The 90,581-nt window shown below is 45.4% G+C and carries 89 protein-coding genes, 2 tRNA genes and 2 pseudogenes; 49 read left to right on the top strand and 44 right to left on the bottom strand.

Translation table 11 applies throughout. From position 1 onward, the window contains the following. Window positions 1-212 precede the first annotated feature (212 nt). The 8 genes from VNN20_17345 (at window position 213) to VNN20_17310 (ending at window position 6,473) form a co-directional block, all read left to right on the top strand. Window positions 213-518: a hypothetical protein gene (locus VNN20_17345; protein HWP93952.1), complete on the top strand. Its 306-nt coding sequence runs from the start codon at window positions 213-215 to the stop codon at window positions 516-518. Window positions 519-781: 263 nt separating this feature from the next. After that, the gene (locus VNN20_17340; GenBank protein ID HWP93951.1) at window positions 782-1,399 is read left to right on the top strand and encodes a hypothetical protein; all 618 of its coding nucleotides are present in this window, start codon (window positions 782-784) and stop codon (window positions 1,397-1,399) included. A gap of 78 nt (window positions 1,400-1,477) precedes the next feature. Next, entirely contained in the window at window positions 1,478-1,696 is a 219-nt protein-coding gene (locus VNN20_17335) for a hypothetical protein (GenBank protein ID HWP93950.1), read from the top strand. A gap of 57 nt (window positions 1,697-1,753) precedes the next feature. Then, the gene (locus tag VNN20_17330; GenBank protein ID HWP93949.1) at window positions 1,754-1,984 is read left to right on the top strand and encodes a DUF433 domain-containing protein; all 231 of its coding nucleotides are present in this window, start codon (window positions 1,754-1,756) and stop codon (window positions 1,982-1,984) included. Further along, a complete protein-coding gene (locus tag VNN20_17325; GenBank protein HWP93948.1) occupies window positions 1,981-2,349 on the top strand; it encodes a DUF5615 family PIN-like protein in 369 nt (122 codons plus the stop codon). The genes VNN20_17330 and VNN20_17325 overlap by 4 nt, the downstream gene beginning before the upstream one ends. Before the next feature lie 184 nt (window positions 2,350-2,533). Next, window positions 2,534-4,174 carry an NAD(P)/FAD-dependent oxidoreductase gene (locus VNN20_17320; GenBank protein ID HWP93947.1) on the top strand — a complete coding sequence of 547 codons (1,641 nt, stop codon included), beginning with the start codon at window positions 2,534-2,536 and terminating at the stop codon, window positions 4,172-4,174. Between the two features lie 820 nt (window positions 4,175-4,994). Further along, window positions 4,995-6,080: an LLM class flavin-dependent oxidoreductase gene (locus tag VNN20_17315; protein HWP93946.1), complete on the top strand. Its 1,086-nt coding sequence runs from the start codon at window positions 4,995-4,997 to the stop codon at window positions 6,078-6,080. Between the two features lie 48 nt (window positions 6,081-6,128). Beyond that, window positions 6,129-6,473 carry a phage holin family protein gene (locus VNN20_17310; protein ID HWP93945.1) on the top strand — a complete coding sequence of 115 codons (345 nt, stop codon included), beginning with the start codon at window positions 6,129-6,131 and terminating at the stop codon, window positions 6,471-6,473. 264 nt (window positions 6,474-6,737) lie between these two features. On the opposite strand, the gene VNN20_17305 is transcribed toward VNN20_17310, so the two are convergent. The 3 genes and pseudogenes from VNN20_17305 to VNN20_17295 form a co-directional block, all read right to left on the bottom strand. Further along, a complete protein-coding gene (locus VNN20_17305) occupies window positions 6,738-7,478 on the bottom strand; it encodes a 4-hydroxyphenylacetate 3-hydroxylase C-terminal domain-containing protein (protein ID HWP93944.1) in 741 nt (246 codons plus the stop codon). A 3-nt stretch (window positions 7,479-7,481) separates the two neighbouring features. Continuing rightward, window positions 7,482-8,267, bottom strand: a pseudogene (locus VNN20_17300) (4-hydroxyphenylacetate 3-hydroxylase N-terminal domain-containing protein). 121 nt (window positions 8,268-8,388) lie between these two features. Continuing rightward, window positions 8,389-9,774: a hypothetical protein gene (locus VNN20_17295; GenBank protein HWP93943.1), complete on the bottom strand. Its 1,386-nt coding sequence runs from the start codon at window positions 9,772-9,774 to the stop codon at window positions 8,389-8,391. A gap of 317 nt (window positions 9,775-10,091) precedes the next feature. On the opposite strand from VNN20_17295, the gene tadA reads away from it, so the two are divergent. Further along, window positions 10,092-10,565 carry a tRNA adenosine(34) deaminase TadA gene (tadA, locus tag VNN20_17290; GenBank protein ID HWP93942.1) on the top strand — a complete coding sequence of 158 codons (474 nt, stop codon included), beginning with the start codon at window positions 10,092-10,094 and terminating at the stop codon, window positions 10,563-10,565. Here tadA and VNN20_17285 read toward each other — a convergent pair. The 13 genes from VNN20_17285 to VNN20_17225 form a co-directional block, all read right to left on the bottom strand. Continuing rightward, window positions 10,562-10,876 carry a zf-TFIIB domain-containing protein gene (locus VNN20_17285; protein HWP93941.1) on the bottom strand — a complete coding sequence of 105 codons (315 nt, stop codon included), beginning with the start codon at window positions 10,874-10,876 and terminating at the stop codon, window positions 10,562-10,564. The genes tadA and VNN20_17285 overlap by 4 nt on opposite strands. A gap of 90 nt (window positions 10,877-10,966) precedes the next feature. Beyond that, window positions 10,967-11,653, bottom strand: a complete 687-nt coding sequence (locus tag VNN20_17280; protein HWP93940.1) for a Jag N-terminal domain-containing protein — start codon at window positions 11,651-11,653, stop codon at window positions 10,967-10,969. Beyond that, window positions 11,613-13,334 (bottom strand): membrane protein insertase YidC, encoded by a 1,722-nt coding sequence (gene yidC / locus VNN20_17275; GenBank protein HWP93939.1) that lies wholly within the window; start codon window positions 13,332-13,334, stop codon window positions 11,613-11,615. Before yidC ends, VNN20_17280 begins: the two co-directional genes overlap by 41 nt. 18 nt (window positions 13,335-13,352) lie before the next feature. Next, the gene (yidD, locus tag VNN20_17270) at window positions 13,353-13,580 is read right to left on the bottom strand and encodes a membrane protein insertion efficiency factor YidD (GenBank protein HWP93938.1); all 228 of its coding nucleotides are present in this window, start codon (window positions 13,578-13,580) and stop codon (window positions 13,353-13,355) included. After that, window positions 13,577-13,927, bottom strand: coding sequence for a ribonuclease P protein component (rnpA, locus tag VNN20_17265; protein ID HWP93937.1), 351 nt, complete (start codon window positions 13,925-13,927; stop codon window positions 13,577-13,579). The genes yidD and rnpA overlap by 4 nt, the downstream gene beginning before the upstream one ends. Beyond that, entirely contained in the window at window positions 13,924-14,073 is a 150-nt protein-coding gene (gene rpmH / locus VNN20_17260; GenBank protein HWP93936.1) for a 50S ribosomal protein L34, read from the bottom strand. Before rpmH ends, rnpA begins: the two co-directional genes overlap by 4 nt. Window positions 14,074-14,205: 132 nt before the next feature. Then, complete coding sequence (locus VNN20_17255; GenBank protein HWP93935.1) at window positions 14,206-15,447, bottom strand: cysteine desulfurase; 1,242 nt, start codon at window positions 15,445-15,447, stop codon at window positions 14,206-14,208. Window positions 15,448-15,503: 56 nt separating this feature from the next. Continuing rightward, on the bottom strand, window positions 15,504-15,818 hold the full coding sequence (locus tag VNN20_17250; GenBank protein ID HWP93934.1) for a non-heme iron oxygenase ferredoxin subunit: 315 nt from the start codon (window positions 15,816-15,818) through the stop codon (window positions 15,504-15,506). Window positions 15,819-15,878: 60 nt separating this feature from the next. Beyond that, window positions 15,879-16,268, bottom strand: coding sequence for an iron-sulfur cluster assembly scaffold protein (locus tag VNN20_17245; GenBank protein ID HWP93933.1), 390 nt, complete (start codon window positions 16,266-16,268; stop codon window positions 15,879-15,881). Window positions 16,269-16,318: 50 nt separating this feature from the next. Further along, window positions 16,319-17,662 carry a Fe-S cluster assembly protein SufD gene (gene sufD / locus VNN20_17240; protein HWP93932.1) on the bottom strand — a complete coding sequence of 448 codons (1,344 nt, stop codon included), beginning with the start codon at window positions 17,660-17,662 and terminating at the stop codon, window positions 16,319-16,321. A 26-nt stretch (window positions 17,663-17,688) separates the two neighbouring features. Next, window positions 17,689-18,465: a Fe-S cluster assembly ATPase SufC gene (sufC, locus tag VNN20_17235; GenBank protein HWP93931.1), complete on the bottom strand. Its 777-nt coding sequence runs from the start codon at window positions 18,463-18,465 to the stop codon at window positions 17,689-17,691. A 57-nt stretch (window positions 18,466-18,522) separates the two neighbouring features. After that, window positions 18,523-19,959 carry a Fe-S cluster assembly protein SufB gene (gene sufB / locus VNN20_17230; GenBank protein HWP93930.1) on the bottom strand — a complete coding sequence of 479 codons (1,437 nt, stop codon included), beginning with the start codon at window positions 19,957-19,959 and terminating at the stop codon, window positions 18,523-18,525. A gap of 24 nt (window positions 19,960-19,983) precedes the next feature. Beyond that, window positions 19,984-20,400 (bottom strand): Rrf2 family transcriptional regulator, encoded by a 417-nt coding sequence (locus tag VNN20_17225; protein ID HWP93929.1) that lies wholly within the window; start codon window positions 20,398-20,400, stop codon window positions 19,984-19,986. Between the two features lie 553 nt (window positions 20,401-20,953). On the opposite strand from VNN20_17225, the gene ybgF reads away from it, so the two are divergent. The 8 genes from ybgF (at window position 20,954) to VNN20_17185 (ending at window position 26,059) form a co-directional block, all read left to right on the top strand. Then, on the top strand, window positions 20,954-21,622 hold the full coding sequence (gene ybgF, locus VNN20_17220) for a tol-pal system protein YbgF (protein HWP93928.1): 669 nt from the start codon (window positions 20,954-20,956) through the stop codon (window positions 21,620-21,622). 46 nt (window positions 21,623-21,668) lie between these two features. After that, window positions 21,669-22,394 carry an OmpA family protein gene (locus VNN20_17215; GenBank protein HWP93927.1) on the top strand — a complete coding sequence of 242 codons (726 nt, stop codon included), beginning with the start codon at window positions 21,669-21,671 and terminating at the stop codon, window positions 22,392-22,394. Between the two features lie 172 nt (window positions 22,395-22,566). Further along, the gene (hemL, locus tag VNN20_17210) at window positions 22,567-23,877 is read left to right on the top strand and encodes a glutamate-1-semialdehyde 2,1-aminomutase (GenBank protein HWP93926.1); all 1,311 of its coding nucleotides are present in this window, start codon (window positions 22,567-22,569) and stop codon (window positions 23,875-23,877) included. Then, window positions 23,858-24,127 carry an AtpZ/AtpI family protein gene (locus VNN20_17205; protein HWP93925.1) on the top strand — a complete coding sequence of 90 codons (270 nt, stop codon included), beginning with the start codon at window positions 23,858-23,860 and terminating at the stop codon, window positions 24,125-24,127. The genes hemL and VNN20_17205 overlap by 20 nt, the downstream gene beginning before the upstream one ends. Next, entirely contained in the window at window positions 24,081-24,467 is a 387-nt protein-coding gene (locus VNN20_17200) for a hypothetical protein (protein ID HWP93924.1), read from the top strand. Before VNN20_17205 ends, VNN20_17200 begins: the two co-directional genes overlap by 47 nt. After that, window positions 24,454-25,149, top strand: coding sequence for a F0F1 ATP synthase subunit A (gene atpB / locus VNN20_17195; GenBank protein ID HWP93923.1), 696 nt, complete (start codon window positions 24,454-24,456; stop codon window positions 25,147-25,149). Before VNN20_17200 ends, atpB begins: the two co-directional genes overlap by 14 nt. 65 nt (window positions 25,150-25,214) lie before the next feature. Next, entirely contained in the window at window positions 25,215-25,553 is a 339-nt protein-coding gene (locus VNN20_17190; GenBank protein HWP93922.1) for an ATP synthase F0 subunit C, read from the top strand. A 113-nt stretch (window positions 25,554-25,666) separates the two neighbouring features. Continuing rightward, window positions 25,667-26,059 (top strand): hypothetical protein, encoded by a 393-nt coding sequence (locus VNN20_17185; GenBank protein HWP93921.1) that lies wholly within the window; start codon window positions 25,667-25,669, stop codon window positions 26,057-26,059. Window positions 26,060-26,147: 88 nt separating this feature from the next. On the opposite strand, the gene VNN20_17180 is transcribed toward VNN20_17185, so the two are convergent. Beyond that, window positions 26,148-26,558, bottom strand: coding sequence for a zinc ribbon domain-containing protein (locus tag VNN20_17180; protein ID HWP93920.1), 411 nt, complete (start codon window positions 26,556-26,558; stop codon window positions 26,148-26,150). A 287-nt stretch (window positions 26,559-26,845) separates the two neighbouring features. Here VNN20_17180 and VNN20_17175 point away from each other — a divergent pair, with 287 nt between their 5' ends. After that, window positions 26,846-27,193 carry a hypothetical protein gene (locus VNN20_17175; protein ID HWP93919.1) on the top strand — a complete coding sequence of 116 codons (348 nt, stop codon included), beginning with the start codon at window positions 26,846-26,848 and terminating at the stop codon, window positions 27,191-27,193. A gap of 171 nt (window positions 27,194-27,364) precedes the next feature. Continuing rightward, window positions 27,365-28,012, top strand: a complete 648-nt coding sequence (locus VNN20_17170) for a zf-HC2 domain-containing protein (GenBank protein ID HWP93918.1) — start codon at window positions 27,365-27,367, stop codon at window positions 28,010-28,012. A gap of 127 nt (window positions 28,013-28,139) precedes the next feature. Here VNN20_17170 and VNN20_17165 read toward each other — a convergent pair whose 3' ends face one another. Beyond that, window positions 28,140-29,495, bottom strand: coding sequence for a CCA tRNA nucleotidyltransferase (locus VNN20_17165; GenBank protein ID HWP93917.1), 1,356 nt, complete (start codon window positions 29,493-29,495; stop codon window positions 28,140-28,142). Between the two features lie 213 nt (window positions 29,496-29,708). Here VNN20_17165 and VNN20_17160 point away from each other — a divergent pair, with 213 nt between their 5' ends. Then, window positions 29,709-30,737, top strand: coding sequence for an AMP-binding protein (locus VNN20_17160; protein HWP93916.1), 1,029 nt, complete (start codon window positions 29,709-29,711; stop codon window positions 30,735-30,737). A gap of 105 nt (window positions 30,738-30,842) precedes the next feature. Here VNN20_17160 and xseA read toward each other — a convergent pair whose 3' ends face one another. From xseA to VNN20_17145, 3 genes are all read right to left on the bottom strand, one after another. Beyond that, a complete protein-coding gene (xseA, locus tag VNN20_17155) occupies window positions 30,843-32,012 on the bottom strand; it encodes an exodeoxyribonuclease VII large subunit (GenBank protein HWP93915.1) in 1,170 nt (389 codons plus the stop codon). 388 nt (window positions 32,013-32,400) lie between these two features. Beyond that, window positions 32,401-33,027, bottom strand: a complete 627-nt coding sequence (locus VNN20_17150) for a class I SAM-dependent methyltransferase (GenBank protein ID HWP93914.1) — start codon at window positions 33,025-33,027, stop codon at window positions 32,401-32,403. 21 nt (window positions 33,028-33,048) lie between these two features. Beyond that, window positions 33,049-33,561: a MarR family transcriptional regulator gene (locus VNN20_17145; protein HWP93913.1), complete on the bottom strand. Its 513-nt coding sequence runs from the start codon at window positions 33,559-33,561 to the stop codon at window positions 33,049-33,051. A gap of 302 nt (window positions 33,562-33,863) precedes the next feature. On the opposite strand from VNN20_17145, the gene VNN20_17140 reads away from it, so the two are divergent. Next, window positions 33,864-34,097, top strand: coding sequence for a hypothetical protein (locus tag VNN20_17140; GenBank protein ID HWP93912.1), 234 nt, complete (start codon window positions 33,864-33,866; stop codon window positions 34,095-34,097). Between the two features lie 77 nt (window positions 34,098-34,174). Here VNN20_17140 and VNN20_17135 read toward each other — a convergent pair whose 3' ends face one another. The 3 genes from VNN20_17135 to VNN20_17125 form a co-directional block, all read right to left on the bottom strand. Next, window positions 34,175-34,792, bottom strand: coding sequence for a hypothetical protein (locus tag VNN20_17135; protein ID HWP93911.1), 618 nt, complete (start codon window positions 34,790-34,792; stop codon window positions 34,175-34,177). A 6-nt stretch (window positions 34,793-34,798) separates the two neighbouring features. Next, a complete protein-coding gene (locus VNN20_17130) occupies window positions 34,799-36,289 on the bottom strand; it encodes an FAD-dependent thymidylate synthase (GenBank protein ID HWP93910.1) in 1,491 nt (496 codons plus the stop codon). 157 nt (window positions 36,290-36,446) lie between these two features. After that, window positions 36,447-37,202 (bottom strand): NAD-dependent deacetylase, encoded by a 756-nt coding sequence (locus tag VNN20_17125; GenBank protein ID HWP93909.1) that lies wholly within the window; start codon window positions 37,200-37,202, stop codon window positions 36,447-36,449. A 490-nt stretch (window positions 37,203-37,692) separates the two neighbouring features. Here VNN20_17125 and VNN20_17120 point away from each other — a divergent pair. Then, window positions 37,693-37,769 (top strand) — tRNA-Ala (locus VNN20_17120). Window positions 37,770-38,055: 286 nt separating this feature from the next. Beyond that, window positions 38,056-38,706, top strand: coding sequence for a hypothetical protein (locus tag VNN20_17115; protein ID HWP93908.1), 651 nt, complete (start codon window positions 38,056-38,058; stop codon window positions 38,704-38,706). 269 nt (window positions 38,707-38,975) lie between these two features. Here VNN20_17115 and VNN20_17110 read toward each other — a convergent pair whose 3' ends face one another. Beyond that, window positions 38,976-39,335: a hypothetical protein gene (locus VNN20_17110; GenBank protein HWP93907.1), complete on the bottom strand. Its 360-nt coding sequence runs from the start codon at window positions 39,333-39,335 to the stop codon at window positions 38,976-38,978. A gap of 333 nt (window positions 39,336-39,668) precedes the next feature. On the opposite strand from VNN20_17110, the gene VNN20_17105 reads away from it, so the two are divergent. Further along, window positions 39,669-40,199: an AmiS/UreI family transporter gene (locus VNN20_17105; GenBank protein HWP93906.1), complete on the top strand. Its 531-nt coding sequence runs from the start codon at window positions 39,669-39,671 to the stop codon at window positions 40,197-40,199. A gap of 90 nt (window positions 40,200-40,289) precedes the next feature. Here the strand turns inward: VNN20_17105 and VNN20_17100 are convergent, their stop codons facing one another. Both VNN20_17100 and VNN20_17095 read right to left on the bottom strand, forming a co-directional pair. After that, the gene (locus tag VNN20_17100; GenBank protein HWP93905.1) at window positions 40,290-40,847 is read right to left on the bottom strand and encodes a hypothetical protein; all 558 of its coding nucleotides are present in this window, start codon (window positions 40,845-40,847) and stop codon (window positions 40,290-40,292) included. 251 nt (window positions 40,848-41,098) lie between these two features. Next, window positions 41,099-41,653: a hypothetical protein gene (locus VNN20_17095; GenBank protein HWP93904.1), complete on the bottom strand. Its 555-nt coding sequence runs from the start codon at window positions 41,651-41,653 to the stop codon at window positions 41,099-41,101. 172 nt (window positions 41,654-41,825) lie between these two features. On the opposite strand from VNN20_17095, the gene VNN20_17090 reads away from it, so the two are divergent. Continuing rightward, on the top strand, window positions 41,826-45,596 hold the full coding sequence (locus VNN20_17090) for a hypothetical protein (GenBank protein HWP93903.1): 3,771 nt from the start codon (window positions 41,826-41,828) through the stop codon (window positions 45,594-45,596). Then, entirely contained in the window at window positions 45,580-46,320 is a 741-nt protein-coding gene (locus VNN20_17085; GenBank protein HWP93902.1) for a DUF1318 domain-containing protein, read from the top strand. The genes VNN20_17090 and VNN20_17085 overlap by 17 nt, the downstream gene beginning before the upstream one ends. Window positions 46,321-46,489: 169 nt before the next feature. On the opposite strand, the gene VNN20_17080 is transcribed toward VNN20_17085, so the two are convergent. Further along, on the bottom strand, window positions 46,490-47,854 hold the full coding sequence (locus VNN20_17080; protein HWP93901.1) for a phosphomannomutase/phosphoglucomutase: 1,365 nt from the start codon (window positions 47,852-47,854) through the stop codon (window positions 46,490-46,492). A 282-nt stretch (window positions 47,855-48,136) separates the two neighbouring features. Between VNN20_17080 and trpE the strand changes: the two genes are divergently transcribed. From trpE to VNN20_17060, 4 genes are all read left to right on the top strand, one after another. Then, window positions 48,137-49,630, top strand: a complete 1,494-nt coding sequence (trpE, locus tag VNN20_17075; protein ID HWP93900.1) for an anthranilate synthase component I — start codon at window positions 48,137-48,139, stop codon at window positions 49,628-49,630. A 191-nt stretch (window positions 49,631-49,821) separates the two neighbouring features. Then, window positions 49,822-50,397 (top strand): aminodeoxychorismate/anthranilate synthase component II, encoded by a 576-nt coding sequence (locus VNN20_17070; GenBank protein ID HWP93899.1) that lies wholly within the window; start codon window positions 49,822-49,824, stop codon window positions 50,395-50,397. Between the two features lie 198 nt (window positions 50,398-50,595). Then, window positions 50,596-50,669, top strand: a tRNA-Gln gene (locus VNN20_17065). A gap of 128 nt (window positions 50,670-50,797) precedes the next feature. Continuing rightward, window positions 50,798-51,529 (top strand): hypothetical protein, encoded by a 732-nt coding sequence (locus VNN20_17060; GenBank protein HWP93898.1) that lies wholly within the window; start codon window positions 50,798-50,800, stop codon window positions 51,527-51,529. Window positions 51,530-51,541: 12 nt separating this feature from the next. Here the strand turns inward: VNN20_17060 and VNN20_17055 are convergent, their stop codons facing one another. The 3 genes from VNN20_17055 to VNN20_17045 all read right to left on the bottom strand — a co-directional run bounded on the left by VNN20_17055 (window position 51,542) and on the right by VNN20_17045 (window position 53,162). Next, window positions 51,542-51,874 carry a Rieske 2Fe-2S domain-containing protein gene (locus tag VNN20_17055; GenBank protein HWP93897.1) on the bottom strand — a complete coding sequence of 111 codons (333 nt, stop codon included), beginning with the start codon at window positions 51,872-51,874 and terminating at the stop codon, window positions 51,542-51,544. A gap of 87 nt (window positions 51,875-51,961) precedes the next feature. After that, a complete protein-coding gene (locus VNN20_17050; GenBank protein ID HWP93896.1) occupies window positions 51,962-52,588 on the bottom strand; it encodes a hypothetical protein in 627 nt (208 codons plus the stop codon). A 121-nt stretch (window positions 52,589-52,709) separates the two neighbouring features. After that, on the bottom strand, window positions 52,710-53,162 hold the full coding sequence (locus tag VNN20_17045) for a DUF6789 family protein (protein HWP93895.1): 453 nt from the start codon (window positions 53,160-53,162) through the stop codon (window positions 52,710-52,712). 285 nt (window positions 53,163-53,447) lie between these two features. On the opposite strand from VNN20_17045, the gene ilvD reads away from it, so the two are divergent. Next, the gene (ilvD, locus tag VNN20_17040; GenBank protein ID HWP93894.1) at window positions 53,448-55,157 is read left to right on the top strand and encodes a dihydroxy-acid dehydratase; all 1,710 of its coding nucleotides are present in this window, start codon (window positions 53,448-53,450) and stop codon (window positions 55,155-55,157) included. Window positions 55,158-55,422: 265 nt separating this feature from the next. After that, the gene (gene coaBC, locus VNN20_17035; protein ID HWP93893.1) at window positions 55,423-56,643 is read left to right on the top strand and encodes a bifunctional phosphopantothenoylcysteine decarboxylase/phosphopantothenate--cysteine ligase CoaBC; all 1,221 of its coding nucleotides are present in this window, start codon (window positions 55,423-55,425) and stop codon (window positions 56,641-56,643) included. On the opposite strand, the gene VNN20_17030 is transcribed toward coaBC, so the two are convergent. Further along, window positions 56,624-56,995, bottom strand: a complete 372-nt coding sequence (locus tag VNN20_17030; protein ID HWP93892.1) for a response regulator — start codon at window positions 56,993-56,995, stop codon at window positions 56,624-56,626. The genes coaBC and VNN20_17030 overlap by 20 nt on opposite strands. Before the next feature lie 199 nt (window positions 56,996-57,194). On the opposite strand from VNN20_17030, the gene ilvA reads away from it, so the two are divergent. Continuing rightward, window positions 57,195-58,424 (top strand): threonine ammonia-lyase, encoded by a 1,230-nt coding sequence (gene ilvA, locus VNN20_17025; protein HWP93891.1) that lies wholly within the window; start codon window positions 57,195-57,197, stop codon window positions 58,422-58,424. A 112-nt stretch (window positions 58,425-58,536) separates the two neighbouring features. Here the strand turns inward: ilvA and VNN20_17020 are convergent, their stop codons facing one another. The 7 genes and pseudogenes from VNN20_17020 to VNN20_16990 all read right to left on the bottom strand — a co-directional run bounded on the left by VNN20_17020 (window position 58,537) and on the right by VNN20_16990 (window position 65,063). Continuing rightward, window positions 58,537-58,824 (bottom strand): HU family DNA-binding protein, encoded by a 288-nt coding sequence (locus VNN20_17020; protein ID HWP93890.1) that lies wholly within the window; start codon window positions 58,822-58,824, stop codon window positions 58,537-58,539. A 369-nt stretch (window positions 58,825-59,193) separates the two neighbouring features. Next, window positions 59,194-59,412: pseudogene (locus VNN20_17015) on the bottom strand (helix-hairpin-helix domain-containing protein). A gap of 493 nt (window positions 59,413-59,905) precedes the next feature. Beyond that, window positions 59,906-61,363, bottom strand: coding sequence for a porin (locus VNN20_17010; GenBank protein ID HWP93889.1), 1,458 nt, complete (start codon window positions 61,361-61,363; stop codon window positions 59,906-59,908). A 201-nt stretch (window positions 61,364-61,564) separates the two neighbouring features. After that, entirely contained in the window at window positions 61,565-62,098 is a 534-nt protein-coding gene (locus VNN20_17005; protein HWP93888.1) for a hypothetical protein, read from the bottom strand. Beyond that, entirely contained in the window at window positions 62,095-62,853 is a 759-nt protein-coding gene (locus VNN20_17000; protein ID HWP93887.1) for an ABC transporter permease, read from the bottom strand. The genes VNN20_17005 and VNN20_17000 overlap by 4 nt, the downstream gene beginning before the upstream one ends. After that, entirely contained in the window at window positions 62,850-63,944 is a 1,095-nt protein-coding gene (locus VNN20_16995; protein ID HWP93886.1) for an ATP-binding cassette domain-containing protein, read from the bottom strand. The genes VNN20_17000 and VNN20_16995 overlap by 4 nt, the downstream gene beginning before the upstream one ends. 60 nt (window positions 63,945-64,004) lie before the next feature. Further along, a complete protein-coding gene (locus tag VNN20_16990) occupies window positions 64,005-65,063 on the bottom strand; it encodes an ABC transporter substrate-binding protein (GenBank protein ID HWP93885.1) in 1,059 nt (352 codons plus the stop codon). Between the two features lie 338 nt (window positions 65,064-65,401). Here VNN20_16990 and VNN20_16985 point away from each other — a divergent pair, with 338 nt between their 5' ends. The 11 genes from VNN20_16985 to VNN20_16935 all read left to right on the top strand — a co-directional run bounded on the left by VNN20_16985 (window position 65,402) and on the right by VNN20_16935 (window position 79,612). Next, window positions 65,402-66,973, top strand: coding sequence for a sigma-54 dependent transcriptional regulator (locus tag VNN20_16985; protein HWP93884.1), 1,572 nt, complete (start codon window positions 65,402-65,404; stop codon window positions 66,971-66,973). A gap of 171 nt (window positions 66,974-67,144) precedes the next feature. Then, complete coding sequence (gene pyrE, locus VNN20_16980; GenBank protein HWP93883.1) at window positions 67,145-67,696, top strand: orotate phosphoribosyltransferase; 552 nt, start codon at window positions 67,145-67,147, stop codon at window positions 67,694-67,696. A gap of 32 nt (window positions 67,697-67,728) precedes the next feature. Beyond that, window positions 67,729-68,742: a DNA polymerase III subunit delta' gene (gene holB / locus VNN20_16975; GenBank protein HWP93882.1), complete on the top strand. Its 1,014-nt coding sequence runs from the start codon at window positions 67,729-67,731 to the stop codon at window positions 68,740-68,742. A 69-nt stretch (window positions 68,743-68,811) separates the two neighbouring features. Continuing rightward, window positions 68,812-70,347, top strand: a complete 1,536-nt coding sequence (metG, locus tag VNN20_16970) for a methionine--tRNA ligase (protein HWP93881.1) — start codon at window positions 68,812-68,814, stop codon at window positions 70,345-70,347. Between the two features lie 165 nt (window positions 70,348-70,512). Continuing rightward, on the top strand, window positions 70,513-71,220 hold the full coding sequence (locus VNN20_16965) for a prepilin-type N-terminal cleavage/methylation domain-containing protein (protein HWP93880.1): 708 nt from the start codon (window positions 70,513-70,515) through the stop codon (window positions 71,218-71,220). An 18-nt stretch (window positions 71,221-71,238) separates the two neighbouring features. Beyond that, window positions 71,239-72,444, top strand: a complete 1,206-nt coding sequence (locus VNN20_16960) for a prepilin-type N-terminal cleavage/methylation domain-containing protein (GenBank protein ID HWP93879.1) — start codon at window positions 71,239-71,241, stop codon at window positions 72,442-72,444. A gap of 159 nt (window positions 72,445-72,603) precedes the next feature. Continuing rightward, on the top strand, window positions 72,604-73,179 hold the full coding sequence (locus VNN20_16955) for a hypothetical protein (GenBank protein ID HWP93878.1): 576 nt from the start codon (window positions 72,604-72,606) through the stop codon (window positions 73,177-73,179). Continuing rightward, complete coding sequence (locus tag VNN20_16950; protein HWP93877.1) at window positions 73,169-77,719, top strand: hypothetical protein; 4,551 nt, start codon at window positions 73,169-73,171, stop codon at window positions 77,717-77,719. Before VNN20_16955 ends, VNN20_16950 begins: the two co-directional genes overlap by 11 nt. A 14-nt stretch (window positions 77,720-77,733) precedes the next feature. Beyond that, entirely contained in the window at window positions 77,734-78,366 is a 633-nt protein-coding gene (locus tag VNN20_16945) for a hypothetical protein (GenBank protein ID HWP93876.1), read from the top strand. A gap of 46 nt (window positions 78,367-78,412) precedes the next feature. Then, window positions 78,413-78,670: a hypothetical protein gene (locus tag VNN20_16940; GenBank protein HWP93875.1), complete on the top strand. Its 258-nt coding sequence runs from the start codon at window positions 78,413-78,415 to the stop codon at window positions 78,668-78,670. Between the two features lie 408 nt (window positions 78,671-79,078). After that, window positions 79,079-79,612: a prepilin-type N-terminal cleavage/methylation domain-containing protein gene (locus VNN20_16935; protein HWP93874.1), complete on the top strand. Its 534-nt coding sequence runs from the start codon at window positions 79,079-79,081 to the stop codon at window positions 79,610-79,612. A gap of 34 nt (window positions 79,613-79,646) precedes the next feature. Here the strand turns inward: VNN20_16935 and VNN20_16930 are convergent, their stop codons facing one another. Continuing rightward, window positions 79,647-80,714 carry an agmatine deiminase family protein gene (locus VNN20_16930; protein ID HWP93873.1) on the bottom strand — a complete coding sequence of 356 codons (1,068 nt, stop codon included), beginning with the start codon at window positions 80,712-80,714 and terminating at the stop codon, window positions 79,647-79,649. A gap of 5 nt (window positions 80,715-80,719) precedes the next feature. Further along, window positions 80,720-81,637, bottom strand: coding sequence for a carbon-nitrogen hydrolase (locus VNN20_16925; protein HWP93872.1), 918 nt, complete (start codon window positions 81,635-81,637; stop codon window positions 80,720-80,722). A gap of 281 nt (window positions 81,638-81,918) precedes the next feature. On the opposite strand from VNN20_16925, the gene VNN20_16920 reads away from it, so the two are divergent. The 5 genes from VNN20_16920 (at window position 81,919) to nuoL (ending at window position 86,990) form a co-directional block, all read left to right on the top strand. Further along, the gene (locus tag VNN20_16920) at window positions 81,919-83,121 is read left to right on the top strand and encodes a sigma-70 family RNA polymerase sigma factor (protein HWP93871.1); all 1,203 of its coding nucleotides are present in this window, start codon (window positions 81,919-81,921) and stop codon (window positions 83,119-83,121) included. 135 nt (window positions 83,122-83,256) lie between these two features. Next, window positions 83,257-83,913, top strand: coding sequence for an endonuclease III (gene nth, locus VNN20_16915; protein HWP93870.1), 657 nt, complete (start codon window positions 83,257-83,259; stop codon window positions 83,911-83,913). Window positions 83,914-84,102: 189 nt separating this feature from the next. Then, window positions 84,103-84,609 (top strand): NADH-quinone oxidoreductase subunit J, encoded by a 507-nt coding sequence (locus tag VNN20_16910; GenBank protein ID HWP93869.1) that lies wholly within the window; start codon window positions 84,103-84,105, stop codon window positions 84,607-84,609. 1 nt (window position 84,610) lies between these two features. After that, a complete protein-coding gene (nuoK, locus tag VNN20_16905) occupies window positions 84,611-84,916 on the top strand; it encodes an NADH-quinone oxidoreductase subunit NuoK (protein ID HWP93868.1) in 306 nt (101 codons plus the stop codon). Window positions 84,917-85,013: 97 nt separating this feature from the next. Then, a complete protein-coding gene (gene nuoL, locus VNN20_16900) occupies window positions 85,014-86,990 on the top strand; it encodes an NADH-quinone oxidoreductase subunit L (protein ID HWP93867.1) in 1,977 nt (658 codons plus the stop codon). A 47-nt stretch (window positions 86,991-87,037) separates the two neighbouring features. Here the strand turns inward: nuoL and VNN20_16895 are convergent, their stop codons facing one another. From VNN20_16895 to VNN20_16885, 3 genes are all read right to left on the bottom strand, one after another. Then, a complete protein-coding gene (locus tag VNN20_16895; GenBank protein ID HWP93866.1) occupies window positions 87,038-87,826 on the bottom strand; it encodes a right-handed parallel beta-helix repeat-containing protein in 789 nt (262 codons plus the stop codon). 462 nt (window positions 87,827-88,288) lie between these two features. Beyond that, window positions 88,289-89,710, bottom strand: coding sequence for a type I glutamate--ammonia ligase (glnA, locus tag VNN20_16890; GenBank protein ID HWP93865.1), 1,422 nt, complete (start codon window positions 89,708-89,710; stop codon window positions 88,289-88,291). Between the two features lie 96 nt (window positions 89,711-89,806). Next, entirely contained in the window at window positions 89,807-90,145 is a 339-nt protein-coding gene (locus VNN20_16885; GenBank protein HWP93864.1) for a P-II family nitrogen regulator, read from the bottom strand. Window positions 90,146-90,581: the final 436 nt, after the last annotated feature.

Here is a 90,581-nt window from a genome sequence, read left to right as displayed (position 1 = left end):
ATGTGATTTGGACAGCATATGCAGAGTAAACAGACAAAAGAGGGGTAACCTGGTTTTGAAAAGGAGGTTTTATCTGTCTAAAAGCCTTGTTTTACGGGGATGGATTTCTTGATACCTGATTATTTTGGACAGCAGTGTTTTTTGCTAATTAAAGAATTTTTTAAATGAGGTTCCTTTTAGAAAATCTACTTACTTTCTTTTTAAGGGTTATAGTGGCTACAGTGGTAAGTGTTGTTGCTTATTCTTGGAAGTGGTGGATGCCTGCCATTTCTTTTCCCTTGATAATGATTCTTAGTGCTTATATCTATAAACCTTTTTCTCTTTTATGGCCTCTTCATCGGAAGATATTAGAATTGACATTTTATTTAACTGCAACGGCGTATTTGATTAGTCAGGTGATTATTTTTCAAGTGAATGTAGGATCTTGGTATGGTTGGATACTTGGTGTGATTGTTGGTTTGTGTTGCGGTGGAGTTATGGCCGGTTCCCAACAAGATTGGCAGGGATTTAAATTCTGATTAAACATAGTTAATATGAATCTCCACCATAGGAAGACGCTTAAGATAGAGAAGGTAAGATTATTCAATAAAGTGTTAGAAATTTTCCTATTCTGCATTATAGGCCAGATAAGAGCTTTTATTGATTTGAAGGGCAGGAAAAGTTATTGTCAAATCTTAGATAATAGGAGAATTAAGTTATTATAAATCTTGAAGGATAAGTAAGAGCATTCTCAATATCCTACCACTGCTTGAACGGAATTAATGTATTGAGAGGTGTTTTAGTGCTTAAACAGTTGGTTCTTACACTTCTTCTTATCCTCGCTTGCTTAGTGCCGGTGGGCTTTCTCTTATGGCCTTTTAGGGAAACTCTGAATATTTATTCATCCTTGATTCAAGCTATAGCTACGGTGGTTCTTGTTATTGTTACGGCTTTTTATGCTTCAATGATTTGGAAACAAATTAAATTGATGGAGAAACAGGTCGTATGTGATATTCAAATAGCAAGTGCATCTGTTTATGTGGATTTCTCAAACCAGAAATTTACATTTGATCTATCTCTTGATGTTTATAACAAAAATTGTGCGAGTGGTAGCATTACCTTACGTAATCTCATTCTAAAATACCCTGATGGTTCTAAAGAAACCATTTCACAAGATTTTGGATTTGTAAGAGATAAATTTCTAAGTCACAAAACTGACAATGAAAATACTCAAGTAGTATTTTTAAAGGGTGGAGAAATAAAAAACGATCTGAAATTGAGGTATTATCCGGAACTGAATGTTTGTGAGAAAAACAATATTCGTCACGTAGATTTCTGCGTTGAGTATAGAGACAATCTAAGCAATAGTTACAAAGAAGTAAAAGCTGATAAAACATTAAGTCACATTCTACAAGGTTAAACTGTCTGTCGGAGACTCAGTGGCATTGGCACTACAGTACCATATGGTTATGCTAGAAATTAGTAAGGATTGTAAAACATGAAAACCGTAGGCCAACTTACAGTTCTTCAATTAAAAGCCCTTATAGAGGATGTCATCGAACGCAAGCTGATTGAGTTGCTCGGTGATCCCGATCAGAGATTAGAACTTAAACCAGAGGTAAAGGGTCGGCTTCGCCGTACAATCACCGCTGTTAAACAAGGTGAGCGTGGAATTCCTGCAAAAAAAGTTGCAAAAGAGCTGGGGCTAAAATGGTAATTTAGAGTTATCTTCTATCATTTTACTTTTCAATCAACTAAGAATAGAATTAAGAACATGAAGTTTACAAGAATTACAGTTAATCCAAATCAGATGGGTGGTGTGCCTTGTATTCGAGGCTTGCGTATACCGGTAGCAACGATCGTGGGTATGGTTGCCGAGGGCATGTCAGAGGAAGAGATTCTTGAAGCCTTCCCCGATCTAGAACATGAGGATATACGTGAGGCTCTTCGATACGCTGCCGAAGCCGTTAGGGAACATGAACTCCCGCTAGTAGAATCAAAGTGAAATTTCTGGTAGATAATGCCTTGTCACCATTTATCGCAGAGGGCTTGAGAAAAGCCGGATACGATGCCGTGCATGTGCGAGATTACGGAATTCAAAGGGCCGAGGATGAGGAAATTTTTGCCAGGGCTATAGCAGAGAATCGTATTATTCTTTCTGCGGATACAGACTTCGGCACGATATTGGCACTGCGTGAAGAAAGAAAACCTTCCGTAATTATTTTTCGACGGGGCTTAGGACGACATCCTCAGAAACAGTTAGCGCTTTTGCTAGCCAATCTTACAGCTATAGAGCAAGACCTGGAGCAAGGTTGTATAGTTGTATTCGAACAGAACCGAATTCGTGTTCGCCTGCTGCCAATTGGTTAGAAGTAAGTCAAGTAGGCTTTATGCGTAGTCCCTTCTAATGAGGAATAAGCCTTGATTCAAAAGTCAAAGGATTCAGTACCCCTATTACGATTCGCATTGTACGTTTATTGTGATTAGCGATAATATTTGATAATATCTGACCGTGTACCTTACTTAACGTTTCTAGACATTGGGGAGGTGTTTCATGAGCCGTTCGCTATTTTTCAGAAACCTTTCGCGTGCAATTCGTATCGCCCATTTTTGCGAGGATAACAAAATCTCCACAAGAGAGGGATTGGAGCGGATCGCCGAACTTGAATACCGTAAGGCAAAGCGAAGTGCCAGCAGACGTGAATTCCTGGCATACATGGGTAAGCTGGCAATGGTTGGAGCGATTGGTTCAGTTTCCGTGTCGCTCCCGACTTGGGCGGCAAAGCCTCCTGCACCGGACGTGAGTATAGGTATCGTTGGTACTGGCCTGGCCGGTCTTGCTTGCGGATACCAACTCAAGAAGAAGGGCATTACTGCGACTTTATACGATGCGAATGACCGGGTCGGTGGCAGATGTTTTTCTCTGCGTAGTTTCTTTCCCGGCCAAGTTGCCGAGCGGGGAGGGGAGTTTATAGACAATCTACATAAGACCATGCTCGGGTATGCCAAGGAATTCAAGCTCCCGCTTGAGGATGTCGAGAAAAATCCTCCCGGAGAGGTCTTTTATTTCTTCAATGGACAGCATTTTCCAGAGTCTGTTGTTGTGGATGAGTATCGCGATTTTGTGGATGCCATGCGTGTCGACCTGCGCAAGCTCACTCCTCCTACCGCTGATAACTTCACTGAAGACGACGAGATACTCGATTTTACCAATCTCCGAGAATATCTGGAGACGAGAGGTGCCGGGCCGGTAATCTTTGAAGCCATTGAACAAGCCTACATTGCGGAATACGGACTGGAGATAGAGGAGCAAAGCTGCCTCAACTTCCTTCTTTTCATACATGCCGACAAAAGGTCTAAGTTCAGGCCATTTGGCGTTTTCAGCGACGAGCGCTATCATGTCATCGGCGGTAACGACCTGATAGTCGAGGGGCTTCGCAACAGACTGGAGGGACAAATAGAGCTGGGGATGTTCCTGGTTAGAGCAAGAAAGAACGCCATGGGCCGGGTCGAGCTTACCTTCAAGAATGGTTCTAAGACGGTTAGTGTAATCCATGACGCCGTTATATTTGCAATTCCGTTCTCCACCCTCCGTGAAGTTGAATTAGACGAAAGCCTTGAGCTTCCGGATTGGAAACTCCTGGCCATTAACGAGCTTCAATACGGAACAAACGCCAAGATGATGGTTGGTTTCGATGGACGTCCGTGGATTGATCTGGGAAGTAGGGGCACGTCTTACTCGGATTTACTCAATTGTCAAACCACATGGGAGACCAATCCGATAAATGCTACGGCAACACGGGCTATATTGACCGACTACTCCGGAGGAGAACGGGGGGCAAACCTCAATCCCAAGAAAGTGCAAATGGAAACAGGGCTCTTCCTGAACGACCTAGACTTGGTCTATCCCGGTGCTTTAGCGGCGGCTACCAGGGATCCAAATGGCAAGTTCCTGGCGCATCTTGAACACTGGCCTTCCAATCCTTTCGTTAAAGGAAGCTACACATGCAACCATCCCGGATACTTCACCACAATAGCCGATAACGAGGCTAAGCCGGTAGGTAATCTCTACTTTGCCGGCGAGCACACAAGTTCGTTCTACGAATGGCAGGGCTTCATGGAGGGGGCAGCACTCTCAGGAATTCGTGCGGCAAATGAGATTCTCCAAGATATCAAGGTCGCTGCGTTGGGATAACTAAAGCTATCTACAATTTTAGAGTAAAGTATTAAGCCTGATGCTATTTTTCACCCATAAGTGTCAGAGTATAACGCTAGGTGATATGTTACAATTGGCTTATGGGAAGAACAGCGATGGAGGAAGTCAAATTAGAACTAAAAGGAATAACAGTTGAACTCACTTTGGATGACCTGGCTGAAGGACTGCGGAAGCTCTCTAAGAAAGAGTTAGAGTAGCTAGAGATGTTGATTCTTTTAGATGAATTGAGGAAGAGAAGCAAAGATGCTAAGCAAGGCATCCAAAACTTATTCAATCAGACATTGTCAGCTTAAGTTACACTTGTAAAAACTTCTAGACTGGTCATTCTGAACTAAGTGAAGAATCTAAAAAAGATAGATGCTTCGCTTCGCTCAGCATGACCTTTCAGGAACTTGTTCTGACGCTTTGCAAGGGTAGGCTCTTAGTTATCAAAGGATTTAGGGTAGATAAAGGCAAAAGATTTCTCACTTTTAGTTGCAGATTATCACTACAGTGTCTGCAAGCTCACGTCCTGGTTTTCACAATTTTTAAAGATTACCGATTGCATTGTGATTGATCCTTCTCTATTGATTACAAACTTACCTACGGCTCCCGCAATTTAATCCTTCGGATTGTCATCTTGTGTTACCCATCAAATTTCTGATAGAGAAAGAAGTACAGCTCCCCGGTTAAGGCATTTACTTTACATAAGGAATTTACAGGTGGTGGTTTGGTTATGTATACCCAGTTGCATCTCATCGAAGCGTTGTGGTATTATCCAACCATTACAGGCTGATAGCTCGATTGAATGGAGATTTGAATGGAAATCGGCTATTTCACCATGCCCCTGCATCCACCGGGGACTGACTATACCCAGGGGCTCGACGATGACCTGGAGCAAATTACCGTGCTAGACCAGCTTGGTTACCGGGAGGCATGGATTGGAGAGCACTTCACCGCCGGCTGGGAAAACATCCCTGCCCCGGACCTGCTCATCGCCAAAGCGATTCCCTTGACTAAAAACATCATACTGGGAACCGGGGTTTCCTGCCTGCCTAACCACGACCCGTTCGTGCTGGCTCATAGGATAGCCTTGCTCGACCACCTGGCGAAAGGACGTTTTTATTGGGGGGTAGGTGCAGGGAGCTTTATCGGGGACTTCGAGGCGTTTAGAATCAATCCCAAGACCGGAGAGCAAAGAAATTTAACCAACGAGTCGCTCGATTTTATTCTCAATTTGTGGAATAACCCTAAACCTGGTTTATACGAAAACAGCAGATGGAAATTCTGCGTACCCAAGCCTCAAGATGATGTAGCGCTTGGAGTGCATATTAAGCCTTATCAAAAACCCCATCCTCCCATAGCGGTTGCCGGAATTACGGAAGGTTCCGGAACCTTAAGAATAGCGGGTGAAAGGGAATGGATTCCGATGAGTATTAATTTTGCGACAAAAGACGTTTTAAAAACTCATTGGGCTTCGGTTGAAGAAGGAGCGAACAAAGCTGGGAAAACCGCCGACCGTTCGAAGTGGAGAATAGCCAGGGATTTATATGTTGCGGAGACGACGGAAGAAGCCCGCCGAGATGTCAAAGAAGGAACGCTGGCCAGGGACTTTACCGATTATTTTTTCAAGATGGTGCCGAAAATAAGAGGCAATCTAGACATATTCAAGGTTGATAAAACCATGTCCGATTCAGATGTAACTCCGGATTATATGATGGACAACCTGTGGATTGTCGGGAGTCCCGACCATGTGGCAGGGCGCATAAGGGAATTGTATGATTATGTCGGCGCCTTCGGGGTGCTGCTGGTAATGGGTCATGAATGGAAACCAAAAGATAAATGGATTCGCTCGATGAAATTGCTGGCTGAAGAAGTAATGCCGAGGCTTAGAAATTTAGGCTAGTGATGAAATTTTCATGAGTTATCAATTCCCTTAAAGGAGGGTGGCAGAATGCTTCACTTGATAGTTAGCTGGTTTCTTAGTGCTCTTAGTCTGGTGGTTGTTTCTCACATTATTCCCGGTTTTGTGGTGCAGGGTTTTGGCTCCGCTTTAATAGCCGCGGTGGTCATAGGATTAATCAATGCCACCTTGGGTCTCGTGCTCAAAATCCTGACACTTCCCATTTCCATCCTAACATTCGGACTCTTTCTTTTGGTAATTAATGCCCTGATGTTACAATTGGCGTCAAAGCTGGTGTCTGGCTTCGTAGTCAATGGCTTCTGGCCGGCATTCTTCGGAGCAATAGTGTTGGCCATAGTGAACATGGTCCTGAAGGGCCTGGTTTTTGGGGATTAAAAAGATTTTCCCCTTGTGGTTTTTAAATTAAGCCATTCTCGTATTCTTGAACTCAGAGTCCGGGTCCCTTACACTAGACTCTTGGGTACAAGAGCCTTTACCTATGTCTATTGACCTAGCTTCTTAAAAGTTGATATAATCGAGGTATAGACGCGAGGAAGGAAGGTAGAGATGGTGAAGGAATCCCCTCATAGTTTTCCTATCCATATCAAGACCGAGTCCGACTATTGTTTCCCCCTATAAACCTGATACAAGTTAAAGAGGTTACGGGGGAGGAATTAAATGGACGAAATCTTCATTAGTTATAAGAGTTCGGATAAAACAAGGGTGAAGGTCCTGGTCGAAGCCCTGGAGCGAGAGGGCTGGTCTGTATGGTGGGATAGGGAAATTCCTCCCGGTAAAGCTTTCGACTAGGTTATATTCCTGTATTATCTCCATTTTCGCTTCGGGTGAGCCGCCGCTGTGAATGCTTATAACGGAGTACCATCCTCCTTGGTAAGATGCGGTAATGTCTTCGAGGAGTCTTGCAATCTTGACCCTATGATCTGCGGGAACATCTTCCCTTGCCCGCAAATATCTAGAGAGTCTATCCTTTACACTTGGAACCTCCATGTCCTCGGGGTATGGCGATATTACTAGTATCCAGCCCGATACTTCATGAGAAATTTTATACATGTCGTAGATGTTAAGTCCCTGGAGGAGCTTTCCGATATTTGCATATACCGGTTCAGGAGAGAGATTTCCGGCTGGGGTTTCATTCCCAAAGACCGAGGAGGCCACACCGCAGGCGTAGAAGGACTCGGTGAATTTTATGAGTTCCGATATCTTTTCTCGTATGTGGCCTACTTTCATCGGGTCTAACCCGTTTGCCTCGGCCATAAGGGTGGAGGCGCCGATTAGCATGTCTCCAAGCCCGGCCCGGCATCCGATGCAGCTTAGCCGGTGATGGGTTGCAAATGCTTCTGTGAGCGAGCCGGCGTATTGCCATTCTCCCGCAAGAAACACCCTCTCCCAGGGGACAAAGACATCGTCGAAAAGAATCATAGCGGTTGCCTGTCCGTAGCCTGAGCTAAGTTCAGCCTCTTTCTCGTTCGGCCTTCCCCCCTGCCTTGAAACCATCTCTATTCCCTCGGCATCGACGGGCACTGCAAACGATACGGCATAGTCTCGGTCGTTTTCAGTCATCGCTCTTGTAGGGAGGACAATTATCTCGTGTGTGTAGGGCGCGCCGGTTACGATGGCCTTTACACCCCTCACTACTACCCCTTCGCTTTTTCTCTCCACGACCCTAAGATAAAGATCCGGGTCTTCTTGCTCATGCGGCCTTTTAGTTCTATTACCCTTGGCGTCGGTCATGGCCACGCAGGTGGTAAGGTCCTCGCTTTGCACGTATTGCAGCTATTCGAGGAATCTCGGATGATACTCAGTGCTAAGCTCATGGTCTATTTTATGTGTGGTCTCGAAGAGGGCGTTCAGGGCATCGTGGGTCAGGTATCTCTGGGCACAGCCAGCGGTGCGACAGAGAAGCCTGGTCATCTCCAGCTTTTTGAGGAGGTCCTCCGTGCCGGTGTTTATGTGGAGGAGACGACTTACTTGTTTGCCGGTTAGGTGTAAAGTGGACGGCATGATTTCCTGGTACTCGGGCTTTAGTGCATAATCGTAGGTTAGGGATACGGCATTAATACCCGGCCAGAGAAGTGGCTCGTCGGGAACGCTCTGCACAAGCTTACCTTTTATATAAACTATGGGGTGGAGCCTTCTCAAACTTTCGACGTATTCTTGGGGAGTTTTCATTGATTATTTTGCATGAATGAAATTGTTATATGGCGGAGGAATAGAGAATCCAACAATATTGAGATATGCTATTTGCTGTAGGGAACGCATATATGCGTTCCCTACAGTGGTTTCTGTGTAATTAGGCTCTTGCCCGTTTCTTATTCTGACTGGCTCGGATTCTTTTTTTCTCTACCTTGTGTGCAAACGGGTCTTCCATCTCCGGGTGGAACATGCGGAAGTGGTTAAGATGCATATCTGAATATGAGCCTTTTGGGTAATACTTATCGTAGAACTCGACGTCAATGTGCATTGCCTGAAATACCAGGCGCATATACATTGGGTCGACAAAAGCGGGAAACCGGCCGTACGTATCGTATATGTAATTGGCAACATCCTTGACGATCTGTATTGTAGTCTGAGTAGGCTTGGGGGCTTTCATGATGTGTTTGTCCGGTTCTTGGTAGGGAAAGGGCTTTTCCGGCTTCCAGGCGCTTTCCTTATGTTCATGGAAGGCGTCGATCGCCTCATTCATGTCTTTGTAATATGGAGGACAGTATCCTTCAAATACGCCGTCTCTCCCCACTGGTACAGTAGTAGGAGGGTCAATCGCCCCCTTTTTGGGCTGGATAAACCTGAATCCCAGCCCTCGGAAGAGTTGTGGAGCCGCACCCATGGCAAAACGGGGAATAAAACCGCTGAACGTCCATCCGGCAAGGCCTAACGCCTGGAGGGCAAGACTCATGTTCTGGCAAATGAAGGCCTGCTCTACGTTTAATCCGGTTAGAATCCTCACTTCGAGGTCAAACAAGGAAAGCTTTACGTTTTCTTTTATTCTTCCCTTTTTAATCCATTGCTCCATTCCGGCCGGTTTTCCGGTAAGGTCATCGATGATCTGGAATCCGTAAGAGTGGCTGCAGTATAAGTGAAGCAGATTAAGATATTCCTCTGTTACGTCGGTTACCGGGATGAAGGTAGTTGTTCCGGGTTTATTCGTATTCCATTGATTGAACTCGAAAAGACCAGGCATGCGGTCGGGTAGCTGCGCCCTGCCGTCTTCGAGCTTTACCAAGCTTTCCCTATATAGTTCTAGAATTCTTTCCATCTTTTCTTCACGGCTCATCTTGAAGAACATATCCAGTTCGTGTTTTTGGGGAAGCATGTGTTTTACGTTGACGAAATAAAGTCCGTTGTCGTTGGTAAAGAATAGCTCCGTTCCGTGGTTGTTGCAGGCGGAAGGCCAGGTGCGGCCGGTCCATTGACAGAGAAGGTCGATCCCCGTTTCCGGTGGCAGGTCGGCCAGGCAAAGCCCGGTGAGTCCGGTTCCGGCCCACACTAATAAAGCCTCTTCCATCTCGTCAAGAGGGATAGGGGGTGCAGATGACCTGAATTCGAGTGAGCTGTCCTTTAACTCCATGCCCAACCCGAAGCGCCGGGAGCGACGATTAAGTATGGAGTCAAATAGGGGATATTTAAGGGCTGCCTCATAGCCCTTGTTGAGAAACGAGTTGTTGTTTTTCTTGGCCATTGTACCTCCTTCAGGTTGGTGATTGGGGTTCATTAAAAATTTAAAATAATAAGCGGGAAAAATCAAATTATGCATGTATGGAGATTCCTATTAAACTCACCCCCGTTGGAGATACATATTATAGTAATAAATCTAAACAAGGTGCATGCTGAAAAATTATTCAAAGACTCTAAATTGAAGATATAACCTTTAAGATTTAATCAATCGATAATGACAGTATTTTTCTGGCGAGGGCATATGAGCGTTGGCCAAAATAAAAGGGGGTATCCTAACTTGCCTTCTTGGATTCGACTAGCGTAAAATTTAAGTACGCTGACATGACAACCAATTCCGACGACGGAAAATACATGCGTCTGGCTATCGAGGAGGCGATAAAGGCCAGGGATATGGGGGAGGTACCGGTTGGTGCAGTAATTGTAGGCGAAGATGGTGAAATTATTTCTAAAGCCCATAACCTTTGTGAAACAACCAGTGACCCGACGGCACATGCCGAAATCCTGGCAATCAGGGAAGCGGCGAGGAAGCTCGAAAATTGGCGTTTAACTGGTGCAACCCTCTACGTTACGCTTGAGCCTTGTGCGATGTGTATGGGAGCGATGGTACTGGCCAGGATTAAAAGGGTTGTGTTTGGGGTATTAGATTCGAAGTCCGGGGCGGTTATGTCTCTCTACAATATCGGTGTGGATAGAAAGTTAAACCACACCGTGGAGGTTAAAGAGGGGGTATTAAAAGATGATTGCGCTTTTCTATTAAGAGATTTTTTTAAAAGCATCCGTCTGGGAAAATCTTAGCGCGGCCTGAATAGGTCCACTATTTCTCTCACCACGCTTTTTTCCTCAGCACCGGCCAGTTTCTCCAACTCGCCGTTATCCAGCCATACACCGTTACAGGCTTTGCATCGGTCAATCTTTATTCCCCGGAAGAGAACTTCATTCAAGTCTCCACCGCATTTGGGGCATTTCATGAAGCAGATACCCTTTATGTTCTGCTTTTGCTCCTCTATTACTTCCGCTTTCAGTTTCTCTTTGAGACGTTTCAACTTTTCAGCATCTTCCCGGGCAAAATACTCATCCTCGGTTTTTGAGGGCTTCTCTTTACTCATGGGGATTAATCTCCTTGGAGTTTATTCTCAAGAAAGACATTTTTACGATACAAATTCCAAGATTTGGCATACGCTGAATTAAATATTATCTCAGTCCGCTTTCCTCTCAAGCGATTGTCTATTTCTTTCTCCGTTACGCCTTTGCGGTGCTATAATTATTCTTTTTTCTTCGCCGGCAATTTTTGTCTCGAACTTAATGCCCTCTTCGTGTTTAAGCGTCATATAGGCTATCCTTCTCTCAAAAGCAGACATTGGTTCGAGGGTGAGCGGCCTTCCTGACCGGCGAACTTTTTTGGCGGCGTCCCTGACCATCTTTGATATGTTTGATTCTCTTCTTTTCTTGTATCCTTCTATATCTATCGAAATCCTTTTTTCTTTTCCTTCTCCACTGGAGCGTCCAGCGATTTTACCGATTACGAACTCCATTGCCCGGAGCATCTCTCCCCTCCTTCCTATGAGGAGGCCTCTATTTTCGCTAGTTTTTACGTCTAATTTGATCTTATCTGCCGTTTCCCGGAGGCTGGTTGAATAGGTAGGGACAAAAAATCCCAGGATTGCTTCGAGGGCTTTTTTAGCTTTTAACCCCTTTTCACTCACACCTTCCCTCTTTACCGTGACCCGCACTTTGGCATTTTTACCCCCTATTCCCAGAACCCCCCTCGAGCCCTCTTCCAGGACCTCGACAATTAATTCGTCTCTAGCCAGGCCTAATTCCTCGCAAACGTTTATTATTGCCTCAGACACTGTTTTTCCTTCCCTTTCTATCACTATCGGCATCTTTGATCCCTCCTTTAGCCGCTTGAACAAATCGACGGTTTACGTACAGTTGTTGTAGTATTGAAAGAATGTTACTTACAGTCCAATACAGTATCAACCCCGAAGGAAGCCCCCAAAACATGACCGTGAAGATTAAGGGCATAAACTCCATCATCTTCATCTGCAGCATATTGTCTGCCCCTGGAGCTGCGGTAGTAGGTGTCATCTTCTGCGATACATACCAGGATGCCCCCATGGCCAGGGGAAGAATCCGGAAGGGGATTCCTATGCCCGGTATGTCAAAAAGCTTTTCCGGCTCTGAAAGGTCGTTTATCCATAAAAATGAGCTATGCCTGAGCTCTATAGAGTATAACAAAACGTCGTAGAGTGCGATGAAAACAGGAATCTGTACCAAAAGAGGTAAGCAGCCGCCTAGGCTACTCAAGGGATTTATCCCATGGCTGGTATACAGTTTCATGAGCTCGGCATTCTGCTTGGTCTTATCATCCTTGTATTTTTCCTTTAGGGCATCGATCTTGGGCTTTAACTCCTGCATCCTTAACTGCATTTCCTTCATAGAAGCCATGCTCTTTATGGTCAAGGGGAGAAAAATTAACCTGATGATAATGGTAATAACGATGATAGAGACCCCGTAGTTTTTGAACACCTTGTCTAGTTCTTTGAGAAACCAGAGCATCGGCCTTGCCAGAAATCCGACCCATCCATATTTGATTGATTTCTCCAGTCCAAATCCTACAGAGCGTAAAACCTCATAATCCATGGGTCCGAGGTATAGATTAGATTTGTGCACAGATGTGCTCCCAGGCGGAATTTTATCTGGTGGATAACTGAACACCGTCTTGGCGAACCCATCTTTTTCAGTATTGGTGAGGCTCAGTTGGGTTTCACTCCCTATGCCCGGCAGGAATACGGATAAGAAATACTTGTCTGCAAAACCAAACCAGTTTACCGTCCCCTTGAACAAGGTTGTTTCTTGGGGTAGCTTCTCTACCCGCTCTACCGAGCCGGAAACCATGGCTATATAATAGGAATTTTTGTAATTGTCTCCGTCTTGCTTTATATCGCCGTAAGATTCGATTAAAAGAGTTTCGGTTAATGGAGACTCGGTTTGATTTGTCACTTCTACTCTCTGCTTTATGAGATAGCTAGAGGGGCTTATTTCCAATATTCTTCTTATTGTTATTCCGTCGGGTGATTCCCAGTAAAGTGCTATCTCCCGCTCCTCTTTATCGACGATTATCTCATCGGCGCCGTCAAATTTAAAGGGAATGGGGTTTGGGATCTTCAGGCCCTCGAGCCTCAAATTAGTGTTGAAATCGGGCGGGGAATCTTGGAGGAGGTTAATAGGAGGAGAACTGGGGTCGGTTCCTTCTCTATATTTTTCCAGCTTCCACTCGACCAGCCTCCCTCCGGCCGTATCGATTTGTCCTGTATATAAGGGGGTTTTAATCGTAATTAGCCTCCCTTGTGGCGGGGTTAGCTGGAGTTCGAGTTCCTGACCGGAGCTTTGTATCTCTTCTTCTATTATCGGAGGTTCCACACTCTCTGTGCGTTCACCCTGCACCGTTTTTTGCTCGGTTTGTTTTTGCGGGGTTTTTGGGGCAAAAAACGAGGTATAGACAAATATTATCAGGAACGATAAAACAAAGAAAAGTATGTAGTTAAGCCTGGTGCGATCCATAATTTGGGAAACCTTTTATTAGTTGACCGGGTCATACCCTCCGGCGCTCTGGGGATGACATCTGGAGATTCTTTTTAGAGAAAGCCATAGCCCTCTTGAAAAACCGTATCTGCGGAACGCCTGGAGTGAGTACTCCGAACAGCTAGGATAAAATCGGCAAGAAGGAGGTAAAATAGGAGAAATAAAAAGCTTATAAAGCTCTAGTAATAAAGCTACCCAAAAAACCAAGGGATTCCTCGTTCTCATAACTCCGACCTGAATGCGCCTACGATCTCTCTCTCCGCCCGGGCATAGTCGAGCTTCTCGGTGGGCTTCCTCGCCATAAACAACACGTCAAATGAGTCAAATGAAGATTTATTGCGCCTGAAAACCTCTCTTAAAATGCGCTTAATGCGGTTTCTTTCCACCGCATTAAGCGAGACTCTTTTGCCTACCACTAATCCCAACCGTGGCGTTCCCAAAGAATTAGGGGCGTATATGACCGTAAAATGCTCTGTATAGAGTCTGACCCCACTCTCAAAAACCTCTTTAAACTCAGAGCTTTTTCGGATTTTTAACTCGCTAGGTAAATCGGAACTCAAAGGAAACGTCATTTCTTCCAACGTTCAACCGTTAGACGGTGCCTCCCCTTGGCTAACCGTCTCTTCAGAGTGCGTCTCCCGCCTTTAGTGCTCATCCTTTCGCGGAATCCGTGTACCCTCAGTCTTCTCTTGGCATGGGGCTGGTAAGTCCTTTTCATCTTAGGCGTGTAAAGTAACACGAAAAATTATAAAGGTCAAGAAACGGTGAGGCTAATCCCAGGCGATACGAAATTGCTCAAGTGGGCATACGAGCCCGACCCTCTCCATAGCTTGTCGGGATATAGAAAAAATTAGGAATGAACGGATGGCCAGCCCGATATTTTAAAAACCCTGATTATTTTATGTAGGGTGGAAATTAATCTGTCGATGTCTTCCTTTGTGTTATAAATGTACAAACTGACCCGGACAGCATTTTCTATTCCCAGTCTTCTCATGAGCGGCTGGGCACAGTGGTGACCGGAACGTACGGCAATCCCCTCCTCATCTAGGATTCCGGCAACATCATGTGGGTGAATCCCCTTTATATTGAAAGTAATGACTCCTACCCTTTCTTCGCTCGACCCATAGAGTTCTATACCGGACAAGTCGGATAAACTCTCCAGTGTGTAGTTCAAGAGCTCTTGTTCGTGGGAGATTACACTGGCCATGCCGATGTTGTCGAGGTAATCCAGGGCTGCACCCAGTCCGATCCCGCCGGCTATATTAGGCGTTCCGGCCTCATATTTCCATGGCAGTTCATTCCAGGTAGATTTCTCTAGTGTCACCGTCTCTATCATATCTCCGCCAAATATGAATGGGGACATGTTATCAAGCACTTCCCGCCGGCCGTAAAGAAACCCTATTCCGGACGGCCCCAGCATTTTGTGGCCCGAGGCCACCAGAAAATCACAGTCGAGGGCAGAAACGTCGATAGGTATATGTGGTGCCGACTGGGCGGCGTCCACTAAGACCAATGCGCCAAGCTTTTTTGCTTCTGCAATCACTTCCTTAACCGGATTCACGACCCCCAGAACGTTTGATGCATGGATGATTCCAAAGAGTTTAGTCCTCTCGGTCAATAGTTTAGGCAGGTCGTCAAGTTTAAGCCTTCCCCCATCGTCTACGTCCAGGAATTTAAGGGTGATTCCTCTTTGTTCTCTTAGCATTTGCCAGGGGACGATGTTTGAATGATGTTCCATCATGGTGATTAAAACCTCATCCCCCTCTTTGAGGTTGTGTAGTCCCCAGCCGTATGCAATTAGGTTTATAGACTCGGTGGCGTTCCTAGTGAATACGACCTCACGCCAGCTCTTGGCCCCGATAAACCGGGCAACCTTTTTGTGTGCTTCTTCATACAACTTGGTTGACTCATAGCTCAGGGTGTGAACTGCCCGATGAATATTGGCATTGGTCTCCTCATAAAATTTCTTCTCCGTCTCGATTACTCTCCTGGGTTTTTGGGTGGTGGCAGCATTGTCCAGATAAACGAGGGGCTTTCCATGGACCCGGCGTTCAAAGATAGGAAAGTCCTTCTTAATTTCATAAGGATCAATGCTGGTATAAATTCTTCCCATGGTTATTTTCCAAGCAGGTTAAGCCGACTGCTTAATTAATTTTCTATCAAAACATAAATATCTTCGCCTTCCACCTTGACCTCGAAGGTTTCCACTGGTTCGACAGCGGGAAGAGAAAGAACATCTCCCGTCCGCACATCAAACGAAGCGGCGTGATAAGCACAGGTTATAACCTCACCGTCCAGTAACCCGTCAGAGAGAGGATATTCCATGTGGGTACACTCGTCCTTGATTGCAAAAAACTCTCCATTTACACGACAGATGGCTATTACCAGGCTGTCAACCACGAATGACCTAACCTCTCCATCCGGTATGTCGGATTTTTTTGCTACTTTTATGAATTGAGACATTCATCAATACCTTTATCTTTATATATTGAAAGGCTTTTTCGCCACTCGACTAATAACCCTTCACTCTTCTTCACCCGGCCAGTGGGTTATACCAAATAGTCCTGATTTTAGGACCTTTAACGCTAGGGTCGCACATTTAAATCTTATCGGACTGACCCTTATCCCCAATGCGCTCAAGATATCATCCTTGGTCATTGTCTTGATGTCATCCAGGTTCCTTTCCATTATCATCTCGGTCAACATTGATGCTGCAGCTTGACTTATTGTGCATCCTTTTCCGGAAAACTTTGCCTCTGTTACCTTATTGTCAGTAATCTTTAGGTCGATCCTGACGACATCTCCACACTCTGGATTCCCCTCCTCATGAGATATATCCGGTTCCGGAATAATTCCATGGTTCCTGGGGTTCTTGTAGTGATCCAGGATGTATTCCATCTGATCCAAGCTCATCTTTAGCCTCTTTCAGCAGACTTACAGTAGGAACAGGGCATGGCGTGTTCCTACTCAATCTCAATCTCTGTTTTTTCGATCACCTTTCCCTGAATGAACCAATTCTTGACCAGTCCTTCTAGGTAATTACGGATTGGTTCGACCTTGACTCGCTCCAGAATCTCGCTGGTAAAGGCAAAAAGCAATAGGGCTCTTGCCGACTCCAGCGAGATACCGCGGGAACGCAGGTAAAAGATAGCGTTTTCATCTAACTGCCCAATCGTCGCCCCGTGGGTGCATTTTACATCGTCGGCGTATATTTCGAGCTGGGGTTTCGTATCGATCTGAGCCTGGTCGGAGAGGAGAAGATTCCTGTTGGTTTGTTTAGCATCGGTTTTTTGCGCATCCTTATGCACTATTATCCGGCCGTGGAAAACACCTCTAGACCTTCCGTCAAGAATACCTTTATACAGTTGTCGGCTATCACAGTGGGGGCTTGCATGCTCGACCCGCATGTAATTATCCATATGCTGCCGTCCGGTGGACATGAAAAGCCCGTTTATGAAGCACTCGGAACCCTCACCAGCCAGCACCGGATGGACATTATTCCTCACCAGCGCACCTCCCAGCAGTATGGAGTTGGAGGTAACGCTGCTGCTTCTACCCTGCTGGATTCTGAGGGTAGATATGTTAAACGCCCTTTTGCTCTCACACTCGATCAGGTAATGCCGAAGCACGCTATTTCTGCCCACTACCGCCTCGGTGGCCGCATTCGAGAAGTACAGGCTGTCACTAAGTGCGGCGTAGTGCTCTACGATAACGGCTTCACAGTTGTCACCCATAACGATTAAGTTACGTGGATGATACAGCGTTGGAGCGTCGACCTCGGTGGAGATGTATAAAATCTGGATGGGTTCCTTTAGAACGGTGCCGGACGGAATATAAACAAGTGCCCCGTCTTCCAGAAAAGCGGTATTAAGGGCTAAAAATGCGTCCTTTTTATAGTCGGCGTAGCGGGACAGATGCTCTTCGAGCAAGCCATTCTCGTATTCTATTGCTCGAGTAAGGCTTAAAATCTTTACGTTGTCCGGAAGGTGAATCAGGTTAGAGTTCTCCTCCGAATATCTACCGTTTACGAAGACTAGCCGTGTATATTCCAAACCCAGGAATGTTAATGACTTCAGCTCATTTTGTGATATTCGCACGTGGCCGTTGTCCGATAGTTGAAATGAGGTTCGAGCAATAGGGGCCGTATTAGTGAAGCGCCAGTCCTCATCACCGGTAGTAGGAAATCCAAGCTCGGCGAAGCGGGTAATTGCTTCCTGGCGGAGCTCTTTTAACCATGTTATATCATTTCCGGGTGCGTTCTTTTCGAACTCGACGAATCCTTCAAAATAGCCTTCGATGTCTTTCATTTTGATTATCTCCATGGTCAGCTCCCTTATCGAATATTGGTTGCTGCGGCACTCTCTGGTTGACTTTGAACCCAAGTGGTATAACCCTTTTCTTCCAGTTCAAGCGCCAGGTCCTTGCTACCCGACTTGACTATCCGGCCGTCGACTAATACATGAACGTAGTCGGGTACTATGTAATTCAGCAACCTTTGGTAGTGGGTGATTACCAGAAAACCGCGTTCTTCGTTGCGCATGGAGTTAACGCCCCTAGCCACGACCTTGAGAGCGTCGATATCCAGTCCGGAATCGGTCTCGTCCAATATGCATAGCTTGGGCTCGAGCACAGCCATTTGAAAAATCTCATTTCGCTTTTTCTCCCCTCCGGAGAACCCTTCGTTGACTGACCTTTGGAGCAGGCTCTCATCCATATCCAGGAGTTTTATCTTGTCCCTGACCATCTTGACGAATTCAACATGTTTAAAAGGTTCGAGGCCGTGGTGTTTGCGTATGGCGTTTATGGCCTCTCTCAGAAAATAGGTATTGGCAATACCCGATATTTCTACCGGGTATTGAAAGGCCATGAATACCCCCTCACGAGCGCGTTCTTCTGGGGCCATCTCCAGCAGGTTTTTTCCGTGATATAATACCTCCCCCTCAGTAACCTCATAGCTTTCTCGTCCGGCCAAAACCTGTGCCAGCGTGCTTTTTCCGGAGCCGTTTGGTCCCATTATTGAATGGACTTCACCCGCGTTCAGCTTTAAGTTAACACCCTTAAGAATCTCTTTGCCTTCTACCTTCACATGTAGGTTTCTGATTTCGAGCATAGTTCCTCCTCAACTAATTAAATGTTTAGAGCTAACTGTACAGGATCATTTGACAATTTAACCGACGCTACCCTCAAGACTAATGCTTAATAGCCTCTCCGCCTCGACGGCGAACTCGAACGGCAGTTCACGGAATACCTCCTTACAGAACCCGTTTACGATTAAAGAAACCGCATCTTCGGCCGAAAGACCACGCTGCTGGCAGTAGAATATCTGGTCCTCCCCGATCTTAGATGTAGTGGCCTCATGTTCCATCCTGGCCGTAGAGTTGTTTACCTCGATGTATGGAAAGGTATGAGCCCCGCACTTGTCTCCGATGAGTAATGAATCGCACTGGGTATAGTTGCGGGCCCCGGTTGCACTCTTTGCAATCTTGACCAATCCCCGATAGGTGTTTTGGCCGTAACCGGCAGAAATGCCCTTGGAAACGATGGTGCTGCTGGTGTTCTTGCCTATGTGTATCATCTTTGTACCGGTGTCTGCCTGCTGACGGTTATTGGTCAGTGCTACCGAGTAGAATTCACCGACGGAGTCGTCACCCTCCAGGATACAACTCGGGTACTTCCAGGTGATGGCCGACCCGGTCTCCACCTGGGTCCAGGAGATATGGGAATTGCGGCCCATGCACCGGCCTCTTTTTGTGACAAAATTGTAAATACCCCCTTTCCCCTCCTTATCACCCGGATACCAGTTCTGAATAGTGGAATACTTGATAGTAGCGTTATCGTGGGCGATTAGCTCTACGACAGCGGCGTGTAGCTGGTTTTCATCGCGCTTGGGAGCGGTGCATCCCTCCAGGTAACTCACGTAGCTGTTTTCATCGGCAATGATCAACGTACGTTCAAATTGGCCGGTGTTCTCGGCGTTTATTCGGAAATAAGTGGATAATTCCATCGGGCAGCGAACACCTTTTGGGACATAAACAAAGGACCCGTCGGTAAACACGGCGGAGTTCAAGGCGGCAAAGAAGTTATCATTGTGGGGTACGACAAATCCAAGGTATTTTTTGACTAAATCCGGGTATTCTTGCACCGCTTCGGATATTGAGCAGAATATAATACCCAGCTCCGCCAGCTTTTCCTTGAACGTGGTAATCAAAGAGACGCTATCAAAGACAGCGTCTACTGCGACACCAGCAAGCATCTTCTGCTCCTCCAAGGGTATTCCCAGCTTCTCATATGTTGCCCTAAGCTCGGGGTCTATTTCATCTAAACTTTTAGGTTTTTCCTTTTGTTTTGGAGCCGCATAATAACTAATGGCCTGGTAATCTATGGGCGGGTAATGAACGTTTTGCCACTTTGGCTCTTCCATAGTAAGCCAATGCCGATAGGCCTTCAGTCGCCACTCTAAGAGCCAATCCGGCTCGTTCTTCTTTGCGGATATTAATCGGATAATCTCTTCGTTCAAGCCGCGGGGCGCAATTTCTTGCTCAATTTTGGTGACGAACCCATACTTGTATTCTCGTTTTGTAAGTTCATCGAAATCGACACTCATTAAAAACCTCCTATGTTTGTCGGTTTAGACAGCTTTGATCCTATCCTGATTAAGCATGTCCTCTAAAGTGGTGCTCTCCAGCGTTTTGATCATGGTGACCTGCAGTTTGTCCCAAATGGGTAACTGTGGGCAGGTTTCGAATAGAGCACAAATCGCATCCTTATCCATACAATCAATCATCCTGAACTCACCCTCGATCGCCTCGTATATCTCCTTCAGGTTAATTTCGCTTGGGGACTTGCGAAGGGCATAACCACCCTCTGGCCCGACCACCGATCTTACTAGCCCTTTGTTGACCAATCTTCGCATAATCTTAGCTAAGTAATTCAGTGGAATATGTTGGCTTTCGGCAATTTCTTTCATGCTGAATCGGTTAATCGGTTTCCTGCTCATGAATGTTAGCGACCTCACTGCATAATCTAAGGTTTTGCTCACCTGCATGTCTATGGAACCGTTCTATTATTGTGGACTTTATACATCCACGTAGTTTAAATTAACTGGCAGTTGTCAGACTGTCAAATCTATATTTGAGTGCTTACATCAACGGATGGGCCGATTCAGAAACATCAATCACAATAAGTTACCCGTTGATTAAAGCCTTGTCTATGTTTACTGGCCTATCGGACAGAATTAAGAAAAAATTATTTGTTTCAGGGTAGTAAAATACGGGTATTTCAGTTGATATTTCGAGAGTGGTTTAGGTAAATTGTTTTTTGTTGGAATTGAAAAATCTCTTGACTTAGAAATTAAAATAAGGTAAGAATCTCTTGGAGTAAGTGTTTAATACGAATAGGTCGAACCAATCAGAATTCGAGCGAGAAGGAGCGTAGAGGAGGAAAACGCTACATTAATGCAACTCAAGGTAGCTATTCTGGAGTTGACTCCTGTACATTATCATGTTGCCCTCGCCATTACCGGGTAATAGTGGATGAATTTTACGTTTGTTTTTTTGTCCATTTGTATTTGTGTTTTTAGTATGCCGCTTACAGGATGTGTGGCTACAACAGACGATATGAAGGGATTATATGCGAGGCAAACTCGGCTGGAAGCAAGGGTTGAACGGATTTATCAGGATGTCGAATCGCTTAAAAAACAGTCTTTGGCTGGTGGTAGTAGTGACGAGAAACAATTAGCAGAAATAGAGGCGAGCTTGGCTGAGCTAGAGCAATCTTATTCAGAATTAACTAAACGTTTAAACAACTTGGAAACTAGGACGATGTCTAGTGTGCCGGCGCCCAGCCACAGCGGGAGTTTTACCGGTCCCGGAACGAGTGCTCTTCAGTATGAGGCGCGGGTATATGAAGAGGCTTATAAAAATTTGGCTGAAGGGAATTACATAGAGGCTAGGAATCAATTCAAACAATTCATGGCCGGTTATCCCAATTCCGCTCAGGTTGCGGATGCACAGTACTGGATAGCGGAGTCTTATTATAGAGAGGGGAAATTCGAGGAGTCCATACTAGAATTTCAGAGGTTCATTGATACGTATCCCAAGGATAACAGGGTGCCGCTTTCATATTTGAAACAAGGTCTTTCGTTGATAAATATCGGAAGAAATGAGGAAGCAAAGCTATTTCTTCAGACTTTGATCGATAAATACCCAAACTCGGAAGAGGCTAGAATAGCCAGGGAAAAATTACGGGAACTTGCAGTAAAGCGTTAAAAATATTATTATAGAGAGTAAATAATCTTAAAGGAGGTACAGTAAAATGAAAAGGGATAAACTTCTTCTAGTTTTTCCCGTTTTGGTTCTTGCGTTACTTTATTTTGCTAGTTGTGCTACCCCTCCCCCGACCCAGGAGCTCGCTGATGCCGAGGCAGCGGTTGCGGCGGCGAAGGAAGCTGGATGCCCAGCCTGTGCACCCGAGGAATGTGCGGCGGCTGAAAGTGCTCTGGCACGGGGTAAAGCTCTTGCTGGTGAGTTCTGTAGCGAGCTAGAGGCCCGCAGGCTTCTTATTGACGCTAAGGCAAAGGCTGATGAGGCCAGAGCAAAATGTCAACAAGTAGAAGTTCCTCCTCCCCCTGAGACCATGGGTGAGGTTGCCCTTAACGATATATTCTTTGATTTTGATAAGTCCAATATTAGACCTGATGCAGAGCCGGTGCTTCAGCAGAACGCCGAGGTTCTGAAGAACAACCCGGACGTTACCGTCGTAATCGAGGGATATGCAGACATAAGAGGTACGCCGGAGTATAACTTAAGGCTCGCCCAGAGAAGGGCAGATGCTACAAAAGCGTACCTGGTTCAGCTAGGGGTTGATCCTAACAGGATACAAGCCATAGGAAAGGGTGAGACTTCAAAATTTGCTGCGGGTACTACCGAAGAAGCATATCAGCTTAACAGAAGGTCTCAATTCATTCCGGTACAGCCAGGGGCAATGCCAGGAGCAAGGATTTTCTTCAAGTTTAACGAGGAGAGCAAACCTACTCTATAAAAGTAGTTATTAATTTAGAGTAGAAAAATTATATTATGGGAAAGAAGCAATCGCTTCTTTCCCATCCCATTATCCGGCTTATTTCTTCACATTATGTTTTGCGGTAGAGGTTTGACAGTATTGGTGTATCATGTTAACTATTTCTGGCTTAACTACCCATCCAAGTTAGTAAATGACATTCCAAATAAAGAAATCAAGAAAGCTGTATAAAGCTGCAGAGCGCATTATGCCCGGCGGTGTAAACAGCCCGGTTCGCTCTTTTAGGGCAGTTGGGGGCACCCCCGTCTTTATCTCGAAGGGCAAAGGAGCTAGGGTTTATGACGAGGACGGAAACAAATATATCGACTACATCGCTTCCTGGGGGCCGCTTGTCTTGGGCCATGCCCATCCCCGCGTGGTTAGGGAAATAAAGAGAGCAGCGGAAAATGGCACCAGTTATGGGGCGCCTTGTGAAAAGGAAGTGGAGCTGGCAAGCCTGGTAATCAAGTCCTATCCCTCCATTGAGATGATAAGGATGACTAGCTCCGGCACGGAAGCTACCATGAGTGCGATTCGTGTTGCCCGAGCCTATACTGGACGGGACTTAATTGTTAAGTTTGAGGGATGTTATCATGGTCATGCCGATTACCTTCTGGTCAAGGCTGGCTCCGGTGCAACGACATTTGGAACACCAAGCAGTCCCGGTGTTCCGGAGGCGTTTACAGAAAAGACACTACTCGCCAAGTATAATGACATTAAATCCGTGAAAGATCTTTTTTCTAGACACGGGAATAAAATCGCATGTGTTATTCTGGAACCGGTTGCGGCTAATATGGGAGTCGTTCCGCCAATAGAGGGGTTCTTACAAGGGTTGAGAAAGATAGCCTCAGACTATGGAGCGGTTCTTATTTTTGACGAGGTTATCACCGGTTTTAGACTAGGTCTAGGCGGGGCACAGAGAACATACGGGGTTACGCCCGACCTTACCTGCCTTGGAAAAATAATAGGGGGTGGGCTGCCGGTCGGCGCCTACGGAGGAAAAAGAGAAATCATGAACCTGATTGCCCCTATCGGCCCTGTTTATCATGCCGGCACACTCTCCGGTAATCCGTTAGCCATGTCCGCGGGGGTGGCAACAATAACCGAACTAAGAGGGAAGGGAACTTACAAGAGACTGAATGAACTAACTAGAGAACTGACCTACGGGCTCGGAGAGATCATGAAAAAACTGGGAATTAAAGCTAGGATAAACTCGGTGGGGTCGATGTTCACTTTATTTTTCACAGACCGGGAGGTAATTGATTATGAATCGGCACTTACCTCGGATACAAAGATGTATTCCCGGTTCTTTAAAAACCTGTTGAGCACTGGTATTATGTTTCCGCCTTCTCAGTTTGAGGCCGTATTTCTATCCCTTGCCCATACTGAGAAAGATATAGAAATAACCCTTAAGGCTGCTTACAAGGCCTTAAGGAGTATAAAACATCGAGCGGAGGCGAGCTAAGGTTAAGGGGAGAAAGGACTTAGGATGGGCCATATATTTTGCGGTAGGGACACATTTGGCCGCTTCGATAATAGCGGGCTTGATATTGGGGCATTATGTCGATAAGTGGGTTGGGACAAAGACACCTGTTTTCACAATTGTCGGGTTGATAGCTGGGGTAATATCCGGGTTCAGTCTATTGATAAGGTTGATGAAGAGAAAAAATGACGACGAGAGCGATGAGCCTGGCCAAGACGCTGGCGCTAAGTAGAGTAGAAGTGAGCGGTTTAATCGTCACCGGGATTCTTTTGGCGGTGAATGCGCTGCTCGGTTTTTGGGAGATGGCCGTGGGAGCCGCAGTTGGTGGAGTCCTGGTTGTCGCCAGTTTCTTAGCCACAAAACTAATAGTGGGTGTTCTTATCGGGGGTGCTCATTCCCGAGGTTTTGGGATATTCATACTCATGGTTAAAACGTTGATACTCGTGGGAATCGTCGTTTCACTTTTTTTATTCACGAAGATAAATATTTACGGGTTTTTGATAGGGGTCACCGCGGTGGTAATAGTTATAATCGGAGAAAACTTAAGAGGAAAGAAAAATGGAACACTTTAGTTGGTTTACCCTGATGGGGTTGGGAAAATATGACCATGTTCTAGGTGCTATTCTGGTCCTTCTCTTTTTAACCTTCGCCGCTTTAAAGATAAAGAATAATCTCACCGGGAAAGACTCCGTACTCCCAGACGAGAAATTCTCACTGAGGAATGTTTTTGAAATCTTGACCTTGGACTTTCTGCTCGACCTTTTTACCAGCATGATGGGTTCTAGAGAAAAGGCTAAGAAATACTTCCCTCTTCTTGGCTCCGCTTTTTTCTTCATCCTTTTTGCAAACATTCTGGGACTAGTCCCAGGCTTCCTTCCACCTACAGGAAACTTTAATACCACCATTGCCTGCGCTCTAGTAATATTTGTTATGTATAATTTCTACGGTTTTAAGGAGAACGGTATCGGTTATTTGAAACATTTCATGGGTCCGATGATTTACATAGCGCCGCTCATGATCATCATCGAGATTATCAGTCACTTGGTGCGTCCACTGTCACTTTCATTGAGGCTTTTTTGGAACATGACCGGAGACCACTTAGTCCTCGGAATTTTTACCAACCTCACCCATTTCATAATCCCGGCGGTATTCATAGCCCTTGGACTGTTTGTATCCTTTCTTCAGGCTTTTATTTTTACGGTGCTCTCCGCCATATATATAGCACTCTCGGTAGCCCACGAGCACGAGCATTAATAATTTTATCATGGCGGTTCATTAGAAACTATGACAAAAAACTATCAACCAAAAGGAGGTAAGAAATGAGACGGGTTCTTACATTGTTAATGATGGTCGGGGTTGCAGTTCTCGCTGCTTTTGTCCCTGAGGTATTAGCCCAGGAAGCCGCCGAGGCCGAAGGCCATCTGGGAGAATTAGCCAAGTTCGGGCTGGCCATTGGCGCTGGTTTGGGAATAGGTGTTGCCGCCGGTATCGGCGGTTTAGGACAGGGACGTGCGGTCGCTGCTGCGGTAAGCGGTATCGCCAGAAATCCAGCCGCCGCTCCTCGAATTCAGACCCCTATGATCATCGGTCTTGCTCTGATCGAGTCTCTGGTTATATACGCCCTGGCTATAACATTCTTGTTACAGGCGAAAATTTAACAACCGAGCGGAGTAGGACAATTCATGTGAATTTTCTCGAAGGCGCATGGTTTGTTCCTACTCTTTCTTCATTTTTTGGGACATAGGTCAAAGTGATCAAGAATGGCTTTTTATTGCTCTTTGCAGTAATTCTGCTCTCCGGATGCCTAGCCTCTGGGCTTTTCGGCAAGCGCGAAGATTCACTAAATAAGACCGCTTCTTTTTATTACAACATGCTCATGTGGAAATACTATGATAGGGCTTCGGCTTTCGTAGATGAAGAAAAAAGGTATAAATTTGAAGAGCTGATAGTGAAATCGCAGGACAACCTGAATATTACGAGCTATCAAATAAAAGAGGTTATTTTTTTCGAGGGGGATGAGGATAAAAGCATGGTCAGGGTGTTAGTAAATTATTATAAATATCCTTCGGTTTCCGAAAAGACTATCCTTCTTGAAGATACTTGGATCTTAAGGGGAGGGAAATGGTATATTTCTCCGGACTTTGATGAGGCTATATATAATTAATACTTTGTTTCTCTATAGTCACCAAAGCGAGCGTCGCTCATAAGCCTGAGCTAGTTTTAATCGAACCTTACCGAAGCTCCGTCTATAGCTAATTTTTGCTTTTTATCGTAACTACCCTATCGATATTAGGTAATTGCAGCAAATTAGGCATGTGGACGGGTAATTCCGTGTTATACGGTCTATCCTCGATTATTACTTCGTTCAAGGTTGCCGGATATGCCGGTAGGTAAATCTCCGCGCCACACTTAGGACAAAAATCCCATTCGATTTTTACTGATTCGCCGCAGGTCGGACACCCAAATTCCTGTCTTGCCTTGGAGGTTAGGGACTGGTTTATTCTATAGATAGCGTAAGCAGAGCCGTAGAGGAGGAAAGGTAGGAATACAAAAGCGGCTACTATAACTATAAAAAGAAATATAGGAAGATGGGAAAGGTGTTGCAGGCATACTGAGGAAATACTCTCCCAGTTTGCGGCTTGGGTTAAAATCGGGTGTGTCATGTTTTATCCCTCCCTAAAACCCTATTATATCAAAGACTGGCTGTCCATTGCAATAGAAATTTTTTTATTGTCTAAAATGCTTATAATCCGCCGAGATCACTTGAGTTTTGAATCTGATTACGAGTAACCTTACACATTAGGGATTGAAAAAGTGAGGAACCCGTTTATATTTATTCTGCCTATTGGGTTTTAGCTTAATTAGCAATAAACCTTTTGAATCCGGAGTCGATTAGCCGAGGGCCTGAAAATAAAGAATATGGTGTAATGTAAAATTCCTCAGGGAAGATATGAATGAGGAAAAGGTTGAGATAAGAAATCTTCGGTTGTCACAAAAAGACGATTTCATCCGGTTGAAAACTTTAATGATGGAATGGGAAAACAAGACTATAAAAAAGCTAAGTGTCCTGCCTAATGGCATGATCCGGGAAGAGGGTACACATGTCTTTGGCGGTGCTGAGCTGTTCGAGGAAGGGAACAGTCTTTTACTCAGAATATGGACTTCATTCGGAATGTTAAACATTCACATGGGAGATTTCGTCGAAAAGGCGGATAACACAAGGCTGGTCATTAGACGTTTCAGCAAAGACCCCTGGAATATAAAGAAGGATGTTTTCAGAATAGTCGAGGAGCAATAATAAGTTATGATTAAGCTTACCGAAATAAATACCGCGAGTTTTAAGGGTTGTCAGGAAATAAGGCATCCTACACTGGCTATATCCTAGCCACGTCCATAATATACTGTAAAGATTACAAATACTATTGGCATCTGGATTGCAGATAGTACAACTTGAAAAGGAGAGATGCAAATGTGTGAGTATACAGAAGAACTTTATAGCAGATGGCTAAGCAGAAAGCTGACCAGGATTGAACAGGCCTTTTTTGAAGAACATATGCAAAACTGTGCCGACTGCAGCACGCTGGTTTTAGAAGAAAATAAAGAAAGGCTTACTGCATTAAGAGTAAGCTCTCTAAAGTTTGGTTTTGGTATTGGCTTATTGGCCAGTTTGATAACTTCGATTGGGCTAGTCATAGGGCTTAATAATTTGGCCAACTATTCTTCGAGGGATTTTATAATCTCAGGGATTCTCTATCTGCCCATAGCTTTATTCACGGGCGTTCAGATAGTTGCTTTCAAATTGAGCGAGGCCGCGAATTCTAAATTGTCAAACCTTTTGAGGTCCATAGTTACGTTATTTGTATTTTCTACCCTTCTCTACAGCGTCCTCTTTAATATCCCTGCTCTGGCCAAGGCGTCCCACGCCAGCATAGGAAGGTTCAACGAATCCTTAATCCTATTCTTGAATATAGTGCTTTCTGCTTTTTATTGGGTTATCGGCAACCGCTTAGCTATACAAGCTTACAATAGGGAACTAGAGACTTCGTCCTTTGTAGCTTCTTTGTTGTCGACTTGGGTATTGGTTCTAGCGGGGATAAGTTATCTGGCAATCAGGTAACTTTAAATTGGTTAGGACTGGAGTTATAAGTCAAAGCTCTTGGTGGGCTACTCTTATCTGGTATCTAATCCAGAATGGCTCAGTATTGACCCGAATAAAGCGTTTTGTGTTCGGGCCAGCTTCTGCATTAAATTGGGAATCTTTCCTGTACAAATCTTTTTGCCTGCTCTTTATCTTTGACCGTACCTTCCAACTGAGCTTCCTCCAATGAGTCTAGGATGCTGGAGAAGATAGGACCGGGTGCGTATCCCATTTCGATCAGGTCGTACCCGTTCAGAATCGGTCTTGGTTTGATCTCTTCTTGTTTTAATTCTTCGAGCTTTTTCTTCATGAAATCATACACATCGGTGGAGCCGTGGCTGGCCAGGCAGTCTGCCAGGTGAAGCGTAAGATGGTCTTCAAAGCATGGAATGCCCAGAAAACGTTTTAGTGTGCTTTCCCTCATCCTAAAAACGTCCTTAAATCTCAGATGCTCTCTCACCAGGGAAACTATCCTCTCGATTTGCTTGTTAGAAAACCGGAGTTTTTTGCAAATCTTCTTTGTCATTTCCGCACCGATTTTATCGTGCCCGTTAAACCTGATCCTATCGGTGACCGTTAGGGTAATCGGCTTCCCCACGTCGTGAAAAAGCCCCCCCAGGGCAAGCTCGGGCGAGGGCTTTCCTTTGGTGATTTCAAATAACTTGTCCAGTACTAAGCAGGTGTGCGTGAATACATCCCCTTCCGGATGAAACTCCGGGGGCTGGGGTACCCCGTGCATGTTGTCGATTTCCGGAAGAATGTGCTTCAAAAGACCGGTTTCTCTCAATAGTCTTAGTCCAAGACCGGGGTTTTCCTGGGATATGATCTTAACCACCTCGTCCCTCACTCTCTCGGCACTCACCTGGGAGATTAACGGGGCCAATTCATAAATCGCCTTGATCGTATCTTCATCTAGTTTGTAGCTAAACCTGGCAGCAAATCGCACTGCCCGCATCATGCGGAGCTTGTCTTCATTGAATCTGTCTTTAGGATTTCCAATTGTCCTAATCACTCGATTTCTTAAATCCTCGATGCCCCCGACGTAATCGATTACTTCCTCGGTCAGCGGGTCGTAGAGCATACCGTTTATGGTGAAATCCCTTCTAAGGACGTCCTCGCGCTCGTCGCCGCTGTAGATAACCCGGTCGGGGTGCCTGCCGTCGGAGTAGCTTTCATCCCTCCTGAATGTGGCCACCTCGAATTTATGCTTATCTTCCAGCACTAAGATGACACCGAAATTTGCCCCCACCGGCACCGTATTCGGGAAAATCTTCATTATCTCATCGGGCTTGGCGCTTGTGGTGATATCGTATTCCTCAGGCGGAATTTTCATAACCATATCCCTTACACACCCCCCGACGAAGAACGCTCTATAACCGGATTCTCTTAGACGTTCGACTATGCTTTTTGCCGAGAGAAGCAATTCGCCGGTAAAAGGTTTTAGTTTGTGTACGATAGCCATGGTTTTCAAAAAGGCGTTTTAATGTATATTATTGCTTAATCTATAGCTTTTCATAAACACCGTGGCGAGTGAATTAATCTCCGGTCCCAAAGGCCATGTGTCTTTACTTAATTCATTATCCCTGGCAATGAGAAGAAAGCTACAGGTCTGACCCTAAATTAATGAGATAATTTACCTGACTAAAGTCAACTTAACGAAGTGGAAGAATTATATATGAATATCGAGAAAACTATACCGGCTCTTATCACAAACCGAATCAAAAAATACCAGAGCAAGATCCTCTTTCAACGAAGGGACGGCTGGAGCTGGAAACAGATAACCTGGCTTGATTTTGAGAGGGATGTTAAAAGCATAGCTTCCTTCCTCCTGGACCTTGGTTTTGGGCCTGGAGATGCGGCCATCATGGTTTCACCCAACCGGATGGAATGCTTGTTTGCCGAGGTGGCAGTTTGTTTCCTGGGCGGGGTGGCGATCCCCATGGAGGGGGATGAGCTTTTAGAAAGAATAATAGAAGAGCTTGCTAAGGGGGTGAGGATAAAATTTATCTTCACTGCGGATGCGGCCATAGCTAATAGGGTTATAACTTTCTTCAATAGCTTTCCGGACTTGGGGAAGATTATCGTTTTCTCGTATAACGACCTTGGTAAAGACGATAGGATTATACCGTATGCAAGCGTTCTTAAATTCGGACTACTTAAGAGAAGACAGCTTGAAGACAGTTTGACCACAACCTCAGAAAGCGTTTCACCAGATTCCCCGGCTGTAATTTTCTATGATCCCGGCTTGAATGGGAAAGTGAATGAGAAAAAGGTTGCCCATTTGGATTTGATTGAAGCGTTACACCTCATGGCCAAGACGTATCCATTCATCGGGGAAGAAGACCAATCCTTTTCCTGCCTGACATCGGCCAGCCCCTTCGAGAAATTCATAAATTATCTGGCCCTCTACATGGGCTCTCGGATAGTTATGGCGGAAACAAGAGAGGACTTTTTCGAGGATATTCTTGAAGTAAAACCGACTGTCCTTTTTGAAACCAGAGACGGCCTTGAAGATATATGTTCAAGGGTTTTATCCGACGCCGGAAAAAAATCGGGGAGCGAAAAACTGAGAAGGGATTTGGGAAATAGAATAAAATATGTTCTGACCGATGCTCCACCCGAAGACCGAATAAAAAGCCTCTTTTCCAAATCAGGAGCGTCTATTGTTGAGGTTCCTGAGTTGAATAAACTCGGTGAGCTTTAAGTCTAGCTGCATTTTCTCAGGCACTAGGTTTTATTCTCTATATTAAACTGCAAGGAACGCATATATGCGGTCCTTACATCTTACTGCGTAAGTGAGAGAGAGTATTTAGTCCTCGGTTTCTTCTACGGAGCATCGTGCTTTTCCGCTGTGGAACCTTATGAGAACCTGATCTCCAGATTGGAGTTCCTTTGATTCCCTTATGACCCTCATAGAAGGGAGCATCTGGGTGATGCTGTAGCCTCGTTCGAGCACCTTGAGTGGGCTTAGGGCATCCAACTTGCCGGATAACGCCTGAAGACCTAAGCCTGCGGAGTCGAGTTTTATTCTTATTGACCTGGTTATATCATGCTGTAACTGGGAGACGTCCTTTCTGCGGAGTTCCATGAGTTTTCTCAACGCAATAGCCATTCTTTCATTCAGGCCCATCAATTCCTGAGCTAGCTTATCTTTTTCCATAACCGCAACTTCGGCAGCCATGGAAGGTGTAGCGACCCTCAGGTCTGCTACCAGGTCAGAAATGGTAATATCAATTTCGTGCCCCACGGCAGAAATTACCGGGACAGGAGATTTAACGATCTCCCGGGCCACCGCTTCCTCGTTGAAAGCCCAGAGGTCTTCTTTTGAGCCGCCGCCTCTAGCCAGGATGATTAAATCGAGCCCCTCGATTTTATATAGCCTTCTTAGGCCTTTTACTATCTCAGCCGGTGCTTCTTCCCCCTGAACCCGGGTCGGGGAAATAAGTATCTCCAGGTTCGGGAATCTCCGGTCTAGTACCTTAAGGATGTCTCTTATTGCTGCTCCTGACGGGGAAGTAACCACCCCTATCTTTTGAGGGAGAAAAGGTATGGACCGTTTTCTCGCCTGGTCAAACAGGCCCTCGGCAAGAAGCTTCTCTTTTAACTGCTCAAGTGCCAGGGCCTGTGCGCCGATTCCCTTTGGCTCTATGTACCGGACGTTTATCTGATATATTCCCTGCTTTTCGTACACGCCTATCTGCCCGCAGCATATAACCTCCATCCCGTTTTCCGGCTTGAATTTTATGTATTGGTTTGACCCTTTAAAGCATACGGCGGAGATTTGGCTGTAATCGTCTTTGAGGGAGAAATACCAGTGCCCGCTGGCGTAGGCGTCCCTAAAGTTTGAAATCTCTCCTGACACCCAGACATAGTCGTATCCTATTTCCCCTTCTATTATTTCTTTAATCCTGGTCGTAAGCTCGAAGACGGAGTAGATTTCACCTCTGATAAGGCTGAAGAAGGAGGGGTAATCATTCATTCAGGAAAGTATCTTAGATGGGAATGGGATAGTCAAGATAAATTAAACCTCACCAATTAAACATTCTCACCGAGGTAAGAAAAATATAAAGAATCAGCAAAATAAGAATAAGCCTGAATATTAGCCTCTTTAATGCGCTTCCTCCCCTATTTATAGACTCTCCGCACATAGGGCAAGTATCCGTCTTCGGGGTAATCTCGTATCCGCATTCTTCACACTTAGTAAGGGACATAGCCTTCTATAAACTTCAAATGTAGTTTATATGCATACTACCAAATTTAGACTTGAGAAAACAGAATCACTTCAGAGATACACTACTAAGTCATTCCCGCGAGAGCGGGAATCCAGTCTTTAATGTGGGTGAAGGTTTAAACCTATACTAACCTCATCAATTCATAATCGTGCCAGTTCCCTTATAACCAATCACACATACGGTAGACACGGGCCTCATCTTTTTTGTCTCTAATCTAATCTCTGAGAATCCGGATTTTTCCAAGAATGTGGAAATTTCTTTTCCTGCGTCCCGGACGTCTTCCTCCGTTGCCCCCGGATGTCTCGGCTGAAGCGCAATGGCGATCAAGCCTCCTGGTTTCAGCATATTCCAAAGTCCCTTTAAGCTTTCAACTGGGTTATCCCAGAACTGGATCGAGTTGATGCTGATTATCCTATCAAAAGGCTCGTCGAACTGTGGGAAATTTGAAACGGACCCAAGCCGCAAATCTACTCTTCCCACTCTTATTGCTTCGGCATTCCGCTTCGAAGCTTGCCTGATCATCACCTCGGAATGGTCGATTCCGGCAATGAAACCATCTAGTGCAGTCTTGCTGATTAGCTCTATCGCCAATCCTGGGCCGAAACCGATTTCCAGCACCCTATTGCTTCGCTTTATGTCGAGTAATGAGATGACCCATCGGTTTCGTTCCCGGTTCGTGTAGGCCATAATCACTCCGGCCAGGCTTCCCCAAAATCCTCTGGGTTGGCCAAATTGTCGACGAAAACCTTGCATACATTTCATGGAAGCTCTACCTCCTTGCTTTTACTTTTTGTTGACGCCCTTGATTAGCCGTTTCCATTGACTGCTTTCGAATAACTCTCGTAGGGATCTTAGAACATTGGCCGCAATCTTCATGTCACTCTCTGAAATATTTACTTCCAGTTGAGATAGAATTTTTTCTTCCCTGTGGTTCATAGCGCTAACAAGTTCTTTCCCCTTTTCGGTCAAAGTTACTAGATGGGATCGCTTGTGAGCGGGGTTTTCGATGAATTCAACATAACCCTCTTCGGCAAGCTGGTTGACAATTCCCTGGATGTGCTGGCGGCTAACCGGGCGAGAACGTGCCATCTGCGGAACCGTCTGGGGTCCCAAACGGTCGAGGTCTCTTAAAACACCTCTTCTTCCGCCTGATAACTCACCTTGACCGTGAAGCTCTTCCGCTGCTGCACGCATACGGTGGAACAAAGCCCTAGTCTCGTCAATCACTGAATATAAGGCTGATAGTGCTTGTCTATTAACTCCGGTGTCGGACTCGATTGTTTCTATTTCCTTCATTTCTTTCCTCCTAAAGGGTGTTATCGAAATGAATTGCTATTCGGCTATATGACAAGTAAATTACCATAATGACAATTATTTTGTCAAGATGCCTCAATCTATGTTTGAGTGTAAATACCAAAAAATCGCCATTTCCATGGCCGTAGGGAGTCAATGGCGGTGTTAACGTTGTGTAGAGACGCAAAATTTTGCGTCTCCTGCTGTTGGTCGTTTAGGATTAGAATTATTTTGTCGCCGAAGCGAGCTTCCCCCTTTAAAACCTGCTTCCCGTGATTATCTTAGGATTATTAGGAGGTAAATATATGAACAGACCAAATAACGATTACGTAGCAACACAGATAGAGGACGGATTTAGAATTGAATTTACTGATTCCCTGAAAGCGCCGATCAAGGTAACCTTCGATGATTTACAGGGGTTTGTCAAGAAGTTTAATGAGAGAGTGGTAACTGGCAAACAACTGACCCTCACCGAAGACGAGGAAGTAATGTTAACCCTCTGGCAAATGCTCCTGATCCCGGAACATACAAAACATTAATCCCAAAAGCATGCTCCTTTGGGGTCAAAGGAGCATGCATCAAAAATACTATAAACTTCGGCGTACAGTTCAATGTGTTACATATTACTGCGTTGATCTAACTCTTCAGTTTCTTTATAAAGCTTACTTTGCATTAGAATTCTTTTGCTTTGAAAGATAATGGATTTTACCTTTTTCTGTTGACTTGGAATGAGAAAGAAATTTCCAGTATCTAACGCAAGAAAACGAACAACATCTAAAACATCGATTATTATCTGTGGCATACCATGAAGTTCAATAAACCAACCTTTAGGTGAAAAATGTTCAAACTCATTTCTGAATTTGTCTTTAAGCCATTTAATAGATTCTTTCTGCCGTTCTGATAATTGAAGGTACTTACTGTGTACGAACATACGCATCCATCTAGTGTTTTGACATAACTCCAAGGCTTTATTCAAGCTAATAAGATGACGTTCACCTTTGTTTTTACCCTTCTTTGTCACAGGAGCTACATAATCTGGATTACTACCAGCACAAGCACGAATTGCAAAGCCGTACAAAGCTCCATGTAGGGAAATAATTACCCATTTCCAGGCGAAAACATCTGTCTCAACTTGGCGAATGAAATCATAAGCTCGTTTTAAATAATCTAGTGCATTTGTTTTTTCATCTAAACTTAAGTATTTTCCTCTTATCTTTTTCTTTCTTTTTTTCAATATTTGTTATCCAATAACCCTCCTCAACGCCGGGGCGACGAGGTTGGGATGGTGTTTGCTTATTTCTTTGGCTAGCATTCCCACTATATTTTTGATGTCCCACTGTGCGCCTTCGGACATTCGGAGGTTGGTAAGGTGATATAGTTCCCACAGGTCGAAGCTTCCGATAACCCGCCTGTTGTGGGCGTTTGTAACAACATAGCTTGCAACCAACGGCAGGTTTTCATTCATGAGTTTGTCATAAAATAACTCGCTTTTCTGCGTTGCTTCTCTAAGCAATTCTTCAGACCCTGCCTGTTCTACATTTGGCGGAACCGTAATCCCATTTGAGACACTCGGCTCCTGGGTAATCCAATTTACCTTCCGATGCCTCAGAAGTTGGTGCCAGCAAGCCTCGCTTATGACAAACTCAGCCTCGTAGTTTATCAGCTTAAAAACATTTATCGGATTATCATGTTTGCCAAGCCTCTCTATCGCTTTTTTGACTATCATCAATTTATTCTCTAAATCTTTGTTCCCGGCTTCCTTCTCGATATGATCATATCCCAGGTCTGAATACTCAAAAAGGATTGCATTTACCATTTTATCTATTGCCGATTTCTCCGGGTCGGATGTGCCACTACCGGTCCAATCAATGAGCCTTACCCCGGGGTTTTGATTGGACAGGTCCCGATTCTTTGGGGTAAAGATGGAGTGGGTTATACGCTCAAGCTCTTCTCCAGTTCCCTTGATATATTTATTTTCATTAGCGTATTTGACCAGGGTGGGGACGGAAAACGTTACTTCCTTCTTAATTTCTTCTGCCTTTCTTCTAGCTTCCGGGTACTTGTTCGAAAGAAGCTTGGTTAGGGAGTCTTCGATAGCTCTAGCGTTTGCGGTCATTCCCAAGTTGGTATAAGTGGCAAGACTTAAGGCATACCGGGCATCTTCGAAGGCGATTTTCTCCAAAGCTCTAAGGTGCGCTTTTTCGTCTCCTCCTTTTGGAACTGCAACGTTTCGCTTTAGATAATCGTAGAGCTTGTCGTTTATCTGAACGTATGTACCGTACAAGTAGTTGTTTAATTCTATGTACTCTTCGAGCAATGAAGGTTTATCCTTAAGCTCTTCAGGAACATAGAAATCCCCTTTCTGCGGTTTCTGGTATCTCTGGGAATACTCGGTGAAAGATAAATACTCATTGGATAACTCCAGGAGAGATGAAAAAAGACGAGATACCCTCTCAACGCCTAAGTGGACGGCGGCGTGTTCGGCGACGGATGCATGGCCGTAGTTTAGGACCCACTTCTCGTGGAATTTGGCGGCCCTCTCCTGTCCAAGCTGCTCCTCCTTTATAACGGTTTCTATGTTATCCCTGAAGCTTTTAGGGCTTCTGCTGACGTATGCGAATATCACCGCTATAACTTCTTCGGGCAGGTTGGCCACGGTATAGATATCCCTATCCAAATTGGATACGTAATTTTTAATCACATTTGTGGTTAAACCTTTTTCCTCGGGCATCACATGCTCCTATAGGCTCTAATTCGTTCGTAAGATAGCGTTTTGGCTTTTTTCTTCGTAATGTCATCTTTGATGATCTTCAAGATTTGAATCTAAAAATAAAAGTTATGTTAAAGAATATAAGAGACCAATACGGTTTACAATAGACGGCTAAGAGTCAGGCTAGAGTAATTCCTTCTTTTATTTTCTTTAAAATGTGGGGGAGCACTTGGCTGGGTTTTCCGTAAATGACCGCATCCACGTAATCATCGGAAGGACCTTCTCTCTCGCTTATTATAACCACTTTGGTCCCGGTCTCTTTTGCCAGAGTAGGGAATGACGAAATGGGTTGGACATCGAGCGATGCGCCGACGATTAGTAGAAGGTCACAGTTTCGAAGTCTAATCCACGCTTCTCTAACTTCCCAATGAGGAAGCGGTTGTCCAGGAAAAGATATCGGGGGCTTCAAAATGTCTTTGCCGCATACCTCACATTCGGGTATTTCTTTTCCTCGCTCCAGCATGGATAAAATCTTATCAGTTGTGTAGTCCTTACCGCAGCTCGTGCAGGTAATCCATAGCATTGTGCTATGAAGCTCTATTACCGAGGTACTTCCGGCACGGTGGTGAAGGCCGTCTGTTGTTTGAGTTAGAAGGCAGTCGAGCTTTCCCAGCATCTCCAGTTCGGCCAGGGCCAAATGTGCCGGGCTCGGTTCGGCTTTTACCAACACCGGGTAAATTTCTTTTATCTTGCTCCAGTACTGTGCCCTCACGTCCCTGCTGGCTCGAAACTCTCTGATGTTAGGATTAATTCTCGGGTCGGAGAAATCGGGCACCCCGGATTCTGCAGAAAGCTCCGGACCGGTAAGGACGATGATTTGTCGTGATTCCTTAATCCAGTCAACCACGGTTTCCAGTACGTCTTTTTCCATCATCTACGATTATACTTATTTGTGGTGAATACTGTCAAACATCGCAATGTTTTTTCCCGAAAGTTAGGCCTAATGGCAAGGTGACCTAAACGCCTATGTTTAATCGGGCTTTTATAATTTATTGCTCTTGGGTTTTTTTCGCTGGTCTAAAGAGGGGAGCACCTCCGCTGTCTGAGGCGCTCCCAATGGCATAATGTAGAGAGGAAGAGGGATAAAGGGTAGGTGAAACGGTAAAAAGCTTATAGGATTTTAATTAATCGCCGATTAAATTTTTGTTAAGACGAGATGAACGGATAAGTGGTATTTGGTGTGGAGTACAAATATTTATAAACTTTGGGTATAGGGCTAAGCAACGGTATCATCTCAGGGCTTTGTACTTGGAAATTTGTTTTTATTGAGGAGTGTATTATAATAACTGCTAACATTATGGTCTTTACACTTTCCGATAACTGTTACCTGATTAGCACATTAGCACCACTGAAAATCTATTAGTGGGGATGTAGCTCAGACTGGGAGAGCGCTGCGTTCGCAACGCAGAGGTCGCGGGTTCGATTCCCGTCATCTCCACCAAAAAACCTTAGCTGTTTCCATTAGTTACCTCATCACCTCCTTGATCTGTCTTGGCTTCCTGTTCCAAGCTCTCTAAACTTTTGCTATCGTGCTCTAATATCGACCGATTTTCTAAGTAAGAGGGGTCAAGTTATCTTGAATTGTGCATAGTAACGGGAAAAAGGAATAAACAAAAAGAAAACCTTATAATTCGGACTTGACCCTTTTTCTCTACTTCTGTGCCAGAGAAAAATAGGATTTGGAACCGCCAAATTGAGTATTATTGAGCTAAGTCAGCATTGAACAGGTGAGTATAGATGAAGCTTATTTCGATCTTAGTTTCTCCGGATCATATCAAAAAGTAGTGGATATTTCCAAAATAATTAAAAAAGAAATCAAGGAAAAAGAGAATCTGACAGCGTCAATTGACATCGGCCCGAATAAACTTGTCGCAAAGATCGCATCGTACATGCAAAAGCCAAACGGACTTACGGTTGTGGGTGCCGATGCCGAAAAAACGTCTACTGAGCTGGTTGAGGCTTTTCTGGCGCCCCTCCCGATTCGCAAGATACCGGGAATCGGTCCAAAAACCGAGCAGAAATTTTTAGCCGTGGAGGTCAGAAAAATAGAAGAGTTAAGAAAATTATCTCGAAAGGAACTGGAAAGTCTGATGGGGAAATGGAGCAGCGAGCTATACGAAAAGATATGGGGCAGAGATGAATCACCAATCCTCGAGAGTTATGAGATTAAATCGATCGGAAGGGAAGAAACTTTTTTGTATGATACCAGAAGCCTGAATTTTGTTGTAAAACGCCTTGAAATAATGTGCGAGGATGTCATAAAGAATTTTAAAGAAGAAGGGTTGCGAGTTTTAGTACTGCGGCCCTTACCGTGCGTTTTGCCGATTTTGAAACAAAAACCCGATCATACACTCTGTATAGCCCGGCAAACTCGCTAGTCGTGCTTCGGCATGAGGCTATGAAACTTTTACGTCCTTTCTTCGATGCTCGTGAAAATCCAAAAGGAAAACTTATCCGCCTTATCGGGATACGAATTGAAAAGTTACAAAGATTAATTATTTTTTCCTTAAAATTATGTAACTACCGTTGCAAGCTGTGAATATAAGTTAAATGTAATCATGAAGATGTATTTCCTGTGAGAAGTTTATTTCTAAGGGGAACGACCTTTATCCAGGGGTAACCCGATTCGAATTTTAAGCTGCTATTTCTATGCCGCGGAGTAAAGAATAGTCACGCAGTACCGGAATTCTTCCAGCCCGTAGGCTCCAAGAAATCCACCTATGAACCAAAATATTAGACTCTTTGTTGCATCGAGCCCTCTTTCTTGATTGAAAAGATTGCGATGGACGGCTAATGCGGTGTCAAACGACTCCTTGGCTATACCTAACATTATCCCTCCCAGTGGGCTTGCAAATATGTATCCTCCGATGACTGCGATTAGAAAGCATATAGCCTTGTGGGCTCGGTCTGCTTTATCCTGTATAAAAATGGAGGTCTTAAGTGCCAGTATCACGGCCGTTATACTTACTATGCTCAATAGAATAAGAAATATATCTAATCCCTTCATTTTCCCCACCTCACCGCCTAGGTTTTTATATATTTTAATTTTACCTCATCTTTTAACAATTGAAGCCAGAATTTGAGGAGTTTCATATATTACATGAACAATCGTTCTTAACCTCCTCTGATTATATGGAAATAGATTAAAACCCTAATCTTCCCTGTATTCTGCCCTCTATAATTTGTTTTCAAAGAAAAGCCCCCCTGTAAGCACAAAAAAGAATTCTCTTGACATCGATATGTAAAATGTGCTAGACGATATATATATTATGGCTTGGATGGGGAGTTTTAATATTAAGTAGTAATTAGAATATATTCCTTATAGGAGGAGGTAAGAGAGATGGTTCCAGTAGAAGGTTTGCTTGGTTATGTTTTGCTATTAGTCGGTTTTGTGTTTTTTGGTAATGGTGTAACCCTTCTCGGAAAGACCGGGGCGAAGGAGATAGGTGTGCTAAACCTGGGTGTAGGCGTACTTATCACGATAGCGGCATGGAAACTACATACGCTTGGGTTGACTGCTGCTACAGCTTTGGTGTGTGTCTTTGCGCTCATTTACTACATGGTAGCTGGTATTTTTATGCAGGGATATGACGCCAAGGGCCTCGGCTGGTATTGCTTATTTGCGTTTATCGTGTTCCTCTGGTACGCCTACCATTTCTTCGGATTAGGAGCAGCCGGTCTGTGGTTCGCTATTTTCTGCCTGGCATGGGCGCTCCTCGTGCTTCTGGCCTTCCTGGCCCTTTCCCTGGGAAAGGGAATAGCTACTACCGTGGGATGGCTCTTTATTATAGAGTCTATTCTAACGCTGTTGATTCCCGGAATGCTACTTCTGACCGAGAAATGGAATCCGTTTGGCGGGGTTCCTGGATAAGATAGCAGTAATCGCGGGGAAGATGTATTAGATAGATAGAACCGTATTGCATATGGCATTACTCAAATTCGAGCACATTTTCCCCGCACATCACTCTATTATCGGCTCGTTGCAGCCGCTGGTATCAACCTCTGCCGTGTCGCTCTCGAGAATGGCGTTCCCGGCGGCTTCGATCCTGCATTTATCGGCGGCAATCAGTTCAACCAAAGATGCGTTTTCCGCCACGATGCCGTTCCCTTGACCTGAGGATATAACAACATCATCACCGGCAACGAGTGTGATAACGGCATCGCCCGAAGCTCTAATTCCATCCTCGATTGAGGTGCATCTTACATCCTCGAACTTCCCCGACAATACAACCTCGGCTTCATCGCTGGCATCGATACATTTGATGCAGCCGTTTAAGATAACATCCTCGGCGGTTATGGTGACGATGCATGTTCCCTCCGCCCTGATGCAATCGCCCTGGTTATCGGCATTGATAATCAGGTTTGCTCCCTCTTCCCTTATATCTATGGCGCCACTATCACAAAATATAGGGTCTTCAAATATCAAGGGCTCAAGGCCGTCATCACAGCTAATTAAGCTCAAGAAGCAGGCTAAAATCAGTGCCCTGAGGCAATGTAATTTTATTTTTAATTTTCCCATGGCTATTACCTCACCATACAGTCTTTATAAATTGCGTGATATTATGCTTCACTAAGTATATCAAAAAGCGGGAATGAATATGCTAGATTCGATTATGGGGGGCCTGTTTTTTTGGTATCGTTCCAATGAATCGGAATATTTCCCTGAATCATGCGGAATCTTATATTTAGCAAATCCAAATAAAAATCGGGAGCCTTTGGCTTCAAGGAAATTATGTCGACCCGCCAATCATTTTTGGCCTGATTTACTTTTCATTGAATTATCAGCTCGTTGCAGCCACTGGTATCGACTTCTGCAGTGTCGTCCGCTAGAATGGCCTCCTGGTCTGCTTCGATAATGCATTGATTCGGAGCTACCAGTTCTACAAAAGATGCACCCTCTGCTCTGATGCCGTTGGCCTGATTCGAAAATATGTCTATGACGTTACCTGAGACCAGGGTAACAATGGCATTATCCGTGGCCAGAACTCCGTCTCCTTCAGTAATGCACCTTATATCTCTGGACTCAGTGGTCAAATTAACCTCGGCTTCATCGCTGGCTTCTATACACTCTAGACAGCCCTGCAAGACGATATCATTTGCCAGCATGTTGACGGTACAGCTTCCCTCGGCCCTGATACATTCAACCTGGTTTGCTCCGTTAATAACCACGTTATTTCCTTCCTCGTCTATATCTACAATGCCGCTATCACAAAAGATAGGCTCTATGAATGTCTTGGGATCAAGGTCATCTTCACAACTAAGTAAGCTCAAAGAGAAAGCCAAAGTTATCACGCCATAACAACACCTATTTAGCAATTGTCTCATGATCATCCTCCTTGGAATGGCCTCAGAATAGGCTCTAAGATATCATGATTTTTGAATATATCAAAAAGGCAGACTGTAAGCAACAGAATTTGGGGGAACGTTACATATTTTTAACTAAGCTCTGGATTATTTGTTTAAATCAACCAATTCCTGTTTATAATATCCCTATACCATGTCCTTTGGGCAGATTACTCCAGCCAAGCTCTCTCTAGCTATACTAGCTATTCTTTTTCTTCTCTTTGTCATCTCCTACATTTACGTAACCGAGGTAATTATTCCGGGACAGATACGCGGTTTCATAGAAGAGGTTTCTAGGGACAAAGGATACAAAATAGAGATTAAAGATATAGAGTTTGATTTCCTTTCCGGTCTCAGGGGAAGCGAGATAGAAATCTCCGACCCGGTCAGCGTGGTAAAGCCTATACTGAAAATCGGCAAGATAGCCGTCAAGCCCGAGATTCTCTCCTCACTTTTCAATTGGAGGGTCAAGCTTAGAGGAATAATAATCGACAAACCGGTTTTTTCTCTGACCGGGGAGGAATTAAATAGATTAGTGAATCTGTTCACGCAAGGAGAACAAAAAGAAAAACCGCTTTCGGTGGAGGTCAAACATCTGGAAATACACGATGCCCGAATTGAAGTTCTGCCGGGCGTATTTCTGAATTCAAAAAAGATGGAGGTTGATTTCGAAGACGCGGAGCGGGCAGAGCAAAGAACGTTTCTACTTTCCGGCAATTTAGATATCGAGGAAAACGAAGTTGAGATTAAAGGTAGGATTAACCCATTTTTGGACAAACCGGCCGGGGAGTTAAGGATAAACCTGCCGGAGTTAGACACAAGCTCTTTTCTCACGGATATTTCTCCGCAGGTTAATCTAGCCATATCATCGGACATAAAGTTTGAGGTTTCTGAAAATATAACATCTCATGGCCTGGTCAACTTTACGACCTTGACCGAAGAGTCGAACTTCTCCGGGAAACTGGAATACGATTTAACCTATCGGAAATCAACCGATAGCGCTTTTTTCAAGTCAGTAAATTTCAGTATGGATAATTTGTTCCGTTCTTCATTTACCGGGAGCATCGAGAAAGTTACCAAAGAATGCATTATCAGCCTCGTAGGGGAGACCGGGGATATAGAAATAGAGGAAATTCCCAGGTTGGTTACTGCCCTTTCCGGTCTTGAATTTTCCGGGGCAGCCAGGGCAGACGATATTAAGCTTATCGGCTCGAAGGCTGGTAAAAATTTCTCCTTGTATGGAAATGTTCTTCTGGATCAATTAAACGTTAGGGATAAGAATAGAGGCTTTGAGATCAGGGGAATAAACGGGGAGGTCCATTCTAAAAATACCTTTCAAGATAGCGCGAAAGCGGGGTTTTCCGCTTCCGGGGTTTTCTCATTCAAAAACGCTTTCACCAAAATCGGAAAGTTTAATGGGGGTAAAGGAAAGGTCGAGTTTATAGCCGATAAGGGCTTAAAGAATAAAAGGCTTGAATTTTCCTCCTTAAAGGGTTCGTTTCTTGACGGGGTGATATCTGGCGATGCCCGGTTTGAATTTTTAGATGGTAAGAATCTGGTCTCCGGGAATTTAGCGGCTTCGGGCATGAGCCTGGAAAAGGTTCAGGAGAGTTTCATCTCTGGCGGCTTAGAGGGGAAGCTGGAAAGGGTGAATGCCAGATTTATGAGTGAAGATATGAAGGGATTTGACACCGCGCTCTCATTTTCCCTTCGGGATTTTAAATTAGCGGCGGGAGGTGAAGGTGGCGGAATCGAGGCGTCGAGGGTCGAATCTCTAGAGCCTCTCCGGTTTAAACTAGTTTCGGAATCTCTAAGCAATGAGTCTCATGACCAGGTACATAGAGGAAGGGAGAAGGAAAGTAGAGAGATGGTATCGGGAAATGAAAACAGTCGAATTTACATCGAAGGCAAGGGTATATCCTACGAAAATCTTTCATACGGTGAGTTCCTCATAACTAGAGGAAATATAACCGAGCTTCGTTTTAATTTGTATGAAAATAGCCATTGGGGATTGAGTTTGTATTCAATCGGCTCCCGGTTTCAAATAACCGAGAGGGACGTCCATCTTAATGAGTTCAGGTTGGATATCAGCGCCGAAAAAGATGCAGAGCTGGTTATTTCGGGCGGCTTGGAAGGCTCGGAAGGGAGATACGGGGAGGCTTCATTCCCTAAGCTCTCCACCAACTTTGATTTCAGTAACAATCTATTGCGGCTCACAGCCTTAAAATCTCAGTTGGGGAGCTATGGGGACTTACATGCCGAGGAACTTAACATTGTCTTTGGTGACGACAAAGAAAGCACGCCATACCAAATCAAATTCAGAGAAGGCAGTTTCTCCGGCTTCGGCGGCAAAATAAAATCAGAGGGAATAGAAGCGGAATTATTGATTCAAACTATGGGGGATCAAAAAACAAAGCTGAATGGAAACCTGCATGTCGGTGGGGCGGATATCGTATCACAGCCTCTCGAGGATTTATCATTCCTAATCCGGTCTTCCCCGGATGGAATCACGTTAAAGATAATCTCTGGCCGTTTTTCTGGAGGAGACCTCGGAGGAAATATCCTCGTTGAGACCTCTTCCTCCGTTCCTTTCATTTCCTCCCGCTTGGAATTAAAAAACCCTATTTTCTCTTTAGGAGGACTCAAGCTGGCGATTGGGAACCTGAGTACGAGTTTTGATGGTAGCATCGAAAATTCCTCAATACCGGAGGGAAAAGGGGAAATCAGATTCAGTAATCTAAGCATGGAAAGAGACGGGGTATTTTCAAATTTGAGTGGGGAGATGCAGGTAGAAATGACCGGTGAAACCATATATCTTAAACAGGGGTTTATACAGAATGAAGAGGGCAACAAAATCAGCTTGAGAGCGGGTGTGGAAAATATCCGTAACGGAACGGGCCGTCTTTGGGTCGATGTACCCAAAATTCCTTTGGTTTTTATCCAGAAAACCGTATCTCCTCTTCTTCCCCAGTTTTTGAGTGAAGGAGAATTTCAGGGTGGCGTCAGTTTGACTCTCATCTACGACCGGTTCTTGGATGAGAATGGCTCGCTTCAGGGAGAATTTTCGGTCGATGAAGTGTCGTTTGGAGGATGGGTTAACGGCACAGCTTTTTATGTTAAAGGTATAAACGGAGCCATCCCTATTAAGAATGAGGTCAATCCATTTACATCCTTGCCGTCTCTCATAAGGAATTACAAGAAAAAAGGTGACCAAAAGCTTCTCGATGAAAAGGTATTTAGCGCCTTTCTCGACACATTGAAAGCGAATAGTCTCAAAAACGATGAGAGCACTCTGAGTATTGAAGAAATAGCATATGGATTTTTGAGGTTTGAGGATATAGAATGTGCAATTGAGTTGAGTAGCAAAGGAATCAACCTGAGACGACTAGAGTCTCGGTTGTATGAAGGCCAAGCTTTTGGCACCGGGCAATTTGACTTCAGTGGTAAAGCCAATAAATATGACCTGTCATTCCTATTCAGGAAGGTCAGCCTGGCAAACATTTCGGACAGCATCCCCTCCGCCAAGGATTACATATCCGGAATAACCAACGGTCTCTTCTGGATGAGCGGAGAGGGGAAAAAATTAAACACCCTCGACGGCCTCTTTAATTTCTGGACTATAAAATCGGAAGAAGAACCCAGTAGGATTGCCAAGGCGCTACTGCAGAAGCTGGGGGTGAAGGAGAAATTCTTCCTCCGGGAATCCCGGAAATACGATAAGGGAGAGATGAGTGGTTACATCAAAGACGGCGTTATTACGTTCAAAGAATTGGAGATATCACACCGAATGCTTGTGGTACAGGATTTATCCATAAAAGTAGATGAAAGAAGAAATTCTATATCTCTGGCTCATTTTCTCTCTGTGATCCGGGAAACGGCAAGAAGGGCCAGTAAAGGTGAGCTTAAAATTGAGTACGGAAAATAAGTTTAGAGGTGAAGAAGCGATGGAGATAATAGCAAGAGTAGTTTTTACAGCGGTTTTTCTGACGATGTTTACTTCTTTAACGTCATGTGCGATCGTCACGGTCAATATTTACTTTCCGGCGGAAGAGGTGAGGGAGGCGTATAGAAGTCTCGAAGAAGAGCTGCTGCAAGCCCCTGAAGAAGCTCCGGAGTCTCCAAAAACCCCGGACAAACCTAAACCGCAGGGACAGCCTCAAAGTCTCAAAACCTATCCGGAGAAGCCCCAGTTAGAATCGAGAAGAATTATATTACTTCGGAGGAAGTTTGACCTGAATATAGGCACTATGGCCTGGGCGCAGGGAAACCTGGCTCAGCAGATTACCAGCGAAATTCGCAAGATGCCCGAGGTAATGCAGGCTTTTCGGAGCAGAAGTAAGCGGCTTGCCAGTATAAACAATTTGCTGGCACAGGGGAAAGTGGGGGAGGGGAATAAAGGGCTCCTGGTTCGTAGAGGAAATTTATCACCACCAGAAACCGCAGATTTCAGCGCGGAGAATGCCGATAGACAAATCATCATCAAGGGAATGGCTAAGGCAATAGTGAAGATAAATAATCTTGACCCGACTCCTGAGAATGTAAACCGCGTCCTTCCTCAAGCGGCCGAGCAGTATGCCGAGGTAAGAAGGGAAGAGGCCCAATCCGGATGGGAAATTCAATTGCCCGATGGAAGGTGGACCAAGAAGTAGTATATTTAACCAGAATCGATCGATGGGTAATTTAGGTCCAAGACTGCTGTGTCGGCTAAATAAAGGCAACATTCGTAGGGGCGAATCTTGTATTCGCCCTAACGATGATATGAAATTAAGGGCGATCACAAGGGTCGCCCCTACGGAAAGGGTGTAATTCGTAATCTTGTTAATTCAATTTCTTCTTCGCCTCTTCCAATTTTCCTTCGATGAGCGAGCGAATTTCTTCGAGCCTTTCTTTCGTCTCCGCTTCAAACCGAAGGACCAGGGCAGGCTGGGTGTTGGATGCCCTTATCAGTCCCCAACCGTCGGGGAATTCGATTCGAACACCATCTATGTCAATGACTTCGTAATTTTTCTTTAGCTTTTCTTTCACCTCTTCCACTACCCTGAATTTTATCTCCTCAGGGCATTCAACCCGAATTTCCGGCGTGGATATAGCCGGCGGAATCCCTTCCAGTAATTCAGACACCTTTTTACCCGTGTTAGAAATTATTTCAAGAAGCCTGAGCCCGGCATATAGTGCATCGTCATACCCGAAATACTTATCGGCAAAAAATATGTGCCCGCTCATCTCACCGGCAAGGGCGGCCTTTTCCACCTTCATCTTGTTCTTGATTAAGGAATGTCCGGTCTTCCACATGATTGGGTATCCGCCATTTCTCTCGATGTCTTTGAACAGCCGGCCCGAGCACTTAACGTCGCCGATTACTTTGGCTCCGGGAGTCCTGGAAAGAATGTCCCTGGATAGAATAACCACCAACATATCGCCCCAGATTATGTTTCCTCCTTCGTCGACGACGCCGACCCTGTCTCCGTCTCCGTCAAAACCGATGCCCAGTTGGAGTTTTTTCTCTCTAACCGTATTTATTAAGTCTTCAAGGTTTTCCACTACGGTCGGGTCCGGATGATGGTTGGGAAATGCCCCATCAGGGGTAGCGTAAAGCTCGGTGGCGTCACAACGAAATGCTTTTAAAATCTGAGGGCCGGCTATTCCCACCATTCCGTTTCCGTAATCAATCCCCACCTTGATCCCCGGCTTTATTTGCACGTTTTCTCTGAGAAATTTTAAGTAGCTTTCTATCACATCCCTCGTCTCGACCGTGCCTTTTCCTAGTGCGAAGTCTCCGCTCTCGGCGATCTTCCTTATGTTCTGGATTCCATCACCAAAGAGGGAATCCTTTTCCACGCAGAGTTTAATTCCGTTGTATTCTCCGGGATTGTGGCTGGCGGTGATCATTACGCCGCCGTCCACGTCGAGATTAAATAGAGAAAAATAAAGTATCGGGGTAGAAACCATACCGATGTCGATTACATCAAGCCCGGCCGAATTAATTCCACGACTTATTGCCTTAGCGTAGGCCGGGGAGCTAGACCGGCAATCTCGCCCCAGAGATACCTTCTTTTTCCCCAATTTTCTCATATAGGTGCCGTAGGCTTTTCCGATTGTCTCGATGACCTCTTCGCTAAGGTCTTTATCCACAATTCCCCTTATATCGTATTCCCTGAATATCTGCGGGTTGATTCTGGTCATAAACTCCTCCTCTAGAATTAAACATATTAGCCACAAAGGCACTAAGACACTAAGTGAAAACAAATAGCAAGTTCTAAATCACAAATCACAAGCAATATCTAAATTCTAAAATTGAAACTTTTTGTTTTTAGTGCTTGGAATTTGTTTGGTGATTGTGATTTGGTCACTGTAATTTTGCTTTATTCCTCGTGGCTAAAAATGTATTGATAATACTACATGCTAAAGGCCTCGAAAAAAAGCCTTTCTTGACTTTAAATCCCTGCCTTTTATCCTTTCCTTCTCATGATTTACCCTACGTTTCCTGAATTCAAAGAGAAACTGAAGCATGGAAATCTGGTGCCGGTCTGGGCCGAAATACTGGCCGATTTTGATACTCCGGTGTCGGCTTTGAAGAAGATCGAGAGCGGGGACTATGCATTTCTGCTGGAGAGCGTCGAGGGTGGTGAGAAGTGGGGACGGTATAGCTTTATTGGAACTGAGCCGTCGGTAGTATTCCGGTCTAAGGGAAAACTCATAGAGATAATACAAGATGGAAAGAAGGAGGGTAAGGAAGGTAACCCAATCGATTCTCTGAGGGAGCTTCTCTCCCGGTATCGTCCGGTGGTTTCCTCGGACCTGCCCCGGTTTCATGGCGGGGCGGTGGGATATTTTGGATATGACGTAGTAAGGTTTGTGGAGAGGCTTCCGGAAATCGGCAAGGATGAGCTCAATCTTTGGGATTCGGTCTTTCTAGTAACCGACTCGGTATTGGTGTTCGACAACATAAACCACAAGATAAAAATAATATCAAACGCCTACGTTCCCGGCACCTCCGATGCAAAGAGCGCTTACAACCAGGCACTCGAAAAGATAGAAGGAATTATTCAGAAGCTTCGCACTCCAGTTTCACCGTATAGAGAGAATAAAGCTAAGGGTAAGAGAACAACGGAGAAGGTAATTCCCTCAAATTTTAAGTCAAACTTCGAGCCTAAAAAGTTTATGGAGGCGGTGAAGAAAACAAAGGAGTATATACAGGCAGGCGATATTATTCAGGCTGTAATCTCGCAGAGATGGAAAACGAAGCTGGATGTCTCACCTTTTGACTTATACCGGGCGCTAAGGGTGCTGAACCCGTCGCCCTACATGTTTTACCTCAAGATGGGCGATGATTTTCTGGTAGGGTCATCTCCGGAGGTCATGGTCAGGGTTGAAGGGAAAAGGGTAGAAAACCGCCCCATCGCCGGGACCAGGCCGAGAGGGAGAAACGAAAAGGAAGATGAAGAGCTGGAAAAGGAGCTGCTTTCCGACCCAAAAGAAAGAGCGGAGCACATCATGTTAGTTGACCTGGCCAGGAACGACTTAGGTAGAGTGGCGGAGGTCGGAACGGTAAAGGTGGATGAACTTATGATCGTCGAGAGATATTCGCATGTCATGCATATAGTCTCGAATGTGATTGCCGAGCTGGCTCAAGGAAAGGACGCCTTTGATGTCATAAAGGCTACCTTTCCCGCCGGGACGCTTTCCGGCGCTCCAAAGGTCAGGGCTATGGAGATAATCGAAGAGATGGAACCGAGCAGAAGGGGAGCTTATGGCGGCGCAGTCGGATACTTTAGCTTCTCGGGCAACATGGATACATGCATTACCATCAGGACGTTTGTCATAAAGGACGGCGAGGTTTATATTCAAGCAGGTGCGGGAATTGTGGCCGATTCGGACCCCAAAAGAGAGTATGAAGAGACGGTAAACAAGGTGAAGGCTCTAATCAGGGCGGTGGAGATGGTGAAGAAAGGACTCTAAAGGATGCGAATTGAAAGACATATTTGGCCACGAATCAACACTAATTGGCACAGATGAAAAAGATGGGGGATAAATCAAGATACAGGATGCATGATACAAGATACAGGATTTAAAAGATATGAATCATGTATCATATTGTATTCGAGTAAATTCGAGTTCATTCGTGGCTAAAATATGGAAGGTGTTATAAAGTGATTTTGATGATAGATAACTACGATTCCTTCACCTATAATCTCGTCCATTACCTGGGCGAGCTTGGGGAGAAGGTCCTGGTCTTTAGGAATGATAAGATTACGCTCGAAGAGGTAGGGAAACTCAATCCGGATATGGTAGTGGTCTCACCCGGCCCCTGCACTCCAAAGGAAGCCGGTATATCGGTGGACTTAATAAAGGAGTTTTCGGGAAGGCTTCCTATCCTGGGAGTGTGCCTTGGGCATCAGTCGATCGGTTATGCCTTTGGCGGGAATATTGTAAGGGCGGAGAGACTCCTTCACGGCAAAACCTCCATGATATACCATGACGGCAAAGGGATTTATGAGGGCGTGCCCAATCCCTTCGAGGCAACCAGGTACCATTCACTCTTGGTGGAGAGAGAATCGCTCCCCGATGAATTGGAGGTCACCGCCTGGACGGATAAGGATGAGATAATGGGAATAAGACATAAAGAGCACTTAATCGAGGGCGTTCAATTCCATCCCGAATCCATTCTCACGAAACACGGGAAAGACCTGCTCAGGAATTTTATCAGGATGGTAAAAAGAAAGTAAACTAGCTGTGTCAATATTTAAGCAGTTCTAATGCATTGCCAAATGATCTTTAGTTAATTGATGTTTATGCAGAATCAAATTCAAATGTAGATTCTTAAGTACATTAAAGCAATTAGTAACCTGAGTATTCTGTTTACCTTAAGGAAGAATAAGCCATTGACTCACAAGCGATTTTTATAAATAATAAAAAGATCTTGCTGGGGGATCGTCTAACGGCAGGACGATGGGCTCTGGACCCATTAATCTAGGTTCGAATCCTAGTCCCCCAGCCAATCTCAATAGTTGTTACCTAAACAGTAATTTTAGAATAATTCCCCATCTTCAACCCAGTTTTACTTATTCTTTCACTATCGATTTAAGTTAGACTTTATGGGTTCAATTTTCTCCAGGAGGCTAAACAATGCTTCAGGTAAAGCTCTTTCATAAATGGTTTATATCGAGCCTGATTGTTGTAAGCACGGCACTCGTTGGATGCAATGATAGTAATAACACAGCAGATAATGAGGGGACAGTTTTTAGCTTTGATTTCAGTAACGAAACCCACGGTTGGGTCGGAGGATTTGCAGACTATCCCCAAGGGGAGGAAGATTTCTTTGAATTGATCTTCGACCATCGTGAATTACCGGAAAACTTAGACCGGAGTAGGAAGGCTCTTTTCCTGTCGGGCAACAACCACAGCGATGACCTATTCATGTTTTTAAAGCGTGAAATTACCGGGCTGAAGCCGGACACTGCTTATCTGGTCGATTTTGAGGTTGAAATTGCCTCCGAGGCGGGGAAGGACTGTTCCGGCATAGGCGGTTCTCCGGCTATTAAGCTCAAGGCAGGGGCGTCGATAATCGAGCCTGTTGCCGAGCCGGATGATACCGGTTTTTTGATGATGAACATCGATAAGGGGAATCAGACTGAGGGCGGCGAGGATGCTCAGGTTCTCGGTGATATTGGAGTGGATACTGATTGTGCTAACCCGGTGTTTCAGATAAAAAAGATTGAGAGTGATCCCGGTAGCCTCTTTGAAGTTGTTGCTGATGAAACCGGGTCAGTCTGGCTCATTGTGGGCACTGATTCAGGATTCGAAGGGACCACAAACCTGTTTTACACGGAGATAAAAGTCACTTTCATACTCAGGTAGTAATTTGTAGGTTCAGTCCTTTACCCTCTTCAACCATCCTACATAGACGTCATTACCCTCAACCTTAACCTGGTAGGCCGATACCGAATGGCCGCCGGGATGGTCGGGAAGGCCTGTTCTCACATCAAAGGTCCACCCGTGCCAGGGGCAAGCGACAACATATCCGGTCAGTTTTCCCTCTCCTAGTGGACCGCCCATGTGCGGGCAGATGTAATTGATTGCATAGAATTCCCCGCTAACGTTAAAGAGCGCAATGGGTTTATCGAAGGGGCCCATTACCAATTTCCCTTGCCCCAAAGGGATTTCGTCAATTGTTGCTACTTTTCTGAAGCTTGGTTTGGACATGATATATGATGCAGGATACGGGATACATAATGCACGATGTATGATTGGTCTTTTTATCTTGTATCATGCATCTTGCATCCTAAATCTTTATTTCACAGGCAAGCTCAGGTGTACGTTTTCTCGTTTTAAGAACCTGCTGATCGCCTCTTTACCTCCCTGTAAGACGGATTCGCCGTCGCCAACGAGCACGGTGTCATACTCATGCTCGAGCAGTTTTCTGACTCCTTGCTTAGCTCCTTGCGGGTCTTTGTATTTATCAGCGGGGAGAAGGGAAAATTCGCCTTCAGGCCACCCGATGATTGCATCGCCAATAAATAGAATTCCATCTCCTTGCGCTAAAAGAAGAGCAGTTTCACCCGGGGATTTGTTGTTGGGAACGTTTATAGCCCGGAGATTTCCCGACAGTATATCGCCGTCATCGAAGGTGTGATCCGGTAATTGCTTTAGAAGAGGAGCATCGTTCTTGTTGATGTAAATCTCTCCACCGAAACGGTCCCGCAAATCGTAAGCTATACGCTCGTGGTCTTTGTTGGTTAGAATGATACGAGCAGGGGTTCCCAGTTTTTCCAGCTCGACCCGGTCAGCATCTTCCATAATTGCCGGGTCGATCACAATCAAGCCTTCGGCGCTTTTAAAGCTATATCCATTGAAGTTATAACCGTGCCTCGGGGAGAGCCACGACCATGTATAGATGCCTGGAATGATTTCCCTCACAAAATCACCTCAGTAACGGGATAGAAATTAATGCTCTTCTTGATCGCCCAATTAGATTTTAACTGTTTACGTTCAAATTAGTAAATAGAAGCAGGGTAACCGAAGCGGGCATGATTAAATGTTAGAAGAATTTGATGTTCAAAAGCCCCACCACCGTGCCCACTATAAGACCGTATATTATGTGTCCTACCAGATGAGCAACGGCTACTTCCGAGCCAGCCTCACGAAATCTTTCCAGGGGATGATGTTCGGCCACGGAAACTACCAAGAGAAAGCTGAAAGCAACACCGTGAAAGAGCCCGATCATTGCCCCGGTGAGAATAAAATAGGCTATGGAGGTAGGGGATAAAAGATTAATAAGCAAAATGTAGATGAAAGCGATAAGGGTTCCGGTAACCAGATGTATGATTAATCCTGGCTTAAAAGAGTTCTCATAGGAATGGGTGAATATGCTTCCTATAGCTCTTATCATATCTGCGTTTGCCACTCCGGAACGGGTAATAAGCCACATTGCAAAACTCATTCCACCTGTTCCCAGTAGTCCCGCAAAAATAGTCTTAACTACTTGATCCATGATCCCTACCTCCTCTCTATTCTTTTATATTATTCTGAAATTTAAATCAATAGAACTTTTAAGACCTTCGCTCTCACCGGTTTTGAAAGATTTTATATATTTTACAAGACAACTAGACCTAGGCTCGTACCGGTGTACTCCGGCATATCGGTCGTGACGAAAATTTCTCACATCTACTTTTGGAATACCACGTATATAAAGTTAAAAATACCAGAATTGACATTAAAACTCGGTCAATTAATAATAATTCCACCCAAATTCCCTAGCTATACAGGAGAATGAGCCTTGAGAAAGAAGCTCCAACTAAAAAGAGAAGATAGCCGGAGAGAGCATTCGGCGATAGTTGTGGAGGGGCCTGATCGTGCTCCAAGTCGGGCAATGTTGAGAGCGGTCGGTTTCAAAGACGAGGATTTCAAGAAACCGGTTGTAGGGATTGCCTCCACCTGGAGTATGGTCACACCTTGCAATATGCACATAGACAAGCTGGCGCTCGAGGCGGGGCGAGGGGTAGACAACTCCGGCGGTAAATCGATTATTTTCAACACCATCACTGTTTCTGACGGAATCTCCATGGGAACCCCGGGTATGCGTTATTCGCTTGTTTCCCGGGAAGTAATCGCCGATTCAATCGAGACGGTGGCCGGCGCGGAGGGTTTTGATGGAATCGTAGCCATAGGCGGCTGTGATAAAAACATGCCGGGTTGTGTTATGGCTATGGCCCGTCTCAACCGTCCCTCTGTCTTTGTCTACGGCGGTACCATTATGCCGGGCATTTATTGCGGAAGACCGGTTGACGTCGTATCCGTTTTCGAGGCTGTGGGTGCTCATGCCAGTAAAACGATCAATGACGAGGAGCTTAGGTCCATAGAGACATGCGCTATTCCCGGGCCGGGGTCCTGTGGCGGTATGTATACCGCAAATACCATGGCATCGGCAATCGAGGCGCTGGGCATGAGTCTCCCCAATAGCTCGGCTCAGGCGGCTATATCCCATGAAAAAAATATGGATTGTCTGAACGCTGGCTCCACTGTGGTCAATCTAATACAGAGGGGTATCAGACCACTGGATATAATGACCAAGAAGGCGTTCGAGAATGCTATAACCGTCGTTATTTCTTTGGGCGGTTCGACAAATGCGGTTCTTCATCTTCTGGCCATGGCTCATACAGCGGGCGTGAAGATTACGCTTGACGATTTTACCCGAATCGGAAAAAGGACGCCGGTGCTGGCTGATCTCAAACCGAGCGGGAAGTACTTCATGTCTCAATTTTGCGAGATCGGCGGGCTGACACCGTTGATGAAAAGGCTTCTGGACAAGGGGTTACTCCACGGGGATTGCCTGACCGTTACTGGAAGGAATGTGGAAGAAAATCTAAAACATGCCGGACCTTACCCTAGAGGACAGGAGATTGTTTCCTCTTTTGATAATCCCATAAAAAAGGACAGCCATATTGTGATACTTCGAGGAAACCTAGCTCCGGAGGGGGCAGTGGCAAAAATAACCGGCAAAGAAGGACTCACCTTCACCGGAAAGGCGATAGTTTTTGATTCCGAAGAGGCATCACTAAAGGCCATCCTGGAAGGAAAGGTTAAAAAGGGTCACGTCATCGTGATACGTTATGAAGGACCTAAGGGGGGCCCGGGAATGCGGGAAATGCTGAGTCCGACCTCAGCAATAATGGGTAGGGGCTTGGGTAATGATGTTGCCCTGATTACTGATGGAAGATTTTCCGGAGGAACCCACGGATTTGTCGTAGGGCACATTACTCCGGAGGCCTGGGACGGCGGTGTTATTGCCGTTGTCAATAACGGCGATACCATAACCATAGATGCCCGGAAGAGAGAGATTAACTTGGAAGTATCGAGAAACGAGATTAAAAAAAGGCTCGCCGCTTGGAAGAGACCCTGGCCTAAAGCTACTCGAGGTGTCCTGGCCAAATATGCAAAGCTTGTGGCCTCGGCTTCGGAGGGTGCGGTGACGGATAAGAATCTCTGAAGGGTCTTAATCCCAAGTGCTTCTAACGGATTTTAAGCAGGGGGGCTAGCAATTTTACCGCGGAGACCGTCGTCTTCCAAGGAGCTGATATCCTTGGACAGGGTTCACACGGAAGCTTATGGGATCCCCGGATAAACCGTGCAAGGTATCCGTTACTGGTATGGACCAAAAGCTTTATTTGCCTGGTTTCCTGTCCTCCTCTATACTTAGTAGAGGCGACTCGGTGGGTCGCCTCTATGGTTGGCTGAAAGTGGACTAATAGGCCATGTCTAGAATCTCAGGAAAAAATATAGTTCTTGGTGTTACCGGCGGAATTGCCGCGTATAAGGCATGTGAGTTGGTTAGGAGACTGATGAGAGAAGGCGCCTCGGTACAGGTAGTTATGACCAAGAACGCTGCTCAGTTTGTTTCACCCCTCACTTTTCAGACGCTTTCCGGGAAGCGCGTGGCCATGAAAACCTTCGACCTGGAGTGGGAATCGGAGATAGGCCATATTAGCCTTGCAGATAGAGCGGACTTAGTAGTAATCGCTCCGGCTACTGCGGCCTTCATCGGAAAAGCCGCATCCGGTATGGCAGATAATCTTCTCACAACGGTCCTTCTGGCCACGCGGGCAACTGTGATGATTTGCCCGGCTATGAATGTAAACATGTACAGCAATCCTGTCGTCCAAGAGAATATGGAGAAGTTGAAAAGACGCGGGTTCGTGTTGGTGGAACCGGATGAGGGTGACCTTGCCTGTGGGTGGGAAGGTAAGGGTAGGCTTCCGGAAGTAGGCCGAATTATGGAGGAAATAGAGAGGCTATTGTCTCCCAAGGATCTGAGCGGTGAAAGAGTACTGGTAACGGCCGGGGCAACCAGAGAGTTTATTGATTCTATCAGATTCATATCAAACCCCTCGAGTGGAAAAATGGGATATGCCCTAGCCCGGGCTGGATGGATGAGAGGGGCGGATGTGTTGTTGATATCGGCAAAAACCGATGTGGAACCACCATCCGGGGTAAGTTTAATCAATGTAGTCACGGTGTCAGAGATGCACGAAGCAGTGATGAGTAACCTCGGTTGGTCAAGCGTAGTAATAAAAGCAGCAGCCGTGGGGGATTACAGGCCCGTAGAAACTTTTCCGGGCAAGCTTAAGAAAAATTCTAAGGAAATCCATCTTAAATTGGAGCGTACACTGGATATTCTCCTCGACGTCGGTAAAAATAAGAATGGCCGAATCGTTGTTGGATTCGCCGCGGAAGGAGAAAACGTGGTAGAAAATGCCTTGGGGAAACTGAGAAAAAAGAATGCGGACCTGATTGTGGCAAACGACATACATAGACCGGGGGCCGGGTTTGGCCAGGATACAAACATAGTATGCTTTGTTGACAGATGGGGGAAGGTTGAAGAGCTTCCTCTTATGACCAAGGCGGAGATAGCGGATAAGATATTCGATAAAATACTGGAGTTCAGGAAGGGAAACCCTATTCAGGGGGGCCGATAATGTTGTTGATCTTCTTTACTATATCTTCCGGGGAACCTCCCTTTACGATATAACCGGTAGCCCCTCTTTCCAGGCACTCTTTAATTGTTCTTATCTCGGAAGCGGTCGTCAACATCAATATAGGGATCTTTTTGAATTCCGGGTCTGCCTTAAGAATCTTGAGGACTTCTATTCCGTCTAATTCGGGCATGAAGATATCGAGAATAATAACATCGGGCCGGAAAAGGCCTACTTTTACCAAGGCATCTGCGCCGTCATTAGCAGTCTCAACCTTGAAATTTTTGAGTCTTAGACTTTTACTGTAAAGATTTCTCAGGGACTCATCATCTTCAACGACTAATACCTTGGCCATCTCGTACCTCCCACAGCTAATTTTAGTACATTTTGTAGAAAAAACATAATTACAATTAAGTCCGGCTTCCTGACTTGTTGCGTATCCTCTTCTTTCGGTTTAATCTAGCCTTATCTTTGGCCTTGTAGTACGAATTACGCGTTAACTTCGAGTTATGCTTTCTCGAATTATATATCATATTTGATAATTGAGTAAAGATATGCGTGCGGATTCCAACAATAAATCGATGGTTACGATAAGAGACATCCGACGAGCGCTAAAAAGGTTAAAAAATGTAGTATACAAAACCCCCATTACCTATTCCTATTCCCTGAGTGAGCTTTCGGGAGCTAGTGTATTTCTAAAATTGGAAAACCTTCAGAGGACCGGCTCGTTCAAGATCAGGGGTGCATATAACAAGCTTCAGAAGCTATACGGAAGCACACGAAAGGTGATTGCGGCTTCGGCGGGTAATCACGCCCAGGGAGTGGCGCTCGCCGCAAAGCTACTGGGGATGAAGGCAAGTGTGGTGATGCCCGAAGGAACCCCGATCAATAAAATACTGGCGGTTAAACGCCATGGTGCGGAGGTGTTCCTTTATGGAAAAACTTTCGATGACGCTTATAACTATGCTAAACAGCTCGGGGAAGAATCGGGAGATGTTTTTATTCATCCCTTTGACGACCCGGATATAATCGCCGGCCAGGGGACTATAGGGCTCGAAGTCAGCGAGTCCCTGAAGAATGTAGAAGTGGTATTCGTCCCGGTTGGTGGCGGGGGGTTAATTTCTGGAGTAGCTATAGCGATTAAAGAAATGCATCCCCGAGCCAGGATTATAGGGGTTCAGTCAAAGAGCGCACCTTCTATGTCTCTTTCGATCAAAAAGGGGACGGTGGTTGAGACCATCTCCGCACATACTCTGGCCGATGGAATTGCCATCAAGAAGGTCGGAGTTCTTACTCTTGAAATAGCGAAGAAATACGTCGATGATGTGCTGACAGTGGATGACGACGAAATCGAGGATGCGCTTCTTTTGCTGACCGAAAAGAAGAGAATAGTGGTAGAAGGCGCGGGGGCTGTCGGCCTGGCCGGGCTTTTGAAAAACAAAAAGAAGTTTCACAAAAAGAGTGTGTTGATTGTGGTAAGTGGGGGAAATATAGATATAAATATACTGGCTAAAATCATAGATAGGGGGCTTATAAAAAACGGCAGATTCTTAAGACTCGTGGTAGAGCTACCGGATATCCCAGGGTCCCTGGGAAGGTTAGCATCTTTACTGGGCGCGGTAAAAGCAAATATTGTCCAGATTTATCACGACAGGGCTTCGAGTGACCTGCCGATTGATAGAGCGGATGTAGAAATAAGCCTGGAAACAAAGAGTTTCGAACATCAAAAAGAGATTATTAAACTCCTCAGAGAAAACGGATATCTACCCGTAGAAAAAGCGTGATGATTCAAGAAATATAACACCCATCCCCTTGCTTAAATGGGTCAAGATAAAAAGGTGACAGGATTTTAAAATGAATTACCTGTAGTAATTCAACGCTTAATAATGGTTTTTATTAACCACCCAGGACTGCATCCTTACAGGCTTTTGCTACCCTGAATTTAACTACCCTCTTAGCCGGTATGGTGATCTCCGCACCGGTCTGGGGGTTTCTTCCCTTACGAGCCTTTCGTCTGACTAGGACCAGTTTGCCAATTCCAGGGAGGGTAAACGTATTTTTAGCTTCTTTGTAAGCGAGCTTCGCAATCTCTTCCAGAATTTGGTTGGCGGTCTTTTTTGTTATCCCAGCCTTGCTAGCCAGGTGGTCCGCTATTTGAGATTTTGTCATTGCTTTTTTGGCCATATCTCCTCCTTTAAGATGCTAGAATTATGTGTGAGTATTACAGAAATTACTAAAAAAATCAATAGGTTTTGTAAAAATAACTAGAATTAGTTTAAATTCATGCCCTCAAGCCACTGAAGGCATTATACTTTTCCAACAGTTAAATAGAAAAATGGCTTAAAATAGTGGTAAATTGCGATAATAAAAAGGGATGCTTAATCCGGAAGAGCTCTGATTAATTTAAATTGGTTACGTATTTCTTCAGGGATTTTTCAAGAAACCAAGAGCGTTTGACTCTGGCACTGGCATGTCAATTATTATACAAAAGTGGACAAGCATAGTCGGCCCTTAGAATGCTTGCCCACTTTTTTAGGCTTGTTTATAGGTAGACTAGTTAGACGCAGTTGAACTGTCTGCCTGTCCCACGGTTATCATATCTTTTATCTTTTCAAATTTCTTTTCCCCTATCCCCTTGACGTTCATCAGGTCCTCGACAGTTTGGAAATTGCCGTTGTTGTTCCGGTACTCTACTATGTTTTTGGCCATCGAGTCTCCTATGCCCGGCAATGTGGCCAGCTCTTCAACCGTGGCTGTATTGATGTTTATTTTTTTCACTTCCTGAGCTTCCTGGGCGAAGCCATAGGACGAAAAAATGAAAACAGCTAAGGCAAAAGCTAAAAGCACTTTAAAAGTTTTCATCTCGTTCACCTCCTTATTATTTTTGTTTAAATTTATGCTGTCTTTCGATGCGCTGAATCAATACCACTTTTTTGCTAATTTAGGCTCAGATATTCTCTGCTACCTAGTTTTGGTGAGGGGATTTATGATTTCGGCGGGTTGAAGTTTTGTTGTGGCTTGCTTGACTGCTTAATCTGATTTTAAGTTGTAATCTTTAGTTCAGGTCTTAATAAAACTTGCTTTATAGCAAGCGATTCGTCTTCGAGCCTATAGTTCCCCCAGAATAATTCTTTGCCAACTAAAAAAACTCGGAGCGCCAATTGTCTCCGGTATTGAAAAAAGACAAGCCCGACACTAGAGATTACTAGTGTCGGGGCTGCCGATATAAGGAAGGTAAGGAGATGGGATTAGCTCCTCTCAACTACTAAAAATAAAGTTGAAGCTGAGCCCTGAATATATTCTCATCTATATCATCGCTGTCCGTAAATTCATTCCTGATGAACGAGTAGTCTAGTTGTACTTTATACTTGTGGCTCTTAGACAAATAAAAATTTATCCCCGGGGTTAGCTGCCATGATGTATCTGGTCCCTCCACGTCGGTGTCATACCAAATCTGGGCGTATCTGCCGGCGATCTCTATAAAGTCAGGAATTAAAAAAATACCCGACTGTACCCTAACACCATAGTCGTTTACATCGTCAAAACCAGATTCATCAGGAGATATATTTCTATAGTCAAATTCTCCCTCTATGCTGAAAATGGACCACTTGAAGTTAGCATCCGCAGTAAGTGAAAACACATCGGCTGTTCCCGTATCCTCAGCGCCGAATATATTCTCGAACCTATCCTCTATGGCTCCACTCGGTACTTTTCGCGCAATATTGAGCCCGGGTATACCCGCCGCAGCAACACCAATAGCGAAAAGGGGCTTATTCCCACCAAAGTTTGGCTCTATCTTGTAATCTCCGCCTGAGGGGAAAGAAGAATTAGCATACTTCAGCTCTCCGCAGCAAGGGGTGAGCATTATCCTTCCCGCATAGAGCATGTTGGAATCGACACTAGCCCCATTTGTTCCATTTCCGTTAAACACTCCTGCACCGTATGTGATAAAATTCCCCAGCACTCCGTAAATCGAGGCACCTCTGCTACGGCTGTATGAAAACTCATCGTTCACAATCGACCTTTCCACGAGCTGAAGTTCGGATGTAGAATTCAAGAACTCTCTGTTAAATGGAACCTTGTATTGACCTGGTCTTGGAACGAACATGGTATTGTAAGCGAAGTCAAAATAGGCATCCAGGAGTGAAAATGACCCATTGTTATCGGCGCTTATTTGAAGGTAATAAAGTAACCAGGGTGTAAAGGCGTTACCATCGAATAAGAGCCTAAACCTTCTTACATTAAAATCCGTAGCTACATCTTCATCGTCCGTATCATTTATAGAAAATTGGAACTGGGTGCGGAGCCTCGTCCTTAATGAAAAGAGTCCATCCTTGGACTTAATGGTAAAACCGTCTCCCAGTTTTTTATATCCTACCTCTACTTTCTTCCACCAGGCATCCTTGTCCTCTTCTTCTTTCTTGGTAGCCAGTTCCTCTATCTTCTCTTGGTCGGCCGCTTTTTGAGCCTCTAGCTCCTCTATCTTTTTCCTGAGCTCCTCGATTTGCTGCTGGTTTTGCTGCTGGATTGCCTCAATCTGCTTCTTGAGCTCTTGTATCTGAGCACTAGTAGATTGTGCGTGCGAGTTTAATTCACAGAACTGTATAACAAATACCGCAATAACTACTGTTACCCCGCTTCTCCAAAAACTAATTTTCTGGAGGAAAACCCTTATATTCCGCCACTCTCTTTTTGCAATTTGAAGTGCTCTTTCTATTTTCATTTTTGTCGCCTCCTAAAAAGGTTAGAGTTATCCTGTGAACACAACCTTTAACTACTTGTGCCTGATAAAAATTTGTGGGCTATTACGTATGAATTACTGATTTAGAGGCTACAATAGTATGTACTTCTTGATTGGTAATATCCTTTAAGGAGACTATTATTAGCTGGACGTCTTTCCACTCTATTTAATTTGAGAACAAATTTACTTGTATCCATTACTAATCTCCAGTTTCTTATCCAGGTCAGTTAGAATTTGCGAGGCATCATTTCTAGAAAACAACAATTCTTTTAAAGGGGGCAGGGCCATATATTTGCTTATAACCTCTACGTGCGTACCGCTTCTTTCAGGTTTAGTTGAAAAAAATAGAGCTACTACTCTTCCTTCGTTTAGAAAGTCTGGTCCCTCAGTTGCGATTATATACGCTTTCTCTTCATCGGATTCAACTATTGCCAGACCATTCTCGTTAATAATCTCTATAGCGGCCTGGAAAACTTCATCATAAGGAGTATTGTAGGTTTGTGCTTTACCTCGCCCCTTTAGTTCCTTAATATGGGCCGGAGTGGAAAAGCTTAAATACTGGAATAAAAGTCCAGCTAAGAATAATGCTATCATTAAAATCGGCGCCAGGATTAATGAAAGGACTCCCGCTTCATTCCGAATTTCTTCGCCATTTTTGGATTTATGTAGACTCATGGGGTTATTTTGCCTTGCTCCTCTCATTATCTTATTTTTCATCCGGCCAATCCCCATCTCTCTCTTACCTTGTTTTCTATTTTCGCAAAAATAAATCTATCCACCACCACACCGATTATGATTATTACGATCATCACGGCTATGACCTGATTCATGTCGTTTAGTTCGCGGCCCATCATCAGTAGATGGCCGAGGCCAAGGCCGACATAAAGAAGCTCTGCGGCCATCAGCGAGCGCCACGCAAAAGACCAGCCCTGTTTGAATCCGCTAATGACGGATGGGAGCGCTGCCGGTATGATGACTTTTGTGTATAATTGAATTCCTCTAGCCCCCATTGTTTTAGCCGCTCTTACGTAAATGGGAGGGACGTTTTTCACTCCGGTATCAGCGCCAATAATAATCGAGAAGAGCGACCCCAGAATTACTATTGCCTGCATAGCTGTCTCGCTTAGTCCAAACCATAGCAGAGCAATGGGAAGCCAGCAGATGCTCGGGAGCGCTTGAAGCCCCAGAACTAAAGTGCCCAGTGTTTCGTCGAGAGTCTTTATTCTTCCTATGAGAAGGCCTATCAACAATCCGAACACAATAGAGATGCCATAACCTATGAGAATACGCTTCATGCTTACTAGAATACCGATTATGAATGTCTTATCTTCAAACCCGGTTATGAGCGTTTTGAGAACTCCGAGTGGAGAGGGGAAGATATATTCGGGCCAAATTTTCAGGAAAGCCAAACCCTGCCATGCTCCTATAATAATAAGATAGAAGATAATTAATTTGGTTAAATGTTTAGTCATCTGTAAGCTACCTCTTTCTTTGAATTAATCCTGTTACCATTGGGCTCTCCTAATTCTTCTCTGAGATCGTCCGTGATCCACTTGGTGTTCAAAAACACCTCCGGGTCATCCAGTTTCCTCGGCCTGGCGATATCAATCTCGTATTCTTCCTTTATCCTTCCCGGATTTTTGGCAAAAACTATCACCCTGTCCCCAAGTAAAACGGCCTCCTGGACATTATGTGTAACAAAGACGATGGTCTTGTGCGATTCAGTCCAGATGTTTTGCAGTTCTTCCTGTAGCGTTTCCCTGGTATAAACATCTAGTGCCGCAAACGGTTCATCCATGAGGAGGACAGCGGGCTCCATAGCCAATGCTCTGGCTATTGCTACACGCTGTTTCATTCCTCCGGATAGTTGGTGAATATAGGAATCATAAAATTTTTCATCAAGTCCGACCAGTTTGAGATAATCGAGTGCCAGAGTTTTTCTTATTTTGTTTTCAATCTTGAGAATTTTTAGGCCAAATTCGACGTTCTCAATCACCGTAAGCCAGGGAAAAAGCGCGCCCTCCTGAAATACAACCACTCGGTCCGAGCCCGGGCCGGTTATAAGCTTCCCGTTTGACCTGATTTCACCCTTGGTAGGTTTGTCGAGCCCGGCGATTAAATTTAAAAGCGTGGACTTGCCACATCCCGAAGGACCCAGGAGGCAAACGAATTCTCCCTGGCGAATGGTCAAGTTGATATTTTCAAGAGCGGTAAAGTTTTCGTGATTGGTCTTGAACACCTTTGATACATTTTCTACTTGCAGCCTTGGCTCTTTTTCTTCAGTCTTCTGGATGAGAATCCTCCACCCGCCGTCTTTTTCGATAACCTGAAAACGATAGTTCCTCCGCGCACAGAACCTGGGAGCGTTCTCTCTAGCCGTAGGCTCGTGGTCGCAAATAGCCTCCAGGATTTCGTCGACATTGAGCTCCCTTATGGTGTCTCTTATTACATTAAGTGGGTGGGGGCAAATCGCTCCCCTTATGTCGATCACCACATGGTGTTTTGATTCGGCAAGGTTTGTTAAGCCTGCGGTTTGTCCTGGTTCTTGTCCTGTTTTGTTCATTTCTTCTTTCTCCTGATTATGATTGACGTTATTGCCAGTGTGTATCTAGATATGAAAAGCTCATTTGCTGCTTGCTTTTGTGATGTCGTGTTTTACGGGTTGAAGTCCCTTTTCAGCTAGAACCTCGTTTAATAAAGTGAGGTCGTAGATGTTCGATAGGTCTGGCTGTTCGCTGCCCAGGAATCCTAGTTCGTATGCCGATTTCGCCGATTTAAAGAGTGAACTTGCAATCGGGTCATAGGTGATGTCGAGCCTTTTGAGTGATTCATCTAAAACGTTTTGAGGAATGGCTTTCCCCGTTTCTCTTTTTATTTCCTCGTTTAGCAGGGTTTTAGCTTCCACAGGATTTTTGTTTATCCATTCCGTTAGTTCCACGTGGGCGGCTAACCATTTTTTAACTAAATCCGGATGCTCTTTAAGAAACTTGGTGCTCACAATAAGGTGAGTTGTAACAAATTTCCCGTCGGGCCAGATTTCTCTCTCATCGAGAAAAAGCCTTCCGTTGCCCTCTAGTATCAGTCGCGTAACCCAGGGTTCCACAGTCCATGCCCCGTCGATTTCCTTTCTTAGGAAGAGAGTTAATTGGTCCGGGTTTGCTAGAGGGATAACTTGAACGGTTCCACCCTTTTCCTTAAGATTAAAACCGTTCTCAATGAGCCAAGCCCGGAGCGCAACATCTTGAGTATTTCCCAGTTGTGGGGATGCTATCTTTTTACCATCGAAATCCTTCACGGTATTTATGCCCGAGTCCGTTCTTACTACAAGACCGGCTCCGCCGCTTGCCCCACCGGCAATGATGCGCAGAGCCTCGCCTTTAGATTTCACGTAGCCGTTGATAGCGGGATTGGGACCTATGTAGGTAATGTCAAGCTGGCCGGCAAATAGTGCCTCGATTGCTGAGGGGCCGGCATTGAAGATTTTCCAATCGACTTTTGTATTTTTCCCTAATGCTTTTTCAAACCACCCGTTTGCCTGTCCGATTATCCCCTGAGCGTGGGTTATGTTTGGGAAATGACCGGCGCGAATGGTCACTTCTTCTCCCCTTGCGAACAGTGCCAGGCTCAAAATTAGCATCCCCAAGGCTAAACCCAAAAATAACATCCATGATGGATATCTCATTGTTTTCTGCCTCCACATTTGTTTACTTTTGTTTTATTGGGTTTCTACAACAAGCAAGGGTAATGCCAAATTAAAATTTTATATATTTCCCTGGGAATTTTATGAAAAGAAGAAGCCTTAGTGCTGCATAACTCACCAATTTGCTGTTCATGTTTAAAGCATCTTGTATACTTTTGCAACATTTTTTCCGTATTATAACCTAAGATTGTATTTATTGGCGTCCATTCAGAATGCCTGATAATATCATCAAATCCATAGAGTTGACTCGATGTCATGAAATATGATAAATTAGCCGTCATATTTACAATTAAAATCCAGTATATATCACGGTGATTATTGTGGAAAAGTTCAAAGAGCTTATGTTAGGCGTGTGGCGTGAGGCCTGTCGCCACATAGAAATCACCGAGTGCGCCACGAATATAGCAAAGATACTGGCAGTCCGGATGCTGATCGACCGCTTAATTGTTTGCAGAATTGACAAAAAACAGTCTCGCATGGAAGCAGTAGCGGTTGGTCCTCCACGAATCGGCGAAAAGCTCACAAGCCATCAGACGGAGTGGACAGCAAATGACATGAAACAGCTACTTCATTGGTGCTCGCGTGGAGAAATAAAACTCCGTAAAGACGAGGACAGGACAAATCATGTTTCCTTTACAGCAATACCCCCCTCTATTCGGGGCGATGTCCTGGTCGGGCCGCTCGCCAGCGAACACGGTACATTTGGACTTTTGCTCCTAGTAGCGAAGTCTCCTCATCGCTTTAGCGCTGAGGACGAAAGAATCTGTAAGTCCCTTCTTGAGCCCTTTGCTGTTGCACTCGAGAACGACCGTCGCCTTCGTGAACTCAATGCGCTTCGAGAAGCAGCCGAGGCAGACAAACGTTCCCTGCTCGCTCGTCTCGGTCGGGAAGACCTGTCAGAAACAATAATTGGAGCCGATGGAGGATTGAGCTCGGTAATGGAGCGCGTTAGACTTGTGGCACCATCCGATGTGCCAGTACTCATTTTCGGCGAAACCGGCTCGGGCAAAGAGGTTGTAGCCCGTGCTATTCATAACCGCTCCCGGCACGCTCAAGGGCCGTTCATCCGGGTCAATTGCGGGGCGATTTCCCCTGGTCTGATTGATTCCGAACTCTTCGGGCATGAGAAAGGCAGCTTCACGGGGGCTGTGACTACCCATCAGGGCTGGTTTGAACGCGCCGATGGAGGAACGTTATTCCTCGACGAGATTGGGGAACTACCACGAGCTGCTCAGGTCAGACTCCTTCGAGTTCTTCAGGATGGTTCATTCGAACGGGTAGGCGGAGAAAAATCAATCAAAGTAGATGTCCGGATTGTGGCCGCCACCCACCGAGACCTAGCAGCTATGGTGCAAGGCGGCAGTTTCCGGGAAGACTTGTGGTATCGGATTGCTGTGTTTCCAATTGTCCTTCCGCCGCTGCGGGAACGTCGTGAAGATATTCCTATCTTAGCAGAGCATTTTTCCCGCCGGGCAGCCATGCGTTTTGGACTAAAGCTGCAGATGCCATCATCTGAAGACATCGCCCTCCTACTCTCCTACCATTGGCCGGGGAACGTGCGTGAATTTAGCTCAGTGATAGACCGAGCCGTGATACTCGGGGATGGAGAGAGACTAGAAGTAGCAAAAGCCTTGGGTGTTGCTACAGATTTGGGTATAGCAACTAAGCCAACTAACTCGTTAAAAGAATCACTAGAAACGAAGGCCACAACAACGATTGTCCCTTTGGATACAGCAACAAAGCGGTACATCGAGACGGTTCTTGCAGCTACACATGGCCGTATAGAAGGATTGCATGGAGCAGCAACGCTCCTTAAAATCAACCCACATACCCTTAGGGCGCGGATGAGAAAGCTCGGCATCAATTGGGCTAGCTTTCGCTTGCGAAGATAACAAAAGCCTCGTGTCGGGTTAAACAGTAAACTTGACTATCTAATGTGATTGACAACAAAACCCAACTACGGTTAGATTTTCTCACACTGCAAAGGGCGTTATTTGGAGCACATAGGGTCTCAGGTAATCCGGGCCCGTGGGAACAGGAGGGGTAGTTCTTCAGGGAGTCACATGCCAGAAACGGATGCAAATCGGGAAAGGCTCAAAGTAATTCTCAAGGAAAATTCTATTCTCCGGGGCAAGTTCAGGCTCTCCTCTGGCAAAGAAAGCGATTACTACATCGATGCACGGCTTACCACCCTTCATCCGGAAGGTGTTTATTTGGTGGGGAAAATTTTCCTCGAAGTCATTCGCAGGGATTCCCAAATTCAAGCTGTAGGCGGACCAACGGTGGGAGCAGACCCTATAGTTGGTTCTATCATTTCCCAAAGCTACCAGGACGGCTATCCCGTTCGGGGATTTCTGGTCAGAAAAGAGGAGAAACAACACGGGACCGGGAAATTAATCGAGGGTAATCTAAAACCCGGGGATAAAACGGCAATCGTCGAGGACGTTTCAACCACCGGGGGTTCTATACTTAAGGCAATTGAAGCGGTGAGAAGTTTCGGCGCCGGTGTAAAAAAAGTCTTGGTTATAGTGGATAGGGATGAAGGAGCAAGGAAGGTATTTGAAGATATGGGATATGAATTCTTTTCGATATTTCGGATTGAGGAACTACTTTAGGTGTTGAATAAACGAATGTTTATGTAGGTCACATGTTTTTCAAGAATATCCTGGGCCACGAATTTCAGAAAAGATCGCTACTCCGTGCAGTCCGCCATAGCCGGATTGCTCATTCCTACCTCTTTTTTGGGCCGGAAGGGGTTGGCAAAAAGCTAGTGGCGATTGAATTCGCAAAGGTTTTAAATTGTATTAAGACATTAGAGGAAGAATTGGAGTCAGCAGGGGAACCTTGCGGTTGCAATTCATGCAAAAAAATTGATAAAGGAATGCACCCGGATGTATTTCTCGTAGAGTACAAGGGAGTCAAAGATATAAAGGTTGACCAGATACGCGAGGAAGTCGAAGAGAGGCTTTTTCTTAAACCGTTTGAAGGGAGGTTTAAGGTTGCCATCGTAGACGAAGCCGAGAGGATGAACCCGAATGCCCAGAACGCCTTTCTTAAAACCCTGGAAGAGCCGCCATCCGATTCAATCATCATCCTCATCGCCTCCCAGCCCGAGTTACTCCTTCCGACTATACGTTCTAGGTGTCAGTTGCTTGAATTTACTGGTATCCCTGATGAAATAATGGTTGACGAGATAAAAAAAAGGACAGACTTATCTACCGAAGAAGCCTGGGTTTCAGCAAAGCTCTCGTCGGGAAGTCTCGGTAGAGCGCTTGGCTTTGATAAAGAAGCACTTGCAGAGAGGAAAGAGATGCTGGTCAGACTCTCGAATATAAACCCGCTCTGTGCCTCCCATGTCCTCGGATTTTTAGAGTCAATACAAAAGGACTCGTCTTGGGAAGATATGGAAAAGGTTTCGTTTTTACTCGAGGTTATTTCACTCTGGCTTCGCGATTTAGCTTTAGTAAAATTGGGGTTTGAACGGGACTCTTTGACAAACCGAGATTTGAGTTCATTGGCTTCTAACCTTGCCGGCAGGTGGAGCGTGGATAATATATTGGATAAAATGAAGTTTCTTCAGGATGCTCGTTACGCTATATTTCGAGGTAATGCAAATAAACAGATAGCGCTCGAAAATCTGGTTATGAAGATCGCGGAGTAGGTATCCGGTGGCTCGTATTTCGTGTATCGGATCACGAAACACTATCCACGAATAAGGAGATAAGCCTTTATGTCTAAAACCTTCTACGTTACAACCCCAATTTATTACGTAAACGACGTTCCACATATCGGCCATGCCTACACTACCGTTGCTGCCGACGTGATAGCCCGGTTTAGAAGGCTCGTCGGCGACCGGGTTTTTTTCCTTACCGGCACGGATGAACACGGGCAGAAGATAGAAAGAGTGGCCTTAGCATCCGGCGAGAAACCGATTGAGCTTGCCGACAGGGTGGTGCAGAGATTCAAAGGTTTATGGGAGAAGCTGAATATACAGAACGATGACTTCATCAGGACTACTGAGGAAAGACATAAGAAAGCTGTGCTTGAACTGTTCCGTAGGGTAAACAGTCGTGGTGATATATATCTGGGGGAATACGAGGACTGGTACTGCGTATTCGACGAAACATTCTGGACGGAAACTCAGCTCGGTGGTTCAAGGACATGCCCCGACTGTGGCCGTCCGGTGGAGAGGCTGAAGGAGGAAAGTTATTTCTTTAGATTATCCAAATACGAAAAGCCTCTTTTGGAATTCTATGAGAACAATCCTGATTTTGTCCAGCCGTCTTTCAGAAAAAACGAGGTCGTCAGCTTCGTGAGAGGAGGGCTTCGCGACCTCAGCATAAGCCGTACATCCTTCTCCTGGGGGATCCCCATTCCCGATAAGCCAAAGCATGTAATCTATGTGTGGTTTGATGCGCTTACGAACTACATAACTGCGGCTGGGTTCCCCGAAGATGGGGGAAGGTTCGAAGAAATTTGGCCAGCGGATGTACATCTTGTGGGAAAGGACATACTCCGCTTTCACGCAGTTTACTGGCCCGCCTTTCTTATGTCTGCGGGATTGACTCCGCCGCGAAAGGTGTTTGCCCATGGCTGGTGGACTGTGGAGGGGGAAAAGATGTCTAAATCAAAAGGAAACGTCGTGGACCCCTATGCGGTTGTGGACGAATTTGGTGCTGATGCCCTCAGATATTTCCTTTTAAGAGAAGTTCCATTCGGTCTTGATGGGGATTTTTCGAGGGGTGCACTGGTCGGCAGGATAAATGGCGACCTGGCCAACGGGCTAGGTAATTTGGTCAGCCGCTCCCTAGGCTTGATAGAGAAATACTTCCAGGGCAAAATTCCTGCTCCCTCTTCCTTAGAACCTATCGATGCAAGGATTCAGAAAAAAGCCCTTGCCACCTCGGAGCAGGTGGACGAAGCTATGAATGAGGTGGCTTTCCATAAAGCTCTTGGCGCCATATGGGATTTTATAGCCTTTGTGAACAAATATGTAGACGAGTCCGCACCTTGGGCTCTTGGAAAATCCGGGAATAAAGAAAGGCTCGGGTCTGTTCTCTGGACACTGGTTGAATCGATCAGAGTAATCGCTATTTTGATATCCCCTTTCATGCCCAAGTCTGCTGAAACGATCTGGAATAAGATTGGATTCCCTGAGCCGATCGAATCTCAGAGTTTTACAAAGGCTAAAGAATGGGGTGTAGTTAAGTCGGGATGGCTCATAGAAAAAGGAGCCAGCCTATTTCCCAGGTTCGATGATAAATGACCCATCTGCGCAAATAATTGCACACTTCATGAAACTATTTGCGCCATTATTTAGAGCAATCCAGATATAACCAAAAAATCTTCTGTATTGGCCGATGGTTAGACTTCTTAACTTGTTGGCACAGGCATTGCAAAAAATAACAAAAAATCCATGCGAGGTAGGATAATGTCAAGGATCAAGAACCAAAATGGATTTACCCTTCTGGAGATTCTGGTCGCAGTTTTCATAATGGCACTAGGGTTTTTGGCTGCGGCCCAGATGCAATTCCTCTCGCTAAGGCAAAAGCAACTGGCGGAACAGGGAACCGTTGCTACCAACGTCATACAGTTTGTGAGTGATACGGATATGGCGGAGGCGAAGCGACTATATTTGTATAATGCTAACGCATATGTACAAGCTCAGGCCGGAAAAATTCCTAATACCGATTACTGCAGCGGCTCGACCAACTCTGCCTGCGGTGAATGTCCATGCGACCCATTAGAAGCTATAACACCAAATCCTGCCAATGGAATCACAGAAACCACATGTGCGGCCGTCGATATAAATAACTTTAATCCCAACAACCTGAATTTCAGGACAACGGTAACACAGTGTAAAGCGGATGGTGCGGTAATTTCCGGGACTGGCAGCACGCCACTCTATGCCGTGAAGCAAGTTACAACCACACAAGATGTACTGAACGGGGTCACAACATTTGTGGTAGCTGTCACCTATGCGGTGAAGACCCCGGCGCAATTTGATGAGACCGGCATAACCAGTGTCAGTTTGAGTGATTCTCTTGTGAGCCAGACATACGAAATCACTGCAAACAGGGCAGATTTTTCTAATTTTATTCCCGGCTGGAACGCGGTTAATGTTCCGCATGTACCTTAGACACCAGGGAGGGTTTCTATGAACGATAAAGGCTTTACTATGATTGAGCTTATGATATCGGTAGCTATTTTTGCTTTGGTCATAGGCGGGTTAACTTTGGCACTTACGCAGCAGCAGAAACAGAATAATGTGACTCAGGAAGCGGTGGATTTAGACCAGACGGCAAGAGCTACTTTAGACTATTTATCGACTGAGATTAGAAATGCAGTCTCAAGACAAGGAAAAACCTTTTCATTGTCATTCGTAAATGGTGGAAGCACGGTGGCCAATCCGTGTGCGGATAATACTGCGGACGGAGGGACTGAAGATTCTCCGCCGGATTGTCTCACCATATACACGTGGGATATTACAAAAGGACAGGATGGCGAAAATCTGCCATCAATTGCGGCTAATGTTCAAACCGTATCTCCAACTCCGCCCTTAGTTTTGCAGCTTCCTTTGGAATGGTTCAACGGGAATATTCTAATCGGGGAGACACAAGAGAATGTCAATGTGAACCTTGGATTCAGGTCACGAATCAATCTCTGCAATCCAACCAATCCAGGTGTATGTGGAACTAACCCCGAGCTTTGTACTGAATGTGCCGCTATATTGAGGGCCACAGTCAACGGAGCTACGAAGCAGGCAACAATAGCGGATAGCCCAAATTCCATAATAGCACAGAATTTTCGAAATACCCCTTATACCAGCCTTGATGATTTCATAAATAACGCTTTCATACCAGGAATATCTACTCAGGTCTCTGAAATGACCATAGTCCAATCAAAGGCTTTGAGGGTTGACCCGGCCAATAGAGAACTGGAAATGTCTCTGAATGGGGGTCCATTTCAACCTATAGCCGGAGGTGTTGATGCTCCGGGAATAGTGGATATCCAATATGTTTTCAATCTTCAAGACCCGGACGGCGGGATTACCAAAGTGGGAGTTCCTCTCGATGCGGCTAACAGGATGTATCCCGATTTTGAGTCTGACCCGAGTCTGGTTGGTAGAGAGAAAGATATAAGAAGCGTCGAGATATATCTAATTACCAGGTCTAAAGTAATACCTCAATTAATAAGGGGGGGAACGCTACCGGTTCAGACAATACCCCAGGTTGGGGATGTCCTTGAAAGGACTACCGACCACGCTTCTTTCGGAGAAAACTCAACAGGGGTTGGATTTATGTACAGGACATTTTCCACCACTGTTTATGTAAGAAATATGGCAAGGGAGGAATTTGGTTGATTTATTAGCCGCGAATTGACACGAATAACACGAATGAGAAGAAAATCACAAAAAAGAATGAATACAGAATTATTAAGGAATTTTATTATCGTAAATTCGAGCTCATTCCTGGCTAAATTGAATTCGCATGATTTTAGACATACTAGGAGGAATTAAAAGATGAAAAAGCTAAAAAAGGAAGACGGTATAGCATTACTCTTATCCTTGATAATGCTCCTGGTGCTGACTACTTTGGCAATAACTGTTTCATTTACATCAAACATAGATTTTCAGACCATGTCTAGTTACAAGAGAGGGCAAGAGGCTTTCCTAGCCGCTGAAAGGTGTGTCGAGGAGGGAAGGATGAGGTTTGAAATAGTGGGGATCGAGACGCTTTATTTTCTTCTTCAAAGCGCTGTTCCTACTAATGAGCTTGTGGTAGAGGTTGATGACTTTCCAAACGGGGCGCGATGCAGGACAGGCTCAAGATACTTTAATAGGGTTAATCCTGATGATCCTCCCCCGTTCATAGAAATTCCACCTCCTACTAAAACGCTTGGAAGGCCGATTAAGCACGTGAGTCTTCCCTCGGGGGGGCTGGGCGGCGCGGCTCTTGTTCCTACAACCTTTTTGGTGACTGGGAAGGACTCCGATGATGAAGATATAACTGATCTAAAAACAGATATAAATACAGGGTCGGAGATAGCGGTGGGGTTTGAGACGTTTATACCTGGAGGTGCAAGCAATGTTTACTAAGTTGAATATATTTCGAAGTGGAACTTACAGGTTTAAGGTTGTTCTAACTCTGCTAGTCTTGACATTTGTGACCGGTGCTCATGGAGACCCCATTATACAAAACGAGGTTGAAGACCTCAAGATCATAAGCTCTCAATTTGTGGGAGGCCAGCCAAATGTTCTCACCATTTTAGACCTCTCCGGTTCGATGGGGAGGAATCATGGCGGAACACAGGTAGGGAACTGGGATAACTCCGATGCGTTTTTCAGGTGCGAAGATACCGGAACCGGTACCGCCACTGAAAGGACACTTGCCTCGCACTGTGCTGAAAATATGGCCGGAACCACAGTCTGCGGCACGGAGAATTGCGGACAGGATGGCAGATGCGATGACCAAAATGAGTTTGACGGTCTTGTGGCTTGCGTTCAAACTAATGCGCCTAGCCTGGTTATGTCAACGATTTTTTCTAACATTTGTGGAGGTCCGAGTGCATCCGATTGCAATACCAATACTGAGCGCATCAACGCCTCCGCTGCTCTAGAAGCAGCCGGAGGTCTCACTCAGTGCATGGCTGCATCAAATTGTAGAGTGGGAAGTGATAATAACCCGGCTTGCGACACCAGCAATGATTACAGCAGGTTCAAAAGCTGCATGCAGAACCTGCAAAACATTACTGCAAATAAACAAGCAGCATGTACTGGTGAAACAGCAGATTGCCGGGGTACTCCACGGTTTGGTAGCTCACGCCTGGATATAGCGCTTGATGTCTTTTTTAGCTTCCTAGACTCAGATAATTCTCTTGCCAGCAAAATGTGTGATGATGAGGGCGGTTTATTCAGCGGTTCCTCAACCAATGATATCAGTTGCCAGGATTATATGGAAACTCCTTTCAGGGACGTTAGCGTAAAAGTAAGGGGAACCGGGTCGGGTTTCAGGCTACCGATAGCCAATGGGTCGGATGTTCCTCTGATTGACGAATTAACAGACCAGGATGCGGATGTACTAGGTATAAGGTTCCGTCCCATGGCCTATTCAGGACCTGGGTGGGCTGGTTGTACGGCAGGTAATACATTTCAATTACCCCAAGGTGGATTTGCCGGCGCCAGCAAGGCCGACCTCGAGAATGTATGGAAGTTTTATAGGGCACAGACCGCTAATGGTGGTACTCCTTTAGCCTATGTTCTTGGTTTGGATGATAATGACCGTAGTAACAGCACTATTCCCAATGACGCCCTTGGTGCATATAGGGTAGAGCTGCAAACAGACCCCTCTATTGCCTGCAGACCAGAGTTTGTGATTGTGATCACCGACGGTGAGGATACATGTTCAGGGCAATGTAGCGTAACGAGCAGTTCCTGCAACGGTGGTACAACTACTAATGCAAACAGAAGAAGCTCGATTCAGGCAGTGAGCAATCTTAGAACCTACTACGCAAGAAATCCGGTACAGAATCGAGGTCAGCAGTTCAAGAAGGAAGTTCTCACGTTTGTGATTGGGCTTGGGGTTAATGAACCCGAAGCGAGAAGGACACTGAACGCTATGGCTCTCGCCGGAGGAACGCATACTACCGGAATAATAAAACACATTGACCCTACTGGGGACGAAGTTGGAACAGTAGATTTAGACACGGTGCTTCCTAGCGACAGTGTATTTCAAGTTTTCAAAGACCTGGGGTCAACTAAAAACTTAGATACAAATCCGGCTTCTGCTCGTCTGCAAAATTGTTTGAGCCCAAATGAAACCGGTGTTTGTAGTTTTCAGGCAACAAATATTTTTGATAATGCCTTCTTTGATAGTGGAGAGCCGTTTACATCCGCTGGAGCAACACTAGATGGATTTGCTTTTTTTGCAAATAACGCTGAGGAGCTGTCCGCTGCCCTAGAAACCATACTCAATCAAATAAAGACCTTCACCACCGCCGGCGTTTCACCTGCCGCCCCGCAATCGTCAACAAGCGTTGCCCTAAGAGACCGAATATTCCTTTCCATTCTCACTCCTCTCACCGCAGAGCGTCTTTGGCAGGGAAGACTAGGGCTTTATGGTTTCATAGATGACCCGGATAATCCCGGCGCCAAAATAGTGGTGGATGTCAACCAGCAGGATATATTTGACTCGGAAGACGGCACTTTAAATGAAAATGCAAAGAATTTTCACTGGGAAGCTGGTAAAAAGTTGGCAGAAAGAGACCTGGCCAGTGACCCTCGTAATTTGCTGACAGTCAATCCGGCTACACAAGCTCAGGATTCTACGGGCGCAGCAATAAGGTTCACCGCCGGCCAGACCGCTTTTGACGATTCGCTTACGCCCGATTTCTTCGGCATAAGCGATGCGGACGTTGTCGCCCCTATACCAGATTTCTGTACACAAGACCCACCTGATGGCATAGACAACTGCACATCAGATTGTACCGTAATTACCAACGCGGCTTGCAGAACTTGTGTTAAAGAGTGTATAAAGGATAAAATCGTAGACTTTATGAGTGGAAACACTGAGATTCTGCCCCGAGGAGATCCACTTGGTTCTATGGGTACAAATTGCCCAGATCCGGGTAACCAATCGACAGGTAGCTTTGCCACTTGTTCGCTTCGTCTCGGAGATATATTTCATTCATCGCCTCTTGTCGTTGGTTCGCCTTCACCGCTATTTTTCGATATAGGTTTTCAGAACTTCGCTATAAATTTCAGGGACAGAACGGCAGTAGTGTACGTTGGCGCCAACGACGGGTTCTTGCATGCGTTTAATGCCGGCGGTAAATTGGTGCTGGCTACTCCGAGCGACCCGGAGACGAATCCCTTTACTGACCAGGAGGTCACCGTCCCATTCTTCAATCAGGGGGATGGGAGAGAGCTTTTCGGGTTTGCTCCGCCATCATTTCTCTTCGACTCCCTTTCCTCACAAGATCCCGAGGCCCCTTCCGGATTCACTCCGGACTACAGATTCGGGGATTTTAAAACATTTGTCACCAACGAGATTCAAGTGGAGAGGTCGTTCTTTGATGGCTCCCCACTGGTTGCGGATGTGTTTATTGACGGTAAAGACAACGGAATTCAGGCTGACCCTGATCTTTGTAGTGGGCCGGTTGACACCCCGGACGGTGATATAGACCTTTGCGGGAGGGAGTGGAACTCAATTCTGCTTTCCGGTTATAGAAACGGCGGCGGGGCTTATGTGGCTTTAGATGTCACCAACGCAAAATGCGATTCTAGTACCAATGGAGAGGACGAGTGTAACGTAAGCAGGAAACACCTTAATAACGGCGCCGATTATCCGACCCATCTATGGACGCTTTTTGACAAGAATTTTGGGAACGTCTGGTCTGACCCCACCATTGGCCGGGTGAGGATGCAAACGGTGAAAGACGGGAATCAAATTTTGGTGGACAGATGGGTGATGTTTGTCGGAGGGGGCTTGCATCCTACGGACATTAATCCTACAGACGGGGTAAGCAACGACCTGGGTAATGCATTCTATGTAATTGATATAGCCACTGGAAAAATAATCTTTAAATATGCTAGAAACTCGACCTCCGCTCCAAATGCTACTCTTACCGATTCCAGGATGAGATGCGACATGCCCTCCAAGGTGGGTGCGTTCGACCTGAATGCGGATGGATATATAGACCTGGTTTATACAGGGGATACCTGTGGCAGGTTATGGAGGTTCGATGTTTCCATGCCGATTGTGGATAATGGCAACGATGTCACCGAAACCGGTATCGGAGGGTCGGCAACTATTATCGCCCCTGACTGGACCGGGGATATCGCCTTTTGCGCAAACACTTCGTCTGAGTGTAATAAGGCTAATAACGTACCTACTAACAACGTACAGCCGATTTTCTTCGCCCCGACCACTGTATTAGACGATCTAGGCCGGAGGCACGTAATATTCCTAACTGGAAACAGGAGAGACCCAAGTAATGTTAACGAGTTCGGAAAACTGTATAATTTTATCGATACTTTTATCCCAGCTTTTCTTACCGGAGGAACTGCGGTAACGGCGGCAATGAAAACAGAAGGTAATTTTACTTCCGGGCAATTTATAAACCTTGTTCCTCAATCCGGAGTGAGCGATCAGTTTACCACTTCCGGCGGGACCACGATAAATAACCAGGGTGAGTTTATAGTTCGTTTCCCCGATAATGTAACTACTCCGAATGGCGAGAAAGGATTCGGGTCACCGGCAGTGATAAATAGGGTACTGGTTTTTACGACCTTTGCCCCGGCTAGCGGGCAACAGTCAGAAGACCCGTGCTCTGAAAGCACAGGGGTAGGGAGGATTTTTGCCTTGGATTACTTATCTGGAGAACCGGCAATGGCTCGAATACCCGGCGCTGAAAACATTATTCAGGGAAGTTCCAGCCAGCAACAAGCGGCTGCAGGATTGACAGTGGCACAGGGTATGCCTACGCCGGCACAGCTTACCTTCGGGGCACGCGGTTCCGTGGTGTTGACTGTTGCCTTTAGCGGAAGTTCAACGGTAGGTGGAGCACAATTCTTGGTCATGGAACTCCCGCCATTCCCGGCCAGGACGCAAACCCTTTTCTGGGAAGAGATTCTGTAAAGGGGGAAAACCGGATGGGATTCATGAAAAGAGAAGAAGGCTTCAACATAGTTGAAATTCTGATGGTAGCTGGGGTTATGATGGCCATAATTGTGATAGCTGGTTCGATGTCAGGCCGGTTTGCCGCCCGGCGTTCGGTAGATAATATGACCAGAAACCTTTCCTCTACACTTCAACTGGCCAAGCTTAACGCTGTGAGACAAGGCGTGGAATATAGAGCAGTCTTGGCAAGCTGCACACAATTGGATAATGCCGACCCCGATTGCCCGGTTTGTGATGCTTATGATGACTATGCCCCCGGTGATGATACCATAACCATTACTATTGAGCGGGGGGACAGCAATCGGGGATCAACCAACTGGTGCGTCGTATCTACCCAGACCAGGAGGGTTCAACAGGGAATGGCCTTAGATTTGACGAACATTCCAGAAACTGCTCCACGTCGCTTCAACTTCAATCCTAACGGCACACTTGTTGACCAGACAGGGGCAATTTTGGCTCAGCAAATAGATATTGGAGTGGAGCCAGCCGCCGGCGCTAAGGTAAGAAGATGTGGCAGAGTCACGGTCACTCCGCTGGGCAGGATAGGAATAGTGGAAGGTAACTGGGATCAAGGCGCCTCAGAATGTAAGCCTATCACAAAATAGAATGTTCAAGTTTTTAGTTTGTTTGTGCTAATTCAAGGAGGAAGAAATGATTAAAAGTATTGCTTGTTCAATCCTGGTTCTGGTTTTTGTTTTTTCGTTTAGTAATTTAGCCTCAGCTAGTTTGAATGCCGAGAGTGAGCCTAGTTTAATAACGGTAAAGGATAAACCGGAACTCTATTGTGGGTTGGCTTTGCCCGTTGACGGTGGGGAAGGTGGAGAAGGTGATGAGACTGGGAACACTGAGGAGGAACCTAAAGACGGTTCCGAATCCGAACCGGACTCCGGGTCCCAAACCGGCAAATAATCAGCCGGGTCGATAATCTAAATCTTATTAACCCTCATGCTAAAGTAATGCTTAAACCCGCTTTCTAAGCTTGGGGACTATTTACCTCGACTCTATTTAGTCTTCAAGACTTGAATGAATTTTGGCATTCTCTCCTAAATTTTTACTGGTTGCTTACCAATTAATTATTGCCTATTAAGGATGAATCCTTTCCTACTTTAACCAATGCTTTAGCTCTAAAAATAATGCTTCCTAAGTTTGCTCTGGAATGTAGAAGCAAAGTAGCAAGGGGTCTCTAAGCCCAAAATAGTCGTAAAATGCGATATTTAGTTTCACTAAGTTGTCTTAATAATCATGGTCAGAGCATTGGGTTTAAAAAGTAAAAAGAACTTCAATGCTTAAACAACGGTTTTAAGGCAACGTGTTTAAGTGAATTTAATCAGGAACAGGGAAGAAGGGCTCACCCTCGTTGAAATCTTGGCTGTAGTAGCGGTTATGGGTGTTGTGATTGCCATAGCCGGAAGCATATCCGGAGAGTTTGCGGAGCGACGGTCGGTTGATAGGGTGACGACGGCCATTTCTTCGACGCTTTATATATCAAAGCTTAGGGCTATGCGACAAGGGTTGGAATATCAAACTATTTTAACCTATGATCCTGTAGGAAGAACTCTAGCTATAGTTACTCAAAGAGGAGATAGCAACAAGAAATCAAATAATTATGTCGAACTGACCTCTCAGACGATAAAAGTCAGGCAGGGCATTACTGTAACCCCTTTGAACAAAACCTACAACTTTAACCCAAACGGTACCCTGGGAGGCTCTAGTGGAACCGTAACCATAAGACCTGAGGATGGTGCAAGAATTAATAGGTGCGGCAGAATAACTGTAAGTCCGTTCGGAAGAATCAGGGTTATTCAGGGAAACTGGAATAAGGGGAATTCAGTGTGCCAACCCATAAACTAGCGAGATTCGAAGTTCTTTTTTTACTCCTATCGGATCACGGTAGCTTAGGTTGTTCGCGGGTTAAACAGTGGAGTGTTCCTAATCCCCATACCAAATCAACTGCGTGAATTCCCAACACCGGGCGGTCGGAAAAAAGCTCTCCAAGTATACCGAGAGCAATGCGGTCCTTCCGGTCGTTAAAGGTTGGAACAAGCACGGCGGAGTTTGAGATGTAGAAGTTGGCGTAGCTTGCCGGAAGTCTCTGTCCGTCGAGGTAAAGCGGTCCGGGCATGGGCAGGTAAACTACGTTAATTTTGTGGCCACCTTGGAGACGCATTCCTTCCAGTCGTTCGCGGTTTTCCTCAAGCGGTTTATAATTCGCATCTTTGGGGTTTTCCTCCCGGCAGAGTACTACCGTGTCTGGCTGGACAAAGCGACATATATCATCTATGTGGCCGTGGGTGTCATCCCCGGAAATCCCCTTTCCCAGCCATAACACATTGTTTACACCTAGATAATCACAAAGAACCTTTTCCGTCTCTTCCCGATTTAGGCCGGGATTTCGGGTCTGAGTAGTCGGGTCAAGAAGGCATTCTTCAGTAGTCATGACCGTTCCTCGGCCGTTAACGTCTATGCTCCCTCCTTCCAGTACAACATCCTGTTTTTTGAACCTTACTGGGAAAACACGATACCCGAGCTTTTTGGCGATAAGCTCCGGTATAGCGTCATCATTCTTCCAGTCTTCATAGCGAGCCCAAGCGTTAAACCGGAAACGAGCAATAGCCAGTTCTGGACGCTCCGCTGAACGGAGCAGGAAAATCGGGCCATAATCTCTAGTCCAGCTTCGGTTTGTCTGGAACCTAAAGAATTCAACACTTGAAAGGTTGACCCCGACACGGCCGAGGATGCGTCTGGCTAATAACTCATGCTCCTTTGAATTAACCAGGATTCGAACAACCTCACCAGGTGCAATTTTCCTCACGATTTCACCATAAGCCCAGTGAATTGTGGCCAGTTTTCCTGGCCAGTCCGTCCGGTTGTGCGGCCAGGCTATCCATGTGGCTTCGTGAGTTTCCCACTCGGCGGGCATATGGAACCCGAGCTCTTTTGGGGTTTTTTGCATATAACTTAACTTTTTTTATTTTGCGGTTTATCGTCGCCGATGTAACGAAGATGGATGTCTGAATATGCGTCTATACGACGGTCGCGTAGGAACGGCCAGTTGCGTCTTACATCTTCGACGTGCTCCAAGTCCACCTCGGCTAAGAGTATTTCCTCTTTATCGATACTGGCTTCCACTAGAATAACCCCCGACGGGTCGCAGATAAATGAAGAACCCCAGAACTCGATTCCTGCTCCTCCATCCGATGGTATCTCATGACCGACTCTGTTGACGGCGGCCACGTAGACCCCGTTCGAAATTGCATGTGCTCGCTGGACCGTGCGCCAGGCGTCGAGCTGGGCTGGCCCAAATTCTTCTTTCTCTTTAGGGTGCCAACCAATTGCCGTCGGATAAAAAATTATGGATGCTCCCTGAAGCGATACTATTCTTGCCGCTTCCGGATACCATTGATCCCAGCAGACCAGTGTGCTAATTCTTCCGGCGCTTGTATCGAAGGTCTTGAACCCCAGGTCGCCGGGTGTAAAATAGAATTTTTCGTAATAGGCCGGGTCGTCCGGGATATGCATCTTTCGATATAGTCCCAGTATATTGCCATCGGAGTTTATCACAACGGCGCTGTTATGATATAGGCCGGGAGCGCGATGCTCGAAGACCGGAGCTATTATTACTACTTCCAACTTCTTTGCTATTTTTACTAGGGCCTTGGTAGTGGGGCCGGGCAAGGGCTCTGCCAGGTCGAAAAAAGAGGTATCCTCCTGCTGACAGAAGTATTGCGACCGGAAGAGTTCCGGCAGGCAAATTACCTTAGCTCTAGCTGTCGCTGCTTCCTCGATTCGGGCTATTGCTCTTTTGAGGTTTTCTCTCGGGTTAGGGCCACAAGCCATTTGTATAAGTGCAACATTAAATTTTTTCTGAATTTTCATGACAGTATTAAATCTACACGAATTTTAAAATAGATTTAATAAGATCGCGACAAGATTAAGGAATTATTGGAAGACAATCGAAAATTAATCGAATAAGGTATAGAGAGGTAATTTTTAAATTTTCACCTATATATATTGACAGCTCGGACAATCGAATAACCTGAAAAAAACCTGAAACCAAGATACTTCCCGGGAGTTTAAATAAGATGGAACGGAGAAAATGCCCTTTTCCGGAATCCATCGGAAACGAAATTACATCATAAATTCAGGGAGAAAGCATAATGTTTAAATATAAAGAGTTTGATGAATTTTTAAGCACGGATGATACCTACCCGGTCAATTCTCTAGATGAGTCTTATTCCGTTCAGGAGGCCCAGGAATATGATGAGTTAGATTTCGACCTCCAGGTCGAGCCTTCTCCGGAGGAGGTTAAGGTAAGAGAGGGAGAGGAAGAAATTCCCAATCATGATTTGAGGCTAATAAATGCCTACTTCAGAGAGGTTAGCACAGAGCCTCTTCTAACGCCGAGGGAGGAGATTGAGGTTGCAGCAAAGATTAAGAAATGCGAAATACGAGCTAAAGAGATGCAAAAGGTGGTGGAGAGAATCTTGAGTGGAAGATTCCGGCGCATTAGCAGGAAAAACCCTACGGAGCTGATGGATATAGTGGGGAAGGGCAAAATCGACGGAAAGGTAAATAAGGAGCGGGTCAAGAGATTACTCAATCTCCTCGAAGCCTATTCCGGAAAAGCGGCTCAGTTTAGAAATAGGTTCATCAAGGCGAACTTGAGACTCGTGGCCAGCATGGCAAAGAAGTATCTGGGACGAGGAGTCCCTTTTTTGGATTTGATTCAAGAAGGCAATCTCGGGCTAATTAAGGCGGTAGAAAGGTTCGACCATACCAAAGGATATAAGTTCTCTACCTACGCCTGCTGGTGGATAAACCAGGCCATGACTAGGGCCATCCACAATCAGACCAGGACTATAAGGGTCCCGTCTTACCTGCTCGAAAAGACCGGGAAGGTGCATTACGCTCGCTTATTTCTCCGGGAAAAGACCGGAAGGACACCCCGTGCCGAGGATATTGCCAAGGAGGTAAATATGCCGGTCGAGAGCGTAAACCGTATATTGGAGAGTGGAGAGAAGGTTATTAGCCTTGACTCTTCCGCCCGGAGTGGTGAGAAGATGACATACATGGACTTTATTCCGGATACAAACTTTCTTCCGCCCGACTCGGTTATAGCGGCGTCTTCCTTGCCCAAGAATCTTGATGAGGCTCTCCTGATACTCACCCCTAAAGAGAGGGAGGTTATAAAGATGCGGTTTGGAATAGGGTATGAGAACACCTATACCCTGGACGATGTTGGCAAGAGGTTCGGACTGACTAGGGAGAGAATCAGACAAATAGAGAGGCGGGCTCTTGAAAGACTGAAAAAATCGAGGCTGGCGCCAGCTCTGAAAAGCCTATTGGAGCTATACCAGTAGGATTAAGTAGGTTGCTTGGGGTTTGATTCATCCATCCTAAGGCTTATCCCCGATAGAAATTAACCATGGGCCGATGAGCGCACCCGAATTCACTAACTTTAATGGTATTATTTAACACCATTAAGGTTAAGGGAATTGAAAAAGAGCGATATTCATAGAATTATCCGAATACTAAGAAAGGAGGCTCATAAATGGGATGTGCCGATTGTCACCCTTACTGCCCAGTCCTCGCATGATCCATTCAAGGTTTTAATATCAACTATTTTAAGCCTCCGTACCCAGGATTCCACTACGGCAAAGGCATCAAACAGGTTATTTAGGCTTGCTGAGAACCCTGAAGACATGCTGAAACTGAGCGTGAAAGAGATTGAGCAGGCCATTTACCCTGTCGGCTTCCACAAGAGGAAAGCAAAGACCATTCTTTTAATCTGCCGTGAACTGATAGAAAAATACGGGTCAAAGGTGCCCGATGATATAGATGAGCTTCTTGAGCTAAAAGGGGTGGGACGAAAGACAGCGAATCTGGTTGTTACTATGGGGTACGGAAAGCCAGGAATATGCGTTGATACCCACGTTCACCGAATATCAAATAGATGGGGATACATAAGAACAAAAAACCCTTTTGAGACCGAAATGGCTCTAAGAGATAAGCTTCCCCAAGAATATTGGGTGGAGTATAACAGCCTTCTGGTAGCGTTTGGGCAACATTTGTGCAGACCTATTTCTCCGAAGTGTAGCCAGTGCGTTATAGAGTCATATTGTAATAAAATCGGGGTTGAGAAAAGTAGATAAGGTGATTGCGTGCAGTCTATTGGGAGTTCTTTTTTATCAATCGACCTATTATAGAGCATAGACGCCTTAATGACCTTTTCTACATTGACCCTTTTTGCGCTACTCATGAAGTTGACTACCTTCCCTTTCCAAATATAATCTAATAGGTCAATTTTTTTAGCTGAAACGCAGGATGGAGGTTAAAACACTTTGCAATCACTTCTCTTCTACATTTTTGCCGCTGCCGCTTTGGCCGGGGCTATCGTGGTTGTTAGTAACAAGAATCCGGTAGCCGGGGCACTTGCTCTCGTCCTCACTCTTTTTTCGACCGCTGTTCTTTTTATTCTTCTTTTAGCCCATTTTGTGGCGGCAATACAGGTCCTTGTTTACGCTGGCGCAATTATGGTTTTATTTTTGTTTACGGTTATGTTTCTCAACCTGCGAGAAGAGTCGCTCAGGTTTGATGACCAGAATATCCCGCTTAAGCTAGTCATATTGTTTGTAGTTCTTATAATTTTCGGTTTTCTTGCCGGTATTGGTTTTAAGAAAGGTCTTTCCATGGTCGAAGCCGTTGCTATTGAGGAAAACTTCGGCACCGTGCAAGGGGTCGGGGAGATACTTTTTAAGGATTACTTACTTCCTTTTGAGCTCACATCGGTCTTGATTGTCGTCGCTATTATAGGCGTTGTGGTAATAGCCAAAAGGGGGAGCGATTGAATTGAGCGTCACGATAGAACATTACCTAGTGCTGAGTGCACTTCTATTTGTTACCGGGGCTTACGGCGTAATAATAAGGAAAAATCTTATCGTTGTCCTCATGTCGCTCGAGCTTATGCTCAATTCGGCAAACCTGGCTTTCGTGGCATTTTCGAGAGCCTTAGGGGATATGACCGGGCACGTATTCATGATTATGGCGCTCACACTGGCCGCGGCTGAGGTAGCAATAGGACTGGCTCTGGTTGTTACGATTTATTCCCATCGCGAGACCCTTAATATAGATGTTATAAAAATGCTCAAGGGATAATTCAAGATTCATGATACAGGATGCAAAAGGTTAAGATAAATCATGTATCGTGCATCATCTGACTCGTGCTCATTAGAGGTTAAAAAGGGATAAACAGATGCTTGCCTGGATAATATTTGCTCCTCTGGTAGGGACCCTGATAAACGGTCTAGTTTTTGCCACAGGCCTTTGGAAGAAAGTCCTCGGTGGGGATGAGCATACGGAGAAAAGAATCGTCAGTGTTGTCGGATGTGGTGTGATTTTGGTTTCGGCAATAATATCATCAATCCTGTTTTTTAAACTCCGTTCGCTCGACCCATCGGAGAGACAATTAATTCAAGAGTTGTTTGTTTGGATACCCTCTGGTGAGTTCCAAGTATCGTTCGAGTTACTGTTTGACTCGCTTTCCTGTGTCATGGCTCTCGTGGTCACTTGGGTTAGTTTTCTCATACATGTCTACTCAATTGGCTATATGCACGAGGACCATTCCTATTCCAGGTATTTCACCTATCTCAACCTCTTTGTTTTTTTCATGCTTATTTTGGTCCTCGGAAACAGCTTTCCTCTTATGTTCGTCGGTTGGGAAGGGGTCGGTCTCGCCTCTTACCTTCTTATCGGCTTTTGGTATGAGGACCCGGAAAAGGCCTATGCCGGGAGAAAGGCATTCATAGTGAACCGGGTAGGCGACTTCGGCTTTATACTGGGCATATTCCTGATATTCTTCGTGTTTGGCTCTACGGGTTACGCGGAAGTCTTTGAGAAAGCTATGGATTCGAATTTCATGAGCGCGGTTCCGGGAGTAGTTGTAACGGTCATAGCACTACTTCTTTTTGTGGGAGCAGTAGGAAAGTCCGCACAGTTTCCGCTTTACGTCTGGCTTCCCGATGCTATGGCCGGTCCCACTCCGGTAAGCGCCCTGATCCATGCTGCTACCATGGTCACAGCGGGAGTATACATGGTAGCGAGGTGTAATGCTTTTTACTCCCAGTCTCCCACGGCTCAAACGGTTGTTGTTGGAGTGGCTGCTTTTACCGCCTTTTTTGCGGCGACCATTGCGCTAACTCAAAATGATATCAAGAAGGTACTGGCCTATTCAACCGTGAGCCAGCTTGGATACATGTTCATGGGGGTAGGCTCTGGGGCCTATGCCGCCGGTATGTTTCATCTGGTGACCCATGCTTTTTTTAAGGCGCTTTTATTTCTGGGCTCGGGGAGCGTTATCCATGCTTTGAGCGGAGAGCAAGATATAAGGAAGATGGGAGGATTAAGAAAATTTCTTCCTATAACGTCCATAACCTTTCTTGCGGGGACTCTAGCCATCTCTGGTATTCCGCTTCTTTCCGGTTTCTTCAGCAAAGACGAAATCCTCGCCGCTCTTTACGAGAGGGGATACTTGATTTCTTGGCTCGTTGGACTAATCACTGCCGTGCTTACTGCGTTATACATGATGAGGCTTTATTTCCTGACCTTTGAGGGAGAAACCAGGACATCTGCGGAATTAAAACACCATATACATGAATCTCCCGGTACTATGACTATCCCTCTTATAATTCTCACTGTACTTTCCGTTATCGGCGGGTATATAGGCGTCCCGGAGTTTATGGCAAAAGTTGTAGGGATCCACGGCTCTGATATTTTTGGAAAGTTTTTATCATCTTCAATTTTTGTAGAAGAAGCGGCACAGTTTGAACACTATGTCTTTGGGCATTGGACTCTCGTGGTGTTTTCTATAGTAGCTGCCTTTTTAGGGGTGGGTACAGCGTTTTATATGTACAAGATCAAGCCTTCCTTACCTCGGTCACTCGTAGAAAATCGGACTGTAGCCCCTTTATATCGAGGTTCCTCCGGCAAATGGTTTGTAGATGAATTCTATGACTGGAGTTTTGTAAGACCTTTCATAAATTTATCGCTTATGGCCGCGCTCTTTGATAATAAAATAATTGACGGCGCAGTTAACGGGGTTGCACGTTTGGTGAGGCAGGGAGCAATTTTCTTGCGTACGGCGCAGACTGGTATTTTAAGATTCTATGCGGCGCTCATGGCTATCGGTGCTACGGCGATTCTGATTTATATTGTCCTATCGGCAAGATTTTAGTTTCAATACGATTGTGTTTATAGTAAGTCACGGGCAATTGTCCCTATTTATGGACAGATTGTATCAGCACCGCACACATTGAAGCCAATTTCATTGCTGCTACCATCTACCTGGTTGCCATTACTGTTGTTAAAGGTGAATACGTTGTTAGCATAGCCGCCATTATTGGGCTGATTTAGGCCAAAGCCGGCATTATCGATTGCCGTGTTTCCTAGCACCAGGCCTTCAGCGGCGGATATGCCGTCCTGGCCGTTATCTAATACCGTGTTTCCGGTTATTACACCCCCGGCGGAGATACCATTACCGCCGTTCAATGTCGCCGTATTTTCTTTTACGATTCCATAACCGCCGACGATGCCATCATCGCCGTTGCTAATGACATGTACGTCTTCAATACGGTATGCCTTTCCACCAACAATTCCGTCATCCCCCATTCCCCGCACAGTTCCATTCACAACAGTGATGTTTGTCCTACCATTTGCATTCACTCCATCACCAGTGCCTATAGGGCTACAGTTCACAGGGTTACCCGATGAGCACACTGTAGGCCCCTTGATCAGAAAACCACCAAGGTCCAAGGTTACATCATCAGTTGTAATCTCAACTGCAGAGGTGTTTTCATTAGGTACGGTTAGGTTGCTGGTTAGACGGTAGCTCCCGGGCCGGCTAATGGTCACCGGAAAACCGGGGGCGTCGCCGGGAGTGACGTTACCATTATTAGCCTTTGACTGGTTGATCTTAACCACTACTCCCATAGCCCTAATTGGGCTAATTAATGCCGCTATAAATACTAATAAAGCAACACAATAAACTGTCTTTCCCATGTTACACGTCATCTCTATACCCTCCTTCTCTGACCTGACCTCTTGTTGTGGAATCAGGAATCGGGCTCATTCATTTCACAACAGGGGCGTAAATGCAATTGTAGCAAGGAGTGGTATAGATTGTCTAGTCTTAAAAGAGGGTAAGACTTTTTACTTAGTAAGTTTATATCTTCAGCCGAAAGTTTGATTTAAGAACGTGAAGAACTATACCGGTTCTCTCAACCAGCGGTGCATTCAAGAAGGACCCGTCCTTTGCGGCCGGATTAGTCTCTTAATCTTTCCTGCCATAAATCACTTTGTCGCGGAGTCTATCTTGAGGAGTCGAAGGGCAGTCCAGAATACCATGCTAGACCGCTTACGGAGGTATAGCTATCTTACAGTTGTCGTAAAGATTTTCATTCGGTTTTATAAAAGAGTTGAGAGCTTATGTAGGGAATGCACTAAGCATTCCCTACATGATGTGGTTTCCTAGTTTTAGGCGTCAAAATAAAGCATGAACTCGTAAGGCACCGGGCGGAGTCTTACCGGATTGACATCGTGCTCTATCTTGTAGTTTATCCATGTCTCGATAACGTCCTCGGTGAATACATCTCCCTTGAGCAGGAATTCGTGGTCATTCTCCAGGGCTTTTAGTGCATCTTCCAAAGAACCGGGAACCGATGGAATTCCAGCCAGCTCTTCCGGCCCCAGGGCGTAAATGTCCTTATCCAGGGGCTCCCCTGGGTTCAACTTCTTTTCAATCCCGTCAAGCCCGGCCATCAGCATGGCGGCAAAGGCTAAATAACCATTACAGGATGGGTCTGGAAATCTACACTCTATTCTCTTTGCCTTGGGGCTCGGCGAATACATAGGGATCCTTATTGCCGCGCTTCTATTTCGTGCGGAATATGCAAGGTTGACCGGTGCTTCAAACCCGGGTACCAGTCTTCTATATGAGTTTGTAGTCGGGTTAGTAATTGCACATATGGCCGCTGCGTGCTTTAAAAGTCCGCCAATATAATGTAGGGCCATGTCGCTTAAACCGGCGTATCCGTTTCCGGCAAAGAGAGGTTCACCGTTCTTCCATAGTGATTGATGTGTGTGCATTCCGGAGCCGTTGTCTCCGAAGATCGGCTTGGGCATGAAAGTGACCGTCTTGCCGTACTTCTTGGCCACGTTTCTACATACGTATTTATACCACTTCATCCTGTCGCCCATATCCACGATCGGGGCAAATTTCATGTCAATTTCGGCCTGGCCGGCCGTTGATACTTCGTGATGATGCGCTTCGACCGTAATGCCCAGTTCCTCCAGCACCTTTACCATTTCCGACCTTATATCCTGTAGGGTGTCTGAAGGGGGCACGGGGAAGTATCCTTCTTTGTACCTGGGCTTGTATCCAAGGTTTGGCTTTTCGTCTCTGCCGGTGTTCCAGGCTCCCTCTACCGAATCCACGAAGTAGTAAGCGCAGCTGGAGGTTTGGTCGTATCTGACATCGTCTAGGATGAAGAATTCGAGCTCTGGCCCAAAATAAGCGGTATCGGCTATTTTGGTCCCTTTCATGTAAGCGGCGGCCTTTTTAGCGATGTTTCTGGGGTCTCGTGAGTATGGCTCACGGGTTATCGGGTCTACCACATCGCATATTACCGCCAAAGTCGGAGCAGCAGTAAACGGGTCTATTCGAGCCGTTCTTGGGTCTGGCACGACCAGCATGTCGCTAGCATGGATTGACTGCCATCCGCGTATACTCGACCCGTCAAAACCGAGTCCTTCCTCGAATGACTTCTCGTCCAACTGATGCGAAGGAACGCTGAAGTGCTGCCAGGTTCCTAGAAAGTCGAGAAATCGCAGGTCCACTATCCCAACGTCCTTTTCCTTGATCAATTTCAAAACATCGCCTACTTTCTGAGGAAACATTGAATTTGTTCCTCCTTTATTCTTGTTGCTTGGATTGCTCCTTTTTGTGGGCATTTTCCTTTGTCCTCCTGGTATAGTGTTATTTTAATTAAAATTTCATAACGCATCCTCGCCACGTTCTCCCGTTCTTATTCTTATTACTTCTTCCATACTTAGAATGAAAATTTTTCCATCTCCAATCTTACCGGTCCTGGCGCTGTCCATTATAGCGTCTACTACCTTTGTCACCATGTCGTCGGATACTACGATCTCCAGCTTGATCTTGGGTAAAAAGTCTATGACGTACTCTGCGCCCCTGTACAATTCGGTGTGGCCTTTCTGTCTTCCAAATCCTTTTACTTCAGTCACCGTCAGCCCTTGTACCCCTATTTCCTTCAATGATTCTTTGACGTCGTCGAGCTTAAAAGGCTTAATTATGGCTTCGATTTTTTTCATAAAATTACCCTCCTCGCCATCGTAAGTGCAAACAACATACCATATTCCAAATCCCTCTTTCAATACGAAAAAAAAGCCATTTTTTTGAAATAACCGGGACAGCAGGCTCGATTAATGCCTAATGCTTAAGCAACCAGGCTTAAAAAATGAACATTTAGGTTGTGTTATTGGTGCAGCAACTAATTCAGATGGAGCGGGATTGAGTAGGGTCTGTTATGATAGAACAAAACTTCAGAATGTTGGATTCGAATCGAAGACTAGGGGCGAACACCTGCTCGCCCCCTGAACGCTTTTTTACTTTCTGGCGCTGAATTTGAGGCCGGCCTTAACCCGGTCCCAGGTCTTGTCCGTTATTTCCTTCAATTCTCCCATCTTGATCTTCTGAGTAGCCGTCACCGGAAATCCCTCCGCATATACCTCTATGAACCGGGGCACC

This window comes from Thermodesulfobacteriota bacterium (assembly GCA_035559815.1).
Classification (GTDB): domain Bacteria; phylum Desulfobacterota_D; class UBA1144; order Nemesobacterales; family CSP1-2; genus DATMAT01.
Note: the sequence above shows the minus strand (reverse complement) of the source record. Positions and strands in the feature narration are given on the sequence as shown.

What these genes read in the sequence shown, in the direction of transcription:
- VNN20_16885 (HWP93864.1), bottom strand. Translation starts at nt 90,145, where the DNA reads ATGAAAAAAATCGAAGCCATAATTAAGCCTTTTAAGCTCGACGACGTC.
- VNN20_17110 (HWP93907.1), bottom strand. Translation starts at nt 39,335, where the DNA reads ATGAAGGGATTAGATATATTTCTTATTCTATTGAGCATAGTAAGTATA.
- VNN20_17170 (HWP93918.1), top strand. Translation starts at nt 27,365, where the DNA reads ATGTGTGAGTATACAGAAGAACTTTATAGCAGATGGCTAAGCAGAAAG.
- VNN20_16960 (HWP93879.1), top strand. Translation starts at nt 71,239, where the DNA reads ATGAACGATAAAGGCTTTACTATGATTGAGCTTATGATATCGGTAGCT.
- sufD (HWP93932.1), bottom strand. Translation starts at nt 17,662, where the DNA reads ATGAAAGACATCGAAGGCTATTTTGAAGGATTCGTCGAGTTCGAAAAG.
- VNN20_17000 (HWP93887.1), bottom strand. Translation starts at nt 62,853, where the DNA reads ATGACTAAACATTTAACCAAATTAATTATCTTCTATCTTATTATTATA.
- VNN20_17130 (HWP93910.1), bottom strand. Translation starts at nt 36,289, where the DNA reads ATGCCCGAGGAAAAAGGTTTAACCACAAATGTGATTAAAAATTACGTA.
- VNN20_17125 (HWP93909.1), bottom strand. Translation starts at nt 37,202, where the DNA reads ATGATGGAAAAAGACGTACTGGAAACCGTGGTTGACTGGATTAAGGAA.
- VNN20_17140 (HWP93912.1), top strand. Translation starts at nt 33,864, where the DNA reads ATGAACAGACCAAATAACGATTACGTAGCAACACAGATAGAGGACGGA.
- metG (HWP93881.1), top strand. Translation starts at nt 68,812, where the DNA reads ATGTCTAAAACCTTCTACGTTACAACCCCAATTTATTACGTAAACGAC.
- ilvA (HWP93891.1), top strand. Translation starts at nt 57,195, where the DNA reads ATGCGTGCGGATTCCAACAATAAATCGATGGTTACGATAAGAGACATC.
- VNN20_17105 (HWP93906.1), top strand. Translation starts at nt 39,669, where the DNA reads ATGGTTCCAGTAGAAGGTTTGCTTGGTTATGTTTTGCTATTAGTCGGT.
- VNN20_17060 (HWP93898.1), top strand. Translation starts at nt 50,798, where the DNA reads ATGCTTCAGGTAAAGCTCTTTCATAAATGGTTTATATCGAGCCTGATT.
- VNN20_16940 (HWP93875.1), top strand. Translation starts at nt 78,413, where the DNA reads ATGATTAAAAGTATTGCTTGTTCAATCCTGGTTCTGGTTTTTGTTTTT.
- VNN20_16950 (HWP93877.1), top strand. Translation starts at nt 73,169, where the DNA reads ATGTTTACTAAGTTGAATATATTTCGAAGTGGAACTTACAGGTTTAAG.
- VNN20_16965 (HWP93880.1), top strand. Translation starts at nt 70,513, where the DNA reads ATGTCAAGGATCAAGAACCAAAATGGATTTACCCTTCTGGAGATTCTG.
- VNN20_16945 (HWP93876.1), top strand. Translation starts at nt 77,734, where the DNA reads ATGGGATTCATGAAAAGAGAAGAAGGCTTCAACATAGTTGAAATTCTG.
- VNN20_17030 (HWP93892.1), bottom strand. Translation starts at nt 56,995, where the DNA reads ATGGCCAAGGTATTAGTCGTTGAAGATGATGAGTCCCTGAGAAATCTT.
- VNN20_17090 (HWP93903.1), top strand. Translation starts at nt 41,826, where the DNA reads ATGTCCTTTGGGCAGATTACTCCAGCCAAGCTCTCTCTAGCTATACTA.
- VNN20_17315 (HWP93946.1), top strand. Translation starts at nt 4,995, where the DNA reads ATGGAAATCGGCTATTTCACCATGCCCCTGCATCCACCGGGGACTGAC.
- VNN20_17310 (HWP93945.1), top strand. Translation starts at nt 6,129, where the DNA reads ATGCTTCACTTGATAGTTAGCTGGTTTCTTAGTGCTCTTAGTCTGGTG.
- VNN20_17285 (HWP93941.1), bottom strand. Translation starts at nt 10,876, where the DNA reads ATGAGTAAAGAGAAGCCCTCAAAAACCGAGGATGAGTATTTTGCCCGG.
- VNN20_17280 (HWP93940.1), bottom strand. Translation starts at nt 11,653, where the DNA reads ATGCCGATAGTGATAGAAAGGGAAGGAAAAACAGTGTCTGAGGCAATA.
- VNN20_17320 (HWP93947.1), top strand. Translation starts at nt 2,534, where the DNA reads ATGAGCCGTTCGCTATTTTTCAGAAACCTTTCGCGTGCAATTCGTATC.
- sufB (HWP93930.1), bottom strand. Translation starts at nt 19,959, where the DNA reads ATGAGTGTCGATTTCGATGAACTTACAAAACGAGAATACAAGTATGGG.
- VNN20_16925 (HWP93872.1), bottom strand. Translation starts at nt 81,637, where the DNA reads ATGAAAATTCAGAAAAAATTTAATGTTGCACTTATACAAATGGCTTGT.
- trpE (HWP93900.1), top strand. Translation starts at nt 48,137, where the DNA reads ATGATTTACCCTACGTTTCCTGAATTCAAAGAGAAACTGAAGCATGGA.
- VNN20_17190 (HWP93922.1), top strand. Translation starts at nt 25,215, where the DNA reads ATGAGACGGGTTCTTACATTGTTAATGATGGTCGGGGTTGCAGTTCTC.
- VNN20_16895 (HWP93866.1), bottom strand. Translation starts at nt 87,826, where the DNA reads ATGACGTGTAACATGGGAAAGACAGTTTATTGTGTTGCTTTATTAGTA.
- VNN20_16995 (HWP93886.1), bottom strand. Translation starts at nt 63,944, where the DNA reads ATGAACAAAACAGGACAAGAACCAGGACAAACCGCAGGCTTAACAAAC.
- VNN20_16930 (HWP93873.1), bottom strand. Translation starts at nt 80,714, where the DNA reads ATGCAAAAAACCCCAAAAGAGCTCGGGTTCCATATGCCCGCCGAGTGG.
- VNN20_17145 (HWP93913.1), bottom strand. Translation starts at nt 33,561, where the DNA reads ATGAAGGAAATAGAAACAATCGAGTCCGACACCGGAGTTAATAGACAA.
- atpB (HWP93923.1), top strand. Translation starts at nt 24,454, where the DNA reads ATGGAACACTTTAGTTGGTTTACCCTGATGGGGTTGGGAAAATATGAC.
- xseA (HWP93915.1), bottom strand. Translation starts at nt 32,012, where the DNA reads ATGAATGATTACCCCTCCTTCTTCAGCCTTATCAGAGGTGAAATCTAC.
- VNN20_17330 (HWP93949.1), top strand. Translation starts at nt 1,754, where the DNA reads ATGAAGTTTACAAGAATTACAGTTAATCCAAATCAGATGGGTGGTGTG.
- VNN20_17055 (HWP93897.1), bottom strand. Translation starts at nt 51,874, where the DNA reads ATGTCCAAACCAAGCTTCAGAAAAGTAGCAACAATTGACGAAATCCCT.
- VNN20_17160 (HWP93916.1), top strand. Translation starts at nt 29,709, where the DNA reads ATGAATATCGAGAAAACTATACCGGCTCTTATCACAAACCGAATCAAA.
- VNN20_16920 (HWP93871.1), top strand. Translation starts at nt 81,919, where the DNA reads ATGTTTAAATATAAAGAGTTTGATGAATTTTTAAGCACGGATGATACC.
- VNN20_16990 (HWP93885.1), bottom strand. Translation starts at nt 65,063, where the DNA reads ATGAGATATCCATCATGGATGTTATTTTTGGGTTTAGCCTTGGGGATG.
- VNN20_17150 (HWP93914.1), bottom strand. Translation starts at nt 33,027, where the DNA reads ATGAAATGTATGCAAGGTTTTCGTCGACAATTTGGCCAACCCAGAGGA.
- sufC (HWP93931.1), bottom strand. Translation starts at nt 18,465, where the DNA reads ATGCTCGAAATCAGAAACCTACATGTGAAGGTAGAAGGCAAAGAGATT.
- VNN20_17200 (HWP93924.1), top strand. Translation starts at nt 24,081, where the DNA reads ATGACGACGAGAGCGATGAGCCTGGCCAAGACGCTGGCGCTAAGTAGA.
- VNN20_17045 (HWP93895.1), bottom strand. Translation starts at nt 53,162, where the DNA reads ATGGATCAAGTAGTTAAGACTATTTTTGCGGGACTACTGGGAACAGGT.
- VNN20_17175 (HWP93919.1), top strand. Translation starts at nt 26,846, where the DNA reads ATGAATGAGGAAAAGGTTGAGATAAGAAATCTTCGGTTGTCACAAAAA.
- VNN20_17005 (HWP93888.1), bottom strand. Translation starts at nt 62,098, where the DNA reads ATGAAAAATAAGATAATGAGAGGAGCAAGGCAAAATAACCCCATGAGT.
- VNN20_17225 (HWP93929.1), bottom strand. Translation starts at nt 20,400, where the DNA reads ATGCAGGTGAGCAAAACCTTAGATTATGCAGTGAGGTCGCTAACATTC.
- VNN20_17215 (HWP93927.1), top strand. Translation starts at nt 21,669, where the DNA reads ATGAAAAGGGATAAACTTCTTCTAGTTTTTCCCGTTTTGGTTCTTGCG.
- glnA (HWP93865.1), bottom strand. Translation starts at nt 89,710, where the DNA reads ATGTTTCCTCAGAAAGTAGGCGATGTTTTGAAATTGATCAAGGAAAAG.
- rpmH (HWP93936.1), bottom strand. Translation starts at nt 14,073, where the DNA reads ATGAAAAGGACTTACCAGCCCCATGCCAAGAGAAGACTGAGGGTACAC.
- VNN20_17245 (HWP93933.1), bottom strand. Translation starts at nt 16,268, where the DNA reads ATGAGCTTGGATCAGATGGAATACATCCTGGATCACTACAAGAACCCC.
- holB (HWP93882.1), top strand. Translation starts at nt 67,729, where the DNA reads ATGTTTTTCAAGAATATCCTGGGCCACGAATTTCAGAAAAGATCGCTA.
- VNN20_16955 (HWP93878.1), top strand. Translation starts at nt 72,604, where the DNA reads ATGAAAAAGCTAAAAAAGGAAGACGGTATAGCATTACTCTTATCCTTG.
- VNN20_17335 (HWP93950.1), top strand. Translation starts at nt 1,478, where the DNA reads ATGAAAACCGTAGGCCAACTTACAGTTCTTCAATTAAAAGCCCTTATA.
- VNN20_17180 (HWP93920.1), bottom strand. Translation starts at nt 26,558, where the DNA reads ATGACACACCCGATTTTAACCCAAGCCGCAAACTGGGAGAGTATTTCC.
- VNN20_17080 (HWP93901.1), bottom strand. Translation starts at nt 47,854, where the DNA reads ATGACCAGAATCAACCCGCAGATATTCAGGGAATACGATATAAGGGGA.
- VNN20_17100 (HWP93905.1), bottom strand. Translation starts at nt 40,847, where the DNA reads ATGGGAAAATTAAAAATAAAATTACATTGCCTCAGGGCACTGATTTTA.
- rnpA (HWP93937.1), bottom strand. Translation starts at nt 13,927, where the DNA reads ATGACGTTTCCTTTGAGTTCCGATTTACCTAGCGAGTTAAAAATCCGA.
- VNN20_17250 (HWP93934.1), bottom strand. Translation starts at nt 15,818, where the DNA reads ATGTCTCAATTCATAAAAGTAGCAAAAAAATCCGACATACCGGATGGA.
- VNN20_17020 (HWP93890.1), bottom strand. Translation starts at nt 58,824, where the DNA reads ATGGCCAAAAAAGCAATGACAAAATCTCAAATAGCGGACCACCTGGCT.
- VNN20_17095 (HWP93904.1), bottom strand. Translation starts at nt 41,653, where the DNA reads ATGAGACAATTGCTAAATAGGTGTTGTTATGGCGTGATAACTTTGGCT.
- tadA (HWP93942.1), top strand. Translation starts at nt 10,092, where the DNA reads ATGACAACCAATTCCGACGACGGAAAATACATGCGTCTGGCTATCGAG.
- yidC (HWP93939.1), bottom strand. Translation starts at nt 13,334, where the DNA reads ATGGATCGCACCAGGCTTAACTACATACTTTTCTTTGTTTTATCGTTC.
- nuoL (HWP93867.1), top strand. Translation starts at nt 85,014, where the DNA reads ATGCTTGCCTGGATAATATTTGCTCCTCTGGTAGGGACCCTGATAAAC.
- hemL (HWP93926.1), top strand. Translation starts at nt 22,567, where the DNA reads ATGACATTCCAAATAAAGAAATCAAGAAAGCTGTATAAAGCTGCAGAG.
- coaBC (HWP93893.1), top strand. Translation starts at nt 55,423, where the DNA reads ATGTCTAGAATCTCAGGAAAAAATATAGTTCTTGGTGTTACCGGCGGA.
- yidD (HWP93938.1), bottom strand. Translation starts at nt 13,580, where the DNA reads ATGAGAACGAGGAATCCCTTGGTTTTTTGGGTAGCTTTATTACTAGAG.
- pyrE (HWP93883.1), top strand. Translation starts at nt 67,145, where the DNA reads ATGCCAGAAACGGATGCAAATCGGGAAAGGCTCAAAGTAATTCTCAAG.
- VNN20_17295 (HWP93943.1), bottom strand. Translation starts at nt 9,774, where the DNA reads ATGGCCAAGAAAAACAACAACTCGTTTCTCAACAAGGGCTATGAGGCA.
- VNN20_17165 (HWP93917.1), bottom strand. Translation starts at nt 29,495, where the DNA reads ATGGCTATCGTACACAAACTAAAACCTTTTACCGGCGAATTGCTTCTC.
- VNN20_17010 (HWP93889.1), bottom strand. Translation starts at nt 61,363, where the DNA reads ATGAAAATAGAAAGAGCACTTCAAATTGCAAAAAGAGAGTGGCGGAAT.